This is a genomic window from Streptomyces sp. NPDC047453, assembly GCF_040643155.1.
GTDB lineage: Bacteria > Actinomycetota > Actinomycetes > Streptomycetales > Streptomycetaceae > Streptomyces.
This window is the reverse complement of record NZ_JBEYTS010000009.1, coordinates 113,741-203,025: the sequence shown is the minus strand read 5'-3', so window position 1 is coordinate 203,025 and position 89,285 is coordinate 113,741. Positions and strand designations below refer to the sequence as shown.

Genomic DNA, 89,285 nt, shown 5'->3' with positions numbered 1-89,285 from the left:
TGCCACGGACAGCCGACGATCCCACCCTGTACGCTCGCTCACCAGAAAGGTGTCCTGACTTCTGCACCGGATACGATCTAGACACTCGCATCCTCGCAGGTCAGCGGCACCTTTCTGCTGTCAGGGCGTCAGCCCGACCAATTCCGCTGAATAACCGGGGCTAATGGTGGCCGGGAAGTCGCCGCGATCCTCACTTTTCCGACACGGAGGACAACCTCATGGGTTCGTTTGATCTGACCGGGCGCGTGGCCTTGGTGACCGGCGCGACCAGCGGCATCGGCGCCGCCACCGCGGCCTTGCTGGCCCAGCGGGGATCGCGCGAACTGGTGGCCGGCCGCGACAGCTCTCGCGGCGAGTCCGTGGTCGCCGGCATCCGCGCCGGCGGCGGCTGGGCCGACTTCGTCGCCGCCGATCTGCGCAAGGCGCAGTCGGTGCGGCAGATGGCGCGGCGGGCCCTGGATCTGGGCAGCGGCCGGGTCGACATCCTGGTGAACAATGCGGGCATCTACCCCTTCGCCCTCACCGAGAAGGCACCGGAGAGCGAGGTCGACACCGTCTACGCGCTGAATATGAAGGCGCCCTTCCACCTGGTGGCGGAACTCGCGCCGACGATGGCCGAGCGGGGCGGCGGTGCGATCGTCAACGTCAGCACCATCGCCGCCGCTTTCGGGGTCGCGGGACTGGGACTGTACGGGTCGAGCAAGGCGGCCGTGGAACTGCTGACCAAGACGTGGGCCGCGGAATATGGCCCGCGTGGGGTACGGGTCAACGCCGTCCGCCCCGGGCCGGTGCGCACGGAGGGCACAGCGGGCATGGAGGGGTACCTCGACGCCCTGGCCGCCCAGGCCCCGGCTGGCCGGCCGGCCGAGCCGGAGGAGATCGCCGAGGCCATCGCCTACCTGGCCAGCGACGCGGCGAGCTTCGTCCACGGCGTTCTGCTGCCCGTGGATGGTGGCCGCACAGCCGTCTGCTGACCCGCGCGCGGCTGCCGTGGGTCTTCGGCCGCATACCACCGACCCCGGGGCGTCAGGCAGGACACCGCATCAGCGTTCGGGGACCCAACCCCCGGATGCCCGACGCATTCAGGCATCGATCGGGCGGTCGCCGCCCATGGCCAATGGCGGCCGGTAGACGGGGAACTGCTCGCCGAACTCCGCCATCCAGTCGTGATCGAGGAAGGAGTACTGGCGGCCCGTCAAGGCGTGCCAGGGCTTGAGCCGTTCGACGTCTGACCACCGAAGCCACCGGCACAGGACAGCACCACCCGCGCACCGTGCAACCTGGCGTGAGACGCTGCGCCGGGCCCTGGACCGGTGCCTGCTCCTGCCCGCGCCGGACCGCGACGCCCGTGCGGCCGTCGGTCCCTGAGCGCGGCCGGCCGGGGCGAATTCCGGGGCCGCTACCGCTCCAGCTGCGCTCGCAGCCACTCCTCCACCTCGCCCACGTGCGCGGCGGCGGCTGCCCGCGCGGCCTCCGGATCCCGGGCGGTCAGTGCCCGGTGGATCGCGGCGTGTTCGCGACGGGTTCGGGCGAAGGCCCCCTCCTCCTGGTAGCCGCGCCAGACGCGGGCGCGGAAAGTGCGCGAGGACAGGCCGTCCAGGATCGCGGCCATCGTCTCGTTGCCCGCGGCCACAGCGATCTCCCGGTGGAAGGCGAGGTCGTGGGCGAGTATCTCCTCCGGATCGTCGGTGGTGTTCATCGCCGTCAGGTGTTTCTCCACCTCGGCGAGCTGGTCCGGGGTGATCCGGGCCGCCGCCAGCGCGGTCGCCGTCGACTCCAGGATGCGGCGCACCTCGAGCAGCTCCACCAGGCGCGGGCCCCGAGAGAGGTCGGCGACCACGCCGAACGTCTCCAGCAGGTCACCGGCCTCCAGCCGGGTGACGTAGATGCCCGAGCCGTGCCGGGCCTCCAGCACGCCGAGCACGGTCAGCGCGCGGATCGCCTCACGCATCGAACTGCGGGAGATGCCCAGCTGGGCCGCCAGGTCCCGCTCGGTGGGCAGGCGCTGCCCGGGCTCGAGCAGGCCCTCGGTGATCATCGCCTTGATCCGCTCAATGGCGCGCTGTGTCACCGTGCCCTTCTGCGGAGCGGCCGCGGCGGTCTCCGGTTCCGTCTCCTCCGTAGCAGTTTCGTCCACGCCACTCCTCCTGTCACCGTGCGCCGCAGTCTAGCCATCGATGTGGTCGGACCACTACGGCCGGAAAGTGGGAAATCTTGGCGCACTAGGGTGTTGAGGGCGCCAAGTGGTCTGATAAATATGCGGTCAACTGCTCGATTTCGCTCGATGAGGAGCCGACAGATGGCCGGCAGCACAGCGCGGAACGGACGGCAAGGCAGGCAGCGGCAAGGCAGGCGATTCTCCTCGTGGGCGGTGCGCGCGACGGCCGCGGCGGCCTGCGGCACCCTGGCGCTCACGGCATGCGGCAGCACCAAGGACAGCGGCGCGGCGGGCGCCAAAGGGGACGGCAACGGCAAGGTCGGGGTGATCCTGCCCCTGCTGACCTCGCCGTTCTGGCAGTCGTACAACGACTACGTGCCGAAGATGGCCACGTCCCAGGGCGTCGACGCACTGAAGACGGTCAACTCCAACAGTGACCCCTCGCAGCAGATCACCGACATCAACAACGAGCTCAACCAGGGCGTGAAGGGCCTCGTCGTCGCCCCGCTGGACAGCGCCGCCATCCAGGCCGGACTCGACCAGGCCGAGCGCAAGGGCGTCCCCGTGGTAGCCGTGGACGTGGCACCCGACAAGGGCAAGGTCGCCATGGTCGTACGGGCCGACAACGTCGCCTACGGCGAGAAGGCCTGCCAGTACCTGGGCGCGCACATCAGCTCGGGCAAGGTCGTGCAGATCATGGGCGACCTCGCCTCGGTCAACGGCCGCGACCGCTCGGAGGCGTTCCGCTCCTGCGTGCGGAAGAACTTCCCCAAGCTGAAGGTGCTGGAGATCCCCGCCAAGTGGGAGTCCGACACCGCCGCCTCCAAGCTCGACACGCTCCTGAACGCCAACCCCGACATCAAGGGCATCTACATGCAGGCGGGCGGTGTCTACCTCGCGCCCACCCTGCAGACCCTGAAGTCGAAGAAGATGCTGAAGAAAGCGGGCACGGCCGGGCACATCGTCATCGTCTCCAACGACGGCATTCCGCAGGAGTACGAGGCCATCCGCAAGGGCGAGATCGACGCCACCGTCTCGCAGCCCGCCGACGCCTACGCCAAGTACGGCATGTACTACATCAAGGCGGCGATGCAGGGCAAGACGTTCAAGCCGGGCCCCACCGACCACGATTCCACGATCGTCAAGCTGCCCAGCGGCATCCTCGAGGACCAACTGCCCGCGCCACTGGTCACCAAGGACAACGTCGACGACCCCAAACTCTGGGGCAACACGGTCCGATGAGCAGCCCCGACACCACCCCGCTGGTTCAGGCGCGGGGCATCGTCAAGCGCTACGGACCCACCGTCGCCCTCGCCGACGGCCGGCTCACCGTCCTGCCCGGCGAGTCCCACGCCCTCGTCGGCCGCAACGGCGCCGGCAAGTCCACCCTCGTCGCCGTGCTCACCGGCCTCCAGGCGCCCGACGGGGGCGAGGTCCGCTTCGACGGCGAGCCCGCGCCCGCGCTCACCGACCGCGACGCCTGGCGCCGCAAGGTCGCCTGTGTGTACCAGAAACCGACGGTCATTCCCGAACTGACGGTCGCGGAGAACCTGTTCATCAACCGCCAGCCCACGGGCCGCGGACGCCTCATCAGCTGGCGCCGGCTGAGGAAGCAGGCCGCCGACCTCCTCGATACCTGGGACGTGCACGTCGACCCGGAGGCCCGTACCTGCGAACTCAGGGTCGAGGACCGGCAGATGGTCGAGATCGCGCGGGCGTTGAGCTTCGGCGCGCGGTTCATCGTCCTCGACGAGCCCACCGCCCAGCTCGACAACCGCGAGATCGAGAGGTTGTTCACGCGGATGCGAGCTCTGCAGGCCTCCGGCGTCACCTTCCTGTTCATCTCACACCACCTCCAGGAGGTGTACGAGGTCTGCCAGACCGTCACCGTGCTGCGCGACGCCCGCTGGATCACGACCGCGCCGGTCGCCGACTTGTCGCGCGCGGCCCTGGTCGAGGCGATGGCGGGAGAGTCGGTCGCGGAGCACGAGCGCCGGCACGTACGCGATGCGAACGCCGTCGACACCCCCGTGGTGCTCGACGCGCGCGGACTCACCTCCGAGGCGTACGCGGACGTCGACCTCACCGTCCGCGGTGGCGAGGTCGTCGGACTCGCCGGCTCCAGCGGCAGCGGCAAGATCGAGTTGGCCGAGACCTTCGCCGGACTGCACACCCCGACCCGCGGGACCGCCGAACTCGATGGCAAAGAACTTCCGTTCGGCGATGTGCGGGCCGCGCTCAGGGCGGGCGTCGGCTGTGTGCCCCGCGACCGGCACGAACAGGGGCTGGTCGCCGGCATGACGGTCGGCGACAACGCCACCATGAGCGTGCCGGACCGGCTCGGCCGCTTCGGTTTCGTCTCCACCGACACCAAACGCGGTGTCGCCGGCGAGCTGATCGAGCGCCTCGGCATCCATACCGAGGGCCCCGAACAGCCCGTGGCGGACCTGTCCGGCGGCAACGCGCAGAAGGTCGTCATGGCCCGCGCCCTCGCCTCCGACCCGCACCTGCTCGTGCTCATCAACCCCACCGCCGGCGTCGACGTGAAGTCCAAGCAGTCACTGCTGGCACGGATGGACAACGCCCGCGAGGACGGCACCGCCGTCCTCGTCGTCTCCGACGAACTCGACGACCTGCGCCGCTGCGACCGCGTCCTCGTCCTCTTCCACGGCCACGTCGTCGCCGAGCACCGGGCGGGCTGGCGCGACCACGAGCTGATCGCCTCCATAGAAGGAGTTGACCATGGCTGACACCAAGGCGGCTGCCCCGCTCGCGCCGCCACGCGCCGCCGCCGCGGGTTCGGCCAGGGCGGTCCTGCTGCGCCGGGCCCGCGAACTCGCCCTGCTGCCCGCACTGTTGCTGCTGATGGTGCTCGGCACGGTCGTCAACGACTCGTTCCTCACCGAGCGCAACCTGATCTCGATCCTCGGCGCCTCCGCCGCACTCGCCATGGTCGTGCTCGCCGAGTCGCTGGTGCTGATCACCGGCAAGTTCGACCTGTCCCTGGAGTCGGTCGTCGGTATCGCGCCGGCCGTGGGCGCGCTCCTGGTGCTCCCCTCGGTCCAGTCCGGGTGGGGCGTGAAGTTCCCGGCGCCGCTCGCCCTGCTCGCGATCCTGGTGGTGGGCGCGGTCGTCGGCCTCTTCAACGGCGTCCTCGTCGTCAGGTTCAAGCTCAACGCCTTCATCGTGACCCTGGCGATGCTGATCGTGCTGCGCGGTCTGCTGGTCGGTGCCACCAAGGGCAAGACGCTGTTCGGCATGCCCGACAGCTTCTACTCCCTGGCCACCACCACCTTCCTGGCCATCCCGTTGTCGGTGTGGCTGGCCGCCGTCGCCTTCTCGGTCGCCGGGCTGTTGCTGAAGTACCACCGCATCGGACGGGCCCTGTACGCCATCGGCGGCAACGCGGAGGCGGCCCGCGCGGCCGGCATCCGCGTCGAGCGGGTCATGCTCGGCGTGTTCGTCGTCGCGGGCGTCCTGGCCTCGGCGGGCGGGATCATGCAGACCGGCTACGTCGGCGCGATCAGCGCCAACCAGGGCCAGAACATGATCTTCACGGTGTTCGCGGCAGCGGTGATCGGCGGTATCAGCCTGGACGGCGGCAAGGGCACCATGTTCGGCGCCCTGACCGGGGTACTTCTGCTCGGCGTCGTGCAGAACCTGCTCACCCTCGCCCAGGTGCCGTCGTTCTGGATCCAGGCCATCTATGGCGGAATCATCCTGGTCGCGCTCATGATCGCCCGCGTGACGACGGGCCGAGCCCAGGACTGACCCGCCGGTTCTCCCGTCACCGACCGAAAGGCCATCCGTGTCTGCGACGCCCGCCCGCATCATCGCGGTCGACACCCACGACATCCGCTTCCCCACCTCGCGCGAGCTCGACGGCTCCGACGCCATGAACCCGGACCCCGACTACTCGGCGGCCTACGTCGTGCTGCGCACGGATGAGGACGGCGGAGCGGAGGGACACGGCTTCACCTTCACCATCGGGCGAGGCAACGACGTCCAGGTCGCCGCGATCCACGCGCTGCGCCACCACGTGGTCGGACGCCTGGTCGACGAGGTGTGCGCCGACCCCGGCTCGCTCTTCCGGGACCTGATCGGCGACAGTCAACTGCGCTGGCTGGGACCGGAGAAGGGCGTGATGCACATGGCCATCGGCGCGGTCGTCAACGCCGTGTGGGACCTCGCCGCCAAGCGCGCGCAGCAGCCCCTGTGGCGGCTGCTCGCCGAGGCCGACCCCGAGTGGCTGGTGAGCCAGATCGACTTCCGCTACATCACCGACGCGCTCACCCCCGAGGAGGCGCTCCAGATCCTGCGCCGTGGCCGGGAGGGCGCGAAGGAGCGCACGACGCGCCTGCTCCAGCGTGGCTACCCCGCCTACACGACTTCGGCGGGCTGGCTCGGCTACGACGACGACAAGCTCAGCCGGCTCGCTGCCCAGGCCGTTGCCGACGGATTCACCCAGATCAAGCTGAAGGTCGGTGCGGACCTCGACGACGACGTGCGCCGCTGCCGGGTGGCCCGCACGGTCGTCGGGCCGGACGTCCGCATCGCCATCGACGCCAACCAGCGCTGGGGCGTGGCCGAGGCGATCCGCTGGACCAGGGCGCTCGCCGAGTTCGACCCGTACTGGATCGAGGAACCCACCAGCCCCGACGACATCCTCGCCCACGCGGCGGTCCGCGAGGCCGTGGCCCCTGTGAAGGTCGCCACCGGCGAGCACGTGCACAACCGCATCGTCTTCAAGCAGATGCTCCAGGCAGGCGCCCTCGACGTACTCCAGATCGACGCGGCCCGCGTCGCCGGAGTCAACGAGAACCTCGCGATCCTGCTGCTGGCCGCCAAGTACGGAGTCCCCGTCTGCCCGCACGCGGGCGGGGTCGGCCTGTGCGAACTCGTGCAGCACCTGTCGATGTTCGACTACGTCGCGGTCTCCGGCACCACCGAGGACCGCGTCATCGAGTACGTCGACCACCTCCACGAGCACTTCCTGAACCCGGTGGTGATCCAGGACGGCCACTACGCGGCCCCCACCGCCCCGGGCTTCTCGGCCGCCATGCGGCCGGAGTCCATCGCGCGGTACACCTTCCCCGGCGGCACCTTCTGGGCCGCCGACCCCGACCTGCAGAAGGGACATGCGGCATGAGCGACTTCCAGGGACTCAGGGCGCTGGTGACGGGAGGCGCCTCCGGTATCGGCAGGGCGAGTGCCGAGCTCCTCGCCGAGCGGGGCGCGCAGGTCGCCGTCCTGGACCTGGACCCGTCGTCCGTGGTGAAGCCGCTGCTCGCCTTCCGGGCCGACGTCACCGACGACACCTCGGTGCGCCGGGCCGTCGAGCAGGCCGCCGAAGCCCTCGGGGGACTCGACGTCCTGGTGAACAACGCCGGCATCGGGGCCCAGGGCACCGTCGAGGACAACGACGACGAGGAGTGGCGCCGCGTCTTCGACGTCAATGTCCTCGGCATGGTCCGCACCGCCCGCGCCGCCCTGCCGCACCTGCGCGCCTCCTCGCACGCGGCGATCGTCAACACCTGCTCCATCGCGGCCACCGCCGGCCTGCCCCAGCGCGCCCTCTACAGCGCCACCAAGGGCGCCGTGTACTCACTCACCCTCGCCATGGCCGCCGACCACGTCCGCGAGGGCATCCGCGTGAACTGCGTCAATCCCGGCACGGTGGACACACCGTGGGTCGGACGCCTGCTGGAAACCGCCCCCGACCCGGCCGCCGAACGCGCCGCGCTGGAAGCCCGCCAGCCCACGGGCCGGCTCGTCACCGCCGCCGAAGTCGCGGGCGCCATCGCCTATTTGGCCAGCCCCCTGTCCGGCGCCACGACCGGAACCGCACTCGCCGTCGACGGCGGCATGCAAGGTCTGCGGCTGCGCCCGGCGGGCCGGTGACCTCCCTGGGCCGCAGCGGCGTCGAGGTCAGCCCGCTGAGCTTCGGCGCCGCCGGGATCGGCAACCTCCACCGGCACGTCGGCGACGAGGAGGCGCACGAAGCGGTGGCCGCCGCCTGGGAACGGGGCATCCGCTACTTCGACACCGCCCCGCACTACGGCCTGGGCCTGTCCGAACGCCGCCTCGGCGCGGCCCTGCGGGACTACGACCGCGCCCACTACACGGTCTCCACCAAGGTGGGCCGCCGCCTGGAGCCCGCCGACAGCACGGGCGACGACCTGGCCAACGGCTTCGCGGTACCCGCCACGCACCGTCGTGTCTGGGACTTCAGCGCCGACGGCATCCGCCGCAGCCTGGAGGCGAGCATGGACCGCCTCGGCCTGGACCGCCTCGACGTCGTCTACCTCCACGATCCCGACGACCACGCCGAGCAGGCCTTCCGCGAGGGCTATCCGGCGCTGGAGAAGCTCCGTTCCGAAGGCGTGGTCAGGGCGATCGGCGCCGGCATGAACCAGTCCGCGATGCTCACCCGCTTCGTCCGCGACACCGACGTCGACGTGGTGCTGTGCGCCGGCCGCTACACCCTCCTCGACCAGAGCGCCCTCGCCGACCTGCTCCCGGCCGCCACCGAGCGCGGCACGTCGGTCGTCGTCGGCGGCGCCTTCAACTCCGGTCTGCTGGCGCACCCGACGCCGGCATCGACGTACGACTACGCCAGAACGCCCCAGGAGATGCTGGACCGGGCGCTGCGGCTGCAGGCAGTCGCCGGGCGGCATGGCGTCACCCTGCGTGCCGCCGCCCTCGACTTCTGCTCCGCACACCCCGCCGTGGCCAGCGTTCTGGTGGGTGTCGGCTCGGCCGCCGAAGTCCGCGACTGCGCAGAGCAGTTCGCAATCCACGTCCCGTCCGCCTTCTGGCGGGAACTGCGCGAGACGGGTCTGCTGCCCACCCAGGAGTCGTCATGAGAGTCGCCCTGCACACCAAGGTCCGGCCCGACCGGATCGCCGACTACGAGGCCGCGCACCGGGAGGTCCCGGCCGAGCTGACCGCCGCCATCCGCGCCGCCGGGGCCACCTCCTGGACGATCTGGCGCAGCGGCAGCGACCTCTTCCACCTGTTGGAGTGCGAGGACTACCCCCGCCTCCTCGCCCAACTGGAGCGGCTGCCGGTCAACATCGCCTGGCAGGCCCGTATGGCCGAGCTGCTCGACGTCGTGCACGACTACTCCCACGGGGGCGCCGACGCGGGGCTGCCCGTCGTGTGGGAGCTGCCGTGACGCCGGCTCCGGCCACCGGGCACGATGATCGCGGGTGTCGTCGGCTGGACCGACCTGCTCCTCGGACGCGGCCCGGTAGCCGTGGGCGCCGAAGGCCGCGGCGTAGTGAGCGATGTCGTAGTCGCCGAGTTGGACACCCGAAGTCCGCCCGTGGTGCACCGGTCACCGTGCGGCGCGGTACGCCTCCAGACGGTCGGCCAGCTCCTTCGGGTGGCCGAGCATCGGGCAGTGGTCGCCGGGCATCTCGTCCGGCTGGAAGCCGAGCCGCTCGGCGACCATCCTTCGCATGAACTCGGCAGGGAAGAAGCGGTCGTCGGACGACATCAGGAACCTGGTCGGCACCTTCGGCCACACGGCCAGCGGCCACGGATCCCCGAACGGGGCCGACGCCTGATTCCGCTGGTGCTTCGCCATGAACTCGGCGGCCAAGGCGGCCGGGGTGTCGTGCAGCACAAGGGAGAGTACGTCTTCTTCGGTCCCCTCCGGGACGCCCCTGTGGCGGTCGGATTCCTGCCGGGCCGGCCCGTAACCGGTGTTGCCCCACCACTGCCCCGGCGACTCGCCGGGGGCCGGAACCTGGGCCTGGAGCATGACCAGCAGGTCCGCCGACACCCGGTCGCACACCATCGGGCCGGTGAAACCGCCGAACGAGTGGGCGACGACGACGAGATCGGTCCGGTCGCCGATCGCCTCGACCACCGTGTCGGCGTACTCCGCGAGCCCGGCCGACTCGTCATCACACGGCAGGTCCGGTGCAACCACCTCGTGGCCCCGGTCGCGCAACTCGGTAGCCAGCGGCCCCCAGTACCACGAATCAACAGCCGCGGCGTGGATCAATACATAAGTCGCCACAGAACAATACCCCCACCGTCAGCTGCTCCCTGCACTGTGTGCGAGTCTACGTATCGTCTCTCCTCCGGCCTGTGGAGAGGGCGTGAGGCCCCTGGTAGGACAGGTCTGACCTGTGGCTCAGCCAGAAGCACATGGCGTTCGGAGGCAACGTCCAGTTCCGGTCCGCCCCGGACGGCACCCCACTATGGGTTTGCGACGTCGATCGGACGCCGCCGCCCACCCGTTGCGCCCTCGCTGTGGCCGTGGGCGCATGCGAAAGGGCCCGGAAACCGGGCCCTTTCGTGTGGTAGCGGGGACAGGATTTGAACCTGCGACCTCTGGGTTATGAGCCCAGCGAGCTACCGAGCTGCTCCACCCCGCGTCGGCACCAGCAACAATACACGCCAGGAAGGGCAGGGTGTGCGCAGGTCAGCCGCGGACGATGTTCTCCGCCTGAGGTCCCTTCTGTCCCTGCGTCACGTCGAAGGTCACCTTCTCGCCCTCTACCAACTCGCGGTAGCCGGTACCGGAGATGTTCGAGTAGTGCGCGAAGACGTCCGGCCCGCCGTCCTGAGCGATGAAGCCGAATCCCTTCTCGGCGTTGAACCACTTCACAGTGCCGCTGGCCATCTGGCTGCTCCTTCTTTCTCGCCGGGCGAGCCCGGCTGGGCGAGTGCTGGGGGCGCCTTCCGCAGTGGAGATCATCCCGGCGTCCGTCCTACCCGGCACGCGTGCCGTTTATCCGACTTTCCTGCCAGCAGCCGAGATCACATCCGCGACCAATGACGGGCCGGCGCGCATGCCGGGGTTCAACTGCGCGCTCGCCGATTCCGACACCAACCCGGTGGAGGTCGACACCGCCCAGGACCTGCGCATGTATGTGGCGACGCTCGCCACCGACTTCGCCCGGGACCAACGGGAACAGCAGACGAAGAACGCCCGTGGTGAGTGGACGTCCCGTGCGTCCACGGTGGCGGGTTCGAGCGGTCTTCTGGCCGGTTGTCAGGCTGGGCCGACGCGCAGGGGACGCATCATTTCGTTGTCCTCGTGTTCCAGGAGGTGGCAGTGCCACATGTACCGGCCTGTCTGGCCGAAGCGCACCTTGACCCGGGTTGTCTCCTGCGGATAGGCGAGCACCGTGTCCTTGAAACCGCGCTCCCACGCTTCCGGGGAACGACGGCCACCGGCCGGGAGCGTTTGCCGGTCGACAACCTGGAACTGCACCTCGTGGACGTGAATGGGGTGGGCGTCCTTCGTCAGGTTGACGATCTCCCAAATCTCCGTTGATCCCACGACGGGGTTCTCCGTGACGGGATCGGCCCATCCCAGTAGTTTCGGTTTGCCGTTCGGACCGATGACGCCGAGCAGAACTTCGCGGGGACTCACGCCCGGCACGCGGGCCGAGGCCACCTCGCCGAGACTGACCTGTCGGGTGCGGTCTGCTGCGCCGAGGGGCTCGAAGTGCGGCAGCATGAGCTGTGCGGGAGGCGTCGATGTGTCCGCCGCGACGAGCGGTTTGATTACGAACTTCATGACCTGCCCGGTGGTCTTCGGGTTCGCCGCGGGGAAGCCGGTCCCGACCGTGCCTCCCGCGAACACGGCGTCCGGTCCCTCGTTGATCAGGTACAGCTCCGTGCCGACCGGGATCGAGGAGAAATCGACGACGACGTCGGCGCGTTCGGCCGGGGCGAGCAGCAGTTGGTCGCGCCGAACGGGTGCGGGCAGGAAGCCTCCGTCGCTTCCGACCTGCCACAGGGAAAGCTTTGCCGGTACCGGCCTGCGGGCCAGCCGGTCAGTGACGATCTTCAGGATCAGGGTGCGTGAGTTGCAGCCGTTGAGGAGCCGGAACCGGTAGCGGCGCGGCTCCACGGGCAGCACCGGCCAGGTCCTGCCGTTGGTGACCATCGCGTTGCCGAAGTACTCCGGGTTCCAGATCGGCGGAATGTCGCTGCCGGGCACATAAGGGCCTTTGAACCCGTCGAACAGTGCCCGGCTCGCCGGATAGAACAGGGTCCCGTCGGTGCGGAACGAGCGGTCCTGGACGACGACGGGGATCTCGTAGTAGCGCGCTCCGGGCAGGTCACCGAGCCTCGGCGCGGGCCCGGGCAGGACGCTTTCCCCCAGGTCCGACGGCCCGCCGCGCAACAGGTAGAAGCCCGCCATGCCGGCGTACACGTTCAGCCGGGTGATGCCCAGGGTGTGGTCGTGGAACCACAGAGTGGCAGCTCGGCCGCGGTTGGCGTAGTGAAAGACGGCCTCGCCCGGGCCCCAGGGCACACCGGTCTTCGCCTCGGACTTCTTCGCGAACTCCTCGTAGAAGGATCCGACTCGGGCGTAACCGCGGGGAATGCCCTGCGCGTCGGGCAGGTACCAGGCCTCGGCGTATCCGTCGCTCTCCTCCGTGTTCGCCCCGCCGTGCAGGTGGGTGACGACGGGAACCGGTCCGCCGTACGGTCCGGGTGTCGAGGTGAACATGGTGTGGGAGTCCCGCTGTTTGGCCCCGCCCGGTGGGTTCGCCCAGTGGAGTGTGGGATCCACCGGCAGCAGATGCGGCAGATATCCGCCGCTCGTGTCGACGAGTTGATTGACCCACCTGGCCTGGACCGCTCGTTCGTACCGGGCTTCGATGGTGAACGCGGGATAGTGGAACGTTTCGGGATGCCCGGTCGAGCCGTATCCGAACACCGTTGTGGCCGGCATGCCCGGGGGAAGCACCTGCTGCCGGAACCGGCGGATGCCGATCGTGTAGATGTCCCGGCCGGCCCGGCTGTCCGGCGGCATGACGGGCGGTATCACAAGTTCGGCCACGTACTTCCGTATCACCGCCGGATCCAGGACTTCTGCTTCCGCCGGCGAAGCGCGCGGCATCACCGTACCGGGAACGGAAAAGAGAGACGTTCCGCCTGCCAGAGTGGCCTGAAGCACGAGCCTCCTGCTGATCACTGGGCTTCTCACCTCGACTCAGGTCATCGGAGCACGGCACCAGAGGGCCCCTCGCAGTACCTCTGACCTGCGGTTTCCCTCCGACCTGCGCAAACTTCCACGCTTCAGCCCGCGTCAGCCCGTTCCGGCCCGCCTCGGGCCGCCTCGGGCCGCCTCGGGACGGCGTCCGTGTTCCCGTGGGAACGCCACCGGAAACACGGGTACGCGCAGTGCCCTGACCAGCCCGTACCCGCTCCCGGGCTCCACGAGCCCGCGTCGGCCGCCAGGATGACCAAAGCTGCCGCGCATCCGGCTCACCCGCTGCCAGGTGGACGCTGAAGCGGCCCCGACCATCCGCGACGGCGGACGGCGGGGCCGGCTCAGGAGTCAACGCCAGGGCGTCAACGCTCGGACTTAAGGGGCCCCTGCATCAGCGCGGCCGCGGCCTCGTCGAGAGTGACCGTGCCGTGCAGCAGGGCGGAGACCACTCCCGTGATCGGCATCTCCACGTCGTGGCCCCAGGCCAGGTTCCACGACCGTCAGCCGGGGTTCGGCAGGGCGGCGAGCTGTTGCAGAGCGCCTGTGATCACGCTGGTCCAGGTCCAGCGGGCACGCGCATCAGGCGCCGGTGCTCAGGCCGGTATCGGTATCGCCGAGGTGTCATTGACGACGGTCACCGGGATGCCGCCCGTGAGCGCTGCCAGCCAGTCGCGCAGGGCCTGCGAGGCGGCGCCCTGCGCGGTCGAGTTCACGACGACACCTGAGGCGTCCGGGGGTAGCCAGGAGGAGTACAGCGGGAATCCCAGCAGCCGCCCCTGGTCGTCCGCCGCGTCGATCTTGTCGAGCGCGGCGGCCAGAGTGCGTTCTGCATAGCTGCAGCGGTACAGGTCCAGGCGGGAGAGGTCGATGCCCGGGTCCGCCTGCTTGGCCGCCGCCGCGAGCTGCTGCCCGCGGGCCAGGTCGGTCACGCACAGCGCCACCCGGCCCGGGGGGTAGTCGGTCATGTGCGAGCCGTAGACGTCCGCGAAGGCGTCGCGTCCCTGAGCACCCACGGCCTGGGACAGCGCCTCGGCGACCGGGTCGTTCCACAGCGCGTCGTCGATCGAGTCGTTGGACAGCTCCTCGGCGGCCGGGTCGTTGGTGGAGGTGGCGGCCGCACTGGTGGGCTCGGGATCGTCCTGCAAATCGGCGGCGGTAGGGCAGTTCTTCTCATCCGGTACCGCCCCGGGCGCGGATCTGATCGGGGCGGTGACAACGGTCTGGTCGGCGTTGCGTGCGCATCCCGTGACCGGCAGCAGCGCGGAACACGCGATCAAGGCGGCAACAGCGGTGTGACGGCGCATGACTGGCTCCTTGTCAGAAAACGACCTGTGCCACTCCGACACGGAACGCGCCCAAGGAGTTGCCCTCACCGTCCGTGACATGTTCGTGAACAGCACCCAAAGCACGCTGCGGCAGCCGGTCGCGGCCAGACATCTGGGGCGATCGCTGAAGCGGCCCCGACCATCCGCGACGGCGGACGGCGGGGCCGGCTCAGGAGTCGACTCCAGGGGTCAACGCTCAGCTTAGGGGGCCGCTGCATCAGCGCGGCCGCAGCCTCGTCGAGCGTGACCTTGCCGTGCAACAGGGCGGAGACCACTCCCGTGATCGGCATCTCCACGTCGTGGACCCGCGCCAGGCCGAGGTCGCCTCCGCGCTCTTGACGCCCTCAGTGGTCTGCCCCGTGGCGGCGGCCTGGTCCACAGTCAGGCCGCTGCCGACGCGGGCCCCGAAAGTGCGGTTACGGGAGAGCGGGGACGTACAGGTGGCCACCAGGTCCCCCAACCCGGCCAGGCCGGAGAGGGTGGCCGGGTCGGCGCCCATGGCCGTCCCCAATCGGATGGCCTCCGCCAGGCGCCGGGCGATGAGTATGGCCACCGCGTTGTCGCCCAACTCCATACCGGAGGCGACGCCGGCCGCGACCGCGATCACGTTCTTCACCGCGCCGCCCAGTTCGCAGCCGATCACGTCGGTGCTGGTGTAGGGCCGGAAGTAGGAGGTGTGGCACGCCGTTTGAAAGCGGCGTGCGGCCTCCTCGTCAGGGCAGGCGACGGTCGCGGCGGCGGGCTGACCGGCCATGACTTCCCGGGCGAGGTTCGGGCCCGACAGCACAGCGACCCGGTCCGCGCTCACACCGGCCACCTCGGCGATGACCTGACTTGCCCGCAGTCCGGTGTCCCGCTCGAAGCCTTTCATCAGCGACACGACCACGATGTCCGGCCCGATGTGCGGCGTCCAGGCGGCGAGGTTGGCCCGCAGTGTCTGCGCCGGGATGGACAACACGAGGTAGTCCGCGCCGTCCAGCGCGGCGGCCGGATCGGTCGTGGCCGCCACGGACGGAGGCAGCTCGACGTCCGGCCAGTACGCCGGGTTCCGGTGGCGGGCGTTGATCGCGTCCACGATCTCGGGTCGCCGGGCGTGCACGATGACGTCGCCGCCAGCGTCACCCAGGATCTTCGCAACGGCGGTCCCCCAGGAGCCGGCCGAGCACACCGCCGCACGGGCCACGTCAGGCCTCCCGCTGGTAGACGAACCCCAGCGACGCCAACCCCTCCGCCGCACACAGCCGGTCGGAGACCCCGCCCACCTCGGTCTGCAGGAGCTGGTACGCGGCGCTGTGCTGGTGCCCCCATTGCATCGCCGCGCGCCAAAGCGCCCGGCCGTAGCCCTGGCCGCGGTACCGGGGCAGCACGCCGAAATACTGGGGCAGCAGGCGCGCGGCGCCGCCGACGTCGGCCATGGTCTCCATGGGGCCGATGGCACCGGCTACGCGCCCGTCGTGGAGGACGGTGAGGACCGGGCCCACGGTCCCGGCCCGCATCTGCTCTGGAGGAACGCGAACCCGTCGCCGGCCATCTGCTCGGCGAACTCCGCGAACCCGGCCCCCTCGTGCAGTCGCTTGTCCTCGTGGACCGGCATGCCCGGAGCCTGGCCGGACCCCTGGGTGAAGTCCTTGAGGTGGACGCGGGTCCCCATGCCCTGGGCGTACGCCTCGGGCTGCTCGGGGCCCAGGAACCAGACCACGCGGGCCTTGGCGGCGCCGTGGACGGCGGCAAGCTTGCGCGCCAGGTCGGCGCCAGCGGACAGGCTGCCGGGCGCCTCCCCGTACACGTGGACCTTGACGACACCGGCGCCGCGCCCGACGAGCGTGGGCAGGAGCGTCTGGCGCTCGTCGTGCTCGATGCGGGTGAGCTGCTCGGTCTCGTCCGGCGCGGCCGGGAGCGGGGGGAGTTCGACCGGGCGGAGCGGGGACGCCTTCGGCAGCTCCGGCCTCGGCGTGGGCCGCGCGGCCTCGGCGCGCAGCTCGGCGAGACCTCCGGGTCCAGGCGGTGCTCGGCGATCTCCTCGGCGGTGGGCACCCAGCCGACCGGGACGTTGCGGCCCAGCCGGGACGTGATGCCCTGCACCTTCGCCCACGCCTCCCACATCCGCTCGTCGCGCTCCTCCCAGGCGCGCAGCTCGTCGAGCGCCGCGTACAGGGCGTCGCGCTCAGCCCGCCGCTTCCGCTCGTCCTCGTTGAAGGCGCGCGCCCGGCGGGTGGCTTCCTCGCCGCCGGGGAGCGGGCGGAGCGGTTCGCGGTCCTGCTTGCGGTCCTTCACGGCCGGGGTGGGCCGCCAGCGCCGCCACAGGGTCAGGGCGTCGCGGCCGTCGACGGTGACGCTGACGCGCTTGCTGCCGGGGCTGTTCGGTTCGGTGATGACGAGGAACCCGGCCGTGAGGAGCGGGCCGAGGCGGCTCTCGTCGACGGCGGTTCCGGCATAGCCGGGCCGGGGCTGGTCGCGCAGGACGCCGTTGCGGTCGTAGGAGAGGGCCCCGGCCATCGCGACGGTGATCAGGTCAGCCTGGCGGACCAGCCCAGCGCGTTCGCCTGCTGGCGCTGCCGTGCCCGCTCGCGGGCTACCTCGAGGAAGTGCGCCGCTACGGGGTCGGCCGGGGGCACCTCGGGCGCAGGCGCGGCCTCCTCGGTTGCGCCCGGGGCCTCCTCGGGCTCCTCGATGGCGGCCGGGGCGGGCGGGGTCTCGCGGACGCGCGAGCCGTAGTTGGCCACGGTGGTCATCGGGCGGTCCCGTGGCAGCGGACCGAGACGCGGAAGGCCCGTTCCGAGGAGCTGGCCGAGATCGACAAGTACGCCACCGACGGCGGCGTCGACCTGTGGCAGGCCGCCCGGACCGGAACGCTCGGCTGACCCGCGCCGATCGGGTCGTGAACCGGGCTCCGCGGGGTACTCGTCGCCTTTGTCGGGATTCCGCGGCGGGACACCCGTCCCGCCGCCAATCGGCAAAACAGGAGGCGCAGATGAGCACGGTCAAGGAAACAGTGGAAGTCGACGTCCCCGTCCACGCCGCCTACAACCAGTGGACGCAGTTCGAGGAGTTCCCGAGGTTCATGGAGGGTGTCGAGGAGGTCAGGCAGCTCGATGACAGTCACAACCACTGGACCACCAAGATCGGCGGTGTCCGGCGGGAGTTCGACACCGAGATCGTCGACCAGCTGCCCGACGAACGCATCACGTGGCGCAGCACCACCGGCGACACCCGGCAGAAGGGCTCCGTCCGCTTCGAGCGCGTCGACGACACGCATACCCGCGTGGAACTGGTCATGGAGGTCGAGCCCAGCGGCGCCGTGGAGACGGCCGGGGACATGCTGGGCGTGATCGACCGGCGCGTCAAGGGAGACATGAAGCGCTTCAAGCAGTACATCGAGGAGCGCGGCGGCGAGACGGGGGCCTGGCGGGGCCGCATCCGGCCCGAGGACTCCGGCCCGTCCCTCTGAGTCCTGCGGAATCCACGAGCCCCCGCGGAGTCCACCGAACCCGGCCGCCCCGCGCCCCGGCTGCCTCGACGGTCTTTCGAGGGCCGTTTCGAGGCGCCGGGGCGCGTCCGCGCGGCGGTCGTCGCCCCCGAGGCGGCTCTCGTCGACGGCGGTTCCGGCATAGCCGGGCCGGGGCTGGTCGCGCAGGACGCCCTTGCGGTCGTAGGAGAGGGCACCGGCCATCGCGACGGTGATCAGGTCAGCCTGGCGGGCGGACCTGCGGCCGGGTAGTACTCACGCAGCTGGTTGGACAGCTGCTGGCGGTTCCAGAGTGCGTCCTGCTGAGCACGGGCGAGGACGGCGACGGCCCGGCCGAGGTCGCTGTCGTTGGGCAGTGGCCAGTGGGCGTGCGTGTCCGGCCGCAGGATGTTTGCGAGCACCAGGGCGTCGCCAGGGTCGGACTTCTTCCGCGAAACCGAGTGCCGCTCGCGGTAGAGGGCGGCCGCCATCGGATTGACCGCGAACACCTGCCGCTTGCCGGTCCGCAGCACCGCGACAAGCAGGCCTCGGGAGGTTTCGATCGCGCCGGGGATCGGGTTCTCCTTGCTGTCCCCGTACTCGACCAGCAGGTCCAGAAGCATCTTGTAACCCGCGGCATCGTCGGTGATGTGCCGCTTGGCAAGTAACTGGCCGCTGTCGTCGACCAGGGCGACGTCGTGTGTACGCTCGGCCCAGTCTATGCCGCAGTAGGTCAAGATTCCCTCCTTGTGGTGCACGATTTATCCTGGTCACGAGCACATACGGGCCACGCGTCGACCTAATCCCAGGACTCAGCGCGATGGCTGGTCCGCCACCTAATGGGCAGCGAATCGAGTCATCGCTATCCGAATCCGGAGTGAGAGCTCTTTCGACAGACCGCGGGGCTCGCTTCAGCAGCGGCTCCGGTCAGGATGAAGATCTCATCCGCCACCTGGGCAGGAAGTCCTCTGCTGAGAGTGATCTGGTCCTGGCCGGAACCGTTCCAGCCTCTGAGCCTCCCGAGCACAATCACACCTCACAAGGGCATGAAGACCTCACAACGGGTCTCAGAGAGCCCAGTTCAGAACACCTCACCAGGTGGTACGCGTCTGGGGCTTCGATGGTCGTGGCCCGAGCCAACCGCACGGAACACCTTTCATCGCGTCGCGAGCCCGGGAGCGCGCCGTCGATCTCACCCTCGTTGATGTCCACGGGCGGCGGGTACAGCTCCTCTGGGGAAGGAACCGGGCGAGTTCGGAACCGTAGGCCGGTCCCCTCAACCCCGACGGTGCGCGAGGGATCGCACGGGCCGGTCGGGCGTCAGGACAAGACTGTGATGGGACCTTTGGCCGGGCTCCTGACTTGTTCAATCGAGCCCAGACGCACGGTCTGCAGCCGTAGCGTCCAGGGTGCCGGTCGGCACGGGCCCTGCAGGCCGTGCCGCCGGTGCGGGGCAAGCGCGGCCGGCTCCGACGCTCACCAACTCGTCGATCAGCTGGTCGTCCACGGCCTTCGCCGACACAGCCGCTGCCGACTCGACAGCCACGGGGCATCTGGCACCTGCCGCTGGAAGCACGCCGGGACGACATCAAGACCGTGGTTGGCGGCCATCATTGGGCCGGGGCACTCGGCCGAGTTGGCCGAGAGCGCGGGCATAGGCTGGATCCAGCAGTGGAAGGCGACGGCTGCGGCTGCACAGGAGGCTGCGGGCCTTATCCGCAGTCTGGTCGTCTCTCCATGAGACTGAGAGCCTGGTGCCGAAGTCCGGTGAGTGTTTGCCCAGGTCAGATCACGCAGGCCGACGGTTCGGCGTCCCCTCCGCACTCGCTCCGAAGCCATAATCCACCTCGCCCCGGCAGCACCGTCAGCTGAAGCCACTCCCCGGGCTTGGACACGCCCCATGCAGCCCCTGCCCGCCGCGGTGCAGCGGCTGCGCGCCACCCCGACCACAGCTGGTCGGACCGCTGGGCGGCCAGTTGAGCCCAGACCCGGGCAGTGCCAGTTAGTGGCCCAGGCGGCAGGTGTTCCAGCCCTGGCCGTCGCGTATCAGCGCGCCGACCGCTCCAGGTTAGCCAGGTGATAGGCGACCGACGCCGTGCTACGCAACCCAATCGCTTGGGCGAGCTGCCGCACCGACGGACCCTCACCCGCTCCTCGAGGCAGCTGCGCCGATCGTGGACCACCCCCTCCCATGGAGGTCGGCCCGTCACCGTACGTAACCGGCTGGTGCTGATGGCACACGCCGACACCGATGTCGTGGACCTCATCGGGCAGTCGCCGTCTGCATGGCCGCGGCGGCTATGGCGACGCGGATGCGCTTGTCCGTCCGGGCCTCATAGCGCTTAGCGAAGGCTGCATACAGACATTTACGATGTTTCTGTGAGGTGAGGCGGATCATGGGTGAAGGCACGCGAGCATCTTCTCCGTCCTCGTCGGACCGCGGCGAAGTCTTCGGCCGGGAGGCGTGCGGCGACGAAGCCCAAGACGGTGAAGAAGACGGCGGGCAAGACGAAAAGACCACTCAGTCCACCCGGCGTGGTGCGACCGCCACCCGGCCGTCGGCGTCGGCCTCGGGAGAGCAAGGGCTTTCCCCAATTCCGCGAAGGTGAGCGATGGACTTGCGTGCCTTGACCCGGTTGCCCGCAGTGGGGCTGGACCTCGCGCTGGCGCCCGGCCAGGTCGTTGGCCGGCTCCTCCCGACGGCGGGCGCCGCCCTACGGGCTGCCGTGACTGGGGCGGCGGCGGTGTCGGGGACCGCGGTGCGGATCGGCCGGGTCGGCCGGAACGCGATGACGCCCGGCCATGGGTACTGGCGTGCCGGAGCCCGTGTGCAGCTCCCGCTGCGTCCTGGGCCGGGTGCCACGGTGCGTGGCCTGGAGACAGCGGCCAGGCGGGTGGCGGCCGGTCTGGCCAAGCGCCCGGACGTGCTCGGCGCCTACTGGGACGGTGGGCTGGCCCGGCTGGTGGTGCAGATGACGCAGGACGCGGTGGCCGACCGGGTGGTGGACCGTGCTACCGAGCTGGCCGTCGGCCAGAAGCTGGAACGTCCGGACGAGGAGGTGCTGGAACCCGCGCACCCGGGCCACACGGGGGGCATACGGTCCGGAGCCCTCGCCCTGGCCTGTGACGCGGTGGGGATCAGCACCGCGGTCGCCGCGCGGGTTGTCCGGGTGAAGAGCACGCCCCAGGTGCTGACGGCCGGGGTCACGCTGCTGCGCGAGGACCCGCGGGTGCGGACGGTGCTGCGGCGCCACCTGGGCCGCTCGGCCACCGATCTGGTGCTGGCCGCCGCCAATGCGGCCGCCCACGGCGTCGGACAGTCGCCCACCGCCCTGGTCCTGGACGCTGTGCTGCGGGCCGACCAGCTGATCGAGGCCGTCGCCCGGGCCGCCGCGTTCGACGCCGCGCACGACATCGTCTGCGCACCCGATCGGCTGAGTCTGGCAGGTCAACACGTCGCCCGTCCGCCGATTCACCGCTACCCGGGCGAGGAGTACCGGGGCCAGGCGGTCACGGGAACCCTGCTCGGCGCGGCCGGGACGCTGCTGTTCACGCGTGACGTGAACGAGGCGGCGGAGGCGCTTCTGGCCGGAAATCCGAAGGCCGCCCGCTACGGTCCTGCCGCGTTCGCCGCGGCTCTGTGCACCGAGCTGGCCCGTGAAGGGGTGCTGGTGCGCAATCCTGACCGTCTGCGGCAGTTGGAGCTGGTCGACACGGTGGTGCTGCATCCGGAAGCCCTACGGAGCGAGCGGCGTACCGTCCTGGACGTCAACGCGAACGTGGCCGACTGGGATCACGACCGGTTGTGGCAGGCCGCGACGGCCGTTCTGGAATCCGGGGCGGAACCCGCACAGCCCGGCCTGGAGCCTGTGCTCGACCTGCGCCCGGTTCCCGGCGAGGGCGAGTCCGGGGCGGGGCTGATGATCGCGGCGGAGCGGAGCAGGGACATCGGGACGGTCCTGGTCGGCTGGGAGATCGACCCTCTGGCCGAGGCGGCGATGGAGGCGGCCCGTCGGGCAGGCCTGTACGTTCTGGTGCTGGACGACGGTTCGCTTGGAGACTTCGGCGCGCTGGCGGATGAACTCGTCAGTGCAGAACGGTCGTTGGCCGACGTGGTGCGGGATCTTCAGCGTTCCGGCCGGGTCGTGCTGACGGTGGCTCACGTACCGTGCGGCGAGGCGGCGACGGAACATGATCTCGGCCCGGAGGGCCGCGAGGTGCTGGCCGGCCTGCTGCGCAGTGACATCGCGCTCTCGCTCACCGACCACCGCAGCGCGGTGGTGTGGGGCGCGGACGTGTTGCTGTTGCACGGCCTGGAGGGGGCATGGCGGCTGCTGGCGGCGATTTCCGCCGCACGGACCGTCGGACACCACTCCAAGGTCTTCGCCGAGGCCGGTGCCGCGCTCGCGGGGCTGCTCGTGGTGACCCGGGGGACCCGCTCAGCACGCGTCACCTTTCCCCTCGGCTTTCGCGTCAGCCCGGTGAACGCCGCCGGTGTCGCCTCACTTGTCGCGGGCTGGCGCGCCGGGCTCCGGGTCGCCGCCGATCGGGCGCCGCACCCGCCGCCCAGGGTGCCCTGGCACGCCCTCCAGCCACAGGAGGTGGTGGCGCGTCTGCGGGCCCGCGCCCGGGCGGCTGAGCCGAGCACGCTGGCGGATCTGCGCAAGAGCGTCGTGCGAGTCTCACACCTCCCGGTCCTGGCGCCGGTACGCCTGACGGTTCGCCTGCTCAATGCGGTCCGCGTCGAACTGCACGATCCGCTCACCCCGCTGCTCCTCGTCGGTGCGACCGCATCGGCCCTGCTCGGTTCCACCGTGGACGCGCTGATGGTGATCGGCGCCATGACCGTGAACGCCCTGGTCGGCGGGGTACAGCGGTTGCGCGCCGAACACGCCCTCTCCGGCCTGAAACTGGAGCAGCGTCAAGAAGCTCGTCGAGCGGCGCACTTCGGCGCCGGGGAGACCAGGACGGTGGAAGCCGGGCGGCTCACGCCGGGTGAAGTCATCGAGCTCTACACCGGCGACGTGGTACCTGCCGACGCCCGGCTGCTGGCGGCCGACGACTTGGAGGTCGACGAGTCCTCACTGACCGGCGAGTCCCTGCCTACCACCAAGCAGGTCGACGCCACACCACAGGCCACGGTGGCGGACCGCCGCTGCATGGTCTTCTCGGGCACCACAGTGGTCGCCGGACACGGCCGGGCCGTAGTGGTGGGCACCGGCGAGGCGACCGAGGCCGGCCGGGCAGCGCACCTCGCCTCCCGCGCCCAGCAGGCACCCGGCGTGCAGGCCCGGCTGCGCGAACTCACCAGCCAAACACTGCCGTTCACCCTGCTGGGCGGCGCCGCCGTGACCGGCCTGTCGCTGCTGCGCGGGCGCCCGGTACGCCAGGCCGTACAGGGCGGTCTGGCCGTCGCAGTAGCCGCCGTCCCGGAGGGACTGCCCCTGGTGGCCACCGTCGCGCAGCTGGCCGCGACCCGCCGGCTCAGCCGGATCGGCCTCCTGGTCCGCACCCCGCGCGCCCTGGAGGCGCTCGGCCGGATGGACACCATCTGCTTCGACAAAACCGGCACGCTGACCGAGAACCACCTGCACGTGATACGTGTGGCGACCGCGGACGGCGTCGAGCATTCGGCCGACGCCGCACAGGCGGCTCCGCTGCTCCATGCCGCCGCCCTGACCTGCCGCACCCCCGACCACGAGGCGGGCATCCACGCGCACTCCACCGACGAGGCCATCCTCAACGCGGCCCCACCCCAATCGCCGTGGACACCCCTCGAAGTGCAACCCTTCGAGGCCAGCCGGGGATACGCCGCCGCCATCGGAGGCGACGTGGACGGCACCCGCACGCTCCTGGTGAAGGGAGCCCCGGAGGTACTGCTGCCCGCCTGCGGGAACGGCGTCGCCGAAACCGCAGCCCAGACCCTGGCCGCCGACGGACTGCGGGTCCTGGCGGTCGCCCGCCGCGACCTCGCACGCGCCGACGAGCCCGCTGACGTACTCGGCCGGCCACTCGAAGACCTGAACCTGCTCGGGCTTCATCGCGCTGGCCGACACCCCGCGCCCCAGCTCGGCACCACTGGTCGCCGACCTGCGCCACGCAGGCGTGCGCCCCGTCATGCTCACCGGCGATCACCCCGAGACAGCACGCGCCGTGGCGGTTCACCTCGGCTGGCCCGAGGACGTGTCGGTGGTCACCGGCGACGAGATGACCGCCCAGGACAAGAGGGGCCGGGCCCGCCTGCTGCGCGACAGCGGGGTGGTGGCCAGGGTCGCACCAGAGCAGAAGCTGCACGTGGTGGAGGCGCTCCAAGCGGCCGGGCGGGTGGTGGCCATGGTCGGAGACGGCGCCAACGACGCCGCCGCCATCCGCGCCGCCGACATCGGGGTCGGCATCGCTGTGCGCGGTTCGGCGGCAGCCCGAAACGCGGCCGATCTGGTGATCACCGGCGAGGAGCTCTCCGTGCTCGTCGACGCCGTCGCCGAGGGCCGGGCGCTGTGGCGCAGCGTGGCGGACGCGATCAGCGTTCTGATCGGCGGAAACGCCGGCGAGATCGGTTTCTCCGTCCTCGGCACCCTGCTGTCCGGCTCGTCACCGCTGTCCACCCGGCAGATCCTGCTGGTCAACCTGCTCACCGACATGTTCCCGGCGATGGCGGTATCAGTCACCCCCCAGGACGAGACCGCCGACGCGACAGCGGACGGCGCGTCCGCCCTCGCCGACAGCGTCCCCGTGGGCCTCGCGGCCCTCGGTGATCCCCTCACGCGGCAGATCAGGCACCGCGGCGTCGTCACCACACTCGGAGCAACCACAGCCTGGCTGATCGGCACACTCACGCCCGGCTCTGCCCGGCGGACCAGCACGATGGCGCTGTGCGGCGTGGTCGGCGCCCAGCTCAACCAGACGGTCACCGGCCGCAAACACAGCCCACTGGTATGGGTCACTGTCCTCGGCTCCGCAGCCGTACTGGTCGGCCTGATCGAGACCCCACTGATCAGCCAGTTCTTCGGCTGCACACCCCTCGGCCCGGTCGCCTGGACCGGAGTGGCCGTCGCGATGGGCGTCGCCGCACTCGGACCGCGACTGCTCCCCAGGATCGAAGAACTCGCTCAACAACTCGGAAAGGCTCTGTGACGGGACAAGGAAGAAAGCGGCGAACAGCGAGCCTGTGGTCGCAAGTGAATGTGGACAAGGTGGCGATGCTGACGGCCACGGGGAGGATGCGCGAACCCGGGTTGGCCGCGGTGCGCAGGGCGCAGGAGGACAGGCGATGGGCGGCGGCCTACGAGTCGCAGAAGATGGCGACGGTACCGTCCGACCTCGCGGTGCTCGATGCGAACCCTGACGCCAAGAAGGCGTTCGAGGCGCTCGACAAGACCGGACGCTACCTGCTGATCCTGCCGCTGCTTCAGGCGCTCACGCCGGAGGCCAGGCAGGTCCGGCTCGACAAAGCCCTGGACATGCTGGGGAGCGGCCTTCGGGATTCCTGAAGAACCATCGTGATCCCTGCACAAACGCACAGGCCGAGTGCGACGAGGCGCCTGGTCAGGCCCCATGCCGAGGAACCGAGGGGTATGGCGAACTCGCGATGCTCACCCGTGATCAGCGGACGGACACATACCCGTCCCCGGGGGTCGGGGATTTTGTTCAGCAGCGGTCCGCGCTGACCGGCCAGTACATCAAGCCGACTGGGCCGCCGTCCTGGTAGTCAGTGTCGATCGGGGTGTCGCTGGCGCAGACGACCCACTGACGGGAGTACAACCCGATCCGTACGGTGAAGAGTGTGGCGCCGTCACTGGGCGTGGTGTCGCGCATGGTGCCGAACACTCGGATGCGGCCGTCGTCCCAAGTGCACTGATTCATGCTGCCACTGAGCCCGGTCGTGGTCCCGTAACCGAGCCGGCGGCACTGAGCCGCGTCGGTCTGCGCTGCTGCGGTGGTGCTCGCGGCAGCAAGGGTGGCGACGGAGAGACATACCGACGCGACCAGTGCAGTCATGTGAAAATGTCTCATTTTTCCTCCGTTGGTGCGGACAGAAACCGAGCGGCTGTCGCTCGACTGCCGACAGGCTGGGCGAGAGTTTTGCGATTGAGAGAGGGGGCCGGCTGGGCTCTCGTGTCGTGCGGAGGGGGGCCCAGCCGACCGGCCTGGCCGAAGAGATGCGTCCTGCGAAAGCTCCTACTCGGTAACTTTGAGTTCGAGCTCGCAGTCCAGCGTCTGGATGTACGCCCGACCACCCTGCTCATATTCGAAGCGGCACTTACGCGCTGTCTCTTTCGGTGGTGCGATGATTTTCATTTTGGCCAGGTAGAAGATGGTGCTTTCTTTCCCTGCCGGAACCTTGACGGGCTGTGCTGCGTAGTTCTTCAGTTTCGCGAATTCAGGCGTGTACGGCCCGCCTTCCTTGGCCAGAACCGGGAGACCTTCGGTGTCGTTCAGGTCGTACGCGCCGTACTCCAGGACCTTGATGCCGGAAGGGATGTGCTCGACAGCGGCCTTCGTTATCTCGATGGGCTTCGAGGAGGTGTTGTACGGCACCGGGAGGGCGAAGTACCAGATCTCCCCCACACGGGTGTGCTCGTTGCCTACGGTGCCGCTCGACTGGGCACCGTCGACCGCGAGGGCGCTTCCTGGTTCCGCCTGTCCGGCCTCCTGCGCCGGCGAGCATCCGGCTAGCATGAAAGCGGCGAGGAAGGCAAGCGCCCTAGTACGAGTAGAAGACGCCGGGCTTGCCCGAAACCCTGTCATTCTTTCCCCAGATGTCGTGCCGCGCGTTCTTGTAATTTCCAGCTGTTATTCGCTGCTTGTGGTCCCGGTCGTACTGGGTGGACCCTCCCAGTTTGACGCCGTACGCGCTGACCGCCCCGGACCATTTGGTGCTGCGGTTCTTGGAGATCTGGAAGTAGGATCCCGCTTCCACCCAGGCGCGGTGCGTCTTGGGTGACTTGCTGTAATTGACGTCGCCGTCCCTGCTGCTCACGTCCTTGCCGGATTTGCCGACAACCCCGCCGAAAGGAACCTTGTACTTGCTGCCCATAATCTTGTAACGGTAGTACGTGTCGCGCCCGTAGTTGCAGGTCCACTTCTCCTTGATCTTCTTGTACTCGATCGGGACCTTCCACTGCTTGGCGAAGTATGGCCCCCTGTTCGAGTAGCCGGTGGCGGTGCCAATGGCCGAGCCGAGCGTCACGGAGCCTTCGATCGTCCACTTGGTTCCGGTCTTGACCGCGACCTCCACACTCGTGGACAACTTGGAGTCGTAGTCCACGGTTGCCTTCGCGTCCCAGTACGCGTGGCCCTCGGCGACGGTCGTGTACTTGATCTGCGTGCCGATGACCGTCTCGCTGGTCTTGTCGCAACCACCGTCCATGGGCGTGACAATCAGGGACTTGATGTCAACGCCGTCGACGACGTAGGGATCCCCCTGCGGTTCCCGGACGGTATCGCTCTGGTATTCGGGCAGCGGCTTGTCTCCGAGCGTGTCGACCGAGACTTGCTCGTCCCTCGAGGCCCAGCTCAGGTTTGTCTGTGCGACGGTCGGCTGAGCCTGTTCCTTGCGGAGGTCATCAGTGATAGGACGCATCTTGGAGGGCTCACTGCCGTCTTCCGCGGCGGCTGCCACGAGCGCGCGTGCCGTCGCCGGAGCTGTCGCCGGAGCGGCGGTCACCATGTGAGTGCCGCGCATCATGTGACCCGAGGACGTCTTGCCGTTGACACTGGCCATGGCGTTGATGATGCCCCCGTTGTCGGCGGCGGCCCGCTTCACGCTTTCGGGCAGTGTTGCCGGCAGGGGCACCGTCCAGGTGCCGTCCGATGCCGTCACGGTGGTGCCCAGCGTGATCAGCTGCACTTCGTCGGTGCTCTCACTCGTGACGTCGACGGCCTCGACCCTGACCGGCAGCCCTGCGGCAGGTCTTCCGTCGCCCAGAACGAACTCACCGGAGAACTGGGTGGGATTCTGGGGTGACGGGTCGGGAGACCCGTCGGTAACCGCTTTGGGCGGAGTCTCCGTCTGCGGAGGCACAGGTCCGACAGATGGCTTGATGTCAGGGGAGGGGCTCGCCAGGCAGGAGGCGATGTCGGCGTGCACATCACCGTATATACCGGCGCCCACCTCGGGATTGGCGATGTCCATGAGCGCCGTCCCGGTGTAGCTCGTGGCGATCCCGGTGTAGTCGGGGGTGTCTCCCACCGTGTAGATGGTGCCCGGACCGGGGCTCCACCCGCGCCTGGTCTTGGTGTCGACGCGCGTGACAACAGTGGTGGATCCGTTGGGGAAAGGTGATCCGGAGGCACTGTCGGAGTAGCGCCACGCCTTCACCTCGCCGTACCGGTCGGCCACACCGCGCCTCAGCGTGTAGACGACCTGCCCCGCGGACCACACGTCATCGGCCTGTGCGATCGCGGCGACGGCCGGATCGGTGCGGGGAACAGTCCTGACCTTCGAGATGGCCCCGGACCCGGACGACGGGTTGGCGACGGCGTAGACCTCCAGCGCACCATCCTGATGCAGAGCGAAGATCCGGTTGTCACCGGTGGACCACATGCGCTCGTACGCATTCCAGTTGCCCCCGTAATCCCGCACAGGGGTCAGCATGCTTCCACCGGTGGCGGAGTTGTCCTTGTACGTTTTCAGCGCACCTTCAGACGTTTTCACGTAGATGATGCCGCGACCGCCGGTGAAGAACTCGCTGTACTCCTCAAGAGGGGCCGTTTCCCCCGTGTCGAGAAGCACGCCGGCGGCGTTGCCGGTCAGGGGGTCCCAGTCCAGGTACTTCCGCAGCACGCCACCTGACTCGCTGCTGACGTCATGGACATATGTCGGGATGCCGCTCCTGCACGCTTCGGCGGCCCGCGCCGTGGGTGCCGAGAGGGCGGTCGGCACGGCGATGCTGCCGGCGAGGAGCGCCGTCACGCACACCGTGTGCACGGTGACGCGGCGGGAGGAGGATGGGGGCTTTGTTCGGTACCGACGATTCACTATCGTGGTCCTTCGGGTAAGTCGGTGCGGGCGCTGCCTCCGACGCACACTGATGGCCTGGAAACCGAGTGCGTCAGGTGGCGCCCGCGCCCCCGGATCGGTTCCGGAGGCAAAAGGACAGTAACCCTGAGTTTGCCCCCCTGCTAGATCATGCTGACCGCGCGGCCGAGAACACTCGAGATGGGCAAAGTGGACATACGGCTCTATTGATCTCGCGGCCGAGGGAAATTTGGGACTGACTCGCACCAATGGAAGCGCGCAGCATAAACGGAATGACTGATACCCGCCTCATTGGAACCTCATATTCCGCTCAAAACGCTGCAGGGCAAAGGCGTAACCACCCCTTATCGAGCCGAGGTCCTACATCACGGCCGTTCGGGACGGAGCCGAACCACCGGAAGAGCTGGCGAGCCTTAACCGGAACGAGGGGCGTTGCCCGCCTCTGTCGATCAAAGCGCTTGCTGGGCCGGCCCAGTAGCGGTTCGGCTGAGGGGGCCGGCGCCCAGGTCGTGTTGCTGGTCCTCGCCGGGGCCCGTCGCACCGAATCCGGCTGCGGAGCGGCCCTGAGAAGATAGTTCTGCTCAGGCACGCCCCCAAGCAGTGCCGCTGTGGCGGCTCTCGCTAACCTCCGGCACATGCCGCGAATAAACAGAATGAACAAAGCGCACATCGAGGGAAGCAAGCGCGCGCGAAGCTACGTTGGCGGGCTGCCAAGTCCAGCGAGAGAAGAGCTCAGGAGTGCGCTGGCCGCTCGCCGCGACCAGCGCACAGAAGATCGGGCCCGAGTCGTTGAGCGCGCGATTGCTGATGCATTCCCAGGTGGCCTTACAGGGGCGGAGCAACGTCTCTACAGCTCCATCAAGCCCTGGGACACAGTCCCCGAAAAACTGCTACGAGCAGCCATAGAGTCCCACGCCGCGAGGAAGCAAGAGGGAATGCTCAGAGGCATGAGCAGCACCGAGCGGCTTCAGTACAAAGCTCAACTGGAGCGAGGACGGTACGCGGGGAATCGGGTCTCGCGGTACTACTAAAAACCAAGGAGGGCTCCCCGGACGGCCATCTCTGCCCTGCGGATCTGCCGGAAGACGCCCACGGCCGCGGTGCGCCACGTCGAGCTCGACTCACTGCCGACCGCCCAGACCGTCGCCGTCCTCTGGCTGACCGCCGGGTGGTCAGCCCGCGATCCACTCCCGTCGGATCTCGTCGGCCAGGTCACGCAAGCCGAGCCCGTCACGAACCTGGGCGGCGAGGGCAACGGCGTCCTTCGGTTCGACGATCACCGTGAGTCCGCTCGCCGCCAGGTACGACGGGGCCGCGACCACGCCGAACAGTTCGTTGAAGGTCTCCAGCCCGGGCACTCGAATCAGTTGATGCATGAGTGCCGCGGCGCGGTGGTGCGGCTGGGTATAGACGAGGGTGCCCATCACCTCGTCGGTGTGTCGGGCGGCCGCGGCGGCGAGGGTGCCATAGTCGGTGACATCGGGGGCGCCGGGCAGGTTCTGGCGGGCAATCTCCAGTAGCCACCCGCGGTCAACGCGGAGGATCACGCGGCCGCTGCCCCGCGGTCGACCTCCGGGTAGCCGAACGCCTCCGTGAAAGCGGGGGTGAGTAGGGCTGTGAAGTGCTGTGCGGCCGCGAGGAATCGGCGCTTCTGCTCGGCCTCGGCGAGTATCTGGCCAGCGAACTCGGAGACCTCCATGCCGGCGGCCGCGGCTCGCTCCTCGATACCCTCGAAGGTGCCGTCGTCGACCTGAACCCTGATCTCCTTCATGCCCAGAAGCGTAGCCGTCTGGGCAGAGGCAGACAACGAAAACGGGAGCATGCCCCGGCCCGGCAGGATGGGCTACCGGTTGCTCTCGCCCGCGCTGGACGGCGACCCGCCCAGCTTCCACCCCGACGACCGGCGCCCGCCGGGCCGCCGCCCGCTGCCCCGCCGGAAGCTGCTGGAGCAAGTACTGCGTTCCCGATCTTCTCCGTCGTCCGCAGATCCAGGGCGTGAAAGAACTCCGCCCGCTGCTCCTCGTTCCCCAACTCCGCCAGGGCCTGCGGCCGGTACGTCTCCCAGTACTCCCGCGCCGGCTTCCCGGCCTCGGGTATGTAGTCCCGGGGCCGTCTCTGGCCGTCCGAGGGCGCACAACGGCGACCAACGCTGGCGTAGGCGGCTCCAGGTCACGGGACCCCGTCCTCGCTGTACAGTGCGGCCATGGACAAGGGGGCCGTGGGAACCGCTCTTGGGCCTGCTTGCCACAGCCCGGACCCGCCCGGACCGGGAACTGGTCCGCGATCTGCTGTACCGGTTCTGCCGACGCTGCGCCGACGCCGGCCTTCCCGAACTGCAGCGTCTGGCCACAACCGTCGAGACGTGGTGGCCAGAGATCCTGGCGCTCCTGTGTACCGGGATCACCAATGCCGGCTCCGAAGGCACCAACCGGGTCATCAAGACCGTCGCCCGCGAGCCTACGGTTCCGCAACCCCGTCAACCAGCGCTTACGCACCCGCTGCGCGACCACCCGGCGAGCCCGTGGGCACCTCGACGCCCGCTAATTTCGTTGAGCCCGCACCTGTGATCGTGTTGGCTAGCGGCACCGAACTGTCAGTACCGCTGGTGTCCGCTTGGCTGTAGCAGGGAGTTAAACGTGCAGGACATTGTCGTCGACCCCGGTGCCCATAATCGGGCAGCCTGGGACAAGTATGTCCAGGAGGGCAACGAGTGGTCGAGGCCGGTGAGTGCTGAGGATGTCGAGCGCGCCCGCATGGGCGACTGGTCGATTGTTCTCATCGGGCGTGAGCCAGTCGACCGCTCCTGGCTGCCGACGGACCTGACCGGCAAGGACGTGTTGTGCCTGGCCTCCGGCGGTGGCCAGCAGGGTCCGATCCTCGCCGCCGCAGGGGCGCGGGTCACCGTGTTCGACAACTCGCCCCGCCAGCTCGGCCAGGACCAGATGGTGGCGGCGCGCGACGGACTCGAGCTGCGCACCGTCCTGGGCGACATGCGCGACCTCAGCGCCTTCGGCGACGCAGCATTCGACGTTGTGTTCCACCCGGTCTCAAACGTATTCGTACCCGACTTGGCACCGGTGTGGCGTGAGTGCTTCCGCGTCCTACGACCGGGCGGAACTCTGCTCGTGGGCTTCCTCAACCCTGATGTGTACTTGTTCGACCACGAGGCCCTCGACGAGCGCGGCGAGCTGGTCGTCGTGCACAAGCTGCCCTACAGCGATGTCACGCAGTACTCCGCCGAGGAACGCGCCACGAAGTTCGGCGCGGATGCCCCTCTTGAATATAGTCACACCCTCACCGACCAGATCGGCGGGCAACTCGCCGCGGGGTTCGTCCTCACCGGCTTCGCAGAAGCACCGCACCAATCCAACGCATCCGCCCAATACATGTCGAACTATTTTGCGACGCTGGCGGTCAAGCCAGGCTGACCCAGCCGCGGCGCCGGCCGAGACGGCCGTGAACAACCAAATGCCATTCGAAGATTGGCCAGGGTTTATTCGATGTGGCCAATCTCCGACTGGCCAAGTGGAGCGCTGTGCCAGCCGCCCCCCTCTGACTTCACCGACCCCCGTACCCACGGGCCTGGACAGTCCGATACCATTCCTGCGCCGTTTTGTGGTTGCCGTCCCGTGTGTTCACGCACCGGTACTGGGTGTAGTGGCGCGGACTGTGGTGGTCGCGGTCGTACACCTTCTTGAAGTGGCCGCGGGCCTGCCCCCACCCCTTGATCCAGCCGTTCAACGGCGCGTCGTTGGTGGAGCCGAACGACCCGTAAATCCAGTGGTCGCGCTCGCCGCGCACCTTGATGGCGAACGCGGCGTGCCCGATGCCAGCCGCCCCCTTGGGCGCGACGAACATGCACGCCCGCCCCAGCGACGCTGCCACGGCGGGCGCAGGGGCTGCGATGGCGAGCAGTGCGGCCGTGCTCGCCAGCGACACGGCCAGACGGGCCAGAGGCCTTGCGAAGATCCTCAATGCACTTCCTTCCGTGAGGGCTTCTGCCCAGGTCATACACAGGAAGGCGCAGGCCGGTCGGGATGTTCGCGGGCCCGGCTCACCGAGATCGGCAATCCGGGCCCTTGTCCTGCCAGTCAGCCCCTACGCTGACGGAGCCGTCCCAGCGGTCATCCCCCGTGCTGCTGGGACGGCTTCGACGCGGTCGGCGTACACCCGGTAGGCCTTGCGTCCGGCCGGGACCGCCCCGTCGACGGCGAGGACGGCGCACGCCTCCATTGCCGCCTGGTGGACGCTGAGCGGTGCGGTGACCCGCAGCGAGTACCCCTTGCCCCGCCGGATGGTCCGGCCGTCGCGCAGCGCGAGCCTCGCTACTTCTGCAGCACTGCCTTCATGACGCTGCGGGCGATGGGAGCGCCGAGTCGGCCGCCCGAGATGTCCTGGCGGGAGATGTCCATGCCGGTGGGGTCAATGAACACGGCGACGGCAACCGAGGCACCGTCAGGCCTCTTGCCGTAGGAGACGAACCAGCCGTACGGCACTTCATCCGCGACGTTCACGCCTCGCTGCGCGGTGCCGGTCTTGCCGCCGACAACGATGCCGTCGATCAGCGCGCGCTGGGCGCTGCCTTCTTTGGCAGTGTGCTCCATCATCTGCTGCACCTTCTGGGCAGTGGGGACGGAGACGGCCTGGCTCATGACGGCCGGCTCAGTCTTCTCCAGGGTGCTCAGGTCCGGTCCGCGGATCTCGTCGACGATGTAGGGCTGCATGAGTTTGCCGTCGTTGGCCAGCGCCGCGGTGACGAGGGCCATCTGCATGGGGGTGCTGGTGAGGCTGCCTTGCCCCATGCCGGTCAGAGCGGTTCCTGGCTTGTCCAGGTCCTGCGGATAGATGCTCTTCGTGGCGCGCAGGTCTCCGAAGTCCGGCGAGTAAACGTCCTCGTTGAACCCGAATTTCTCCGCCGTCTCGCGCATCCGGTCCTCCCCCAGCTTGGCGGCGGCGTCGAGGAAGACGTTGTTACAGGAGTACTGCATCGCGGTCTTCATGGAAGCCTTGCCGCAGACCGCGTCGCCGGCCTCGCTGCCGATCCGGTTCGTCGACTGGGGCAGCTGGTAGGGGGAATCCGCCTCGCTCGGGGCGTCGATGTCCGTGACCACGCCGTGCTCAAGGGCCGCGGCAGCCGTGAGGATCTTGAACGTGGATCCGGGTGGATAGGTCTCCCGCAGCGGCCGGTTCGCCAGCGGCTTGCGCTTGTCCTTGTCCAGGGCCACGAACCTGTCGGACTCCTTGAAGGTGTTGCCCGCGAACACCGACGGATCGTAGGACGGCGCCGACGCCAGGGCCAGCACCTTCCCGGTCCTCGGGTCCAGAGCGACAACAGCCCCCCGCGCACCCTTCAGACCGGTCAGCCCCTTATAGGCCGCCTTCTGCGCCCGCGGGTCGATCGTGGTCACCACGGCCCCAGTGCCACGGTCCTTGCCCGTCGCCACGTCCAAGAAGTGTTGGAACGCCAGACGGTCGTCCTTCCCTGACAGGATGCCGTCATAAGTCTTCTCCAGCAGCGACATGCCCTGCGCCTGTGACGCAAAGCCGGTCACCGGCGCGTACATCGGCCCATTGACGTAGGTGCGCTTGTACTTGAGTTCCCTGCCCGCGACCGCCTCGGACCCCGTCACCGCCTCGCCACCGACGATGATGTCACCCCGCGGAGAGGCGAACCGTTCGATCAGCACGCGGCGATTATTCGTATCCGACGCCAGCGCCTCAGCGTCCACGTATTGCAGCCAGTTCGCCCGGATCAGCAAGGCCAGCATCAGCAGACCACAGAAGACAGCAACCGCCCGCAAAGGCCGGTTCATGGCCGGCCTCCAGCTGCGAGCCCGGGCATCGTGGCCGTAGTCAACTGAGCAGTTCTCAGGCGAAGCCTGACGGATATGAGGATGGGTAGCGCCATGCGAGCACCATAGCCCCACGTTCGCACATGAGTTCGGGCTCCCCTACCCATCCGCGGGCCGCTGGCAGCGGCTGATGTAACGCAACGCGCCATACCCCGGCTACCAGGGACTTCGTCACGCTACCAGGCCAACTGGCAGACTCTCGGGGAAGGTTGGGAGAGGCTCACCGCCCTGCTGCGGAAGTCGCCAAAGGCTGTAGGGGACATGGCGATCCACCCCATCTCCAGACCCGGTTCAATTCTGAACCGGGTCTGGTTATAGTCTCCCTATGGCAGGGCTTCGCGAGCGCAAGAAGGAACAGACGAAGCGGCGCATCACCGCTGTGGCATTGCAGTTGTTCGCCGAGCGCGGCTTCGATGCCGTGACGGTCAGTGAAATCGCCGAGGCCGCCGAAGTCGCCAAGGCCACCCTCTTCACGTACTTCCCCAGCAAGGAGTCGCTCGCGCTGCAGGGCGTGGGACAGGAGAACCTGGCCGAGATCGTCACCCGGCGGCCGGCAGGGCACTCCCCGCTCCAGGCGCTGCAGGCCCACTATGAGGCGTTCGCGGACGGGCACATGGCAGCGATGGACCGGGGCGAAGTGCTCGCCCAGATGCGCGTGATCTTCGACAGCCCCGCGCTCAGCGGAACCGCGAACGCCCTGCTCTACCAGCAACGCCGGGCGCTCGCCGACGTACTGGCGGAGGAGTACGGGAAGACGGCGGCCGCACTGGTGGCGGCTCAGATCGCTGCGACCGTGCTCACCCTCCGGGAGTCCTTCTTCCGCCTCCTGGCCGGCGGCACATCACCACAGCAGGCGGCCCGCGCCCTGGTCAAGGACACCGAACTCGCCTTCGCCCTGCTGGAGCATGGCGTCCATCACCTGAAGGGGCAGTGACATGCGCGCACGGGGCATCAACTACGACACCGGGTTCCTCCCCGGACAGGACCTCTCCCGCAAGACCTTCACCCACGAAACGGTCCGGCATGACATGGCGGTGATATCCGACGAGTTGCACTGCGATGCCGTACGCGTCTCCGGCCGTGATCCCGAACGGCTGAGCATCGCCGCCCGCTATGCGGCGGCCGCCGGCCTCGAGGTGTGGTTCGCCCCGTTCCCCGTCGACCTTCCCGCCGACCGGCTGCTGTCGTTCTTCGCCGACTGTGCCCGCCGGGCCGAAGCCGTACGACGGAGCGGTGCCGAAGTGGTGTTCGTCGCGGGCTGTGAGATGAGCGCGTTCTGCGGCGGCTTCATCCCGGGTGACACCTACGGCGACCGTCTGCGGGCCATGGCTGAGGCGGACATGGAGTGGTGGAACGGCCTTGGCCCGGTGCAGGAACGTCTCAACGTCTTCCTCGCGCAAGCCGCCGAGACGGTACGTGCCCGCTTCGGCGGGCGCATCACGTACGCCTCGGCTCCCTGGGAGTTCGTTGACTGGCGTCCGTTCGACCTCGTCGGCATCGATGCCTACCGCGCCGCGTACAACGCCGACACCTTCCGGTCCGAACTGCGGGGACACCTCGCACAGGGCAAGACCGTCGCGGTGACCGAGTACGGAACCTGCGCCTACCGGGGCGCGGGCGAGCGCGGCGGCTCGGCCTGGCAGGTGCCGCACGACGCGGTGCCGGACGAGGACGAGCAGGTTCGCTACCTCATCGAGCTGCTGGACACCTTCGAAGAGGAAGGGGTGGACACCGCGCTCTGGTTTACCTTCGCCGGTTACAGCAGGCCCGGAGACGCGGATCTCGGCTCCTACGGCGTGGTCCGCATGCTCGACGAGACCCGTTGGAAACCGAAGAAGGTGTTTCACGCGATGGCGGCCAGGCACCGCCGCGGCTGAAAGGCAGGACACCCGCCGCCGACCGCACCAACGTTCGTGCGAGGCGAACCCGTCCCCGGCCGGCTCGTCTTCCACGTCTTCGCCGCCCTCACCGACTTCATCCGCGCACTCATCCACAACCTGTCCGCCCACAAGAACGACGAGATCCGGCGTTGGGCGAAGAAGCACCGGGGCGAGTTGTGCTTCACCCCGCCTACGCGTCCTGGGCCAACCCGATCGGCACTGCGGACGGCTCAGTCCCATGCCTCCCATCAGCCGCGCCGCGTAAGGGTCGCCGCGCATCATGTGCCAGTCGTAGGGGTTGAGCGCGGCAGCGTGCACACGAACCAGCACCTGGCCGTCCCCGGCCCGGGGACGGTCGACTTCCTGGAGCCGCAGGATGTCCGGCGGCCCGTACCGCTCCTGGAGCACTGCCTTCATCGCCCTGCCCCCCATCTCCTCGCGACCCGTCACGACCGGCACATGTCCGCCGCGCGGGTGAGGGCAAGGTAGGCGTACGCGGTACGGCCGTCAATGGCCACCGGCCGGTAGTGGACGCCGTGCTCCGTGGGTAGGGCTGCGCGCCGTGCAGCGTCACACGGGTCTCGCGCCCGTTGCGTGTTGAACGGACTCAGGTACCCGTCCACGTGCGCCGCCCGGACCCGGCCGTCCGCGAGCGGCGGGTGCGGAGCGACGCGCCAGTTCGCGCAACTCGGCGGGGACGCCCCGATCACGAGCGGCTCCCGCGCCCCCGTCGGGGCCGGCCCGGTCGTCAAGTCGATCCACTGCTCGCCGTCGGCTGAGACCGACGGGATGCTTCCGCATCCGGCCGGTGACATCCCGTAAGACGGTACGGGCCCGGAATTTCCCATGCCTCAGGCTTGTTTGAGGGGGTCAAAGATCTTCTTATAGTCTGCATCCGCACGTCCCCCACAGAGAGGTCCCCCGTGAACACGCTCCTCGGACGCCGGGTCCGCATCCTGGCCGCCATCACCGCGACGGCCGGGGCGGTGCTCGTGGCAGGCTGCACATCGAGCGGCAGCGGCGGCACGGGCAAGTCGGCCGACGGCGGAGTCGACCTCGTCAAGGCGGGCCGGCTCACGACCTGCACGCATCTGCCGTACCCGCCCTTCCAGTCGGAGGTCGACGGCAAGGTCCAGGGCTTCGACGTCTCCCTGATCGACCTGGTCGCCCAGGACCTCGGGGTGAAGCAGCAGATCCTCGACACGCCCTTCGAGAACTTCAAGACCGGTGCGTTCCTCAACTCCGGCGAGTGCGATCTGGCCGCCGCCGGCATGACCATCACCGCCGAGCGCAAGAAGAACGTCGACTTCTCCGACCCGTACTTCGACGCCACCCAGGCCGTCCTGGTCGACAAGAAGAGCGGCATCACGTCCCTGGACGATGTGAAGGCCAAGGGCAAGAAGCTCGGTGCCCAGGCGCAGACCACCGGGGAGGACCATGTGCGCAAGCAGGGCTTCGACCCCGTCTCCTTCGAGTCCTCCGACGCCGTCCTCAACGGCCTGCGCACCGGACAGGTCCAGGGGGTCGTCATCGACTACCCGGTGGTCCAGGGCTGGCTCAAGGACAAGGCGAACGCCGACGCCTTCAAGGTGGTCGGCAACCTCGACACCGGTGAGCAGTACGGCTTCACGGTGAAGAAGGGCAACTCCGAACTCCTCGCCGCGATCAACAAGGCGATCAAGGACGCGAAGGCCGACGGCACCTACAAGAAGCTGTACGAGCAGTGGATCGGCCCGTACACCCCGTCCGCCGCCTCGCCGTCCGCCTCATGAGCGAAACCACCGGCACCGCCGGCGCCGAAGTACGGTCCCGCAGAAGGCGCCTGACCCGGAGCCGGCGGCGCACGCTCTCGCGCGGCATCCAGTACGCCGTCTTCGTCGCCGCCGTGATCGCCTTCGCGGCCACGGCCGACTGGGGTCGACTGCAAAACCAGTTCGCGCAGGCGGACATCGCGCGTCGGATGTTCCCGGACGTCATCACCCTGGCGCTGAAGAACACCGTGCTGTTCACCCTGACCGGCTTCGTCGTCGGCCTGGTCCTCGGCATGGTCATCGCGCTGATGCGGCTGTCGTCCGTGGGTCCCTACCGCTGGGTCGCCGGGGTCTACATCGAGATCTTCCGCGGTCTGCCCGCCCTGCTGATCTTCATCTTCGTCGGTGTGGCCGTGCCGTTGGCCTTCCCCGGCACGGAGATCATCGGGGGAACGTACGGCAAGGTGGCCCTGGCGCTCGGACTGGTCTCGGCCGCGTACATGGCGGAGACGATCCGCGCGGGCATCCAGGCCGTGCCCAAGGGACAGATGGAGGCGGCCCGTTCGCTGGGCTTCTCGCCGGCCCGGGCCATGATCTCCATCATCGTTCCGCAGGCGTTCCGGATCATCCTTCCGCCGCTCACCAACGAACTGGTCCTGCTCTTCAAGGACTCCTCGCTGGTGCTGTTCCTCGGCGTCACGCTGGAGGAGCGCGAACTGTCCAAGTTCGGCCGGGATCTGGCCAGCCAGACCGCCAACTCCACACCGATCCTGGTCGCGGGCCTGTGCTATCTGCTGGTCACGATCCCGCTCGGGTTCGTGGTGCGCCGCATGGAGGCCAAGGCCCAGGGAGCCGTCAAGTGAGCACTGTCCCCGAGATACTCGTTCGCGGCCTGCACAAGTCCTTCGGGGACAACGAGGTGCTGCGCGGCATCGATCTGGAGATCGGCCAGGGCGAGGTGGTCTGCGTCATCGGACCCTCCGGCTCCGGCAAGTCGACCCTGCTGCGCTGTGTGAACCTCCTGGAGGAGCCCACCGAGGGACAGGTCTTCGTCGGCGGCACCGAGGTGACCGACCCCGATGTGGACATCGACGCCGTACGGCGCCGCATCGGCATGGTGTTCCAGCAGTTCAACCTCTTCCCGCACCTCACGGTGACCGAGAACCTCACACTGCCGCAGCGCCGGGTCCTTCGACGGGGCAAGGCGCGGGCCGCGGAGATCGCCGCCGAGAACCTGGAGCGCGTGGGCCTGTCTGAGAAGGCGGACGCCTATCCCTCCTCCCTCTCCGGCGGCCAGCAGCAACGCGTCGCCATCGCCCGCGCGCTCGCCATGGGCCCCGAGGTGATGCTCTTCGACGAACCGACATCCGCGCTCGACCCCGAGCTGGTGGGCGACGTCCTCGCCGTAATGCGCATGCTCGCCGACGAGGGCATGACGATGATGGTCGTCACCCATGAGATGAGCTTCGCGCGGGAGGTCGCCGACCGGGTCGTCTTCATGGACGGCGGGGTGATCGTCGAGGACGGCACACCGGACCGGGTCATCGGGAACCCCGCTCATGAACGCACCCGGCACTTTCTGTCCCGGCTCCTGGACCCCGCGAAGGCGCAGGTCGAGGAGGAGAAGGCGGACCGGGCGGGCGACAGCGGGTAGCACCGAATCAAGGTGCGGTACACGAGTGATCGCGCGGTGCCGCACCTGAAGGGACGGATGCTCGTCGGACCGCAGGAGGCCCGCGACGAGCTGTGGGTGGTCGGCGGCCGGATCCGACGCCTGGGCAGCGAGATCCGGGCCGGGTCAAGCCAGTTCAGCGGGCTCCTCGACGCTGCACATGCCGCTGGTGGGCCGACTTCCGGCTCACCAGCAGCGGCCGCGCCCCCCTCCGGCTGCTTGGCCTCCTGCTCGCACAGCATCCCCCTGACGAGCCGAAGCCATAGCGCTGTGGCTAGGGGACGTCCTTGACGAACACGATCGCTTCGCTGTCCGCAAGTTGGGCCGGGTCGAGTGGGGAGTAGCCGAACCAGGGGGATACGCGGGGCGCGGGCGGGGTGTCGCCGAGGGCGGTGGCCAGTCGCGGGGCGTCGATGACGCAGCGGTCCTCCGGAAACGCGTACAGGAGCCCTTCGACGGTGTCCGCGGGCGGAGCGTCCACGCCCTGGTGCCGGATGGTGCCGAGGGCCGTGGCCACGAAGGCGTACTCCTCGCCGAGTTGGCCGCTCACCAGCGCACCGGCGCTCCACCACTCCACCGGCCCCTGCCACATCTGCATCGTGCTCTTCTCCCGCTGGAGGTGGGAGTTGTGGGCGTGGACGAGTGCCGGGCCGCGAGCGGCGACGGCGAGGAGGTTGTGGGCCATCATCACATCCCGCAGCGCGCACAGCCGTGTCATGCGGGCCGGTGAGGCGTCGGCCATCCAGTAGTGGTAGCGCAGCAGGCCGGTGGCAGTGCGCCCGTACAGGCGTGCCCGGTGCCAGTCGTCTTGCGAGGTGGTCGCGAGCAGGTGGGGTGTCTGCGCGTCGAGCAGCGCCACCAGATCGTCGGCGAGCAGCCGTAGCTGCCTGGCCTCGGCCGACTGCCCCACGGAGTGGGCCGGGTCCATCATCGCGGCGGGATCGGTCCACAGGTCGTCGGCGCCGAGCAGGCGGTCGAGTGTTTCCCCGGTGCAGGGGAGCAGGTCCGCGTCCACCCGGGCTGAGAGGTAGTTGTGGAGTGCGGTGAGGGCCTGCCGGGGACTCGCGGCGCCGGTGATTTCCAGGGGGCCGTCGAAACCGGTGAAGCGGAGCCGCTCGGACTGGGGCTGGCCGGCGTTGTAGGCGCGCATCCAGCGCACCAGCTCGCGGTTGGCCGCAAAGGTGCCCCAGCCATGGCTGAATCCGCGTTCCATGGCGTCGTCGAGGGTGCCCGTTCCCGACGTGACATGGTCGTCCACGACCAGGCCCTTCAGGCAGTCGCTCTCGATCGCGATCGTCCGGTACCCCTCCTGCTCGACGAGTTCCTGGAAGAGCTCGTTGCGCAGGGCGAGCAGAGCGTCCTCGCCGTGGGTCGGCTCGCCCAGGGCGAGCAGCCGCGGGCGGGCCGGGAGCAGCCTCATGACGGCCGCCGCCTCGACGGCATGGGCGGTGTCCTTGATGTCAGTAGCCATGCCTTCAACGGTATCGTTGAAGTCTCGGTTGAAACTTTTCTTCGATATCGTCGGCTCCATGGGGAGACACTCTCAAAACGGTGAGCGGCTCAGGCCGGTTGATCTGGCACGCGGGCACGGTCTGTCCACCCAGGCGATCAGGAACTACGAGGAAGCCGGCATCCTCCCGGCCGCCGGTCGCACACTCCACGGCTACCGCACCTATACCTCACTGCACGCGGGGGCCCTGCGCGCGTTTCTTGCCCTGGTGCCCGGCCACGGCCACCGGACGGCGACGTCGATCATGCGCGCGGTGAACGAGGGCGCGGCCGAAGAGGCGTTCCGTCTCATCGACGAGAGCCACGCACAGCTCCTCGACGACCGGCGAACTCTCCGGGCCGTGGAGAGCGCCCTCCGTGACCTGGAGTCCACCACGGCATCCGAGCAGGCCGTGGTATCCGGGCCCGCCGGCACGTTCATCGGACCGCTGGCGGAAAAACTCGGCATCCGGCCCGCGACGCTGCGCGCATGGGAGCATGCCGGGCTGGTGCGCCCACGCCGCGACCCGCGGACCGGGTACCGCGTCTATGACGAGGCCGACGTACAGGACGCCCGGCTGGCCCACCAACTCAGGCGCGGCGGCTACCTGCTGGAGCAGATCGCCCCGCTGATCGCCCAGGTACGGGCGGCCGGAGGGCTGGAGCCACTGGAGGCCGCCCTGAGCGACTGGCACGGCCGGCTGTCCGCCCGCGGGCGGGCAATGCTGACCGGGGCCGCCGAGTTGGAGGCGTACCTCCGCAAGCACGGATGAGACTACGGCCGTCAGTTGAGAAAAGAGACTCCGAGGGCAGACATACCCGGGCGTGCCACGGTACCGGTGAAACAGACCCCGGTCTCGGGATGCGCGTCGGCGGCCTCGGCGGCGTACGACAGCACCGTCCCGGACACCATGATCCATCAGCGGGTGAGGCGCCGGCCGGGTCCGCTGCGGTGGTCACCTCTGCGGATCGATAAGGATCTTCCCTGCGGGTCCGGCTGCCGGGCCTTTGAGGTGGCCGGCGAGTTCGCTGAGCCCGATGCGTTGCCCGACGGCCGTGCGCAGGCGTCCGCGGCGCAGGCTCTCGAAGACCGGCGCGAACAGCCCGGACAGGTGCTGCCCGCCGTCCTTCTGAACGATGTCACGCAGACGGAAGAGCTCCACGCGTACGTCCCTGCGGCCGGTGAGGCACTCCGCCGAGAGCGGCGTTCCCGACAGCAGGCCGTAGTGGACGAACACACCGCCGCCGGCCGTCAGCGTGAACACCTCTTCGCCCACGCCGCCACCGACGCAGTCGAAGGCCACATCGGCGCCGTGGGGGCCGATCACCGACCGCAACTGTTCGCGCCAGCCGGGCTCGTTGGTCCGGATCACGGCCCGCCACCGGGACGGCTCGGTCACAGTCCGCCCCGGCGTTCCCCGCACGACTCCGACCGGTGCGACACCACGATCGGTCAGGAGTTCCGCCAGGTGTCGGCCGATGGCCGATGTCGCCGCAGTGATCACCACATTCCGCACGCCCGGCCGACAGTACCGCTCGACCATCGTGACGGCCGTCAAGGGGTTGATGTAGGCGAAGCAGGCGACCTCATCGGGAAGGTCGTCCGGCACAGGAACACACCAGGAGTAGTCGAGTCGCTTGTACTGCTGCCAGGCCCCGGCGGACCCCAGTGGCAGGAAACGCCGGCCCACCGCCGCAGCAGGCACGCCCGGACCGGCGGCGTCGATCACACCCACACCCTCGAACCCCGGAACCATGGGAAACGAAGTCCGCGACCCGTAGGCACCCGAGACGGTGACCTCGTCCGAGGGATTGACGGTCGACGCGACCATGCGCACCACGACCTCACCCGTGCCAGGATCCGCAGGCCCGTCCACATCACGCAGGGCCAGGACCTCGGCAAGCGGTCCGGGCGAGCCGGCAACGGCAGCCAGCACCAACAGTCTCCCTACCGTGCACCCATCAGGACACCTCATCCTACGAACGAACCTCGACGACACGAACCCAACCATTGATCAACTTTCAGTCGTCGCTTTCCAGGGCACCGACACGCGGCTGTGCGGCCGGTCGCCGCAGTCGGGGCGCAAGGCCTGACAGCGTGGGGCTTCGACGCAACCGGCATCACATACCCCCGCCCCGATCACCCTTGGTATAATGGTCTGACATTAAGGGAGTCGAGAGGGGCCACGGAATGTCGGGTGGAACGCTCATCGTCGGCGCCAGCCAGGCCGGACTCCAACTTGCCGTCTCACTCCGGCAGTTGGGAGACACTGAGCCGATCACCCTGGTGGGCGAGGAGGCCTATCCGCCGTACCAGCGGCCGCCCCTGTCCAAGGATTTCCTGGCCGGAGAGACGGACCTGGAGTCGCTGGCCCTCCGCGTCCCGTCCTACTACGCCGATGCCGCCATCGACCTCGTCAGTGGCGAGCGCGTCACCGAGGTCGCCCTCTCCCGTTCCGGTCCCCCCGGCTCCGGTACCGCGGCGACCCCGAGCGGACGCGCCTTCACCTTCGACCGCCTCGCCCTGACGGTCGGGGCCGGGCCCCGACGGCTCGCCGTGCCCGGCGCCGACCTCGACGGGATCCGCTGTCTGCGCGACCGGGACGACGCGGCGGATCTGCGGCAACGCCTGGGCTCCGGGTCCCGGGTGGTGGTCGTGGGCGGCGGCTTCATCGGGCTGGAGGCGGCCGCGGTCACCCGCGCGCTCGGCAAGGACGTCACCATCGTCGAAGCCGCCGATCGGCTGCTCTCCCGTGCGGTGGCGCCCGTGGTCTCGGAGTTCTACCGGCGGGCCCATCTCCGCCGCGGCACCCGGGTCCTGCTGTCCGCGGTAGTCGCGGGATTCGACGGCGTCCATGGGCGAGTCACCGGGGTGCGGCTCGCGGACGGCACGACACTTCCGGCCGACCTCGTCCTCGTCGGTGTCGGGGTGCTCCCGCGTACCGAACTCGCCGAACGCCTCGGGCTGGAGTGCGATCACGGCATCGTCGTCGACGGCCGGGCACGCACCAGCGATCCGCACATCGTGGCAGCCGGGGACTGCACCGTGCGGCCGCACCCCGTGACGGGCCTCGGCCGCGTACGGCTGGAGTCCGTGCAGAACGCCGTCGCCCAGGCCACGGCCGCCGCCGCGTCGCTGCTCGGCCGACCGGCACCGCAGCCCGCGGTGCCCTGGTTCTGGTCGCACCAGGGCGACCTCAAACTGCAGATCGCCGGTCTGTCGGGCGGCTACGACCAGCATGTGGTGCGGGGCGAGCCGGACAGCGAGCGGTTCTCCGTCCTGTACTACCGGCAGGGCGAACTCCTGGCGATCGACGCCGTGAACAGCCCCGCCGACTACATGGCGGTACGCAAGGCCCTCACCCAAGGGGCGACCGTCCCGGCCGGCGTCGCGGGAGACCACGGCACGCCCCTGAAGGCACTGCTGACCACCCATCCGGCCGCGGTGCCCTCCTCCTGAGCACCATGTGTCCTCACCGTCCTGGGCGAGGACACACGAAGGGGCGTGAGGCCGTGTGCCTCACGCCCCTTCTGCTCCAACGACGGCCGTCAGATCACCGCGGATTCGAGCGACTCGGGGGCGAACAGCTCCTCGGGGCGCCACAACCGCTCGGACAGGCCCTGCTCATGGTGGTAGCGCAGGAACGTCTCCAGCGCCGCGCGATTGCTCTCGAGGCCGTAGGACCAGTAGTCCTTGCCCAACCACGCGCATGCCTCCTCCAGTTGGGGAGTGAGCCAGGGCAGCATGAAGCGGAGGGCCGAGGTGTCGTACAGGTTCCGGTACGCCGCCTCCTTCGCCTCCAGTAGGGCCTTGTAGAGCGACTGCGCCACCCAGGGGTGACGGTCGTAGACATCCCGCCGGATCACCACCACATGCATGACCGGAAAGATGCCGGTGTCCGCGTAGTAGTCCTTCTCGGCGGCGACGACGTCCGGGAACACCCGGCGTACGCGGGGGTCCCCGGCGGCGAACGGGCTCGGCACCCGCGGCGTGCACAGCGCGTCGATCTCACCCTCGGCGAGCATCTCGGCGAGTGTCCTGTCCTCGGGGATGGGACTGATGCGCAGCGGGTCCGGCAGTTCCACCCCCGCCTTCTCGATGCGGCCGGGAGTCTCCTGGCCGCCGGTGAAGTAGCTCACCGAGTCGAAGGGCACCCCGTGCCGGTCGGCCAGGATCCCCCGCATCCACACACAGGCGGTCAGCTGGTACTCCGGGGTGCCGATGCGCTTGCCCCGCAGATCCTCGGGAGAGGAGATACCCGCGTCGGCGTGGCAGTAGAGCGCGCCGTGCCGGAACATGCGCGAGGTGTACACCGGCAGCGCCACGAAGGGTGCCGGCTCGGCGCGCAGCGACAGGACATAGGAGGACAGCGACAGCTCCGCCACCTCGAACTCCTGGTGCCGCATCATCCGGAAGAAGGTCTCCTCGACGGGCAGCCGCAGGTAGGTCAGGTCGATGCCGTCGGGACGGACGGTACCCTCCTCGACGGCGCGCGTACGGTCGTAGTCGCCGCAGGCGAAGGTGAGGTGCAGTCGGGACATGAGGGGTGTGGTCACCTGCCTTCCGCGGTCAGGCGTGCGTCCAGGCGCGGGTAGACGCGCCGGGCATTGGCTTCGTAGACCTTGTGCCGTTGCTCGTCGGTGAGCCCCGCCCGGTCGACATAGCTCTTGGTGTCGTCCCAGGCGATGCCGGTCTGCGGGTCCGTGCCGCGCACGGCGCCCAGCATCTCCGAGGCGAACAGGATGTTGTCCGCGCCGATCACCTGGTGCAGCAGGTCGATGCCCGGCTGGTGGTAGACGGAGGTGTCGAAGAAGACGTTGTCCAGCAGGGCGTCGGCGGGGTCCGGCCGGCCCAGCCGTACCGCCAGTCCGCGATAGCGCCCCCAGTGGTACGGCACGGCCCCGCCGCCGTGCGGGACGACGAACCGCAGCGTGGGGAAGCGGGAGAACAGGTCACCCTCGACGAACTGCATGAACGCCGAGGTGTCGGCGTTGAGGTAATGGGCGCCCAGGGTGTGGAAGTTGGGGTTGCAGGACGCCGAGACGTGGATCATCGCGGGGACGTCCAGCTCGACCATCGCCTCGTACAGGGGGAACCAGTACGCGTCGGTGAGCGGCGGTGAGGTCCAGTGGCCGCCGGACGGGTCGGGGTTGAGGTTGCAGCCGACGAAGCCCAGGTCGTCCACGCAGCGGCGCAGTTCGGCGACGGCGTCGTCGAGCGCGCCGCCCGGCGTCTGCGGCAGCTGGCACACGGCGGCGAAGTTCCGCGGGAACAGCCCGACGGCCCGGTGCACAAGATCGTTGCCGGCCTGCGCCCAGACGTGCGCGGTGGGCGCGTCCGGGACGTGGTGTTCCATCCCGGACGCCTTGGGAGAGAAGAGCATCAGGTCCCCGCCGCGTTCCCGCAACAGCTTGAGCTGGTTGTTCTCCACGCTCTCGCGGATGGCGTCGTCGCTGATCGCGGCGAGCGCCGGGGGAGGCAGCGACGGGTCGGCCAGACGGGCCAACTGTGCGTCTCGGAAGGCCTGGTGAGGCCGGGGTGCCGTGGTGTAGTGGCCGTGCACATCAATGATCATCCGTGGGCTCCCGGTCGACATAGGTCAGGCCCTTGTGCGCGAGGCGCTCGCGCATCGCGTTGACGTCGAGGCCCAGCTCGCCGTTCGCATAGCGCTTGCGGCTGGCGGCCTCCTTCTCCTCCCGCGCCCGGCACCTGTCGAGCAGGGCCGGCGCGGCACGCCGCGGCACGACCACCACCCCGTCGTCGTCGGCGACGACGACATCGCCCGGCTCGATGCGCTGCCCGGCGCAGACGATCGGGGTGTTGACGTCGCCGAGGGTCTCCTTGACCGTGCCGAACGCGCTGATGTGCCGCGCCCAGACGGGGAATCCCATCCGTTGCAGGTCGGCCACGTCGCGGCAGCCCGCGTCGATGACCAGTCCACGTACGCCCCGCGCGGCCACCGCGGTGGCGAGCAGGTCGCCGAAGTAGCCGGCCTGGGAGGGCGAGGTGGGGGCTATCACGAGGATGTCGCCGTCCCGGCACTGTTCCACGGCGACATGGATCATCCAGTTGTCACCGGGCGGCACGCTGACGGTCACGGCGGTGCCCGCGACGTGCGCTCCCGGCCAGACGGGGCGCAGGGCGGGGTCGAGGAGTCCGGTGCGGTGCTGGGCCTCGTGGACGGTGGCCACGCCGAATGCGGCGAAGGCGTCGGCGGTGGCGCGGTCGGCGCGGTGGGGGTTGCGGACGACGATGCTCATGCCGCCGCCCAGGGCAGGAGGGAGACGTGTACGGCGTCCTCGCCACTCTCGCCGCCGACGGTGCGGATGGCGCGGTCGACCTCGGTGAGGGGAAAGCTGTGGGTGGTCAGTTTCTCCAGCGGGAAGCGGCCCGATGCGAGCTGTTCCAGGGCGAGTTCGCAGGAGCGGTAGCTGTGGCCGCGTGCGCTCTTGAGGGCGATCGACTTCTCCGTCAGCTTCTTCATGGGGAAGTCGGGGAACGCGGCCAGTTCGCCCTGGACCACCATGGTGCCCTCGCGTCGCTTGAGGGCGTCGATGCCGAGCAGCACGGGTGCGGTGCCGGCACCGGCGGTGCAGTCCAGGACGACGTCGACCCCACGGCCCGCGGTGATGTCCAGGACACGGGAGAGGGCGTCCTCCTGAGTCACGTCGATGACGTGGTCGGCGCCCAGCTCCCGCGCGAGGGACAGGCGCGCCGCGTCCCGCGTGGTGCCGGTGACGATGATGAGGGAGGCGCCGGCCTGCTTGCAGGCGACGACCTGGGACAGGCCCTGCTGTCCGGGGCCCTGGATGAGCACGGTGGAGGCGTAGCCGACGCCCGCGGTGACCAGCGCCCATTCGATGCCGTTCGACAACGGCGTGACCAGGCCGGCGAGTTCGGCCGACACCCCGTCGGGCACGCGGTGGGTGACCGAGTTCCACGGAAGGTAGAGGTACTGGGCGAAGCCGCCCCACAGGTGGTGGGGGTGGTTCGCCGATGTGTAGCCGTAGCGGCGGGCGTCGGGGTTGGTGCGCCAGTCGGTGGCCTCGCAGTGGCGGTACTCGCCCCGGTGACACCACTCGCAGCGGTAGCAGCCGACGTAGTGCTCGACGAACACCCGGTCGCCCTCGGCAAGGCCCTTGCGCTCGGTGAAGGTGCGGCCGGCCTTCGCGATGACGCCGACGTTCTCATGGCCCATGATCACGGGATCGGTGAACGGCGGCTTTCCGTACATCTTCACGTCGGTGCCGCAGATGCCGGCCACCTCTACCTTCAGCAGGGCTCCGTCGTCGGTTATGTCCGGCATCGGGAACTCCCGTAGTTCGGTTCGGCCGGGCGCCGTTCGCACCGCTGCCAGCACCTGCTCCGCCATGACGTCGTCTCCTCACGTTCGGGGATGTCCCGCCGGGGCGACAGTCTATGGACTTATGGACTAACCATGCTACCTTTTCGCACCATGGTCGTACCTCAGCTCAGGACAGTGACCCGCACACAGGGCAACAACGAGGCACTCAAGACGGGGGCGATCACGCCCCGCGGCTTCCGCTTCGAGTTCGAGGAAGTCCCCGTCCTCGTCCATGCGTTCCGACGCATGGTGCGCGGGCTGGAGTTCGACGTCAGCGAGATGGCGCTGACCACCTATCTGGTGGCCAAGGCGCACGGGGCACGGTTCACCGCCGTGCCCGTCTTCCTGGTGCGCGGCTTCCACCACGGCGCGATCTTCCACGACCCGGCGTCGGACGTGCGCGGCCCCAAGGACCTGGAGGGCCGCAGGGTCGGTGTCAGCCGGGGTTACACGGTGACCACCGGGGTCTGGGCGCGGGCCGTCCTCCAGGAGGAGTACGGCGTCGACCTCGACAAGGTCACCTGGGTGCTGTCGGGCGACGAGCACGTGGCGGCGTACCGGCCACCGGCCAACGTCGTCCCCATGGACCCCGGTGATTCCCTGGAGGACATGGTGCTCGGCGGTGACCTGGCCGCGGTGATCGGGCCCAGGCCGGCGTCCCCGGCCCTGGCTCCGCTGATCCCGGATCCCGAGGAGGCGGGCTTCACCGCCCTGCGCGAGCGCGCGCTGTACCCGATCAACCACCTGATCGTCATCCGCGACGAACTGCTGGAGGAACAGCCCGAGTTGGCGGCGCTCGTCTTCGATGCCTTCGCCCGGGCCAAGCAGCTGTACGTGGACCGGCTGCGCGGCGGGGGCATCGGCTCCCCCACCGCCACGGACCTCATGTACCGGCGGGTCCTGGAGGTGACCGGCGCGGATCCGCTGCCGTACGGCATGGAGCCGAACCGGGCCGTGCTGGAGAAGCTCATGCGGCACGCCGTGGACCAGCGGATCCTCGAACGGCCGCTGCCACTGGAGGAGTTGTTCGCCGAGAGTACGCGCACGATGATCGCCTGACCGCCCTCACCGTCCGCCGAAGGGACCCGTATGCGCATCGCCATCGCCGCCGACCACAACGGACATGCCCTCAAGGCCCGGCTCACCGCCTGGCTGACGGCGCACGGGCACACCGTCGACGACCGCGGCAGCCACACCGAGGAGACGGTCGACTACCCGCCACTGTGCGCGGACGTGTGCCGGCAGGTGACCGAGGAACGAGCCGACCGCGGGATCGTCCTCGGCGGAAGCGGGCTCGGGGAGACCGTCGCCTGCAACAAGGTCCGCGGGATACGGGCGGGGCTGTGCCACGACCTGTGGAGCACCCGCATCTCCCGAGGCAACAACGACTCCAACGTTCTCGTCCTCGCCGCGAAGATCCTGCCGCCCCAGGAGGCGGAGGAGATCGTCGGGACCTGGCTGACGACCCCCTTCAGGGGCGGTGTGCACGCCCGGCGGCTCGAGCAGATCGCCGCGCTGGAACGGGAATCGGCGCAGGCCTGAGCCAGGGGACCGGCCGCTCCTCTCCTCATGGCCGAGCCCCTTTCCTCACTCCCGCTTCCCCGCTCCGGCCAGGAATTCCAGTATCCGCGCCGGCGCCGTCTCCTGCGTCTGCTCAACGACAGGTACGTCCCAGTACTCGGTGTCGGGCAGGCACTCCTGCAGGTACCGGGCGGCCGACGGCGCATGCGAGGTGTCCTGCCCGGGGACGATCAGCGCCGGTACGTCCAGTCGCAGCAGGTCCTCCGGCTCGGGGCCCGGCACCGTGTCCCGGTCGAACAGCAGCCTCGCCATGCCGGTCACCGTCACCCGGTAGCGGCCGGGGTCGGTCCGTGCGTAGGCGTCGGCGAACCCGGCGTCGCCACGGATCACCTGAGCCCAGGGTCCGACCCGGGGATCCTTGGTGAAGCCCGCGTCCGAGTCACGTGCCAGGGACACCACCTGCTCCAGTCCGTGCTCCTCGGCGTACACCACATGGCGCCGGAAGCGGTCGTACTGCTTCATCCGGTACTTCACCCCGCCCGCCGGCGAGTACAGCACCATGCTCAGCACGCGCTCCGGCCGGGCGACCGCGAGCGCCGCGACCGTGGAGCAGCCGACGCAGCCTCCCATCAGATGCGCCCGCTCGATCCCGAGGTGGTCGAGGAGGCCCGCCCCCTGGCGCACGTAGTCGGCCCAGGAGATCCGCTCCAGCCGTCCCCCCGACCGGCCGGACTCGCGCCGGTCGAAGGTCACGCAGGTGTACTCCCGGCTGAGGTGGTCGAGCAGGCGCAGGCGCTGGTAGACGCCCACCGTCCGCCAACTCTCCAGACTGGAGTCGAAGCCTCCGGGAGAGAACATCAGCAGGGGCGGTCCCGAGCCGGTGACCTCGTAGTGTGTCGTGATTCCGTCGATATCGGCGGTGGGCACGGTCGTTCGCTCCTTTCGCGTCAGGTCGGCCGGATGTCAGGCCGTCGGCGGGACGGGCACACCGCCGGCGACCTGGCGTGCCGCTCGTACATCCGCGGCGTAGGCCGTGATCGCGTCGAGTGTGATCCGGGCGACGTTGGCATAGGTGTCCGGCGGGTCGTCGAGGGACGCGGCGGCGTAGCCGATGGCCGCGTGGGCCATGCGCATCCGCCCGTCGAGCCAGGGGCCGCCGCCGAATCCGCCGAGCACCGGGATGGAGACGGCCTCGGCCACGGCCGCCCCCACCACAGGTCCGGAGTTGGTGAAGTTCAGCAGGGCGGCCCCCGCCTCCTCCAGCCGTCTGGCCTCGGCGACCAGGGCGTCCTTCATCTCCACCGGCACCTGGTCGGCGCTCGAGGGGATCGCGCTGTACTCGACGCCGTAGCGCAGCGCGGTCTGCGGGGTGATGCCGAACTGGGCGAACACCGGGATGCCCGCGCGGGTGATCGCGGCGACGGCGTCGGGGAACTCGGAGGCCGCGTCCAGCTTGACCATGTCGACCCCGGCCTCCTTGACGAACCGGATGGCCGCCCTGACCGCGCTGTCCGTGCCCTCCTGCAACGGGCCGAAGGGGAAGTCGGCGCTCACCAGGGCCCGCCGCACGCCCCGCCGTACCGCCTGGGTGACAGTGATCATCTGGTCCATCGTCACCTCGAAGGGGTTGGTCTGCCCCCACAGGTTCACGCCGACGGTGTCTCCGACGGAGACCAGTTCGACGCCGGCTCGGTCGACGATGCGCGCGATCTGGTAGTCCCAGGCCACGACACCGACGATCTTGCGCCCCTCGTCCTTCATGCGCTGCAATCCGCGCAAAGTGACCTTCTCGGGCATGACGGTCAGACACCCCCTAGACCCTGAGGGCCGTGAGCAGTTCGAAGGCGTCGCCCTCGTCGGCGGAGAGCAGCAGCACGCGGGCGTAGGGCCGCAGGGCGGCGACAGCGTCGTCGGCCTCGAAGCCGTCGCCCAGGATCACGCCCGCCGTGGTGATACCGCGCCGGCGGCAGTGCCGGCCGATCGCGGCCGCGGCGGCCCGGCCGCCGTCCTCCGTGGCGAGGACGACGACCACATCGCTGCCGGCGAGGACCTCGTCGAGCGGGACGGCCGCACCGTCCAGCTCGTGCAGCAGGCCCTCGCCCTCCCGGAGCTCGCCGGTGGTGTAGAAGCGGGCGTGGGCCCAGGACCGCTCGGCGAGGCGGCGAGCCACCGACGCCGCCCGCTCGTCCAGCGCGACGACCCGGGCGGACCGGGCCGGGGCGATGGGGACGTCGATCCGGAACCGGGACTCGCTCGCCGAGGCCGCACGGGTACTCTCGCTCTGGTACATCGGCGCCGTCGTCATGTCACACCGAGGTCTGTGCGACGCCGGGGTTCACCTTCACCGCGTCGCGGCAGGAGTCCAGGAAGGACTCGGCCTGCGGCAGCACCACCGCCGCCGACCGCACCTTGTGGTGCGCCGGGTCCACACCGGGCGGTGTGACCCCCTCGTCCCGCAGTGCGATGGCGGCCTTGCGCAGCTTCTGACGGGCCTTGATGATCCCGCTGTCGGCGGGGACCAGCCGCTCCTTGGAGCGGTCGACGATGGGGCCCATGCTCTCCTGGAGGGAGGCGTCCTGCATGGCGATGCCCGCCACACCGGAATAGGTCTCGCCGCGCTTCTGCGCCTCGCGGTCGATCAGGTAGTCGTTGTCCATGTTGGCCATGGGCCGGTAGGTGCCGGGGATGTTCTTGCTGTGGACGCCATGGCCGTCGATCATGGCCTGCCGCTCGGTCTCGGTGAGGGCGCGCACGGGGTGGTAGTCGAAGGAGTAGGTCCAGCAGTTCTCGTCGTCGATCGGCACCCAGAAGTGCCCGTGCACCGGGTGGTCGCCGCGCGGCGGGACCATCGTGAAGGCGGGCATGACCCAGGGTGTGATCCGCCAGTAGTACTGCCCCTCTTCGGCGTTGCGCCGGGCGCCGACGAACAGTCCGCCCTCGCTGTCGGCGACCTCGAAGAACGGCTTGGTGTCGTTCAGGTTGTACTCGTTGCCCTTGGCCCCCTTGAACAGGGGGTCGGTCTTCAGGCCCCCGGAGTGCAGGAAGGTGACGTGGCTGGAGTCGATGCCGCCCTCGAAGGCCTGCAGCCAGTTGCACTGCTGCCAGCGCTTGGAGGTGTAGGTCCGCTCGGCCGGGACGTGGACCCACTCGAACTCAGGAAGCGGGGGCCGGGTGGCTGCGTCTCCCATATACGTCCACAGCACGTCCCCTATCTTCACCAGGGGGTACGACGTGAGCTGGACGTTCTGGCAGAAGCTGCTGTTGTCGGCCTCGGAGGGGACCTCGACGCACTGGCCGGTCACGTCGTACTTCCATCCGTGGTACGGGCAGCGCAGGCCGGATCCCTCGTTGCGGCCGAACCACAGGGAGGCGCCGCGGTGGGCGCAGAACTCGTCGATGAGGCCGTAGCGCCCCTCGCTGTCGCGGAAGGCGACCATGCGCTCGGACAGGAGCTTGACGCGTACCGGCGGGCAGTCGTTCTCCGGGAGTTCCTCCGCGAGCAGCGCTGGGATCCAGTACTGGCGGAACAGTTCGCCCATGGGCGTCCCCGCTCCGGTCTGGGTGAGCAGCTCGTTGATGTCTTTTCTGAGCACGGCCATATCCCTTTCAGGTACTGACCCGCCGGCGGGTCGTGGACATCGGTGCTGAGCTCGGTGCTGGGCGGCGTGTCGGGTGCCCGGCGTCAGGGCTGGTCCGGCGGGATGTCGACGGTGAGCCCGTCGAGTTCGCGGGTGAGGCGGATCTGGCACGACAGGCGGCTGGTGTCCCGGCGTTCGGCCACGGCCAGGTCGAGCAGATCGTCCTCCATGTCGCCGGGCGGTCCGGCCAGCGACGCGAACTCCTGACGCACCCAGACGTGACAGGTGGCGCAGGACTGATTGCCGCCGCATTCGGCGACGATCCCGGGAACGCCGTTCTTCACCGCGGCCGCCATGACCGAGTCCCCGACCGTCGCATCGACGGTGTACTCGGGACCGTCACTGCCGACGAAGATCACCTTGGGCAAGGTCCCTGTTTCCTCTCGCGATCGGCGGAATCCACTGCGAGCGGGCATGCCACGGGGTCCGCACTCCGCTCGGTGGTCTGTCCATTAGACCAGAATGGTGAAAGGCGGAACAAGGGACGGGACGCGGGATCACAATCGGCGGCATGCGGACACTGATCCTGCTTCGCCACGGCGAGAGCACATGGAACGCGAGGAATCTGTTCACCGGCTGGACCGACGTCGGCCTGTCACCGCGCGGCGCACAACAGGCCGGAGCGTGCGGCGCGTTGCTGCGCGCCGCACACCTGGCGCCTGAGGCGGTGCACAGTTCGGCCCTGACCCGGGCGCTCGACACCGCCACGCTGGTCACCCGGAGCGCCGGCTGCCATCGAGTTCCGGTCCACGCGCACTGGCGGCTCAACGAACGCCATTACGGGGCCCTGCAGGGCCGGGAGAAGAGCGAGGTCCTCAGGGAGTTCGGCGAGGAGCGCTTCCGGCTCTGGCGCCGTTCCTACGACGCCGCCCCGCCGCCCGTCGCCGAGGGCACCGCGGGGGACGTGTCGGACGACCCGCGGTACGCGCAGGTGCCCCGCAGCCTTCTGCCGCGCACCGAGTCGCTCGCCGACGTCACCGCCCGGCTGCTGCCGTACTGGCACGAAGCCGTGGTGCCGGATCTGCGCGCGGGCCGCACCACGCTGGTCGTCGCGCACAGCAATTCGCTGCGCGCCCTCGTCGCCCACCTGGACCGGCTGAGCCGTAAGGAGGTGCCGGCGCTGAACATTCCCACGGCCATGCCCCTGCGGTACGACCTCGGCGAGGACCTGGTGCCGCTCGTGCGGGGCGGCCGCTATCTGGACCCGCCGGCCGCCGCGGCGGCGGCCGCGGACGTGGCCGCGGAGGGATTCCGATCATCACGCACGAGTCGTTGACGCCCTTCAGCAGTGGACTTATGGTTCTACCAATCCACGCTCCCATGCCCTGTCAGTGCACGTCACGTCGCAAGAGCCGACCAGGAAGGGCCGCCATATGGCCAAGGATGCGCTTGTCAACGACTCCCTGGCGGCGAAGTTCGCCACGGAGAAGGACTCCCCCTACACTCGCTGGGTCGCCGCCGAAGGACTGGACATCATCGCGGCCCACTACATTCCCGACCTGCGCACCGTCGAGCTGAAGCCGTGGGAGCGGCGCGGCGGCCGGGGCGTCTTCATCAACCACGAGGCCACCCGTACCTCCAACGACTGCTACGTCTGCGAGATACCGGCGGGCGGTGTACTCGCCCCGCAGCGCCAGCTGTTCGAGGAGATGATCCTGATCCTCGAAGGCCAGGGGTCGACGAAGGTCTGGAACGACTCGGGTGCCGAGGTGACGTTCGAGTGGCAGACCGGCTCGATGTTCGCCATTCCGCTCAACGCCCGTCACCAGCACTTCAACGGCTCCGGCCGCAGGGCGGCGCGCTTCGTCTCCTCGACGAACATGCCTCCCGTCATCAACCTCTACGACGACCCGGACTTCGTCTTCAACACCCCGAGGGACTTCCCGGACCGCTTCAACGGTGAGCCCGACTACTTCTCCCCCAGAGGCGAACAGAAGGGCCTGCTCCTCGACACCAACTTCGTCGCGGATGCGGTCAACCTTCCGCTGATCGAGGCGAAGGAGCGGGGCGCGGGCGGCGGACACATCCGCTTCGCGATGGCCAAGGGGTCGATGAACAGCCATATCTCCCAATTCCCCACCGCGACCTACAAGAAGGGGCACCGGCACGGACCCGGCGCCCATGTCATCATCCTCTCCGGTGAGGGCTACAGCCTGATGTGGCCGGAGGGCGAGGAGCCCCGCCGCTACGAGTGGGGGCCCGGCACGCTGATCGTCCCGCCGAACATGTGGTTCCACCAGCACTTCAACACCGGCACCGAACCCGGTCGCTATCTCGCCTTCAAGCACGAGGTCGTCTCCGTGCGCAACGCGCAGGGCGTGCCCAAGGCCTGGATCAGCCGGCGCATCGGCGGCGACCAGATCGACTACGCCGACGAGTCCGCCTATGTGCGCGAGACGTTCCGCGAGGCCCTGGCCAAGCACGGGATGGAGCCCGAGATGGACGCCGTCTACGAGGCGGAGCTCGCCACCCTCCCGCCGAAGCCGGAGCAGTCAGCCACCGTCTGACACTCGACATCCACGTCCGTCAAGGAGCGGGAACCGTGCGGCACGCCGAAGAACACGACCATGACGACGGAGTGCGCACGGTTCATTCGGCGTACCTCCCCGACCACGACCATGACCACGACGACGACCTGCCGGGGGCGCTCGAGGACAACCCGATCTGGCAGCAGGACAACGTCACCCTGCACAGCGTCGGCATCGACATCGGCTCCTCCGGCACCCAGGTCGTCTTCTCCCGTCTGCACCTGCGGCGCATCGGCGAGGACCTGACGAGCCGGTACCTCGTGGTGCGGCGGGAGACCCTCCACCGCTCCCCCGTGGAACTCACGCCCTACGCGAGCGACGCGCACATCGACGCGGAGGCCCTCGGCTCGATCATCGACGCGGCGTACAAGGAGGCGGACGCCGACCCGGCCACCGTGGACACCGGCGTCGTGATCCTCACCGGCGAGGCGCTGCGCCGCCGCAACGCGGAGGCCATTGCCGGCATCCTCGCCGAGCGCGGGGGCGAGCTGGTCAACGCGAGCGCCGGCCACCACATGGAGGCCATGCTGGCCGCGTACGGATCGGGCGCGGCGAAGGCGTCGTACGACACCGGGCGGCGCATCCTCAATATCGACATCGGCGGCGGGACCACCAAGCTCGCCGTGCTGGAGGGGGGCCGGGTCGTGGCCACCGCAGCCGTACACATCGGCGGCAGGCTCCAGGTGGTCGACGCCGAGGGACGTATCGTACGGCTCGATCCGGCAGGCCGCCTGCACGCCGCGCGCGCCGGACACCCGGGACGGAAGCCCGGCGACACCGTCCCGGACGACGAACTGGACCGGGTGGCGGAGGCGATGGCCGACGCGCTGGTCCAAGCAGTCACCGCCGACGTGCTCCCCGATGACGTCCGGGCGCTCTTCCTCACCGAGCCGCTGCCCGAACTCGCCCCGGTCGACGGGGTGATGTTCTCGGGCGGGGTCGCGGAGTACGTCTACGGCCGGGAACACACGGACTTCGGCGACCTCGGCCGCCGGCTGGGCCGGGCGCTGCGGCAGCGGGTGGACGACGGCGCGCTGCCGTATCCCCTGCTGCCGCCGGGCGAGTGCATCCGCGCCACGGCGCTGGGCGCATCGGAGTACAGCGTCCAGCTCAGTGGCAACACGGGGTTCGTCTCCGATCCCGACGCGCTGCTGCCGCGCCGCAACCTGCAGATCCTCAGGCCGGCGTACGAGCTCGGGGAGACGGTCGACGCCGCGACGGTAGAAGCCGCGATCCGGCAGCATCTCGTCGCCCTCGACGTCGCGCAGACGGGCGCGGACATCGCCCTGGCCCTGACCTGGAGCGGGCCGCCGAGCCACGCCAGGCTGCTGCCCTTCGCCCGCGCCGTCCGGGACGCGCTCGCCGAACGGTTCGCCCGGGGACGGCCGTTGTACGTGGTGCTCGACGGGGATGTGGCCCTCACACTCGGCCGGCTGCTGCGCGAGGAGTTGGACGTCACCGCGGATCTGCTCGTCATCGACGGGCTGAGCCTGCGGGACTTCGACTACGTCGACATCGGGCGGGTCCGCTTCCCGTCCAACACGGTGCCGGTCACGATCAAGTCCCTTGTCTTCGGGACGGATCCCGGCCGGCATCCCGCGTCGTAACAATAAAGTAAAGCTCCTGTCCGATGGTTAGACCATAATACCTAACTCCTGTTTCATGCAGGGACCCGGCACACGGACGGACGTGAACCTCAGCCGCTCGCCGCCACGCCGACGACTCGTCACCTCACCGTCGGCGTGACCGCACCCTCCCCCACCGTCTGCGCCCTTCAGTCCGCCCACGAGCCATCCGCCTCGTCCAAGGAGTGTGCGATGCGTCAAGGTGCTCTCTCCGCCGGCCTGCTGGCCGGCCTCCTCCTGCTCAGCGGCTGCGGCACCTCGCCGACGACGAACACCACGGGCTCAGCGCCCGACAAGAACCCCTACGCCGCGTACGAGTCCCTCACCGGAAAGGAACGCACGGACAAACTGCTCGCCGACGCCAAGAGCGAGGGCGGCGTGGTGGACCTCTACACCTCCAACACCGACATCCAGGACCTCGTCGACGGGTTCCGGAAGGCCTACCCGGGCCTCAAGGTCAATGCCTTCCGGGCCAACTCAGAAACGGTTCTGCAGCGGGCGCTGCAGGAGAACCAGGCGAACAAGCCGCAGAACGACGTCATGGACACCAATGACATCGAACTGCGGGCCCTGGACGCCCAGCACCTGCTCCACCCCTACCAGGGACCCGCGGAAGCCGGTCTCAAGGACGCCGCGAAGAACCTCGGCGGCTGGACGGCCGAGCGGTTCAACGCCTTCGTCGTGGGCTGGAACACCGACAAGGTCAAGAAGGGTGAGGAACCCCAGGACATCGCCGACTTCGCCGACCCGAAGTGGAAGGGCAAGCTCTCCGTCGAGGTCGGTGACTGGGACTGGTACGCGTCGATCCACACCTACCTGACCGAGGAGAAGGGCATGAGCCCCTCCGCCGTGGACGACCTGTTCAAGAAGATCATCGCCAATGCCAAAGTGGTCAAGGGCCACACGGTCCAGGGCGAACTGCTCAGCGCCGGCCAGTTCGCCGTGGCCCTCTCCGTCTACAGCCACACCGTCGACAAGGCGGCCAGGAAGGGCGCGCCCGTGGCATGGCGGCCCGCCGTCGAGCCGGTGATCCTCCGCCCCAACGGCGTCGCACTGATGGCCCACCCCCGTCATCCGGCCGCGGCCCTGCTGTGGACCGACTGGGTGCTCACAGAGGGCCAGGAGATCATCGCCCAGTCGCTGCGGATCCCGGCGGCCAAGAGCGTGCCCGGCTACAAGGAGCCGATCCCGGCCGGCACCACCACCTACAGCCTGTCGAAGACCGCCGAGACCGACACCGAGAAATGGAACACCGCCTACGACGCGCTTCTGCGCGGCGTGCCCACGGCGGGCTGACCGCACTCCCCTTCCCGCCCCTCTCCAGGAGCACCGCATGAGGACCCGTAGCACCACCCTCGCCCTGGCCGGCCTGCTGGTCGCGGCCGTCACCACCGGGTGCGGCGGCGCCGTCACCACCGCGTCCAACGCCAAGGCCGACGGCACCTACGCGCAGATCGCCGGCCTCCCCAAGGACCAGCAGGTCGTCAAGGCCAAGGAACTCGCCCAAAAGGAGGGCAGAACCCTCTCGCTGTACACCTCGATGACCGCGGACATCGCTACTCCGATCGCGCAGGCCTTCGAGAAGCAGTACGGCATCCGCGTCAGCGTCTTCCGCGGCAACTCCGAGACCGTCCTGCAGCGGGCCCTGCAGGAGTCGCAGGCCGGCAAGGCCGGCGCCGACACGGTGGAGACCAACTTCGCCGAGATGGCCGCCCTGTCCGACAACGACCTCCTCGCGGACTTCAACGGCTCGGCAGTGGACAAGGTGCAGTCCACCGCCAGGTTCCCGCACTGGACGGCAAGCCGGCTCAACGTCTTCCAGCCCGCGTGGAACACCGATCTGATCAAGCCCGCCGACGAGCCGCACAGCTGGGAGGACCTCGCCCTGCCCAAGTACAAGGGCAAGATCACCCTCGAGGTCAGCGACAGCGACTGGTTCGAGAACGTCACCAAGTACTGGCTGGACCACGGCAAGTCGCAGGACCAGGTGGACGCGCTGTGGAAAGGCATTGTCGCCAACTCCAAGGTGGCCAAGGGCCACACGACGATGATGCAGTTCCTCTCCGCCGGCCAGTCGCCGATGGAGGCGATGAACTACACCTACATCACGACCCGCGCCGCCCAGAAGGGCGCCCCCGTCACCCACCTGCCCGAGAGCGGGGTGTCGAAGATACCCGCCTTCGCCCGGCCCAACGGCGTCGGCATGATCAAGAACGCACAGCACCCGGCCTCCGCCTGGCTCTTCTACCACTGGCTGCTCACCGACGGCCAGAGGGAGCTCGTCAATCTCGGACTCACCCCGTCGACGGAGGTGCCCGGGGACAAGAGCCTCAAGGGCCTCACCCTCGTCCCCTTCGACGTCGAGGGTCTCAGCAAGGACGCCGGCGCCTGGGACAAGAAGTACGACGCGCTGCTGCGCGGCGCTGCCACGACGGGGATGTGACCGCCGATGACCCTCGCATCCACGTCCACGACCGCGCGGGACGACGGCCCCGAAGCCCGGCCGGGACCCGCACCGCAACCCGGGAAGAACAAACCGGCCCACCGGCTGCTACGGCTGCTACGGCGCCCGCTGTCTCTGCAGGGCCTGCTGGTCGGCGTCGCGGTCGTCGTGGTCGGCTACCTGGCGATCGTCCCGCTCGGCTACCTGATCCACGACACCTTCCTCAGCGCCGACGGAAGCGGCGTCTCCTTCGACGCCTTCGCACGGGCCTACGGCGGCAACTCCCAGTCCGGCCAGATGATGCTCAACTCGCTCTGGTTCGCCCTCGGCTCGGCGGCCCTGGCGCTCACCCTCGGCACAGCCCTGGCGTATGTGCAGGTGCGGACGGACACCCCCTTCAAGGGACTGTTCTTCGCGGCGTCGCTCGTGCCGCTCATCGTGCCCGGCATCCTCTACTCGACGTCGTGGATCTTCCTCGGTGACCCGTCGACCGGACTGCTCAACTCCCTCGTATTCAAGCCGCTGTTCGGCTCCGCCCCCATCAACATCTACAGCGTCTGGGGCATGATCTGGGTGCAGGGGCTGCACCTCGCCCCGGTGACGTTCCTGCTGATGGTGGCCGCCTTCCGGGCGATGGACCCCTCGCTGGAGGAGTCCGCCGCCATGTCGGGGGCGAACAGGCTCACGGTCCTGCGAAGGGTCACGGTGCCCCTGCTGCGGCCGGCGATGATCTCCGCGGCACTGCTGATGTTCGTGCAGTCCCTGGAGAGCTTCGAGGTGCCGGGACTGCTCGGACTGCAGAACGGCATCTACGTCTTCACCAGCCGTATCTACTTCGTCCTGCGGGCCTACCCCATCGACTACGGAGCCGCCGGCGCCTACGCCATCGGCCTGCTGGTCATCGCTGCGGTCGGGGTGCTGCTCTCCAGCTGGCTCCAGCGCTCCTCACGCAACTTCCAGACGGTCAGCGGCAAGGCGTTCCGGCCCCGTCCGGTCGAGCTGGGCCGGGCGCGGCCGTACGTCGGCGCAGGGGTGGTCCTCTACTTCCTGGTCACGGTGGTCCTGCCGGTCGCCGTCCTCGTCTACGCCTCGCTGCTGAAGTACTACACCGCACCGACACGCAAGACCCTCGGCCAGATGACGCTGGACAACTACCGTGCCGTCTTCGAGATGCCGCTGGCGTTCACCGCGCTGAAGAACTCGCTCATCGTAGGGGTGGGAGCGGCGACGACCGTGATGATCCTCACCGCGATCGTCGCCTGGGTCGTGCTGCGCACCAAGGCCCCGGGGCGACGGGTGCTCGACCTGCTCGCCTTCACCCCCATCGTGATCCCCGGCCTCGTCCTCGGTCTCGCGCTGTCGTTCGTCTACCTGAGGATGCCGCTGCCGGTCTACGGCACGCTGCTGATCCTGCTGGTGTCCTACTGCACGCGTTACCTGCCGTACGGCATGCGCTACGCCTCGTCCGCGATGGCGCAGATGTCTCCGGAGCTGGAGGAGTCGGCCGCGGTGTCCGGCGCCTCGTGGTTCCAGACCTTCCGCCGTGTGCTGCTGCCGCTGATGAGCGGCGGCATCCTGGCCGGCTGGGTCTACATCCTGGTCGTGTCCTTCCGCGAACTGTCCAGCACGATCCTTCTGTACAGCCCCGGCAAGGAGGTGCTGTCGGTGCTGATCTGGGAGCAGTTCGAGAACGGCCAGTTCACCACCCTGGCCGCCCTGGGCGTCTGCATGGTCGCCCTGCTCGTCGTCCTCGTCTCCATTGCCTACCGCCTGGGTGCCCGCTTCGGGCTGCAGAGCGACTCCGCGAACTGATCGAAGGGACCTTCAGCGATGTTGACGGTCGAATCCCTCAAGAAGAGCTACGACGACACGGCCGGACGTGCCTCCAGGCGCCGGTCCGGCGAGGGCACGCGCGTGTACGCCGTCGGCGGGGTCGACTTCGAGGTGCACGACGGCGAGCTGTTCACGCTGCTCGGCCCCTCCGGCTGCGGAAAGACGACCACCCTGCGCTCCGTGGCGGGCCTGGAGCGCCCGACGGAGGGCCGGGTGACACTCGGCGGACGCGTGCTGTTCGACTCCGGGCACGGCGTCAACATGCGCGCCAACCAGCGCGGGCTCGGCATGGTCTTCCAGTCGTACGCCATCTGGCCACACCTGTCGGTCTTCAAGAACGTGTCGTTCCCGCTGGAGGTGATGCCCCGCGCCAAGCGCCCCGGCCGCAAGGAGATCGAGGACCGGGTCGAGCAGGTCCTGGAGGTCACCGAGCTCGGCGCCTACTCCTCCAGGGCCGCCACCAAGCTCTCCGGCGGCCAGCAGCAGCGCCTGGCCCTGGCCCGTGCCCTGGTGACCCGGCCCGAGCTGATGCTGCTGGACGAACCGCTGTCCAATCTGGACGCGAAGCTGCGCGAGACGATGCGTTTCGAACTCAAGCGGCTGCAGCGGGAGCTGAACCTCACCGCGATCTATGTGACGCACGACCAGTCCGAGGCCCTGGTGATGTCGAACCGTATCGCCGTGATGAACCAGGGCCGTATCGAGCAGATCGGCAAGCCCCGCGAGATCTACACCAGGCCGGCGACGCGTTTCGTCGCCGAGTTCATCGGCACCTCCAACTTCATGGAGGCCGAGGTCGTCTCGGTCGCGGGCGGTGAGGTGCAGGTCGACGCGGCACAGGGCCGCCTCGTCGCCCACGGTGTGGAGGCGCCGCCCTCGGTCGGCGACACGGTGCTCATCTCCATCCGCCCCGAGTGCGTCGACCTGTCCCGCGAGCGGCGGGGCGACGTGCCCAACGAGTGGTCGGGCACGGTCCTCACCCGGGCCTTCATGGGAGACGTCGTCGACCACATCGTGGGCGTCGGCGACCTGGAGATCCGCAACCGCTCCAATCCCAACCTGTCGATCCGGCCGGGTACCGAGGTGCATTTCTCGGTCGCTCCGGACAAGGTGACCCTCGTCCCGGTCGACTGACCGATGGCGATACCCGAGGTACTGCGCAACCGGGACTTCAACCTCTACTGGGGCGGTGTCGTCTTCTCCCAGATCGGGACCCGGGGCGCCGTCGCCGCCAACCTCTACCAGGTCTACCAACTCACCGGCTCCACCGCGCAGGTGGGGCTCGTGGGCCTCGCCCAGGCGGTGGCGCTGCTGGTGCTGTCACCGGTCGGCGGGATCTACGCCGACCGGCTGGACCGGCGCCGCCTGCTGCAGGCCACGCAGGGGGTCGCGCTGCTGGTGTCGGCGGGACTGGCCGCGATCACCCTGGCGGGCGCCGCCACGGTGTGGTCGGTCGTGGTCACGTCGCTGCTGGCGACGGCGGCCGCGACGTTCGACCAGCCCGCCCGGCAGGCGCTGATCCCCGCGATGGTGCCGCGCGAACGGCTCGTCGAGGCGTTCGCGCTGCTCAACCCCTCACGCGAGCTGGCGGTCCTGGTGGGACCCGCCTTCGCGGGCGTGCTGATCGCCGTCGGCGGGCCGGGGGCGGTGTACGTCTTCGACGCCGTCACCTACGCCGTGCTCATCGTCGCCCTCGCGCTGCTGCGGGTGCCGCCGCTGGCCGGCGGGGGCGAGCGGGGGTCGCTGCTGGGAAGCCTGCGCCAGGGTGTGCGGTACGTCGCGGAACGGCCCGTCGTGTGGCAGTTGATGGGCCTGGACATGACCGCCACGGTGTTCGGCGCCTACCGGGTGCTGCTGCCCGCCTTCGCCGACGACGTCCTGCACGTGGGCGCCACCGGCTACGGGCTGCTGTCCGCGGCACCCTCGGCCGGCGCGCTGATCGGCTCGGTCTGGGTGTTCCGGCTGGTGCGCACGGCACGCGCCGGACGGATCGTGCTGTGGGGCACGGCCGCGTACGGTCTGGCGGTGCTGGGCCTGGCCCAGTCGCGCGCCTTCCCCATGGCGATCGTCATGGCCCTCGCCCTGGGGGCCGCGGACGCGGTCGCGACCACCGTCCGCCATGCCGCGGTCCAGGTCGAGACGCCGGACGAGTTGCGCGGCCGTGTCTCGGCCATCTACCAGGTGTGTTCGCGCGGCGGCCCGGCGATCGGCGACTCACTGATGGGACTGGTCGCCGGCGCGCTCGGCCCGGTCCTGGCACTGACCCTCGGCGGGCTGGTACCGGCGGCTGTGTCGGGCGCGAGCGCGGCCCGCAGCCGCACGGTGCGCGAATACAAGGTGCCGACGGCCCAGAACGCCACCCCCTGAACCTCCGACTCCCCGTGAATTTCGACCCGTTGGGAGACACGCTTGAGTACGCACACCACGACCGAGGTCACTCACTACCACGTCCAGAAGCGCCGACGAGCCGCCTTCATCGAGGACTGGCGGAAGAACCATCGCACCCTCGTCGCCCACGACGACGTCGTGATGCACCCCACCGAGCGGGGCAGCCGCGTGGGCGTCCATGTCGGCGCCGACGGTGACCGGCCGACCCGCACGATGGACGCCCTGGCGCATGAGATGGACCCGGGCACCGTCACCACGCTGCACCGGCACTCGTGGGACGCCATGGTGTTCGTGGTGGCCGGCTGGGGCTGGACCGAGATCGACGGCCGGCGCGTCGACTGGGGGCCGGGCGACTCGTTGCACCTGCCGGCCTGGTCCTGGCACCGCAGCGGCAACGACGGCGACACCACGACGCGCTACCTCACCTTCTCCAGCGCGCCGCTGCTGGAGACGATGGGCATGGCGGTCCTCGAGGACGCGGGCCACACACCCGTGTCCGAGCTGCCGCCGCGTCCGCCGTTCTCGCCGGGCCGTGACGGCGCCGATCCGTACGCGACGCGGCTGCGGCGGCTGGCCCGCGACCAGGAGGCGCGCCGCTCGGGCCGGCTGCACACCAGCTGGGACGAGCTGGAGCTGCGCAACACCCCGCGCGGCACCCGGACCACGTTCCTGCTGGACCGCGCCATCGGCTACCAGACGTCCGGCATCACCATGGCGATGTTCGAGATCGGTCCGGGCCGGGCCCAGTCGATGCACCGGCATCCGGGCGAGGCATGGCTGTATGTCGTCGAGGGCTCGGGCGAGAGCTATCTGGGCACCGAGCCCGAAGGCGGCGAGCGGCATCCTTGGAAGAAGGGCGACATCATCGTCGTCGACCACTTCCTCTGGCACCAGCACATCAACACCGCGCCGGACGCCACGGCCAAGGTGGTGCGCATCCACATGTTCGACAGTCTGCTGGAGACGATGCGCGCCCTGTGCGATCCGCTGGTGCTGTTCGAGGAGCCGCCGGACCACATCCGCGACGCGCAGGCCGGTGACCCGTCGACCATCCAGTGGCCGGCGCTCACCCGCCCCACGTGGCCGTGAACGGGGGCGACAGGCGGTGAGCACCGCACTGCCGCACGGCGTCGCCGGGATCCACGCGCTGCCCGCGGACCACCACGACGGGCCCTGGGACTCGGTGATCATCGATCCGCGCGTCAAGGAGAGGCTGCTCGCGACCGCCGTCCTCGTGCTCCGGCACGGGCGGCGGCTCGCGGGTTCGCCCGTGGCACCGCACGGTCTGGTGGTGCTGGCCGGGCCACCCGGCACCGGCAAGACGACGCTGGCCCAGGGGCTCGCGCAGGCCGCCGCCCGCACGCTGGCCCCGCACGGTTCGACGACACTCGTCGAGGTCGATCCGCATGCCTTTCCCAGCGAGATGCTGGGCGAGAGCCAGCGCGCCGTCTCCCGCCTGTTCCTCGAGACGCTCCCGGAACTGGCCGCGCGCCGACCGCACACCCTGGTCCTCGTCGACGAGGTGGAGGCACTCGCGGTACGGCGCCATGCGGCATCCTTCGACACCAACCCGGTCGATGTGCACCGGGCCACGGACGCGGTGCTCAGCGGTCTGGACGCGCTGCGGGCCGAGCGCCCCGGCACCCTGCTCGTCGTCACGACGAACTTCGCCGAGGCCGTCGACGAGGCGTTCCTCTCCCGCGCCGACCTCGTCGTGCACACCGAACTGCCCGAGGAGTCGGTGGTCCCGCTGATCGTGGCCGACTCGCTGCGCGCTCTGGCGGCTCAGTGGCCCGAACTGGCCGCGCTGGCCGAGGATCCGGCGGTGCACCAGCGGGTGGGCAAACTCCTGGCCGGCCTCGACGGACGCCGGATCCGCAAGACGGTGCACGGGGCGCTCGCCCTGCGCCTGGAGACGGCCCGGGAGCCGGCGCTGCTGAGCGTCGAGGACCTCGTCACCGCCGCGGAGGAGGCCGCGACGGCGCGTCCGTGAAGCGACATGCGCAGGCATGACTTCGGCCCCACACCTATCGGCAGGGTGTGGGGCCGAAGCCTTCCGGTCCGTCAGATGTTCTACGAGCCCTGGTACTCGGGGGCGTCCTCCATGAAGTGCACCGTGTCGTAGCCGAGGTGCTTGAAGACACGGTTCTGCGCCGACAGCACGCGCAGGGGGGTGCCGTCGTAGGCGAAGAGCTGGCACACGTGGTTCTGCGGCACATACAGCGTGTCGCCCTTGGTGATCTCGTGCCGGGTCGGCTCCTTGGCGACCCGCGCGTAGTACTTCTCGGCGATCTCCGCCTCGACCTCCCACTGGAGGGCGTACCCGCTGCCGTCGAGCACGTAGAACACCTCGTCGGCCATCTTCCAGTACTTGCCCGAGCGGCTGGCGGCGGGGATGTCGAGCTCGAAGGCGTCGATGGAGAAGATGCGGGCGTCGGTGCGTTCGGGCGAGGACATCACCCTGACCCGGCCGAGCGGTGTGTTCTCCCAGGTGGTGTCGGCCAGACCGATGACCTTCTTGCGGTCCCCGACGCCGGGTGTCCAGATCCGCGACCAGTCCTCGCGGGGTCCGAACTCGGCCTCGCGCTCGACCGGGCCGCTGCGGCCCTGCTGCCACAGGCCCATGAACATCCAGGTGCTCTTGGCCTTCACCACCAGGGCGGTGGCGGTCTCGTCGTAGGGGTTGAAGTGGCGGTGCACCGAGTCGGTGTGGACGAAGACGAGGTCGTCCTTGGTCCAGTCGTAGCGCTGGTCGTCGTGGATCTCGTAGCCCCGGCCCTGGAGGATGTAGAACGCCGCCTCGTTCTGGTGGCCGTGCCCGTGGTTGCTGGACTGGGGCGGCAGTTCGACGAAGTGGACCTGGACCGTCTGGGTGAGGAAGTCCTCGTCCCCCGGCCCCACCCTCCACCACGTCCGGGACTTCTCGCTGTCGCCCGAGTGCGCCACCTTCGCGTCGTCGACGACCACGGAGTCGTCGCGTACCCGCTGGACGGCGAGCTGCTTGCGGCGGTATTCGCCGAGCCCGTACGTCTCCGAGGTCAGGCCGCGGACGAAGACTCGTCCCTTCTTGCCCATGGTGCCTCCTGTGATGGCCGAAGCTCTCTAATCACCTTATGGTCTAACCATAATGCCTTCAGTGGCGGCACAAAAGAGCCCCGGGTCCAATCGGACCCGGGGCTCGGCAGTTTCCGGATCACCTGTCCCGGCCGTCGCCCTTCACCCTGGACGCGGTCCGCTTCAGGTGGGTGCGCATGATCTCCGTCGCGGCCTCCGCGTCACGCGCGGCGATGGCCTCGACGAACCTGCGGTGCTCCTTCGATCCGCGCTGCCCCATCTGCGGCTCGATGCTCTGCGCCTCACGCAGACTCATCAGCAGCGGACCGTGGAAGGACTGCACGAGCATCTCGATCGCGGCGTTGTGCGTACACGCGGCGACACGGGTGTGGAAGTCCGCGGACATCTCCATGTCGTACGTGCCCTGCTCGATCGCCTCGGCATGTTCGTCGCACAGAGCGCGGAGCGCCTCGAGGTCCTCCTCCGTGGCGCGCTCGACAATGACGGGCACGATGCCGAGCTCGAACACGAGGCGGGCCTCGGTGACCTCCGCGGCGGTCACCGGCGACAGCGACAGCAGGTCGGCGAGCCCCTCGCCGACCCGGCGGGAGGACGGCGCCGTCACGAACGCGCCGCCGCGGGCACCGAGCCGGATCTCGACGAGCCCGCTGGCCTCCAGGCTGCGCAGCGCCTCCCGCACGGTCACGCGGCTCACACCGAACTGCGTGCACAGATCACGCTCACTGGGCAGCCGGTCACCGGGCTGCAGCCGCTCCTCCCTCAGGAGCGTCCGGATCTGGTCGACGATCAGCTGAGAGACACGGCTCGAGGAGACCGCCTTGAACAGCCCCCCGGCCGGGGCGGCCGGCTTGACGCGGTTCTCGTCTTCGGTCTCAGCACGCTGAGCCTGGCTGGGTCGCGATGGCATGTGCGCATTGTCCCATGACCAGGAGCTTCATTGACGCCTCTCGTCACAATGGCTTAAAGTCATACCAACAGACCTATAGCATGGACACATCCAAGGGGTGGGCCAAGCCAGGTGGAGTCCTACGAAGCCCTTCGTGAACGCATCGCCGTCGCCTGCCGGGTGCTCGCCGTCATCGGCCTCGTCGAGCACATCCTGGGCCATGTGAGCGCCCGGACCGGCCCCGATCGTCTCCTGGTCCGCGGACGCGGACCCGCGGAGCGGGGACTCGCCTTCACTGTGGTCGAAGACGTGCAGCAGGTCGGTCTCGACGGCACCGGTCCGGCCCCCGCCGGCTGGAAGGCGCCGAGCGAACTGCCCATCCATACGGAGATCATGCGGTCACGGCCGGAGGTCACGGCCGTGGTGCACGCCCATCCGCCCGCCGTGGTCGCGGCGTCCGCGGCGGACCTGCCCTGGCTTCCCCTCGTAGGTTCGTACGACATCCCTGCCGCCCGGCTCGCGCGCGACGGGATCCCCGTCTGGCCTCGCTCGGCCTTGATCCGCCGCCGCGACCTGGCCGAGGAGATGACGGCCCGTCTCGGGGACCGGCCCGTCGTCGTGCTGCGGGGCCACGGACTCGTCGCCGTCGGCACCGGGGACCCCGCCCACGCCGTCGCGGAAGCCGTGACCCGGGCGCTGGCGGTGGACTCCCTGGCGCGCACGGCCCTGGCCGTCGCCGCCACCGGCGCGCCCCTGCGCCCCATACCCGACGAGGACATCGACGAACTTCCCGACCTCGGACCGGCGTTCAACATAGCCGCGATGTGGCGCCACCTCGCGGCCCGAGCGGAGCACGAAGGCCCGCACACGCCCCTGCGCCCCTGACACACGCCTTCGCGCCCCTGAACGGCCCGCATGCCCGGTCCGGCGCCCGACGTCCCCGTCCCTTGCACGGCTGCACGGCCCGGTCCCTTGCACGGCCGAACGGAGGATCATGCTCGTCCTGGACAACAAGGTCACGGCCGCCGTGCTCACGATGCCCGACGTGGTGCGCGCCCTCGAGGAGTCGTATCGGGACCTGGCCGCCGGGATCGGGGTGTGCCGTCCACGCATCGACCTGTCCCTGCCGGTGGACGACGAACGCGTCTACCAGTGGGGAACGATGGAAGGCGGCTCGGCACGCAGCGGCTATGTGGCCATCCGCATGAAGTCGGACGTGCTCACCGAGACCGGTCCCCCGGGCCACCGCACCCAGGAGAAGTACTGCGTGCGGCCCGGGATGTTCTGCGGTCTGGTGCTCCTGCTGGACGCGCGCACCGGAGAGCCCGTGGCGCTGCTCAACGACGGGCTGCTGCAGCACCTGCGTGTGGGGGCCGACTCGGCCATCGGCGTGCGCCTCGGCGCTCGCGAGGACGCCCGGGTGCTGGGCCTGCTCGGCTCGGGCGGCATGGCGCGCAGCCACATCGAGGCCTTCCTCACCGTCCGCCCCCTGCAACGGGTCCAGGTCTACAGCCCGACCCGCTCCCACCGCGAGCGCTTCGCCGCGCAGATGCGGGAGTCGCACGGCCTGGAGGTGGTGGCGGTCGACGATCCTGAGAGCGTTCATCGCGGCGCCGACCTCGTTGCCGGCTGCACCGACGCGGTCGGCGACGTCGTCCTGGGAGACCACCTGCGCCCGGGCACACACGTCACCTGCATCGGCGGACGACCGGACGCCAGGGCACGGCAGCGCTTCGACGTATGGCTGCGGCTCGGCAGCGCCAGCGTGCCCTCCTCGGCGCCCGACTGGGCGACCGACGACGAGTATGTGACCTACCGGGCCCGTCGCGAGGCCGCCGTCTGGGAGCGCCACCAGCACGGCAGCGGGTCGCGCCGGCCCCCCAGCGGCACGCGCGTGGTCCGCCTCGACGCCGTGCTGGCAGGACGCGCCCGCGCCCGGGACGACGATCAGCAGGTGACGTTCTCCGAACGCGGCAACATTCAGGGAGCCCAGTTCCACGCCCTCGCGGCGATCATCTACGAACGCGCCCGAGAACGCGGCCTCGGCCACGATATCCCCCGTGAATGGCTGCTCCAGGACATCCGGGACTGACGGCTCCCGCCCGGAACGCCTCCACCACCAACAGCCGCCGTGCAATCCCGGCGGCATACGCCGGGGCGGGCCCCCCGGTCCGCCCCTCCGCCCGAACCGGCGCCTGGAGTCGGGCTGACACCGCTGCCGCCCGGTTGCTGAACGGTTCGAGAGCACGAAGCTCCGGGGCGGGTTGCCGGACCAGGCGACCCGCCTCATTTGTGCGGCAAGACGGCGCTCTTGCGCAGCACGTGGCGTCCCCCCGGATCACATGGCCGTCGCCCGACGCACCGATCACCCGCGAGCGGGCCGGGATCGCCCGGGCACCGCCCGCGGCGCGCGAACTGGGCTGCGAGTGACGATCGAACGATCTGCAATGCTCCCGCGTCCTAGGAGAAACACGACCGAGGGAGAGCACCGTTGCCGATCAGGAGACCGCGGGTTGCGGAGGAGGACCCGCTGGACGCGGCGCAGGCCGACCGGGTCCGCGCCGTCCTGGCCCTCGGCGGGGTTCCGCAGGACGATTTGCAGGACGAGCTCCAGCAGGTGCGTCTGCGCCTGCTGGAGCGCCGGGCGCGGGGCGAGGACTCGCCGCGGAACGTGGGAGCCTGGGCCGCGGTGGTGGCCTCGAACCTCGCAGTGGACTGGCACCGCACCCGGCACCGGCAGGAACGTGTCAGCGCGCGGCTCGGCCTGCTGAGCGCACCCAACGACAGGGCCCAGGACGGCGCGGAGAACAGTGTGCGGGCTCTGGCCGTCGCCGAGGGGCTCGACGCCCTGCCCGCCGCCCATCGGCAGGTTCTGGTCCTGCGCTACTACGCGGACCTGTCGGTGCCGCAGATCGCCGAGCAACTCGGCATCCCCCTGGGAACGGTGAAGAGCAGGCTGTACGCGGCGGCGAAACTCCTGCGTGAGCGGCTGCACGTGGAAGAGGCGATGTGAGGGTGGAGAAGAACGACGAGCTGATGGCGGTCCTGCTGGGTGAACCCTCGCCTGCGCAGGCCGGGGATTCGGCTGACCGCTACGCGGACGCGGAACGCGACATGGCCGCTGTCCGGGAACAACTGCGCCGGATCGGGGACGGACTGGCCCAGAAGGCCCCCGGACGGGAGGAATCCGCCCCGGTGCGCAGCCGACAGCGCGGTCGCCGACGGCTGTTCGCCCTCGTGGCGTCCGTAGCCGTGGCGCTGCTGGGAACGGGCACGGCATACCTCGTGGCGCACAACGGGACAATGAATGGCGAGTCCGCCGCCAAGCTCACGTACGAGGGGATCATCGCCTGCGCCAGCGCCGTTGCCGAGGGCACGGTGGAACGGGTCGAGCCGGCGGGCGGGCACGACCGGTACCGGATCGTGCTGGACGTGGACCACTACTACAAACCCGCGGGCGGCGAGCGGCGGCTGTCCTTCACCGAGGAAGGCGCGAACGTCCCGGCGTACTACAAGCCCGGGGTGCGCATGCTCGTCCTGGTGTCGAGCATTCCCGGAGAGGTTCCCGAGACGTACCGCGCGGGCGATCCGCCCTACGGCGAGAGCCCTCCCGGGGCCGCCCGAGACGCCCTCGAGGAAGGACGCCAGAGCGTCGAGCGGGCGCTGCCGGGAGCCCGGGGCCTCGAGTGCAGCGGCGCCGGATGACCGCGCACACGGTGAAGGGCCGCCTGGGCGAGGTGCTGGAACCCGACGCCAAGGTGCCGGGCCTGCACACCGCTTCGCCTCCCGCCGCGGCTCACGCTCATTCGGCCGCGCTGGTGAGCGACGGGTGGGCGTGGACGCCGGCGGCGGGCGGCTCTCGCCCTCCCAACCGCGGAAGTCGCGCGCAAGGCCGTCGAAGAACTCGCCCAGGTTGTCCCAGACGGTCACGGTGTCGAGCCGTGTACGGAGACCGACATCCAGATCGGGCCGACGGGTCAGAAGCCGCTGCCGCTGTCGGTCGTCCGAGACTCCTGTTCGGCGGACATGCGATAGGTTGCCCGCCATGACTGAGCTCGGACCCGTCGCCTGGCCACCTGCCCCGATCAGGACCGAGCGACTCGTGCTCCGCGAGCCCGAGGCCCGGGACCGTGCGGCGTTCATCGAGCTGTTCGCCTCGCCAGAGGTGGGCACCTACCTCGGTGGCCCTCGACCACGTGCTGAGCTCGAACGCGCGGTACCGGAGGTGCCCAGGCGGCGTCCTGGCCTTTTCGTGATCGATCTCGGCGGAGCGATGATCGGCATGATCACGCTCGATCGGCGCGACGCGGAGCGTCCGGGTCACGTCCGTCCGGATGCCGGTGAGGCCGAGCTCGGCTACATGTTCCTCCCTGAGGCGTGGGGACGCGGGTACGCCGCCGAGGCGTGCGCAGCGGCACTCGGCTGGTTCGCCGACACGCTTCCCAGCGAGCCGGTGGTGCTCTGCACCCAGACCGCCAACGACCGCTCGATGCGCCTCGCGGCGAAGTTGGGGTTCACCGAAGTGGAGCAGTTCGAGGAGTTCGGCGCCGAGCAGTGGTTCGGCGTGTGGTCCTCGGTCACGCCGTCCGGTTGAGCTCGTGCTCGACAGCGCGGATCCACGAGGCGACCGATCGGCGCCGCCGACCGCTCCTCCTCGTGGTCACCCACTGCCTTCTGCACCTGGCAGGTACTGCCACCCGTAACTACTCGTCACGGGAGAGCGTTTCGTATCGAGCACGGAATGGTTGCGGCGCGGAGCTCTCGCGACGTGGGCGTGGAGCTTACGGCAGCATGACGAGGCATGGGCAGAGACCGTTACGTCGACTTCTTGCGCGCGTGGGCGATCGTCCTGGTGGTGCTTGGCCACTGGCTGATCACCGGCTTGGGCAGGGAGAGCGACGGACGAATCACCGCGCCTGAGCTGTTGGCGACAGTTCCCTGGACCCAGTGGCTGACTCTGGGCTTTCAGATCATGCCGCTGTTTTTCCTGGCCGGCGGCCACGCGGCGGGTGGCTCCTGGTCGCGGGCCCGCGCGGCGGGTGGTTCCGCGACTGGCTGGGTGGGGCGGCGTGCCTTGCGGCTGTTGCTTCCGGCGGGCGCCTACAGCGGTCTTGTGTTGCTCGCCGTCGGCATCTGTACGGCGGTCGGTGTGGAACCGGGCACGCTTGCACTCGTGGGCTGGGCGATGGCCATGCAGTTCTGGTTCCTTCCGGTGTACCTGTTGCTCAGCGCCCTGACGCCGCCGCTGCACGCGGCGCACCGGCGCTGGGGTCTGCGCGTTGCCGTCGTCATGGGCATGGGAGCCGCGGCCGTTGATGCGGTGGTGGTGACGGTAAAAGTTCCGTACGTCGGTCTGGCTGACTACGTGCTCGTGTGGGGTGTGGCCTATCAGTTGGGCTTGTGCTGGCGGGACGGTCTGCTGACCCGTCGTCGGCTGCTGTCGGCCGCGATGGCGGTCGGCGGTGGGGCGGCCTTCGCGGCGCTGGTCGTTCTCGGGCCGTTCCCGGTCAGCCTGATCTTCGTGACCGGACAGGCGCCCAGCAACACCAACCCGCCGTCGGTGGCGATGCTGGCGTGGGTAGTGGCCCAGGTCGGCCTGTGTCTTCTCGTCGCGCCGGCTGTGCGGAGGTTTCTGGACCGCGAGTGGGTGTGGCGTCTGGTGCAGTCGGTCGGCGGTGCGAGCATGACGCTGTACCTGTGGCACATGCTGCCGGTGCTGGTCGTGGCCGCCGCGTTCTACCTGACCGCCCTCGCACCTGAGCCCGCCTTCGGGTCCGCTGGGTGGTGGGCGCTGCGGGTGCCGTGGCTGCTGGTGCTCGGGCTCGTTCTCGCCGGCTTCGTGGCGGCGCTGCGACCGCTGGAGCGGAAACTGGCCGCGCTGTACGAAAGGACCCGTCCGGACGCCGACCGGCGCCGCTCCTGGATGCTGTGGCTCGGCCTCGCCACGAGCGTCGCTGCCCTGTCCCACTTCGCCGTGCAGGGCTTCGCGGACGACGGGCGGTTCCCGTTCCTGCCTTCGCTGGGCCTGGCCCTGGGAATGGGTCTGTTGCTGCTGCCGGGCCGGACAGTACCGGACCATCCCGCGCAGCACGAGGACGCCCTGAAGGAGGCTTCCTGAGCCGGGCCGCAGAGCCCCCCTGTATCTGGGGTTTGAGCCGGTGGCTGCCCCGAGCTTTGCCGACGACGGCGAGCGTGGCGCGTGTGTTCAGGCATCTGGCGGCGCGCCCTCGTCAGGATGTGCTCGCGCCCGTCCGGCCCTGGTCCAGGCCGTGTTCGGTAAGCGGGTCCACGGTCAGACGGGCCGTCTGGCACTCGTCAGGAGCAGTACGACGAGCAGAGCGAGTGTGCGGTGAGGTCAGATCAGCACGCTCCACAGCCGTTCCAGCCGGAAATGGGCAGCCGCGGCAAGAGCCCGGCACGGCGGCATGACCGTGCGCGCGGCGCGCAGCGAATCCCGTTCACCCGGCGTGACAAGCCGTTCCCGGGCAAGGGGCTGACGTGGGCACGACGGGGTGAGGGGGCGTCATGGCGCTTGGCCTCAAGCCCTTATCCGCGTGGCCACGTGACGGTGGCGCGGTCCACGCCGAGTGGCGGCCGGCTTGGGCACAGAACCCCTGGTGGGGCCGGTTTCCCGTGATCCGGTCTGCGGACTGACCGTCCCGGTGCCCCTGAGCCCTTCGTGGCGACTTTTCCAGGCGCCCCGCTGCCGCACGGGTGAGCAGGCGTCAGAGATCACCTTGAAGGTCTAATGCCTCATCAATCTACCCGTCGTTTGAAGATGATTGATGCCCCGTCAGCAATTGGAGAGTCGGGCCTGCCGGTGCTCCGGGTACCTCGTTCGGCTCCCCCGCACCAGCACTTCCGATATGCCCGAAATGACAGCTCTGGGGGTGGTCATTACGTTCAATCACACGTCGGCTGTCACAGCCGGCCCCTCAGAGAGAGGAGCAAGGCATCATGATCATGACTCGTTCCACCGCTGTCACCGCGGCCATCGCCGCCGCTTCCGCACTCGCCGCGACCGGCATCACCTACGCTGCCGCCACTCCCGCATCGATGCCCGAGACGGTCCCGGCCGTCGCTCAGCAGGCGCCCGCTCCGGCCTACGCCCCGATGGGCGGCGAGGGCGGACAGGGCAAGGGCAACGAGGGCGGCGAGCGTGGCGGCGAAGGCGGCGAGCGCGGCGGCGAAGGCGGCGAGCGCGGCGGCGAAGGCGGCGAGCGCGGCGAGCACGGTAAGCGCCGCCACCACGAGATCGGCAGAATCCACATCAACGAGCGGACGTACTCCGCCGCCCCGGACGGCTGCATCACCATCGTGAGCGGCCTCGGCTCCAAGAGCCTCAACATCCGCAACGACAGCAAGCGGACCGTCGAGGTCTTCCGCGGGGCGACCTGCGACAACGGCGCCCCCATCGCCACGGTCGGCCCCCGCAGCGAAGCCAACGGCGTCAAGCCCGGCCACGCCGGGGACGTGTTCGTCAAGGACGGAGTGGTGGCCAGCTTCCGGGTCATCAAGCGCCACCACGGTGAAGACTTCGGCTTCGACGACTTCTAAACCCAGACGCAACACACGAACCATCTAGAATCCCGGCCCGCCGCAATCGGGCCGGGGTTCTGGTTCTCAGCCCCCGAGCGCCGGCACGTGGCGCCCGCACCTGACCAGTGCTTCACGGTCCACGCGCCTCGCACGCCACACTAAACCCGGCCACCAGGCGCCGCCCGGCTGCCCGCGCCGACGTCCTCCTCCTCCACCGGTTCACCTCCAAGCAGATTCCCTCTGAAACACCCCCAGTTGGCGGTATTCCCCAGTGACAGCCACTGTTCTCCCGTGCGGCGACCGGGTGAGCCCAAACGAGTGACGAAACCGCGTTGATCTTTTCCACCTGCAGGGTTCGCAGACGCTGCTTGGGGTCGGCGGCAGTCCGTTCCCTGAAGGCACGCACGTCCCTGATCAGGCTGTTTTGGTTCGGGTGTCCGCTTGCAGGGCCTGTTCCGAGGGGCCCTTGGGGCGCCCGGTGGGGGGAGGATGCCGATCGCGGCGGACGGACTTGACGATCGCGACCGCCGGCTCCGGGTGCCCAGTAGACGCCCCCACCGTGGGAGAGTCCACCATGATGACGTGCAAGCCGAACTGCCCCTAGGTGAGGCCTATCCCGTCGGGCCGGCAGAGGCACCGCAAGAAGAACTGATGGCCCGGCTGATCATCTCCGTCCAGGAAAGCATGGCATGACCACAGTGATAGACATTGATGCCCGCGGTACGCAGCACTGCGAGACGACAGCTCTGGGAGTGCTGCTGCGACACCAGGGACTCGATCTGACGGAGCCCATGCTCTTCGGCCTCGGTTCCGGTCTGTCCTTCATCTACTGGGACAGCAAGAACATGGGCTTTCCCTTCCTCGGGGGACGGGTCAAGCCTTTCGACCTCACCAGAAACCTGGCCACCAGACTCGGGCTGGAACTCCAGGTCCAGGAGACCACCTCCCCTCGCAGGGCTTGGGAGAACGTGGTGGCCCCCCTCGACGCCGGCCACCCCGTCGGACTGCAACTCGACAGCTACCACCTGGACTACTTCACCTCGAAGGTGCACTTCGGCGGTCATGTTGTCGCCATGTACGGCTACGACGACCGCGACGCATACCTGGTGGACACCGACCAGCAAGGCGGAACGGTATCCACCAGCCTGACCAGCCTCGCCCAGGCCAGGGCCGCACGCGGTCCGATGACCGCCAAGCACCGGTCTTTCACCCTCACCGCCCCGAGGAATCTGCCCTCCCCACAGAGCCAGATCATTCCCGCCATCACCACCTGCGCCGACGCCTTCCTCAACCCGCCCATCGCCAATCTCGGCAACCGAGGCATCGAAAAGGCCGGCAAGCTGGTACGCACATGGCTCCAGCGGACCGACAACCCTCAACGGGACCTACCGCAGGCTGCCCGCTTGATGGAGAAGGCCGGCACCGGCGGCGCCCTGTTCCGCAACCTCTACCGCGACTTCCTCGCCGAATGCACCCAACAGTTCGACAGCAGCCACCTGCGCACCGGCCATGGGCTGTACACCGAGGCAGCCGCCCTATGGACGGAAGTCGCAGCGCTGATCACAGAAGCCGGTGAATCAGGCAATGCCCAGTGCCTCGTCCAGGCAGGCACCATCCTCCACGATCTTTCACGCATAGAGCGCGAAGCCATGCAGGCGCTGAGCTGCCTGGGCAGCAAAAGCCCAAACCTGACCCACCCCTGACAGGCTTCAAAGAACCTGGTCATTCAACAAGTCCCCGGACCACGGTTTTCTGACATGGTCCCAGGCTGTCCGGAACTGAGGGCTGCCACGTCTGCTTCGGCGACACTCGCGTGATTCCACCCTCGTCGCGACAGGCCGTCAACTCATATTTACCGGTGCTGGTGCCGGCCGTCTTTGCGGCCCGAGCGCTGGCGGACCTGACGACCTGTCCCCTGGACAGGCACGCTCACGCCCGCCCGACTGCTGCACGGTCATGAGATCGATGTGCCGGACACGTTCACCGGCGCCGACCTGGCCGCACTCACCGGTACGGTCGACGCCGTCCCCGGCTGGTAGAGGCCACCGATCCATGAACGCGCCAGTGCTCCCGCATCCAGCCTGTCGCCTCACAGGGCAGGACAGCCCACGGGTGCGGTCAAGCCCAAGGCTTCGAGGTCCATGACCGGGCAGCCTGGTGAAGACCTCGCACCCCTCGGGCTGTGGCCATGGCGGAGTGCCGCACTCCTATCGGCGGACCTGCCGAACGCCGACGCCCGCCGGGTGAGGGGTCGTCATAGGCCCGGCCTTCGGGTCCTTCGGGCCCTCAGCTCCTTGACCACGGCACGATGCCCCGGGCCCCCACCGGGCGGCGGACGGCACGAACACAAGGCCCTCGCGGGGCAGGGCCTACTTTGATCCGGCCTGTGACCCGCCCGCCCTGAAATCCGGTGAGCCCTTCGCACCGGCATTTCCAGGCGACCCGCTGCCGCACGGGTGATCAGGCATCAGAGATCACCTTGAAGGCCTAATCCCTCATCAATCTGCCCAGGAATTACGACAGATTGACGTGCCGTCAGCACCTCGAGAGACGGGTCCGCGGGTGCTCTGGGTACCCCGTTCGGCTCCCCCACACCAGCCCTTCCGACATGCCCGAAATGACAGCCTTAGGGCCGGTTAGTACGTTCAATCACACACCGGCTTCCAAAGCCGGCCTCTCTGAGAAGGAGCAAGACATCATGATCATGACCCGTTCCAAGGTCGTCACGGCGGGCGTCTCCGCCGCTGCCGTACTCGCCGTGACCGGCATCACCTACGCCACCGCCGCCCCCGCACCCGAGGCGGCCCCGGCCGTCGTCCAGCAGGTACCCGTTCCCGCTCAGGCACCGATGGGCGGCGAGGGCGGACAGGGCAAGGGCAACGAGGGCGGCGGCCGCGGTGGCGAAGGCGGCGAGCGTGGCGAGGGTGGCGAGCGCGGCGAGGGCTTCAAGGGCAAGCGCCACCACGAGATCGGCCGGATCTTCATCAACGAGCGGTCGTTCTCCGCCGTGCCCGACGGCTGCATCACCGTGGTGAGCGGTCTGGGCTCCAAGAGCTTCAACATCCGCAACGACAGCAAGCGGACCGTCGAGTTCTTCCGCGGGGCGACCTGCGACAACGGCGCCCCCGTCGCCACCGTCGGCCCTCACAGCGAAGCCAACGGCGTCAAGGTGCACCACACCAGGGGCGTCCACGTCAAGGACGGAGTCGTAGGCAGCTTCCGGGTGGTCAAGCGCCACCACGGCGAAGACTTCGACTTCTAAACCCAACCGCACCATGCGAACCACATAGAACCCCGGCCCGCCGTAATCGGGCCGGGGTTCTGGCCTCAGCCCCCCTGGGGCACCCGGCACATGGTGCCCACACCCGCCCCTTGCCCAAATGGTCCACGCACCTTGCACGCCATCCTAAAACCCGCCGGAAGGCGCTGCGAGGCCGCCCACGCCGACGTCCTCCCGCTTCACCGGTTCACCCGCAAGGGAATTCCCGCTGGAACACCCCACTTGGCGGCGATACCCAGCAACGGCCACCGGTCTCCTTCGCAGCAGTCGGGTGAGCCCGAACGGGTGACGAAAGCGAAAACCGCACCTCTGGTGCGGCTCCCCTCACCCGGCCCGTGACCGCAAGCAAAGCACACGGACCCAGGACACAGCGGCAAGCCACGCGACCACAGGGCACATTCCCCACCCAAGACACCTCGGGAAGACTCCTATGAACAACTGCCTGGTGGAGGACGCAAGCGACGACAACTACGTCATGGACATCCTCGACATCACCTGCACCCCCGCGCTGCCGCGCCTCGGACACCAAGTCCGCTGGGACATGGAGTGCTACCTCAAAGAGACGGTCGACCTGACCCAGGTCACCTGCAGGGTCATCATGAAGATCGGCCCCATGAAAATACTCGACAAAAGCTACAAACTACCCGACCTGCTGGCACGCATGGGCACAAGCCTGTCGGGTGACGCCCAACCACCCGCCGGACCGTGGAAACAGACCTGGAACCTCCACATCCCCCAGACCGTGCCCGTGGCCAGACACCGACTCCACCTACGCGCCCACACAGCAGACGGCAAGAACTTCCTCGCCCTGGACATCCCCGTCGCCTTCAGCCACAGATGGACCACCACCAGCGACAACATCGGCTCACCCAACCACCACGACTTCGACAGAGACCTCAGCCAGGCCGTGTGACCGAAGTCCCCACCCCCTGCACACACCATCAGCCGCGTGGCCCGCAACCTCACGAAACCTGTGTCCGCTCAGCCCACTCCCGCCCCACCCGGTGAGGTCTTCTCAGCACGTCGCGCAGCCGCAGCCGCAGCCGCAGCCGCCCAGAGCGTCGGCCAGGCCGCCCCCGTCACAGTCATCCCGGTCGTGGAGGCAAGCAGCGCCTCCACGACCGGGGCAACCGTCGATGCTCCTGCGGACCCCCGAGGGAAGGCACCGTTGCAGCACGACTAGGAGCCGACGCTGTCCGAGATACGGCGAGTGCCGGCGGCCGACTTTTCTTCGTCGTCGAGGTACCGCCGTCGGCTGCGGGTTCGGACGAACAGAGCCGCAACGGCGCTTGCCGTGACGCATGATCAGGCAGCTCAACAAGCCGATACCCTCCGCGTCGCGGCCACCACCCGGCACGACACCGTCGTCACCGGTGTGTTTCCTTTCGGGTGATTCCTGCACCATTGTGAGGATGCAGTGGGTGACCGACCCACGGCCTGTCGCGGAGTCCCCGCTCTCCCTACCCTCCCGTATCCATGACAACAGAACAGCGGAAAACAACCCGCAGACGGTTCCTCACGGGTGCCGGGGGCTCAGTGGGCGCCCTCGCCTTATGGCCGGACGCCGCCGCTGCCGCAGCCTCCACCCGCAAACACGTCGCCGTCCTCGGCGGCGGCGTCTCCGGACTCAGCGCCGCCCATGAACTCGCCGAACGCGGCTACTCGGTCACCGTCTACGAGTACTACGACGTGCTCGGCGGCAAGGCGCGCTCGATGAACGTCCCCGGAACCGGCACGGGCGGCCGTAGACCCCTCCCCGGCGAACACGGCTTCCGCTTCTTCCCGGGCTTCTACCGGAACCTGCCCGACAGCATGCGCCGCATCCCCTTCCCCGGCAACGCGAACGGCGTCCACGACAACCTACGTGGCGGCACCGAGGCACTCTTCGCCCGCGAGGCGGGCCGCCCCGACCTTCACTTCCCCCTACGACGGGTCACCACCCCGCCCGCGCCCGGCGACATCACCCCCTCGTGGATCCGCGACCAGATCCTCTCCGTCCTCGACCTGGGCAGCCGGCTCCCCGCGAACGAGGCCGCCTACTTCGCCGACCGTGTCCTCGTCCACCTCACCAGCTGCGACGCGCGCCGCGAGGACCAGTGGGAGAAGACCTCCTGGTGGGACTTCATCCGCGCTGAACGGATGAGCGAGGAGTACCGCACGCTCCTTGGCATCGGACAGACTCGCAACCTCGTCGCCACCCGCGCCCAGGTCGCCTCCACCCGCACCGTGGGCCGCGTCATCATCGAGGCGCTGCTGCTGTGGGGCCTGCTGGGCCGCGGCATGGACGGCGACGCTGACATCGACCGGGTCCTCAACGCCCCGACCAGCGAGGCGTGGATCGACCCCTGGTCAGCACACCTGCGCTCGCTGGGCGTTCGGTTCGTTCTCGGCACCCAGGTACAGGAGGTGCTGTTCGAGGGCGGACGTGTCACCGGCGTGAGGGTCTCGGCCCGTGACGGCGGCAGCGAACGCACCATCACCGCCGACCACTACGTCTGCGCCATGCCCGTCGAGCATGCCCGGCGCACCTGGGGTACCGCCCTGCGCGCGGCCGACCCGCAACTCGCCCGGTGTGACGCACTGCAGACGGACTGGATGACCGGCGTCCAGTTCTACCTGCGCACCCCCACGCCCGTCGTCCACGGACACATCAACTGCCTCGACTCACCGTGGTCCGTGACAGGGATCGGACAGGCGCAGTTCTGGGACGTACGGAACTTCTCGCAGGACTACGGCGACGGACGCGCCCACGACTGCCTGTCCGTCATCGTCTCGGAGTGGGACAAGCCGGGAATCCTGTACGGCAGGAAAGCCCGTGACTGCACGCGCGAGGAGATCGTCGAGGAGTGCTGGGCACAGCTGAAGGACGCCCTGAACGACTCCCGCAAGACGACACTCGCCGACGCCGACCGGGTCGGCTGGTTCATGGACCCGGCCGTGACAGACCTCGGCAGCCCCGACCCGCACAATCGCGAGCCGCTCCTCATCCACCCCACCGGCACGCTCTACAACCGCCCGTCGGCAAAGACCGCCGTACCGAACTTCTTCCTCGCCGGCGACTACGTCCGCACCGACGTAGACCTGGCCACGATGGAAGGCGCCAACGAATCGGCACGACGGGCCGTCAACGCGCTGCTCGACCAGGACGGCTCGAACGCCGAACGCTGCCGGATCTGGGAACTGTACCGCCCCCAGGAACTGGAACCCCTCAAACGCATCGACAAGATCCGCTACCGACTCGGCCTGCCCAACACCTTCGACCTGGGATGAGGACGAAGTCCGCTGTCGCCGGCCCAGTGACGGCGGTACCGATCCATCGGCGGGCGGCGCCGCTGTTGTACCCGGCGAGCGGGTCGTCGGCGTTCACGCGCGGGGCAGCTTGGGATGGCTGTGGTTCAGGGCCGGGTCGGCGGTGCGTGCCCATGGGTTCGATGGTCTCAGCCGACTCATAGCTGGTCCGAGAGGCGGGCGCAGGTGTCGATGGCGCGTTCGGCCTTCGCGTGGCGATGCCCTGTTCCTGCCCACAGGTGGATCAGCCGTGTGTCACCGGCAGCGGTGGCCGCTTTGCGGAGTGGACCGGTGAGGTGGTGGAGGGCGGGGTACCCCTCGGGGGCGATGGCGTCGTACTGATCAATGAAGTGGTTGCGCTGGGCGCGAGCGGGCCGTCCTGTGAAGGCGCGGGTGATGGCGGTGGTGACGAAGGCGGGGTCGACCAGGGCCGCCTTGTGCGGTGCGGTTGCTCCGCTCTCGTGGGTACGCAGCAAGGCGGTGCCGATCATGGCGGCTTCGGCGCCTGCGGCCAGCGTGGCGGCCACGTCGGCGGCGGTGGTGATTCCGCCGGTGGCGATGATGAGCAGGACAACGACGTGGCGCACCGCGGTGATGAGGTCGGTGAGCCGGATGGGCTGGAGCGGTCGTGCGGGGGTGAGCGTGGCCGAGTGCCCGCCGCCGGCCGCCGCCGGCCGCCGCCTGGACGATCAGCGCCTCGACGCCGGATTCAGCCGCCAGGCGCGCTTCTTCGGCCGAGGTGACGGTCTGCAGAACGGTGCTTCCGGCGGTGCGTAGAGCGCGGACGACGGCGCGGTCCGGGATGCCGAAAGTGAAGGACACCCAGGGGACGGGAGCGGAGGTGAGCAGATCGATCTTGTCCGTCCAGTGGTCGTCGTCCTCGATCGGCTCCTCGGTCAGCGTGAGGCCGTAGCGGTCCGCCTCCACCTGCACCGCCCGTGCGTAGCGCCGGTATGCCTCGTGGGAGACGGGGACCGGGCTGGGGGCGAACAGGTTGACGCCGAAGGCGACGTCTTGGGCGCGCGTGGTGTGGATCTGCCCGGCGAGTGCCTGTGCGGTCTTGTATCCGCCGGCGAGGAACCCCAGCCCGCCCGCGCGGGCGGCGGCGGTGACCAGTGCGGGAGGGCTCGGTCCGCCGGGCACAACTACGACGAGTGGCTGGAGACGGTGGCCGCCAACCGCGGGATCGGCATCGTCCCCGAGGTCGCACAGCGCCGCACCCAGCACGCCGCCTTCGACAAGTGCGGCCGCGCTGCCGGATCGGCACATGTCCCGGCGAAGTGCAACGTCTTCGTCTCCATCGTGGAGAACCTCCCTCAGCACACCATCAAGATCGTGGTCGTCGGCACCGCGGAACGCCCCGCCGTACCAACAACGCCTGCGCCTCGCTCACGGTGCTTCGTGCCGTGGCTCTTCGGTGCGGTAGCGGCCCATGCTGGCCATGATCAGCATGCCTCCGGCCGGAGCTGCGAGGCCGTAGGCCGGCGGGAAGCTGTCTTTCACCAGGTTGACCAGGACGAGCAGGCCGACCAGGCCGGCGCCCTGTCCGGCTGCCAAGACGGACGCTCCGTGGCCGCTGCCTGTGGCGTCGCTACCGAGGTTCTCGCCCTCCTGCGGCGCATCTCGGCTCAGGATGGATGGAAGACATTGTTTGGCTGCTGTGCCACCACCTCACCGAGGCGGATTGCGATGATTCAGATGCGTCAGTTCACCGCGTGGTTGCGCCGCCGGGATCCGGGGCTCGCCGCCATGCGGCGGGCGGCCAGGACCGCGGTGGTGATGCCGTCCCTCTTCGCGCTGTGCACCCAGGTCTTCCACGCGCCGGTCACGGGCACCTACGCCGCGTTCGGCGCGTTCGCGATGCTCTTGCTGGTCGAATACTCCGGCCCCGTGGTGCAGCAACTGCGCGCGCATGCGGCGCTCGGCGTGGCCTGGCTGGTGCTGGTCTCACTGGGCACCCTCGCGTCGCGGTCGGTCTGGATCGCGATTGCTGCGACGCTGGTGGTGGGCTTCGTCGTGCTCTTCTCGGGCGTGGTCAGCTCGGTCCTGGCCGGCGCCTCGACGTCGCTGCTCTTGGCGTTCGTCCTGCCGGTATCCGCGCCCGCTCCCCTGGCCCAGCTGCCCGACCGGCTGATGGGCGTGGTGCTGGCGGCCGGGACGTCCGTGATCGCGGTCTGGCTGTTGTGGGCGAGGACGCAGACCGATCCGCTCAGCGCGCCGGCGGCTCGGGTCTGCCGAGCTGCGGCGGTGCAGTTGCGCACCGATGCGGACTACTTCACGGGCCGTGCCGCCGGCCCCGCCTTCGGGCAATGCCGTGCCTGCGCCCAAGAGACCAGGTCGAGCACACAAAAGCTGCAGCAGGCATTCACCGCCACCCCCTACCGGCCCACCAGCCTGTCCACCGGGTCCCGGGCACTGGTCCGCCTGATCGACGAGTTGACCTGGCTGAGCGCGATCCTCGCCGGGGCCGCCCCCGCCTTCGAGGACGGTTCGACGGGCACGCGGCAGTCCTCAGTGGTGCGCAGAGCCGCTGCCGCCGTACTGGATCTGGCGGCGGAGATGCTCGATGACCCGCGCATCACGCCGGACCGCCTGCGCGCCGGGATGGAGGAGCTCCGTCATGCATTGACCGCGCTGGAGGACGGGGCGGTCAACCGGCTGCCGATGCCGGACGGCGACGCCGGTGGCAGGCATGGCCTCGACACCTTGGTCGACAGTCTCGACGTCACCTTCCGGGCTCAGGAGGTGGCCTTCGTCGTCCTGCAGATCGCCCAGAACGTCGACATCGCCCGGACCGCCGATCACCGCAGCTGGCCGGACCGGCTGCTCGGCCGAGAGCCCGGCTCCCCGGCCGGTCGCCTGACCAGTGCCGCGGAACGCGCCGCAGCACATGTCGAGCCGCACTCCGTATGGCTGCACAACAGCATCCGCGGCGCCATCGGCCTGGGCATCGGCATCGCGCTGGCCGACGCGACCGGCATCCAGCACGGCTTCTGGATCACGCTGGGCACCCTGGCCGTGCTGCGTTCCAACGCTCTCAGCACCGGGCAGAACGTCTTCCGTGCCCTCGGCGGCACCCTGGCCGGCTCGATCCTGGGCGCCGGTCTGCTCCAGCTCATCGGACACAACACGACCGTGCTGTGGATCCTGCTGCCCGTCGCCGTGATGGCCGCGGGCGTCGTCCCGGCCGCGATCTCGTTCGCCGCCGGGCAGGCGGCCTTCACGCTCACCCTGGTCATCCTGTTCGACATCGCCCAGCCCGCGGACCTGTCGGTCATCCTGTTCCGTATCGAGGACATCGCACTCGGCTGTGCGGTGAGCCTGGTCGTCGGCCTGCTCTTCTGGCCGCGCGGCGCGTCTGCCGCCCTCGCCAGGGCGTTGGCGGAGGCGTACGTCGACAGCGCGCGTTACGTACTTGGGGCAGTGGGCTATGCGGTGTCCTGCTGCACTTCCAGGCCCGAAACCATCGAGTACCCGCAGGAGGGCCGCCGGGCGGCGGCCGCGGCGCGCCGACTGGACGACGCCTTCAGGACCTACCTGGCCGAGCGCGGAGCGAAGGACGTCTCGTTGTGCGAGACGACGACTCTGATCACGGGTGTCGTAGGGCTCCGTCTGGCTGCCGACGCGGTCCTGGAGATGTGGCGGCGGGCCCCGGGCGGCCGGCCACTCGAAGACCGCGCCGCCGCGCAGAGGGAGCTACTGGTCATGGCGGAACGGGTCTTCCGGTGGTACGAGAGTCTGGCCGAGGGGCTGGAAAGCAAAGGGCAGGTGCCGGAGCCGCTGGAGTCCGACCGGGAGCACAACGCCCGGCTGGTCGAGGCGGTCCGCCGGGACCTGCGTGATGGTGACGGGCGGGCGACGGGGACCGGCATCCGCATCATCTGGACCGGCGACCATCTGGAAGCAGTGCGGCGGCTCCAGTCGCCCATCGCGGCAGCCGCCGGTCACGCCGACGCGCGCGTTGCCGTGATGGGATCAGTTTGACTCCACAGGTACCGACAACCCACTCAGTCGCGCTGGGCCAGGTCCTGACGGGCTTTCGGGCATGGCGCACCTCGGGCTCATGGCGGAACGCCTGGCGGCCCGGGAAACGAAACAGCCGGGGCCCGGCGCGAAGGTGCTCCGCGCCGGGCACCGGCCCGAACTCCCGCTCTCAGCAGGTCACTTCACGCCGACCGCCCGGACGATCTCCTGCGAGACGGTCGCACCCTTGTCGTCGCTCGCGGAGGCCCGCAGCGAGACGGAGGTCGCGTTCTCGGGCACCTGCAGCTCGCCCTTCCAGGAGGCGCCGCTGCCGGCGAGGCCGACGGACGACCAGGTCTTGCCGTCGTCGTAGGAGACCTCCAGCTTGCCGCCGCCGATGGTGCCGGTGCGGGTCGCGCCCTTGACGTACTCGGCGTAGAGCCCGACGGGCAGCTTCGTGCCCGCGCCGACCTTCCCGGCGAGGTCGGTGTCGACGTCGAAGCCGAGGTTGATCATCGGCAGGAAGATCTGCGCGTCGGTCGCGGGCCGCGCCGAGCGCACGGTCCACTCGGTGTGCCCCGTGGTGCCGAGGCTCCACTTGGCGGGGTCGAGCGCCGTGTCGGTGACGACCTTGTACGTCTTCTCGGCCGGGTCGGCCTCCCAGACGTAGCCGGCGGAGCTGACCCTGCGGCCCTGGCTGACCCCGTCGGCGAAGACCTCGGTGTACTGCTTCATGCCGCTCTCGGGGTCGTACGGGTCACCGAAGCCGGTGTGGTCGGGCCCGGAGTCGCCCCAGCCCGGGGTGTTGAACTTGATCTGGTCGGCCCAGCGCTGCTGCCCCCAGCCGAGCCCGGAGCCCAGCCACGGGTGCCAGACCGGCTTGAACCAGTTCAGCTCGGTGCGCTTGCCGGGCTGGTAGGTGACCAGGCCCGAACGCTCCTCCAGGCTCGGGAGGTTGACGGACTCGTGCCACTTCTGGCCCGGCTCCATCGACACGTAGTCGGTGCGCTTGCCCGGGAACGTGTGGCGCTCCTGGAAGCCGACGCCGACCTTGAAGGTGTCGGTGAGCGAGAAGCGGAACTCGCCGCCCTCGGTCTTCTTGTCTCCGTAGTACGTGGTGTCGACGGTGGCGAGGTCCCGGCCGGCCGGGGCGTAGACGAGGCTGCGGTCGGGGATGGCGCCCGTGTAGCCCTTCGACACGTCGTACAGGTACGAGGCGTCGTCCGTGCCGGTCATGTCGATGACGCCGCCGCTGCGGGCGCGGGCCTGGAGGCGGGCGAAGTCGGCCTGGGTGACGCTCGCGATCTGCAGCGGGCGGTTCTCGTGGTTGTCGTAGAAGAGGGTGTTGAGGCGGCCGGGCGCGTCGTCGGTGACGAACAGCGCCTTCGCGCCCGCATCCTGGGCGGCCTGCGCGATCTGGGCCTCGGTCAGGGTGCCGTCGGCGTGCACGAGGACGGCCTTGCCCTTGGCGTCCTTGCCCGCGTAGCCGGCGGGCGCGCCGTTCCCGGCGTCGACGACGCCGAGCCGGCTGTGGCCCTCGATCAGCGTGGAGCCGGGCTGTTCGTACGTCTCGTCGATGCCGTCGACGGCGACCCGCGGCTGGCCCTGGCGCCAGACGGTGCGGTACTCGTAGCTGCCGTCCGTGACCTTCTTCGTCGGTGCGGCAAACAGCGAGTCGTACTTGATCGGGACCTGGACGATGCCGAGCACGTCGGCGCCGCCCGCCTTGCGGTCGTACTCCATGAGGCGCTGGCGCGGCTCGGTGTCCTTGGGCAGCCGGATCGCGGCCTCGCGCAGCGTGCGCCCGTCGAGAGTGATCTCGCGGTCCTGGTCGAGCTTGATCTCCGGGTCGGAGAGGTAGGCGAGGCCGAGCGAGTCCGGGCCGCTGGAGCCGCGCACGTCGAGGAAGGTGTCGGCGGTGTACGTGCCGGGCCTCAGGCGCAGCTTGACGGTGCCGGAGTCGCCGACCGTGACGACACCCGGGTTGGTGCGCTGGGCGAGCTGCTGGAAGACGATGTTCGCGGGGGTCGGCTTGCCGTCGCGGTCCTTGACGTGGACGGTGAGCGTGTACCGCTCCTCCTCCTTGACCAGGCCGAACGCGGTGTGCGCGACCGGGATCCCGGCGGCGCTGGCCACGATCTGCCCGCTCACGGTGCCCACGGCGGCCTTGCTGCCGTCACCGGTGACGGTGGTGGAGGCGGTGCCGTGCGCGGGCACGGTCAGTGTGCTGTCGGCGAGACTGACCACCCCGTCCGGCGCGCCTTCCGCGGCCAGCTTCAACTCCACGGGCTGGTCGGAGGAGTTGGAGTAGGTGACGGTCTTGGTGACCGGCTTGTTGCTCTCGTAGGGCCACTTGAAGAAGCCGAGGTCGGCGCTGCCGGTCGCGGTGATCTTCGCGGCGATGGCGTCGG

General features: G+C 69.4%; 75 protein-coding genes, 1 tRNA gene and 7 pseudogenes (1 of these 83 cut by a window edge). 45 read left to right on the top strand and 38 right to left on the bottom strand.

The window, feature by feature from the left end; genetic code table 11:
* Window positions 1-218 precede the first annotated feature (218 nt).
* Window positions 219-974 (top strand): glucose 1-dehydrogenase, encoded by a 756-nt coding sequence (locus tag ABZ818_RS11890; protein ID WP_361413053.1) that lies wholly within the window; start codon window positions 219-221, stop codon window positions 972-974.
* Window positions 975-1,399: 425 nt separating this feature from the next.
* On the opposite strand, the gene ABZ818_RS11885 is transcribed toward ABZ818_RS11890, so the two are convergent.
* Window positions 1,400-2,137 (bottom strand): FadR/GntR family transcriptional regulator, encoded by a 738-nt coding sequence (locus ABZ818_RS11885; protein ID WP_361413052.1) that lies wholly within the window; start codon window positions 2,135-2,137, stop codon window positions 1,400-1,402.
* A 162-nt stretch (window positions 2,138-2,299) separates the two neighbouring features.
* Between ABZ818_RS11885 and ABZ818_RS11880 the strand changes: the two genes are divergently transcribed.
* From ABZ818_RS11880 to ABZ818_RS11850, 7 genes are read left to right on the top strand one after another with little or no spacing between them, the layout of a single operon-like run.
* Window positions 2,300-3,400 (top strand): sugar ABC transporter substrate-binding protein, encoded by a 1,101-nt coding sequence (locus ABZ818_RS11880; RefSeq protein ID WP_361413051.1) that lies wholly within the window; start codon window positions 2,300-2,302, stop codon window positions 3,398-3,400.
* On the top strand, window positions 3,397-4,908 hold the full coding sequence (locus tag ABZ818_RS11875; RefSeq protein ID WP_361413050.1) for a sugar ABC transporter ATP-binding protein: 1,512 nt from the start codon (window positions 3,397-3,399) through the stop codon (window positions 4,906-4,908). Before ABZ818_RS11880 ends, ABZ818_RS11875 begins: the two co-directional genes overlap by 4 nt.
* Window positions 4,901-5,929: an ABC transporter permease gene (locus ABZ818_RS11870; RefSeq protein WP_361413049.1), complete on the top strand. Its 1,029-nt coding sequence runs from the start codon at window positions 4,901-4,903 to the stop codon at window positions 5,927-5,929. The genes ABZ818_RS11875 and ABZ818_RS11870 overlap by 8 nt, the downstream gene beginning before the upstream one ends.
* Window positions 5,930-5,966: 37 nt before the next feature.
* A complete protein-coding gene (locus ABZ818_RS11865) occupies window positions 5,967-7,307 on the top strand; it encodes an L-fuconate dehydratase (protein ID WP_361413048.1) in 1,341 nt (446 codons plus the stop codon).
* Window positions 7,304-8,059 carry an SDR family oxidoreductase gene (locus tag ABZ818_RS11860; RefSeq protein ID WP_361413047.1) on the top strand — a complete coding sequence of 252 codons (756 nt, stop codon included), beginning with the start codon at window positions 7,304-7,306 and terminating at the stop codon, window positions 8,057-8,059. The genes ABZ818_RS11865 and ABZ818_RS11860 overlap by 4 nt, the downstream gene beginning before the upstream one ends.
* Entirely contained in the window at window positions 8,056-9,024 is a 969-nt protein-coding gene (locus ABZ818_RS11855; protein WP_361413046.1) for an aldo/keto reductase, read from the top strand. The genes ABZ818_RS11860 and ABZ818_RS11855 overlap by 4 nt, the downstream gene beginning before the upstream one ends.
* Complete coding sequence (locus ABZ818_RS11850) at window positions 9,021-9,335, top strand: L-rhamnose mutarotase (RefSeq protein ID WP_361413045.1); 315 nt, start codon at window positions 9,021-9,023, stop codon at window positions 9,333-9,335. Before ABZ818_RS11855 ends, ABZ818_RS11850 begins: the two co-directional genes overlap by 4 nt.
* Before the next feature lie 162 nt (window positions 9,336-9,497).
* Here the strand turns inward: ABZ818_RS11850 and ABZ818_RS11845 are convergent, their stop codons facing one another.
* The 9 genes and pseudogenes from ABZ818_RS11845 to ABZ818_RS11805 all read right to left on the bottom strand — a co-directional run bounded on the left by ABZ818_RS11845 (window position 9,498) and on the right by ABZ818_RS11805 (window position 17,184).
* Complete coding sequence (locus ABZ818_RS11845) at window positions 9,498-10,187, bottom strand: alpha/beta hydrolase (protein WP_361413044.1); 690 nt, start codon at window positions 10,185-10,187, stop codon at window positions 9,498-9,500.
* A gap of 284 nt (window positions 10,188-10,471) precedes the next feature.
* Window positions 10,472-10,548, bottom strand: a tRNA-Met gene (locus ABZ818_RS11840).
* A 47-nt stretch (window positions 10,549-10,595) separates the two neighbouring features.
* Window positions 10,596-10,796 (bottom strand): cold-shock protein, encoded by a 201-nt coding sequence (locus tag ABZ818_RS11835; RefSeq protein ID WP_361413043.1) that lies wholly within the window; start codon window positions 10,794-10,796, stop codon window positions 10,596-10,598.
* A gap of 372 nt (window positions 10,797-11,168) precedes the next feature.
* Window positions 11,169-12,974 (bottom strand): multicopper oxidase, encoded by a 1,806-nt coding sequence (locus ABZ818_RS11830; RefSeq protein WP_361413042.1) that lies wholly within the window; start codon window positions 12,972-12,974, stop codon window positions 11,169-11,171.
* 746 nt (window positions 12,975-13,720) lie between these two features.
* Window positions 13,721-14,431, bottom strand: a complete 711-nt coding sequence (locus ABZ818_RS11825) for a hypothetical protein (RefSeq protein ID WP_361413041.1) — start codon at window positions 14,429-14,431, stop codon at window positions 13,721-13,723.
* Between the two features lie 221 nt (window positions 14,432-14,652).
* A pseudogene (locus ABZ818_RS11820) lies at window positions 14,653-15,635 on the bottom strand (NAD(P)H-dependent glycerol-3-phosphate dehydrogenase); the annotation flags it as partial.
* Window position 15,636: 1 nt separating this feature from the next.
* Entirely contained in the window at window positions 15,637-15,876 is a 240-nt protein-coding gene (locus tag ABZ818_RS11815) for a GNAT family N-acetyltransferase (protein ID WP_361413040.1), read from the bottom strand.
* Window positions 15,877-15,893: 17 nt separating this feature from the next.
* On the bottom strand, window positions 15,894-16,544 hold the full coding sequence (locus ABZ818_RS11810; protein ID WP_361413039.1) for a hypothetical protein: 651 nt from the start codon (window positions 16,542-16,544) through the stop codon (window positions 15,894-15,896).
* 415 nt (window positions 16,545-16,959) lie between these two features.
* Window positions 16,960-17,184, bottom strand: a complete 225-nt coding sequence (locus ABZ818_RS11805) for a hypothetical protein (RefSeq protein WP_361413062.1) — start codon at window positions 17,182-17,184, stop codon at window positions 16,960-16,962.
* 239 nt (window positions 17,185-17,423) lie between these two features.
* Between ABZ818_RS11805 and ABZ818_RS11800 the strand changes: the two genes are divergently transcribed.
* Window positions 17,424-17,900 (top strand): SRPBCC family protein, encoded by a 477-nt coding sequence (locus ABZ818_RS11800; protein WP_361413038.1) that lies wholly within the window; start codon window positions 17,424-17,426, stop codon window positions 17,898-17,900.
* 257 nt (window positions 17,901-18,157) lie between these two features.
* Here ABZ818_RS11800 and ABZ818_RS11795 read toward each other — a convergent pair.
* A pseudogene (locus ABZ818_RS11795) lies at window positions 18,158-18,655 on the bottom strand (IS110 family transposase); the annotation flags it as partial.
* A gap of 1,288 nt (window positions 18,656-19,943) precedes the next feature.
* The gene (locus ABZ818_RS11790) at window positions 19,944-20,090 is read right to left on the bottom strand and encodes a hypothetical protein (protein WP_361413061.1); all 147 of its coding nucleotides are present in this window, start codon (window positions 20,088-20,090) and stop codon (window positions 19,944-19,946) included.
* Between the two features lie 419 nt (window positions 20,091-20,509).
* Between ABZ818_RS11790 and ABZ818_RS11785 the strand changes: the two are divergent.
* Together ABZ818_RS11785 and ABZ818_RS11780 are read left to right on the top strand one after the other, a co-directional pair.
* Window positions 20,510-25,031: pseudogene (locus tag ABZ818_RS11785) on the top strand (cation-translocating P-type ATPase).
* 44 nt (window positions 25,032-25,075) lie between these two features.
* On the top strand, window positions 25,076-25,387 hold the full coding sequence (locus ABZ818_RS11780; protein ID WP_361413037.1) for a YdeI/OmpD-associated family protein: 312 nt from the start codon (window positions 25,076-25,078) through the stop codon (window positions 25,385-25,387).
* 157 nt (window positions 25,388-25,544) lie between these two features.
* Here ABZ818_RS11780 and ABZ818_RS11775 read toward each other — a convergent pair whose 3' ends face one another.
* From ABZ818_RS11775 to ABZ818_RS11755, 5 genes are all read right to left on the bottom strand, one after another.
* Window positions 25,545-25,760 (bottom strand): hypothetical protein, encoded by a 216-nt coding sequence (locus ABZ818_RS11775; protein ID WP_361413036.1) that lies wholly within the window; start codon window positions 25,758-25,760, stop codon window positions 25,545-25,547.
* 315 nt (window positions 25,761-26,075) lie between these two features.
* Window positions 26,076-26,576: a hypothetical protein gene (locus tag ABZ818_RS11770; RefSeq protein ID WP_361413035.1), complete on the bottom strand. Its 501-nt coding sequence runs from the start codon at window positions 26,574-26,576 to the stop codon at window positions 26,076-26,078.
* Between the two features lie 25 nt (window positions 26,577-26,601).
* The gene (locus ABZ818_RS11765; protein ID WP_361413034.1) at window positions 26,602-28,812 is read right to left on the bottom strand and encodes a hypothetical protein; all 2,211 of its coding nucleotides are present in this window, start codon (window positions 28,810-28,812) and stop codon (window positions 26,602-26,604) included.
* A 1,238-nt stretch (window positions 28,813-30,050) separates the two neighbouring features.
* Window positions 30,051-30,425: a fic family toxin-antitoxin system, toxin component gene (locus ABZ818_RS11760; RefSeq protein WP_361413033.1), complete on the bottom strand. Its 375-nt coding sequence runs from the start codon at window positions 30,423-30,425 to the stop codon at window positions 30,051-30,053.
* Window positions 30,422-30,649, bottom strand: coding sequence for a hypothetical protein (locus ABZ818_RS11755; RefSeq protein ID WP_361413032.1), 228 nt, complete (start codon window positions 30,647-30,649; stop codon window positions 30,422-30,424). The genes ABZ818_RS11760 and ABZ818_RS11755 overlap by 4 nt, the downstream gene beginning before the upstream one ends.
* A 460-nt stretch (window positions 30,650-31,109) precedes the next feature.
* Between ABZ818_RS11755 and ABZ818_RS11750 the strand changes: the two genes are divergently transcribed.
* Window positions 31,110-31,445 carry a transposase gene (locus tag ABZ818_RS11750; protein WP_361413031.1) on the top strand — a complete coding sequence of 112 codons (336 nt, stop codon included), beginning with the start codon at window positions 31,110-31,112 and terminating at the stop codon, window positions 31,443-31,445.
* 69 nt (window positions 31,446-31,514) lie between these two features.
* Window positions 31,515-32,306 carry a class I SAM-dependent methyltransferase gene (locus ABZ818_RS11745; protein ID WP_361413030.1) on the top strand — a complete coding sequence of 264 codons (792 nt, stop codon included), beginning with the start codon at window positions 31,515-31,517 and terminating at the stop codon, window positions 32,304-32,306.
* A gap of 130 nt (window positions 32,307-32,436) precedes the next feature.
* Here the strand turns inward: ABZ818_RS11745 and ABZ818_RS11740 are convergent, their stop codons facing one another.
* Window positions 32,437-32,853, bottom strand: a complete 417-nt coding sequence (locus tag ABZ818_RS11740; protein ID WP_361413029.1) for a hypothetical protein — start codon at window positions 32,851-32,853, stop codon at window positions 32,437-32,439.
* Window positions 32,854-33,203: 350 nt separating this feature from the next.
* Window positions 33,204-34,691 (bottom strand): penicillin-binding protein 2, encoded by a 1,488-nt coding sequence (locus tag ABZ818_RS11735; RefSeq protein ID WP_361413028.1) that lies wholly within the window; start codon window positions 34,689-34,691, stop codon window positions 33,204-33,206.
* A 364-nt stretch (window positions 34,692-35,055) separates the two neighbouring features.
* Here ABZ818_RS11735 and ABZ818_RS11730 point away from each other — a divergent pair, with 364 nt between their 5' ends.
* The 3 genes and pseudogenes from ABZ818_RS11730 to ABZ818_RS11720 form a co-directional block, all read left to right on the top strand.
* On the top strand, window positions 35,056-35,664 hold the full coding sequence (locus ABZ818_RS11730) for a TetR family transcriptional regulator (RefSeq protein ID WP_361413027.1): 609 nt from the start codon (window positions 35,056-35,058) through the stop codon (window positions 35,662-35,664).
* Between the two features lies 1 nt (window position 35,665).
* Window positions 35,666-36,607: a hypothetical protein gene (locus tag ABZ818_RS11725; protein ID WP_361413026.1), complete on the top strand. Its 942-nt coding sequence runs from the start codon at window positions 35,666-35,668 to the stop codon at window positions 36,605-36,607.
* 108 nt (window positions 36,608-36,715) lie between these two features.
* Window positions 36,716-36,825 (top strand): annotated as a pseudogene (locus tag ABZ818_RS11720) (IS630 family transposase); the annotation flags it as partial.
* Window positions 36,826-36,829: 4 nt separating this feature from the next.
* On the opposite strand, the pseudogene ABZ818_RS11715 reads toward ABZ818_RS11720, so the two are convergent.
* Window positions 36,830-37,027, bottom strand: a pseudogene (locus ABZ818_RS11715) (NAD(P)-dependent alcohol dehydrogenase); the annotation flags it as partial.
* A 506-nt stretch (window positions 37,028-37,533) separates the two neighbouring features.
* Between ABZ818_RS11715 and ABZ818_RS11710 the strand changes: the two are divergent.
* From ABZ818_RS11710 to ABZ818_RS11700, 3 genes are read left to right on the top strand one after another with little or no spacing between them, the layout of a single operon-like run.
* On the top strand, window positions 37,534-38,382 hold the full coding sequence (locus tag ABZ818_RS11710; RefSeq protein WP_361413025.1) for a transporter substrate-binding domain-containing protein: 849 nt from the start codon (window positions 37,534-37,536) through the stop codon (window positions 38,380-38,382).
* On the top strand, window positions 38,379-39,224 hold the full coding sequence (locus ABZ818_RS11705; RefSeq protein ID WP_361413024.1) for an amino acid ABC transporter permease: 846 nt from the start codon (window positions 38,379-38,381) through the stop codon (window positions 39,222-39,224). Before ABZ818_RS11710 ends, ABZ818_RS11705 begins: the two co-directional genes overlap by 4 nt.
* Window positions 39,221-40,015, top strand: coding sequence for an amino acid ABC transporter ATP-binding protein (locus ABZ818_RS11700; RefSeq protein ID WP_361413023.1), 795 nt, complete (start codon window positions 39,221-39,223; stop codon window positions 40,013-40,015). The genes ABZ818_RS11705 and ABZ818_RS11700 overlap by 4 nt, the downstream gene beginning before the upstream one ends.
* 292 nt (window positions 40,016-40,307) lie before the next feature.
* Here ABZ818_RS11700 and ABZ818_RS11695 read toward each other — a convergent pair whose 3' ends face one another.
* Window positions 40,308-41,504: an erythromycin esterase family protein gene (locus ABZ818_RS11695; RefSeq protein ID WP_361413022.1), complete on the bottom strand. Its 1,197-nt coding sequence runs from the start codon at window positions 41,502-41,504 to the stop codon at window positions 40,308-40,310.
* Between the two features lie 58 nt (window positions 41,505-41,562).
* Here ABZ818_RS11695 and ABZ818_RS11690 point away from each other — a divergent pair, with 58 nt between their 5' ends.
* Window positions 41,563-42,294, top strand: a complete 732-nt coding sequence (locus tag ABZ818_RS11690; RefSeq protein WP_361413021.1) for a TioE family transcriptional regulator — start codon at window positions 41,563-41,565, stop codon at window positions 42,292-42,294.
* 183 nt (window positions 42,295-42,477) lie between these two features.
* Here the strand turns inward: ABZ818_RS11690 and ABZ818_RS11685 are convergent, their stop codons facing one another.
* Window positions 42,478-43,533, bottom strand: coding sequence for a zinc-dependent alcohol dehydrogenase family protein (locus ABZ818_RS11685; RefSeq protein ID WP_361413020.1), 1,056 nt, complete (start codon window positions 43,531-43,533; stop codon window positions 42,478-42,480).
* Window positions 43,534-43,712: 179 nt separating this feature from the next.
* Here ABZ818_RS11685 and ABZ818_RS11680 point away from each other — a divergent pair, with 179 nt between their 5' ends.
* A complete protein-coding gene (locus ABZ818_RS11680) occupies window positions 43,713-44,981 on the top strand; it encodes an FAD-dependent oxidoreductase (protein WP_361413019.1) in 1,269 nt (422 codons plus the stop codon).
* 89 nt (window positions 44,982-45,070) lie between these two features.
* Here ABZ818_RS11680 and ABZ818_RS11675 read toward each other — a convergent pair whose 3' ends face one another.
* From ABZ818_RS11675 to ABZ818_RS11660, 4 genes are read right to left on the bottom strand one after another with little or no spacing between them, the layout of a single operon-like run.
* Window positions 45,071-46,063 (bottom strand): ABC transporter substrate-binding protein, encoded by a 993-nt coding sequence (locus ABZ818_RS11675; protein WP_361413018.1) that lies wholly within the window; start codon window positions 46,061-46,063, stop codon window positions 45,071-45,073.
* A gap of 11 nt (window positions 46,064-46,074) precedes the next feature.
* Entirely contained in the window at window positions 46,075-47,097 is a 1,023-nt protein-coding gene (locus ABZ818_RS11670) for an amidohydrolase family protein (RefSeq protein WP_361413017.1), read from the bottom strand.
* Complete coding sequence (locus ABZ818_RS11665) at window positions 47,087-47,782, bottom strand: 4-carboxy-4-hydroxy-2-oxoadipate aldolase/oxaloacetate decarboxylase (protein WP_361413016.1); 696 nt, start codon at window positions 47,780-47,782, stop codon at window positions 47,087-47,089. Before ABZ818_RS11665 ends, ABZ818_RS11670 begins: the two co-directional genes overlap by 11 nt.
* Window positions 47,779-48,894, bottom strand: coding sequence for a zinc-binding dehydrogenase (locus ABZ818_RS11660; protein ID WP_361413015.1), 1,116 nt, complete (start codon window positions 48,892-48,894; stop codon window positions 47,779-47,781). Before ABZ818_RS11660 ends, ABZ818_RS11665 begins: the two co-directional genes overlap by 4 nt.
* A gap of 84 nt (window positions 48,895-48,978) precedes the next feature.
* On the opposite strand from ABZ818_RS11660, the gene ABZ818_RS11655 reads away from it, so the two are divergent.
* Together ABZ818_RS11655 and ABZ818_RS11650 are read left to right on the top strand one after the other, a co-directional pair.
* Entirely contained in the window at window positions 48,979-49,926 is a 948-nt protein-coding gene (locus tag ABZ818_RS11655) for an ABC transporter substrate-binding protein (RefSeq protein ID WP_361413014.1), read from the top strand.
* A 30-nt stretch (window positions 49,927-49,956) separates the two neighbouring features.
* Complete coding sequence (locus ABZ818_RS11650; protein ID WP_361413013.1) at window positions 49,957-50,409, top strand: RpiB/LacA/LacB family sugar-phosphate isomerase; 453 nt, start codon at window positions 49,957-49,959, stop codon at window positions 50,407-50,409.
* Window positions 50,410-50,454: 45 nt separating this feature from the next.
* Here the strand turns inward: ABZ818_RS11650 and ABZ818_RS11645 are convergent, their stop codons facing one another.
* From ABZ818_RS11645 to ABZ818_RS11625, 5 genes are all read right to left on the bottom strand, one after another.
* Complete coding sequence (locus ABZ818_RS11645; protein WP_361413012.1) at window positions 50,455-51,315, bottom strand: alpha/beta hydrolase; 861 nt, start codon at window positions 51,313-51,315, stop codon at window positions 50,455-50,457.
* A gap of 36 nt (window positions 51,316-51,351) precedes the next feature.
* Window positions 51,352-52,185 carry a 3-methyl-2-oxobutanoate hydroxymethyltransferase gene (locus ABZ818_RS11640; protein WP_361413011.1) on the bottom strand — a complete coding sequence of 278 codons (834 nt, stop codon included), beginning with the start codon at window positions 52,183-52,185 and terminating at the stop codon, window positions 51,352-51,354.
* A gap of 16 nt (window positions 52,186-52,201) precedes the next feature.
* Window positions 52,202-52,693, bottom strand: coding sequence for a 3-methyl-2-oxobutanoate hydroxymethyltransferase (locus ABZ818_RS11635; protein WP_361413010.1), 492 nt, complete (start codon window positions 52,691-52,693; stop codon window positions 52,202-52,204).
* Between the two features lies 1 nt (window position 52,694).
* Window positions 52,695-53,987: a Rieske 2Fe-2S domain-containing protein gene (locus ABZ818_RS11630; protein ID WP_361413009.1), complete on the bottom strand. Its 1,293-nt coding sequence runs from the start codon at window positions 53,985-53,987 to the stop codon at window positions 52,695-52,697.
* An 83-nt stretch (window positions 53,988-54,070) separates the two neighbouring features.
* Window positions 54,071-54,394: a 2Fe-2S iron-sulfur cluster-binding protein gene (locus ABZ818_RS11625; protein ID WP_361413008.1), complete on the bottom strand. Its 324-nt coding sequence runs from the start codon at window positions 54,392-54,394 to the stop codon at window positions 54,071-54,073.
* Between the two features lie 143 nt (window positions 54,395-54,537).
* On the opposite strand from ABZ818_RS11625, the gene ABZ818_RS11620 reads away from it, so the two are divergent.
* The 10 genes from ABZ818_RS11620 to ABZ818_RS11575 all read left to right on the top strand — a co-directional run bounded on the left by ABZ818_RS11620 (window position 54,538) and on the right by ABZ818_RS11575 (window position 66,836).
* Window positions 54,538-55,302: a 2,3-bisphosphoglycerate-dependent phosphoglycerate mutase gene (locus tag ABZ818_RS11620; protein ID WP_361413007.1), complete on the top strand. Its 765-nt coding sequence runs from the start codon at window positions 54,538-54,540 to the stop codon at window positions 55,300-55,302.
* Between the two features lie 97 nt (window positions 55,303-55,399).
* Window positions 55,400-56,533, top strand: coding sequence for an ethanolamine ammonia lyase-activating protein (locus tag ABZ818_RS11615; protein ID WP_361413006.1), 1,134 nt, complete (start codon window positions 55,400-55,402; stop codon window positions 56,531-56,533).
* Window positions 56,534-56,568: 35 nt separating this feature from the next.
* Window positions 56,569-58,161, top strand: a complete 1,593-nt coding sequence (locus ABZ818_RS11610; RefSeq protein ID WP_361413005.1) for an ethanolamine ammonia-lyase reactivating factor EutA — start codon at window positions 56,569-56,571, stop codon at window positions 58,159-58,161.
* 210 nt (window positions 58,162-58,371) lie between these two features.
* Window positions 58,372-59,475: an extracellular solute-binding protein gene (locus ABZ818_RS11605; RefSeq protein ID WP_361413004.1), complete on the top strand. Its 1,104-nt coding sequence runs from the start codon at window positions 58,372-58,374 to the stop codon at window positions 59,473-59,475.
* 37 nt (window positions 59,476-59,512) lie between these two features.
* Complete coding sequence (locus ABZ818_RS11600; RefSeq protein ID WP_361413003.1) at window positions 59,513-60,622, top strand: extracellular solute-binding protein; 1,110 nt, start codon at window positions 59,513-59,515, stop codon at window positions 60,620-60,622.
* A gap of 6 nt (window positions 60,623-60,628) precedes the next feature.
* A complete protein-coding gene (locus ABZ818_RS11595; protein WP_361413002.1) occupies window positions 60,629-62,434 on the top strand; it encodes an iron ABC transporter permease in 1,806 nt (601 codons plus the stop codon).
* Between the two features lie 18 nt (window positions 62,435-62,452).
* A complete protein-coding gene (locus tag ABZ818_RS11590; protein WP_361413001.1) occupies window positions 62,453-63,589 on the top strand; it encodes an ABC transporter ATP-binding protein in 1,137 nt (378 codons plus the stop codon).
* Window positions 63,590-63,592: 3 nt separating this feature from the next.
* Window positions 63,593-64,822: an MFS transporter gene (locus tag ABZ818_RS11585; protein ID WP_361413000.1), complete on the top strand. Its 1,230-nt coding sequence runs from the start codon at window positions 63,593-63,595 to the stop codon at window positions 64,820-64,822.
* A gap of 42 nt (window positions 64,823-64,864) precedes the next feature.
* Entirely contained in the window at window positions 64,865-65,932 is a 1,068-nt protein-coding gene (locus ABZ818_RS11580; protein ID WP_361412999.1) for a cupin domain-containing protein, read from the top strand.
* A gap of 16 nt (window positions 65,933-65,948) precedes the next feature.
* A complete protein-coding gene (locus tag ABZ818_RS11575) occupies window positions 65,949-66,836 on the top strand; it encodes an AAA family ATPase (protein WP_361412998.1) in 888 nt (295 codons plus the stop codon).
* A gap of 80 nt (window positions 66,837-66,916) precedes the next feature.
* Here the strand turns inward: ABZ818_RS11575 and ABZ818_RS11570 are convergent, their stop codons facing one another.
* Together ABZ818_RS11570 and ABZ818_RS11565 are read right to left on the bottom strand one after the other, a co-directional pair.
* A complete protein-coding gene (locus tag ABZ818_RS11570; protein ID WP_361412997.1) occupies window positions 66,917-67,918 on the bottom strand; it encodes a cupin domain-containing protein in 1,002 nt (333 codons plus the stop codon).
* 118 nt (window positions 67,919-68,036) lie between these two features.
* Window positions 68,037-68,825 (bottom strand): FCD domain-containing protein, encoded by a 789-nt coding sequence (locus ABZ818_RS11565; RefSeq protein ID WP_361412996.1) that lies wholly within the window; start codon window positions 68,823-68,825, stop codon window positions 68,037-68,039.
* Window positions 68,826-68,936: 111 nt separating this feature from the next.
* On the opposite strand from ABZ818_RS11565, the gene ABZ818_RS11560 reads away from it, so the two are divergent.
* The 4 genes from ABZ818_RS11560 (at window position 68,937) to ABZ818_RS11545 (ending at window position 72,509) form a co-directional block, all read left to right on the top strand.
* Window positions 68,937-69,689, top strand: coding sequence for a class II aldolase/adducin family protein (locus ABZ818_RS11560; RefSeq protein ID WP_361412995.1), 753 nt, complete (start codon window positions 68,937-68,939; stop codon window positions 69,687-69,689).
* A 109-nt stretch (window positions 69,690-69,798) separates the two neighbouring features.
* The gene (locus ABZ818_RS11555) at window positions 69,799-70,896 is read left to right on the top strand and encodes a hypothetical protein (protein ID WP_361412994.1); all 1,098 of its coding nucleotides are present in this window, start codon (window positions 69,799-69,801) and stop codon (window positions 70,894-70,896) included.
* A 399-nt stretch (window positions 70,897-71,295) separates the two neighbouring features.
* Window positions 71,296-71,817, top strand: a complete 522-nt coding sequence (locus ABZ818_RS11550) for a sigma-70 family RNA polymerase sigma factor (protein ID WP_361412993.1) — start codon at window positions 71,296-71,298, stop codon at window positions 71,815-71,817.
* Between the two features lie 2 nt (window positions 71,818-71,819).
* The gene (locus tag ABZ818_RS11545; protein WP_361412992.1) at window positions 71,820-72,509 is read left to right on the top strand and encodes a hypothetical protein; all 690 of its coding nucleotides are present in this window, start codon (window positions 71,820-71,822) and stop codon (window positions 72,507-72,509) included.
* Between the two features lie 165 nt (window positions 72,510-72,674).
* Here ABZ818_RS11545 and ABZ818_RS11540 read toward each other — a convergent pair.
* Window positions 72,675-72,851, bottom strand: a pseudogene (locus ABZ818_RS11540) (hypothetical protein); the annotation flags it as partial.
* Here ABZ818_RS11540 and ABZ818_RS11535 point away from each other — a divergent pair.
* The 7 genes from ABZ818_RS11535 to ABZ818_RS11505 all read left to right on the top strand — a co-directional run bounded on the left by ABZ818_RS11535 (window position 72,850) and on the right by ABZ818_RS11505 (window position 82,893).
* A complete protein-coding gene (locus ABZ818_RS11535) occupies window positions 72,850-73,398 on the top strand; it encodes a GNAT family N-acetyltransferase (protein WP_361412991.1) in 549 nt (182 codons plus the stop codon). The pseudogene ABZ818_RS11540 and the gene ABZ818_RS11535 sit on opposite strands and share 2 nt — an antisense overlap.
* 207 nt (window positions 73,399-73,605) lie before the next feature.
* A complete protein-coding gene (locus ABZ818_RS11530) occupies window positions 73,606-74,922 on the top strand; it encodes an acyltransferase (RefSeq protein ID WP_361412990.1) in 1,317 nt (438 codons plus the stop codon).
* 839 nt (window positions 74,923-75,761) lie between these two features.
* A complete protein-coding gene (locus ABZ818_RS11525) occupies window positions 75,762-76,361 on the top strand; it encodes a hypothetical protein (RefSeq protein ID WP_361412989.1) in 600 nt (199 codons plus the stop codon).
* Between the two features lie 671 nt (window positions 76,362-77,032).
* The gene (locus ABZ818_RS11520) at window positions 77,033-78,046 is read left to right on the top strand and encodes a BtrH N-terminal domain-containing protein (protein ID WP_361412988.1); all 1,014 of its coding nucleotides are present in this window, start codon (window positions 77,033-77,035) and stop codon (window positions 78,044-78,046) included.
* 995 nt (window positions 78,047-79,041) lie between these two features.
* Complete coding sequence (locus ABZ818_RS11515; RefSeq protein ID WP_361412987.1) at window positions 79,042-79,605, top strand: hypothetical protein; 564 nt, start codon at window positions 79,042-79,044, stop codon at window positions 79,603-79,605.
* A gap of 448 nt (window positions 79,606-80,053) precedes the next feature.
* On the top strand, window positions 80,054-80,536 hold the full coding sequence (locus tag ABZ818_RS11510; protein ID WP_361412986.1) for a hypothetical protein: 483 nt from the start codon (window positions 80,054-80,056) through the stop codon (window positions 80,534-80,536).
* A 563-nt stretch (window positions 80,537-81,099) separates the two neighbouring features.
* Window positions 81,100-82,893: an FAD-dependent oxidoreductase gene (locus ABZ818_RS11505; protein WP_361412985.1), complete on the top strand. Its 1,794-nt coding sequence runs from the start codon at window positions 81,100-81,102 to the stop codon at window positions 82,891-82,893.
* A 176-nt stretch (window positions 82,894-83,069) separates the two neighbouring features.
* On the opposite strand, the gene ABZ818_RS11500 is transcribed toward ABZ818_RS11505, so the two are convergent.
* The 3 genes and pseudogenes from ABZ818_RS11500 to ABZ818_RS11490 form a co-directional block, all read right to left on the bottom strand.
* Complete coding sequence (locus tag ABZ818_RS11500; RefSeq protein ID WP_361413060.1) at window positions 83,070-83,525, bottom strand: nitronate monooxygenase; 456 nt, start codon at window positions 83,523-83,525, stop codon at window positions 83,070-83,072.
* A gap of 121 nt (window positions 83,526-83,646) precedes the next feature.
* A pseudogene (locus ABZ818_RS11495) lies at window positions 83,647-84,180 on the bottom strand (nitronate monooxygenase); the annotation flags it as partial.
* Between the two features lie 120 nt (window positions 84,181-84,300).
* Window positions 84,301-84,468, bottom strand: a complete 168-nt coding sequence (locus ABZ818_RS11490; protein ID WP_361412984.1) for a hypothetical protein — start codon at window positions 84,466-84,468, stop codon at window positions 84,301-84,303.
* Window positions 84,469-84,600: 132 nt separating this feature from the next.
* Here ABZ818_RS11490 and ABZ818_RS11485 point away from each other — a divergent pair, with 132 nt between their 5' ends.
* Window positions 84,601-86,895, top strand: coding sequence for an FUSC family protein (locus ABZ818_RS11485; protein ID WP_361412983.1), 2,295 nt, complete (start codon window positions 84,601-84,603; stop codon window positions 86,893-86,895).
* A 177-nt stretch (window positions 86,896-87,072) separates the two neighbouring features.
* Here ABZ818_RS11485 and ABZ818_RS11480 read toward each other — a convergent pair whose 3' ends face one another.
* A protein-coding gene (locus tag ABZ818_RS11480; protein WP_361412982.1) for a S8 family serine peptidase crosses the window boundary here: on the bottom strand, window positions 87,073-89,285 show its 3' portion. The gene runs 1,453 nt beyond the window's last position; the window shows 2,213 of its 3,666 coding nt (coding positions 1,454-3,666); its start codon lies beyond the right edge, outside the window — the gene reads right to left on this strand; the stop codon is at window positions 87,073-87,075.

What these genes read in the sequence shown, in the direction of transcription:
- ABZ818_RS11890 (WP_361413053.1), top strand. Translation starts at nt 219, where the DNA reads ATGGGTTCGTTTGATCTGACCGGGCGCGTGGCCTTGGTGACCGGCGCG.
- ABZ818_RS11880 (WP_361413051.1), top strand. Translation starts at nt 2,300, where the DNA reads ATGGCCGGCAGCACAGCGCGGAACGGACGGCAAGGCAGGCAGCGGCAA.
- ABZ818_RS11875 (WP_361413050.1), top strand. Translation starts at nt 3,397, where the DNA reads ATGAGCAGCCCCGACACCACCCCGCTGGTTCAGGCGCGGGGCATCGTC.
- ABZ818_RS11870 (WP_361413049.1), top strand. Translation starts at nt 4,901, where the DNA reads ATGGCTGACACCAAGGCGGCTGCCCCGCTCGCGCCGCCACGCGCCGCC.
- ABZ818_RS11860 (WP_361413047.1), top strand. Translation starts at nt 7,304, where the DNA reads ATGAGCGACTTCCAGGGACTCAGGGCGCTGGTGACGGGAGGCGCCTCC.
- ABZ818_RS11850 (WP_361413045.1), top strand. Translation starts at nt 9,021, where the DNA reads ATGAGAGTCGCCCTGCACACCAAGGTCCGGCCCGACCGGATCGCCGAC.
- ABZ818_RS11835 (WP_361413043.1), bottom strand. Translation starts at nt 10,796, where the DNA reads ATGGCCAGCGGCACTGTGAAGTGGTTCAACGCCGAGAAGGGATTCGGC.
- ABZ818_RS11825 (WP_361413041.1), bottom strand. Translation starts at nt 14,431, where the DNA reads ATGCGCCGTCACACCGCTGTTGCCGCCTTGATCGCGTGTTCCGCGCTG.
- ABZ818_RS11815 (WP_361413040.1), bottom strand. Translation starts at nt 15,876, where the DNA reads ATGGAGACCATGGCCGACGTCGGCGGCGCCGCGCGCCTGCTGCCCCAG.
- ABZ818_RS11805 (WP_361413062.1), bottom strand. Translation starts at nt 17,184, where the DNA reads ATGACCACCGTGGCCAACTACGGCTCGCGCGTCCGCGAGACCCCGCCC.
- ABZ818_RS11800 (WP_361413038.1), top strand. Translation starts at nt 17,424, where the DNA reads ATGAGCACGGTCAAGGAAACAGTGGAAGTCGACGTCCCCGTCCACGCC.
- ABZ818_RS11790 (WP_361413061.1), bottom strand. Translation starts at nt 20,090, where the DNA reads ATGGGAGGGGGTGGTCCACGATCGGCGCAGCTGCCTCGAGGAGCGGGT.
- ABZ818_RS11775 (WP_361413036.1), bottom strand. Translation starts at nt 25,760, where the DNA reads ATGAATCAGTGCACTTGGGACGACGGCCGCATCCGAGTGTTCGGCACC.
- ABZ818_RS11770 (WP_361413035.1), bottom strand. Translation starts at nt 26,576, where the DNA reads ATGCTAGCCGGATGCTCGCCGGCGCAGGAGGCCGGACAGGCGGAACCA.
- ABZ818_RS11755 (WP_361413032.1), bottom strand. Translation starts at nt 30,649, where the DNA reads ATGAAGGAGATCAGGGTTCAGGTCGACGACGGCACCTTCGAGGGTATC.
- ABZ818_RS11735 (WP_361413028.1), bottom strand. Translation starts at nt 34,691, where the DNA reads ATGAACCGGCCTTTGCGGGCGGTTGCTGTCTTCTGTGGTCTGCTGATG.
- ABZ818_RS11730 (WP_361413027.1), top strand. Translation starts at nt 35,056, where the DNA reads ATGGCAGGGCTTCGCGAGCGCAAGAAGGAACAGACGAAGCGGCGCATC.
- ABZ818_RS11725 (WP_361413026.1), top strand. Translation starts at nt 35,666, where the DNA reads ATGCGCGCACGGGGCATCAACTACGACACCGGGTTCCTCCCCGGACAG.
- ABZ818_RS11705 (WP_361413024.1), top strand. Translation starts at nt 38,379, where the DNA reads ATGAGCGAAACCACCGGCACCGCCGGCGCCGAAGTACGGTCCCGCAGA.
- ABZ818_RS11695 (WP_361413022.1), bottom strand. Translation starts at nt 41,504, where the DNA reads ATGGCTACTGACATCAAGGACACCGCCCATGCCGTCGAGGCGGCGGCC.
- ABZ818_RS11690 (WP_361413021.1), top strand. Translation starts at nt 41,563, where the DNA reads ATGGGGAGACACTCTCAAAACGGTGAGCGGCTCAGGCCGGTTGATCTG.
- ABZ818_RS11685 (WP_361413020.1), bottom strand. Translation starts at nt 43,533, where the DNA reads ATGGTTGGGTTCGTGTCGTCGAGGTTCGTTCGTAGGATGAGGTGTCCT.
- ABZ818_RS11680 (WP_361413019.1), top strand. Translation starts at nt 43,713, where the DNA reads ATGTCGGGTGGAACGCTCATCGTCGGCGCCAGCCAGGCCGGACTCCAA.
- ABZ818_RS11675 (WP_361413018.1), bottom strand. Translation starts at nt 46,063, where the DNA reads ATGTCCCGACTGCACCTCACCTTCGCCTGCGGCGACTACGACCGTACG.
- ABZ818_RS11670 (WP_361413017.1), bottom strand. Translation starts at nt 47,097, where the DNA reads ATGATCATTGATGTGCACGGCCACTACACCACGGCACCCCGGCCTCAC.
- ABZ818_RS11665 (WP_361413016.1), bottom strand. Translation starts at nt 47,782, where the DNA reads ATGAGCATCGTCGTCCGCAACCCCCACCGCGCCGACCGCGCCACCGCC.
- ABZ818_RS11660 (WP_361413015.1), bottom strand. Translation starts at nt 48,894, where the DNA reads ATGGCGGAGCAGGTGCTGGCAGCGGTGCGAACGGCGCCCGGCCGAACC.
- ABZ818_RS11655 (WP_361413014.1), top strand. Translation starts at nt 48,979, where the DNA reads ATGGTCGTACCTCAGCTCAGGACAGTGACCCGCACACAGGGCAACAAC.
- ABZ818_RS11650 (WP_361413013.1), top strand. Translation starts at nt 49,957, where the DNA reads ATGCGCATCGCCATCGCCGCCGACCACAACGGACATGCCCTCAAGGCC.
- ABZ818_RS11640 (WP_361413011.1), bottom strand. Translation starts at nt 52,185, where the DNA reads ATGCCCGAGAAGGTCACTTTGCGCGGATTGCAGCGCATGAAGGACGAG.
- ABZ818_RS11635 (WP_361413010.1), bottom strand. Translation starts at nt 52,693, where the DNA reads ATGACGACGGCGCCGATGTACCAGAGCGAGAGTACCCGTGCGGCCTCG.
- ABZ818_RS11630 (WP_361413009.1), bottom strand. Translation starts at nt 53,987, where the DNA reads ATGGCCGTGCTCAGAAAAGACATCAACGAGCTGCTCACCCAGACCGGA.
- ABZ818_RS11620 (WP_361413007.1), top strand. Translation starts at nt 54,538, where the DNA reads ATGCGGACACTGATCCTGCTTCGCCACGGCGAGAGCACATGGAACGCG.
- ABZ818_RS11615 (WP_361413006.1), top strand. Translation starts at nt 55,400, where the DNA reads ATGGCCAAGGATGCGCTTGTCAACGACTCCCTGGCGGCGAAGTTCGCC.
- ABZ818_RS11605 (WP_361413004.1), top strand. Translation starts at nt 58,372, where the DNA reads ATGCGTCAAGGTGCTCTCTCCGCCGGCCTGCTGGCCGGCCTCCTCCTG.
- ABZ818_RS11600 (WP_361413003.1), top strand. Translation starts at nt 59,513, where the DNA reads ATGAGGACCCGTAGCACCACCCTCGCCCTGGCCGGCCTGCTGGTCGCG.
- ABZ818_RS11595 (WP_361413002.1), top strand. Translation starts at nt 60,629, where the DNA reads ATGACCCTCGCATCCACGTCCACGACCGCGCGGGACGACGGCCCCGAA.
- ABZ818_RS11590 (WP_361413001.1), top strand. Translation starts at nt 62,453, where the DNA reads ATGTTGACGGTCGAATCCCTCAAGAAGAGCTACGACGACACGGCCGGA.
- ABZ818_RS11585 (WP_361413000.1), top strand. Translation starts at nt 63,593, where the DNA reads ATGGCGATACCCGAGGTACTGCGCAACCGGGACTTCAACCTCTACTGG.
- ABZ818_RS11570 (WP_361412997.1), bottom strand. Translation starts at nt 67,918, where the DNA reads ATGGGCAAGAAGGGACGAGTCTTCGTCCGCGGCCTGACCTCGGAGACG.
- ABZ818_RS11565 (WP_361412996.1), bottom strand. Translation starts at nt 68,825, where the DNA reads ATGCCATCGCGACCCAGCCAGGCTCAGCGTGCTGAGACCGAAGACGAG.
- ABZ818_RS11555 (WP_361412994.1), top strand. Translation starts at nt 69,799, where the DNA reads ATGCTCGTCCTGGACAACAAGGTCACGGCCGCCGTGCTCACGATGCCC.
- ABZ818_RS11535 (WP_361412991.1), top strand. Translation starts at nt 72,850, where the DNA reads ATGACTGAGCTCGGACCCGTCGCCTGGCCACCTGCCCCGATCAGGACC.
- ABZ818_RS11530 (WP_361412990.1), top strand. Translation starts at nt 73,606, where the DNA reads ATGGGCAGAGACCGTTACGTCGACTTCTTGCGCGCGTGGGCGATCGTC.
- ABZ818_RS11525 (WP_361412989.1), top strand. Translation starts at nt 75,762, where the DNA reads ATGATCATGACTCGTTCCACCGCTGTCACCGCGGCCATCGCCGCCGCT.
- ABZ818_RS11520 (WP_361412988.1), top strand. Translation starts at nt 77,033, where the DNA reads ATGACCACAGTGATAGACATTGATGCCCGCGGTACGCAGCACTGCGAG.
- ABZ818_RS11515 (WP_361412987.1), top strand. Translation starts at nt 79,042, where the DNA reads ATGATCATGACCCGTTCCAAGGTCGTCACGGCGGGCGTCTCCGCCGCT.
- ABZ818_RS11510 (WP_361412986.1), top strand. Translation starts at nt 80,054, where the DNA reads ATGAACAACTGCCTGGTGGAGGACGCAAGCGACGACAACTACGTCATG.
- ABZ818_RS11505 (WP_361412985.1), top strand. Translation starts at nt 81,100, where the DNA reads ATGACAACAGAACAGCGGAAAACAACCCGCAGACGGTTCCTCACGGGT.
- ABZ818_RS11485 (WP_361412983.1), top strand. Translation starts at nt 84,601, where the DNA reads ATGATTCAGATGCGTCAGTTCACCGCGTGGTTGCGCCGCCGGGATCCG.